The sequence below is a fragment of the Chryseobacterium polytrichastri genome, assembly GCF_900142445.1.
GTDB lineage: Bacteria > Bacteroidota > Bacteroidia > Flavobacteriales > Weeksellaceae > Chryseobacterium > Chryseobacterium polytrichastri.
Genome location: NZ_FRAV01000021.1, coordinates 1 through 92,855, shown reverse-complemented (window position 1 = coordinate 92,855; position 92,855 = coordinate 1). Strand labels below are relative to the sequence as shown.

Genomic DNA, 92,855 nt, shown 5'->3' with positions numbered 1-92,855 from the left:
CCACATTTTTCGAATCATTATCTTACGCCAAACCAAATGCACAACCAGTCTGAATTGAAAATGAAAACATACAAAACAAAAAACCAAAGCAAAAATGTTTTTGCTTTGGTTTAATTATCTATTTTTGACCTATAATCTGTATCGCATTTTTAGGACCAGACAAATATTTATTTACTTTTTAATTGCTTTAATTGTTTGCTTAGAACCATCTTTCATTTGTAAAGTTACCATGTACAATCCTGATTTTAATTCTCCCAACTGAAGCGTTGAAGTAGGTTGATCAATCGTTTTAATTAATCTTCCTGAAATATCAGATATAGAAATTGATTTTACATGAGTTACATCTGAAAACGTTAGCACCTCTGTAAATGGATTAGGATACGCTTTAATCCCATCTTTATTACCTTTAACTTCGGAAGTTCCCAACGCTCCATTAGTAATATTAATAGTAAACGTTCCTTCAGGTTCATCTATACCATCATCATAATATCCTACGTTTACAAAATAAGTAGTTCCGGAAACTGTAGGTATTGAAATGGTTTCAGTTCCGCCCTCTCCTTCGTCGTCTACACGATCTACACAAACTAAACTTCCACAAGTTCCTGTATACACCCCAATTTCTGCATCAAAATTACTTCCGGAAGGCATTGTTACCGTAATATTATGAGTATTTCCGTTGCCTGTAAATGTAAACCAAGTTCCATCATTCATACCATTGGTACAAGCTGTAATAAACCCTCCATTATTGGTGGCACCTCCTCCATCAGATTGCACATAATTATATGGGAAAGCTGTTGCCTGTAAAGCTCCTGAGCAAGCGTCATTCGCTGGTGGCGGCGGGAATGTCCCGATACATATATCAAAACTTTGATTGCTTCCTGCGCCGTAATAGCTATACACTCTCACATAATAAGTATTCCCGACTGTTAAGCCTGAAATTGTAGACGAGGTAGGATCAGAACATAAAATACTTGACAATGAGCCGCACGCTCCATCAAATACCTGAAAATAAGTATCATCATCATCATCCGACCCCATAGAAAGAATATTAGTAAGCGAAATTTTATGAGTAGTCGCCGTGGCAACAAATTTAAACCAAACGTCATCATCAGGATCTCCATAACAAGGATCAGGTACTAAACTAGAATCTGTAGCTCCCAATGTATATCCTGCAGTTACCGTTCCGCAATTTAGATCTGGGTTTACTGTTAATGTAATAGCAGAAGAGCATTCATCATTAGTTGGAGGCGGTGGAATTGTCTTAAACATTGTTTCAGAACAAGCAGAAGAATCTCCTCCTGTTCCTACAGCAACTACTCTCACATAAAAGTTTGTATCCGGAGCAAGGGCTGTTGAAGGCGTAAAACTATTCGTAGTTACCAATTGCTGATTAACGATATTTGTACCTCCCGGAGTTGTACCTATAGAGACTTTATATCCTGTAGCTCCAGAAGAAGTTGTCCATGTAATAGTAGGTGAAAATGGAATAAGCGTTGAATTGTTCATAGGATACGTCACTAAAGGACAGATTGGAATTGCCCCAGGAGTTAACCCTACAAAAGTAACCACCGATTTATAGGCTTCTAAATTTCCATCGGATGGCGCCGAAGGATCTGGGTTTACATTATCATTTCTAAAATACAAGGTAGAATTAGGAGATGAAGAATAAACATACATTGCTTCATCACTATCATTAGCATCATATCCTGCAGAGTTTTCCTCAGCAGCTACCACTAAATTACTCATATTGTCATACGGAAAAGGTGTCGCAAAAGTAATTTCTATTACTCCATTGTTATTGGTTACGTTTCCTGTATATACCTGCGTTAATTGAGAAACAGGGATCCAATCTATCACAGACATAAAGGAGGTTTTAGAGGTTAACCCCAAATAAACCACCCAATCTGAAGAATTAGCAATTGATAGTGAAGGGTCAAGATAAAATTTAAGTCCTGTAATATTTCCTGCTGCGTTCGCATTAATTTCCTGTTTTGTGAAAATTTGCTGAACATAAGAATATCCATAATAAGTGCTTATTGGAGCAACTCCAACATTCGTACTTCCCGTACCCAAACTAATCTGGGCACTCAATGTCATGCTTATCATTAATAAACATGAAAGTAAAAATTTTGTCATAAATTAATATTTTTATTGATTTGTACACTAAATTAGTAACAATTCATCCACTTAATACTTTAAAATATAATATTTAACTAAAAAAAATAACGACTAAAAAAATTTAGCCGTTATTCAATTAATTATATTTATTACAATTTATCTTTTGATCACTTTAATCGATTGTCTAGTACCATCTTTCATTTCCAGCGTCAATAAATACATTCCTGATTTCAAATCTCCTAAATGAAGAGAAGAACCCGGATTATCAATAGTTTTTACCAATCTTCCTGAAATATCATTTACCAAAACAGATTTCACTTTAGTGATGTCTGAGATATTTAAATCATCTACAAAAGGATTTGGATATACTTTAATAATATTTTTAGCTCCTGAAGTCTCAGAAGTTGCCAAATTAATTGATGCATCGTAAGCTGAGATCTGGAATTGACCATCTACCCCTGCTCCTGAAGAATATCTCCAAACACTAAAGTAAATTACAGCTCCTGGTGTTTGACCTACTAATGCAATTTTTGAAAAATTATTTCCTGTAGCAATATCATCATTACAAGCTGCATTTATCAATGCTCCACAAACTCCTGTATGAGCAGATAGCACAGAATCTATAAATCCTGATCCGGTAACTGCCGCAGTTTCTACTGTTACAGAACCTGATGCCGGAACAACCACAGAATACCAAACGTTGTTTGCTCTATTTGGCTGACAAGTTGTAGTACCATCTGTAGTAGCAGATACAGTTGTTCCAATAACAGCATTAGCACTGAAATTCCCCCCAACCGTTAAAGCTACTGCACCTGTACATTCGTCATTTGCCGGTGGTGGTGGTGGCGTACCAATACAAAGATCAAATGTATTCGCATAAATAGTTGTAGCAGAATTTGTATTTGAATTATATACTCTTACATAATACGTTTGACCAGGAGTTAATCCTGTTAATGATGTATAAGCAGTATTTGAAGTTATACATGTCATGCTTGTTAAAGTTCCACAAACTCCACTAAATACTTGTGCATATAAAGAAGTAGATGAAGAATTTCCTACAGAAACTATATTCTTCAACCAAAGTGTATGTGAAGCTCCTACCGCTGTAAATTTAAACCAAACATCATCATCAGCCACTCCTGTACATGGCGTTACTGCTAATACTGAATTGGTTGCAGATAAAGTAGTTCCTGATGTTATAGATCCACAGTTAATATCCGGATTCACCGTTACCGTTACTGCATTTACACAATCATCATTTGCAGGAGGAGGAGGTAAAGTACCAATACAAAGATCAAATGTATTCGCATAAGTACTTGTAGTTGTATTTGCACTAGAGTTATATACTCTTACATAATACGTTTGACCAGGCGTTAATGCTGTTAAGGTAGTGTAAGCAGTGTTTGAAGTTGTACACTTAATACTCGTTAAGGTTCCACAAGCTCCACTAAATACTTGTGCATATAAAGAAGTAGATGAAGAGTTTCCTACAGAAACTACATTTTTCAACCAAATTGTATGCGAAGCTCCTACTGCTGTAAATTTATACCAAACATCATCATCAGCCACTCCCGTACACGGCGTTACTGCTAATCCTGAATTGGTTGCAGATAAAGTTGTTCCTGATGTTGTAGACCCACAGTTAAGATCCGGATTCACCGTTACTGTTACTGCATTCACACAATCATCATTTGCAGGAGGAGGAGGCAGAGTACCAATACAAAGATCAAACGTATTTGCATAGGTAGTTAAAGTGCTGTTTGTATTAGAATTATACACTCTTACATAATATGTTCCGCCAGGATTCAATCCCGTTAGAGAGGTGTACGCTGTGTTTGAAGTTATACATTTAATACTTGCTAATGTTCCGCAAGTTCCACTAAATACTTGTGCATATAATGATGTATCTGAACTTAAACCTACTGAAACAATATTTTTCAACCAAATTGTATGAGCAGTACCCACTGCTGTGAATTTGTACCACACATCATCATCAGCAACTCCTGTACAAGGAGATACCGCAACACTAGAATTGGTAGCAGAAAGCGTTGTTCCAGAAATCACTGAACTACAGTTCATATCAGAATTTACAGCTACCGTTACTGCATTACTACATTCATCATTAGCTGGAGCTGCAGGAGGAGTACCAACACAGATGTTGAAACTTGCATTATTCCCCTGTCCACCGTAAGTATAAACTCTTACATAATAGATTGTTCCCGGAGTTAATCCATTTACAATTGTGATAGCGTCAGAATCAGAACAGATCACACTTGTAAGAGCGCCGCAAGCCCCACCTAAGACCTGTACATACATATCCGTTGTACTAATTACACCTGTTGAAACAATATCTGAAAATTTCAAATGATGAGTACTGCTTGTTGCCGTAAACTTAAACCAAACATCATCATCTGGATTTCCAAAGCATGGTGTTGCCGCTAAAGAATTTGTAGCTCCTAATGTATTTCCAGCCGTTGTAGCCGTGCACGCTAAATCTGGATTTACAGTAAGCGTTACTGCATTAATACATTCGTCGTTTGCAGGAATTGCTGCATTAGCCGTTTTAAAGTTTCTTTCTGTACATCCTGTAGATGAATAATTACCACTATAAGCAGTAACTGTATAAAAATATTGCGTGTTGGCTGTAAGCTGTTGAGCTGTGGTTAATGTATACGTTAATACATTCCCAAGATCAAAATTATTGAGTATATTATTAGCACCCGCAGAAGTTCCAATACTTAATCTATATCCTGTTACGCCTGATATCGTAGGCCAAGTAAATGTAGGTCTTACAGATAATCCTGTTTGAGCAGCAGTTGGCGCAGAAACGGAAGGACACGCTACGGAAACAGTAGTAAAGGTTCTTTCTGCACACCCCGTAGAATTCCCTATAACATTCGTTGCAGAAACCGTGTAATAATATGTTGTACTATAATTAAGAGCCGTTGTAAATGTATAGCTTGTTACATTTCCCACATCTGTCATATTCACAATATCTGTACCTCCCGGAGTAGTTCCTACACTTATTTTATAAGATGCTGCTGTGGATGCTGCAGCCCAAGTGATTGTTGGCAAAAGAGCAACGCCTGTTGCGGCAGCTGTTGGAGCAGAAACTACCGGACAAGCTGGTGCTGATGCAGGCATAAGCCCTAGCAAATTAGTAAGTGACTTTACATTCGACCTCTCTCCTGCTGCAGGAGCAAAAGGATCTGGGTTTACCGTATCACTTCTAAAATACAAACCTGAATTTGCAGCTCCGACATAAGTATAAAACCTATTTGTTGTAGCAGTAAAATCTGGTGTATTTTCATCTATTGCCAGTACTAGATTATCAACATTATTGTAAGCAAATGGCGTAGCAAAAGTTACTGTAACCTCGCCCGCCACAACACTTACAACTCCTGAAAATACCTGAGTAAGGCTAGACACAGGAACCCAGTCTGATGTGCTTGTAAAGTTCGTTTTGGTAGTATGCCCAACATACACTACCCAATCTACCGATTTTGAAATATCAGATGTATTTGACAAATAGAATTTCACCCCAGTAATATTACCTGCAGTTGAATTGATTTCGCTTTTAGTAAAAATCTGCTCAGTAAAATTATATCCGTAGTTAACATCAATAGGAGCATATCCTCCTTTGGTTGTTCCACTTCCCAATACTATTTGGGCATTAAGAAAGGTGGCTATTAGAAAAAATAGGCACGTGAGTAATAGTTTCTTCATGGTTAGTTAAAATAAAAATTAGGCGTTAAAAGTAAAAAAATATTTCAATTAAAATCAAAAAATATCATAATTTTTTACCATTAAAATTTTAATTTAACTTATTTTATTATCAATTTGAGATAAAACAAATGAAAATAGCGGCTAAAAACTAGCCGCTATCAATCATTAAAATTCAGTTTAAATATTATTTTTTTATTGCTTTGAGTGTTTGTTTAGAACCATCTTTCATTTCTAAAGTAATTAAGTATAATCCGGAATTCAAATCTCCCAACTGAAGAGAAGAAGAAGGATTAGCTATAGTTTTCACTAATCTTCCAGCAATATCTGTTACCAAAACAGATTTCACATTATTGATATCAGAAATATTCAACACATCAGAAAAAGGATTTGGATATACTTTAACTGTATTCTTAGCAGCAGCAACTTCACTTGTTGCTAATACCGATGATACAATACTGATATCATCAAGGTATAAATTATACTGATCTGCAGCTGAATAAGCATTAAATCCAAAATAATATATTCCAGAAACTGTAAGTGTAAAGGTAACACTTCCAGTATGTGCCATTTTATCATTAATATTTGGATGATCCGCTAACGGAATAGTCATTCCAGAAGAAGACTGAGAGGTCCCGTATGCTATTTTTAATTTTTCAACATATGTGGTTGAATTATTACCATAAGTATAGCTTATTGTATATTGTGTTCCGGCTGTCAAGTTAATCCCTTGAGTATAAAACCAAGTATTTGCAGCACTAGAAGAATTATATAGATATGTTAATACCTGCGTAGTAAATCCAGGACTATCCGTTGGTGCTGCAGCCGTAGTCCAAAGATTACCACTACCAAGATTTTCAACTGATGCACAATTTGGTAACGCAGGGGTTGCTACATTATCAAAATTTAATGTATATGGTACCGAAGTCGCACTACAAAGCGTATTAAATGATGCTACAAGAGACCAAATACTTTGAGACGTAGAGCTACATCTTGATCTTACCCATACATAATATGTAGAAGAAGAAGAAAGACCATTTAAAACCTGAGTAGTAGCCGCCACTCCTGTAAAGTTTGGAGTTGTTGTATTTGTAGGGGAAGTATTAGATGTACTATAATAGATATCATATCCATTAGCAGGAACTGTAGCAGGAGCCGTCCAAGAAACAGTTGCATTAGCTGTCGTTACATTAGATGCTGTAACTCCTGAAGGCTCTGTACAAGCAGGCGTTACCATTACATTAAAGTCATCAAATCCCAGATAATACGGAGCCGATGTTGTTGCCAATGTTTTCACACCAAAAGTATAATTACCTGTTGCAGTAGGTACATATGTTACTTTAACTTTTGTATAGTTTGTACTATTAGAACCACCTGCCGCAGTTTGCGCAGACGTAATAAACGTAGTAAGATTACTCGCACCCGTAGCATCTTGATTACCATTAACAAGCACATCACCCTGCCATCCTGCATAACCGTCCCCTACCCAATAGAAAGAGAAATCATAAGACTGTCCTGCTGTTAAATAAAACTTAGGAGTCCAAAGCACTGCAGCATTAGTTGTAGGGTAATAGATCGTTACATAATTTGGTGCAGATTTAGGATCATTATAGGTATTACCTGCGCTCGTAGCTGTAGTATAATGAGTTGTAGAAGAGCTTCCTCCACCTGCAGACAACCAACATGAAGGTAATATATTAGCACCTACTGCAGCCATTGTATCAAAGTTTTCATTCCAAGGGAAAGAAGAAATACCATTACTTGGTGCCACTAAACTAACTGGGGTAGAGTTAGCAGTAGCCCCACTTCCAGAGCAGGTAACCGCACAGTAATAAGTACTTGCAGCCGAAATGGTAGCACTCAATGTAGGGCTTGTTGCCCCAGAAACTGCAGTCCCATTGTAATACCACTGATAGGCAACACCGCTTCCTAGCGTATTATTCTGTAAACTTAGCGTTGTAGCATAAGCTCCAGCACACGCTGCACTTCCTGAAGAAATTGTATTACCTGGAGTAGGAGTTCCTGAACACGGTACTGAAGTATACGTTAACTGAGTTTGATAACGTCTAGAAAATGTTGAAAAAGAATTAGTAGTCCCAGGAATAGCTGTAGTATTACTGGTTCCAATAGACTGTGTTAAATTTGAGGTATCATACTTCCACTGAAACGCTCCTCCTGTATAAGGACTTGTAAGAGTACCAGAAGGAACCCAATCAATATACACTTCAATAGCCCCGCCCGTATAGCTAAATGCATTTCCGGTGTTATTGGCAAAGGTCACCCATCCAGCCGCCGCAGGTAAATTATTGGTACTGTTGATTGTAGCAGTGTAAAATAAAGTACTTCCATTTGTCATTGTATCCCAAGCCGTGCCACTTGCCAATGCCGTAGCAGCACTGTTTTTAAGATACACATTCAGTGTCCAGGCATTAGATCCAGATACATTAAAAGCCGTAGTCTTATAATATGCTATAGAATTAATAGCTGCCCCCGAAAAAATGGAAGCTCCTGTAAGATCTGCCGTTGTAAGAAGTTCTGCAGATTTAGAGTATTGATAGCTACTGGTACTACTTGACCGATAAATGGGAGCTCCATTATCTGTAGTCCCACCTGTGCTACCCCCTGCACCTATAGTGACAGTTGTTTGTGCAGTGATTCCTATCCCAATAGCAATCATACATGCGAGTAAAAGTTTTTTCATAAGTAAGTAAAAATAAAAATTGTAGAAACAAATGTATAATTAATTAAAACACAAATCATAAAATATCATAAATACTTAATATAATCGAAACATAAAAACAAAACAATTCAATAAAAACAAACAATCATTTAATTTAATTACGAAAAATATAAAAATAAAAACAATATTAAATGTTTGATTATTAATCACTTAAATATTAGTCACAAATACTTGAAATACAACACACTTACGATTTAACATAATAAAATAACTCTAAAATTAACACTCAATTTATAAGATTATGAATAAAATATTTCTTCAAACCGTATATAAACAAAAAAAAGTGACTGAAAAGCCACTTTAGTATGTATAAAATATTGATCTTAGTTCAAATAAAACTCATATTTATTGAGCAACTGAATTTCTTTAATTAAATCTCCGTTAAGATCTACGGAATGTTTCATCGACTGCAATTCTATTTGAGAATCATCTTCGATATTTTTAATGTAAAATTTGAGTTTCTGTTCTCCTTTATTTCGATCGAGCACTGTTTTGAAAAAATCAAGATCTTCAGCTCTGAAATCCATCACATCCATCACCAAAGAAATACTTTTTGCAAACCTCTCAAAAGCTTCCTGCAATTCAATAACATCACTCACATTAACGAAAACACGTCCGTCTTTTACCTGAGCAAATTTTATTTTAAAAATAACAAACCGCTGCACCTCCAACTTTTCTTTCAAACGCATATAGTCCCTATCTCCCAATCTGAAAGAATAAGATCCTGAATAATCTTCCAACGTAACGAAAGCTACTTTCTCTCCGCTTTTAAAACCATCCTGAACTCTATATTCCGTAATCAAACCAGCAACTGTATATTCTTTTCCAGCACCACCGTTTTCTCTTTCTTTTTGGAGTGTTTTCCAGTCTTTTTTCTTTTCTTCAAATAACTCTTCTCCTTTATTTGCAAAAGCCTGCTCTTTGTAAGCATCTACCTCATCAAGATTCAAGAATAAAAAATTACCTCTTGGCTCAGCTTTTTTAGCTACTTCTTCTATTACCTCTTCCTCTCCAATTGATAATTCATCGGAAACAATTTCTATAAGATCTGCAGTATCCGGAGTATCATGCTCCAGAAGCGGTACCTCATCAGTAACTACCTTCTCCTCTTCCTCTTTCTCCAATACCGATTTTTTAGTAAGTCGCCCCTGCATAAACTGAAACTGATATTTATAATCATCTAATGGATGTGCAGAAAGATAGAAACCAATGATTTCTTTTTCTTTATTCAACTTATGCATATTCGGCCATTCCGGGCACGGCAATAATTTTGGTTGCTCAATCTGAACTTCATCAGCAAAATCAGCAAAAAGAGAATGTTCCATCTCGTTTTTACCTTCCTGAAAACTCTGCCCATATCTTATCAGTCTTTCAAGATTAGTTTTCCCTGCCATATCGATATCGAAATACTGACCACGGTGGAAAGAGTCTAATTCATCAAAAGCACCTGCAAGCACTAAACTTTCAGAAACTCTTTTATTCATTTGAGAAGGCAAGATTCTTTCAAAGAAATCGTAAATATTTTTAAACCTTCCGTTTCCTTTTTCTCTTGTAATGGCCTCACTTGGCCCTTCTCCAATCCCTTTAATTGCCCCTAATCCAAAACGGATCTGGCCTTTTTCGTTTACTGAGAATTTATACTGAGATTCATTTACATCAGGACCTAAAACATCCACCCCAATACTTTTACAATCTTCCATGAACATGGTAATTGATTCCGTATTGTTAATGTTATTACTCATTACACTCGCCATGTATTCGGCTGGATAATTTGCTTTTAAATACGCTGTATGATACGCAATCAAAGCATAACAAGTGGAGTGAGATTTGTTGAAGGCGTATTCTGCAAAGGCCTTCCAGTCATTCCATATTTTTTCTAACCGTTCTTCATTAAGATTGTTCTTTCTTCCTCCTTCAATGAATTTAGGATACATTTTATTAAGAACTTCAATCTGTTTTTTACCCATCGCTTTTCTCAATGTATCTGCCTCACCTTTCGTAAAATTGGCTAGTTTTTGAGATAAAAGCATTACCTGTTCCTGATAAACCGTAATTCCGTAGGTCTCTTTTAAATATTCTTCGGTTTCAGGTAAATCGTAAATAATTTCTTCAATTCCGTGCTTTCTGTTAATGAAAAGTGGGATGTATTTAATAGGACCAGGACGGTACAGTGCGTTCATGGCAATAAGATCGGCAAAAACCGTAGGCTTAAGCTCTCTCATGTATTTTTGCATCCCTGGACTTTCATATTGGAAAATCCCAACCGTTCTTCCTTCTTTAAATAATTGATAGGTTTTTGTATCATCAAGCGGAATGGTATCCGGATCAATATCTACATTATGACGTTGCTTAATTAATTTTAAAGCATCTTTTATAATCGTTAAAGTACGAAGACCCAAAAAGTCCATTTTCAGAAGCCCTGCGCTTTCTGCCACCGAGTTATCAAACTGAGACACCAAAATATCGGCATCCTTTGCAGCAATTGTAACGGGAACCAAATTACTCACATCCTCTGGTGTAATAATAACTCCACAAGCATGAATTCCGGTATTTCTGATACAGCCCTCCATCTTTTTAGCACTGGCAAGCACTCCAAATCGTGGATCTTCAGAATTATTTAGAATAAACCTCATCTCATCGACCAACATTTGATCTTCAGGTTTCAGTTTATCATATTTGGCTAATGCTTTCGCAATATTCATCCCCGGACTTGGAGGAATTAATTTAGCAATATTATTGGTTTCAGGAATGGAAACATCTAATACTCTTCCCGCATCTTTAATGGCAGATTTTCCACCAAGAACAGAATACGTAATAATCTGCGCTACCTGATTTTTACCGTACTTTTCAACAACCCACTTAATGATTTTATCACGACCTTCATCATCAAAATCGATATCAATATCGGGCATTGAAATCCTTTCCGGATTCAAGAATCTCTCAAAAAGTAAATCATATTTAATAGGGTCTACATTGGTAATTCCTGTACAATATGCTACCGCAGAACCAGCTGCAGAACCACGACCTGGACCTACCCAAACCCCCATATTTCTTGCCTCATTACAGAAATCCTGTACGATCAAGAAATAACCCGGATAACCTGTATTGGCAATAACTTCTAATTCGAAATCAAGACGTTCTTTTATTTCATCTGTAATACCATCAATATATCTTTTTCTTGCTCCTTCATAGGTTAGGTGAGTTAAATAAGCCATCTCTCCTCTTTTCCCTCCATCAACCTCATCTTCAGCATGAATAAATTCCTGAGGAATATCAAATTTAGGAAGTAAAACATCCCTTTTTAAAGTATAAGGTTTGAATTTTGCGGTAAACTCCTCGTACGCATCAAAAGCATCAGGATACGCTAAAAACGCTTCTTTTATTTCATCAGAATTTTTAATAAAATATTCTCCTGCAGCAAGTCCTCTTCTTTTCCCAAAACCTTTACCTACAGGCGTTGTTTGCTTTTCACCATCTTTGATACAACTTACAATATCCTGAATATTAGAATCGTCTTTATTGGTATAAAAAGTTTCATTTTGAGCTAAAATTTTAACATCATATTTATCTGCAAAATGTAGTAAAACGTCATTTAAATGCTCTTCTTCCGGAAGCTTATGATTTTGAATCTGAACATAAAAATCATCCTCAAAAGTATCTTTCCACCATTTGAAAAGCTCCTCCCCTTTTTGTTCACCGGTATTTAAAATAGCATCCGGAATATTTCCATTAATCCCGGAAGTCAAGGCAATTAAACCTTCTTTATATTCAGCAATCAGTTCTCGACTAATCCTTGGAACTCCAAAATAAAACCCTTTTAAAAATCCTATACTTGAAAGTTTTGCCAGATTTTTATATCCATTAAAATCTTTTGCTAAAAGAACAACCTGTGTTCTTCTATCAGGATCATCTTTCGTAAACTGCTTCTGCTCGTATCGATCTGAAATATAAAATTCACAACCCACAACAGGAATTAAAGGTTCAGAGTCTGGTTCAACTTCATCGAAATCAGTTCCGTTCTCTTCTGCTTCTTGCTTTTTAGCGATGTATTCTTTATGTTTTTTCGCTCTGTCTCCATTTGCGCCTTCAACTGCAGAAACAAATTTGAAAGCCCCCATCATGTTTCCCGTATCTACGATTCCGACAGCAGGAAAATGATCATCCGAAGCTTTCTTAATTAAATCTGAAATACTTGAAGTAGCCATTAACGTTGAGAAAACACTGTGATTATTGAAATTGAAATATTTCCCAAGATCTATATCATCTACATTTCCGGCGTCACTTTGCTTTTTCTTATTATTGAACTCTGCAACCTGCCTTCTGATAACAATACCAAAAGGTTTTATTGGGTCTGGATATAGTGTTTTAAAATATTGTAATTGATCTTCAGAAATCTTTAAAACTTCAGCAGGAACAATCCCGATTCTCATCATTTCAAAGAAAACCTGAGCTGTAGCATTTACATCGGCCGCTGCATTATGGGCCTCATCAAATTTATTTCCGTATAATTTTTCGTATAGTTCTTCTAGTTTCGGAGATTTATACTTTCCTCCTCTTCCTCCTCCAAGCTGACAATAGTTTGTCCCCAAAATCATGGTATCAGCTTTTGGCTTTTCCTGAAGATTGTTTTCTATATTCTTTCTGAAAAATTCAGCTCCAACAATATTGTAATCAAATTCAACATTGTGTCCGGAAACAACCCTTACTCGATCTAAAACTTTAGAGAACTTTTCTAAAATCTCTTGAAGATCTACCCCTTCTTCATTGGCAATCTTAGTAGTAATCCCGTGAATCCTTGCTGCGTTGAAAGGAATATCATATCCTTCCGGTTTTATTATATAATCTTGGTTTTCAATTAAAACACCATCGTCATCGTGCAATTGCCACGCAATCTGAACCATTCTTGGCCAGTTGTCTGAATCTGAGAGTGGTGCGTTAAAATTCTTTGGTAAACCTGTGGTTTCTGTGTCAAAAACTAAATACATGTAATTTTTCTAGCTTTTATTAAAAAAAAGAGAATGTAAAGTTACTTCATTTTTTTGGAAATTTAAATCATTTAGATAATGACATTTTAATCGTCAAATTAACGCTGAATTAATGAATTTTGAATATTTACCAATCAAACCAAAATAACAAAAACAAACCAACAACAAGTGATTTAATTTATATTTTTTAACAAAACAAATAATCTGTAAAATATTTCACATAAAATTAAAACAAATAAATAATTTTATATAAATTTGTTTCCTATACCGTTTTAAAAATTTACTAAAAAGTTATGAAGAAACATTTACTTTTGGTCGGCACTTTGGCTATTACATTACTAAGTGCGCAAAACAATGAAGGATTAAAAAGAGAGTTTGAAAGACAAAACAGAGAGAACACTGCAAAGTTTGACTCTTATGTTTCAAAGCATTATGGAGCAGACAAATCTCCAGAAGCTTTAAAGGAGATTGAAGAGCAGAGGAGTAATTTGGCAGGTTTCGCACCAAATGGTTTACCCTACTTCTATAAAGGCGAAGATTTGGATCAAGTGAAAAATTCTAACGCTGACTTTTTACAGAATGGTACCGTTTCTGGCCTTACAGGATCTTTTAATGGTGAAAATATTAAGTATACTATTTTTGATGGTGGCAGGGCATTCGCTGGTCATATTCTTTTCAATAATTTACCGAATAGAGTTACCAATTACGAAAGTTCATCAATGAATTATAGTGCGCATGCTACAGGAGTAACTGGATTTATCGGTTCAAAGAACTACCCTTACACGTTTCAACTCCAAGGAGGCGGAACACTTCCTGTAAATTTTAAAGGTGTTGCTTCAAACTCAACATTCGACAACTATGCATTCGCAACAACAACACTGCCTGGAAACACAACAACAAGTACAGTTTTTGATAAAATACTATTAGCACAACCTAAAATATCCAATCATTCTTATGGAAGTAATGCTGGATGGTCAGATGCTTCAATAAGTGGTGCATGGTTATGGACCGGAAATTACAGTACCGGAATTTCACTCGACCTTCAGGGAACTTATTTCACAAATGATCAAAATTATGATCAAATTGTATATAATAATCCATCTTATGTTATTGTGAAATCTGCCGGGAATTATTTTGGAATGGGACCAACGGGAAACACAACTCCTGCATATTATCGTAATTCAGCTGGTACTCCAGTTTTATTTGCAGCAACAGATATAGTTCCGCCAAATAATTGTTCTTTAGGGTATGATTGTATAGGACCTGGTTCATTGGCAAAAAACATTATTGTAGTAGGTGCTACAGACATTATTACAACAAACGATAAAAGATACACAGCATCTACTGATGTTGTAAGATCAGATTACAGTAGCGCAGGACCAAGAGACGATGGTGGTATAAAACCAGACATTTCCACAACCGGAACCAATGTAGCCAATGCATCTACTCCTGAAGATACAATAGGCGGTAGCCAAGTATCAATAGGGAGTGGAACTTCTTTTTCAGCACCTATTGTAACAGGTATAATCGGACTTTGGATGCAGGTTTACAAGCAATTATTCCCAACTTTAGAACTTAATGCTGCTGCTGCTAAAACATTAATGATTCACTCAGCTTCAGAAGCAGGAAATGTTGGTCCAGACGCATGGTTTGGATGGGGATATATCAATGCTCAAAAAGGAGCGGAACTATTAGTTGGAAAATCTAACAACACTGTTATCTTTAATAATGAAACTTTAACAAGTGGTACACCCAATATAAAGAGAGTTAAAGCATCAGCTAGTGAGCCTTTGAAAGTTACTATCTCATGGATAGATCCTGAATATGTAGTTCCAGCCAATTTAACTTACCAAGACGCTTACAATAACAGAATATCAAGATTAGTAAACGATTTAGATTTAAGAATCATAGATACTGTAACAGGTACTATCTATCAACCTTGGAAACTAAACGCATTAAGTCCAATGACCCCAGCTACAAAAGGAGACAATACAGTTGACAACGTAGAGCAGGTGATTGTTGATACTCCTACTTCTGGAAGAGAATATAGAATTGAGATTGGCAATAAAGGAACATTAAAAAATAATGCAGGAGTAAATGCTCCTCAAAATTATTCTATTATTGTTACTGGGTATTCACAAGAGGTCTTAGCAACTGGTGAAACTACTAAAAACAATGGTATTGCCATTGCACCAACTATTACTAAGGATATTGTAAATGTATTGAAAGCCCCTGTAAAATCTACTTTCACTATTTATGATTTATCTGGTAAGAGATTAAATAATGGGGTAATTAATAGCGATAAAGAAGCTATCGATATCTCTTCTTACACTAAGGGAATTTACATCATTGAAGTAAAGACTGATAAAGAGGTAATTTCTAAAAAAGTTATCAAAGAATAATCAATACTACAAATAGATTACAGCAAAACACTAACACTTGTTAGTGTTTTGTTTTTTTATGTATATTTGCTTTCTATGGAAAATACACTTCACGAAAAAGTTTCTCAGGATATTTTGCTTAAGGCTTATAATCATATGATGCTCGCAAAAGCAATGGCCGACATATATGAAGAAAACAGAAACATCTGTAAATACGTTCATAGTACGTCTAGAGGTCATGAAGCTATTCAGTTGGCAACAGCATATCAGTTAAAAAAAGAAGACTGGGTTTCTCCTTATTACAGAGACGAAAGTATTCTTCTTGGGATTGGTTTCGAGCCTTATCAATTGATGTTACAGCTATTAGCAAAAGCTGACGATCCTTTTTCAGGAGGTAGATCATATTATTCTCATCCATCGAGCAGAGATGAAAAGATGCCCAAAATCATCCATCAAAGTTCGGCAACAGGAATGCAGACCATTCCTACAACAGGAGTAGCTCAAGGAATTAAATACATTCAGGATTTTGAATTACAAACTTTCGAAAACAATCCGGTTGTTGTATGTAGCCTTGGAGATAATTCGGTAACAGAAGGTGAAGTAAGCGAAGCGTTACAGTTCGCAGCTTTACATCAGCTTCCTATCATTTTCTTAGTTCAGGATAATGAATGGGGAATTTCTGTAACTAAAGAAGAAGCAAGAACATGTGATGCTTACGATTTCGTATCAGGATTTGCAGGTTTAAGCAGAATGAGAGTTGACGGAACAGATTTCACTGAAAGTTTTGAAGTGATGGAAAAAGCTTTTGACTTTGTAAGAACAGAAAGAAAACCTCTAGTTGTTTGCGCAAAGACCGTTTTAATTGGCCACCATACTTCAGGAGTAAGAAGAGAATTCTATAGAGATGAAGAAGATTTAACAAAACATAGAGCAAAAGATCCGGGGGAAATCCTTAGAAAGCAATTGCTGGAATCTGGTGCTGATGAAGAGTTATTAAAACAAATTACAAAAAAGGCAAGATTAGAAGCAGAAGAAGCTTTCCAAAAAGCTCAGCAAGCTGAAGATCCGAAGCCTGAAACAGTAATGCAACATATCTTTGCTCCAACTCCAATCACAGAGGAAGTTGGAACTCGTGAACCTGCAGGTGGTGAAAAAATCGTAATGGTAGATGCAGCTATTCACGCTATTCAGGAAATTATGTGGAAGCATCCTGAAGCTTTATTATACGGACAAGATGTTGGTGAAAGAATAGGTGGTGTTTTCCGTGAAACAGTGACTTTAGGAAAGAAATTTGGAAGCAAAAGAGTTTTCAATACCGCGATTCAGGAAGCTTATATTATAGGTTCTACAACCGGAATGAGCGCCGTTGGACTAAAACCAATTGTTGAGGTTCAGTTCGCGGATTACATTTATCCCGGAATCAATCAGTTAATTACTGAAATATCAAAATCAAACTATTTAAGTAATGGAAAATTTCCGGTAAGCAATATCATCAGGGTTCCAATTGGTGCTTATGGAGGTGGTGGACCTTACCACAGTGGAAGCGTTGAAAGCATTCTCGCTAACATTAAAGGGATCAAAATTGCTTATCCAAGTAACGCAGCAGATTTCAAAGGTTTATTAAAAGCAGCTTACTATGATCCTAATCCGGTTGTAATGCTTGAACATAAAGGATTATATTGGAGTAAAGTTCCAGGAACTGAAGACGCCAAAACAATAGAACCTGCAGAAGATTATATTTTACCTTTTGGAAAAGGAAAAATCATTATCGAAGCCGATAAAAATGAAATTGAAAAGGGCCGAACTTTATTGGTCGTAACTTACGGAATGGGAGTTTACTGGGCTAAAGAAGCTGCTAAGAAATTTAATGGAAAAGTTGAAGTTATCGATTTAAGAACAATAATTCCGTTGGATGAAGAACTCGTTTTTGAAAGAGCTAAAGCGCATGGAAAATGTATCGTTTTAACGGAAGAACAACTTAACAATTCATTCGCAGAAGCATTTGCTCACCGTATTTCTAAAAACTGTTTTAAATATCTGGATGCTCCTGTAGAAACAATGGGATCTTTAGATACCCCAGCAGTTCCGATTAACTTAATATTGGAAAAAGAAATGCTTCCTAATGCGGAGAAACTGGCCGCGAAAATTGAAGAAATGTTACAATACTAAACATACCAATAGAACCTCTAAATTTTTTAGAGGTTTTTTTATACATTTTTTCTATTTATCAAAAAACTTATCATACATTTAAATATCTTATTTAAGAAAGCATTTATAACAAAACACATTTCAGCAATGACAACTATTTATCCAGTAAATCGGTATCTGCAAACGTAGCATCCAATTATAATTGGTATTTATTTTGTTAACACTATTCCCTCACTTTTAAACTTCACACAGATGATTACTACCAAATACGTCAATTATAAACAGGTTCTCAATTTATCCGGTCATCATTTGATCTGGATTTCGATCTGGTGCACATTGATTGCTGGACTATTTTATTTTTTTAACTGGCATTGGATGATTATTCCATGGGTTCCTGTTGCCTTAATTGGTACTGCAGAAGCCTTTTTGGTTGGTTTTAAAAACAATCAGGCTTATGACAGACTTTGGGAAGCCCGAAAGATATGGGGTGGAATAGTAAATTCTAGTCGCTCATTTGCCTCCATGGTGTATGCTTTTGATCTTAAAAATGAAAAAATAGGAGCTTTTGATCTTGAAGATCGAAGAAAAAGAATTACCTATCGTCATATTGCATGGCTATATGCTTTTCGTGAGCAGCTTTTAGTTCCTACAGAATGGGAGCACATCAGCAATGAAGATGAAAACTTTAAAAATATTGACTTCAAACGTCATAGACTCATTAAAGCAGGTTTCCCCGATTACGGAAGAACTCCTATTTTCTTACATAAATATCTTTCAGAAGAAGAGTTTGAATTACAATCTGATTATAAAAACTTTGCCACTTACTTGATCTCGAAACAAGCAAAAGAAATCAATGATTTAAAGAATGACAATGTAATTTCAGAGTTTAATCAAAAACAATTGCAAGATTGTTTAAATGAGTTTTACAATTATCAGGGACAAGCTGAAAGAATTAAAAAATTCCCGTCACCAAGACAGTTTGCAAGTACCGCATTTGTCTTTAATATCCTTTTTATTCTATTACTTCCATTGGGATTGGTAAATGAATTCGCCAAATTGGGCGATTGGGGAATCTGGACCTCAATTCCTTTCTGTATCATTATCGGATGGGTCTATATCATTATGGAGTTGGTAGGTGATTATTCCGAAAATCCTTTTGGTGGATTGATGTTTGACGTTCCTATACTTTCCATTTGCAGAACAATTGAAATTGATCTTTTGCAAATGGCAGGAGAAACAGAAATTCCGGAACCTATTTCTTCTAAAAATGGAGTTTTAGTCTAATTATTATAGAGCAATTGCCGTCGTATTTTTTACCTCAGAGATCATAAATGAACTGTGGGTGCTTGCAATATGTTGTAAGGCCGTTAGTTTAGACAACATAAAATTTCGATAATCTTCCATGTCTTTTACTCCTATTTTAAGAATATAATCATAATCACCACTTACATGAAAACATTCTGTTACTTCTTCTAAATTCATTATTTCTCTTTCAAACTGCATCACGTATTCTTTTTTATGCTGAGTCAGCTTCACATGACATAAAACAATAAAATCTTTATCTATTTTATGCCTGTCTAGAATCGCAACATATTTTGAAATTACACCTGCATTTTCAAGCTTTTTAATTCGCTCATAAACAGCAGTTACCGACAATTCAAGCTTATAAGACAGCTCTTTGGTAGTTTGTTTAGAATCTTGCTGCAAAAAAAGAAGCAATTTCTTATCAATTTCATCAAATGCCATAGATAATTTTTTGGTTAAAATTTACATTACTCAAAGATAATAAACTTTTTTTCGGCATAAATAAGATTAAGCAGTTTTATATTCTAACATTTCAAATATTGGTTGTAATAATTATTAAATTAATTGAAATTTAACCAAACTAAAAAGCAAAATTATCATGAAAGACTTTAATGCAGCCAATGAAATTCAGGATTTACAATACTTCGGCGAGTTTGGCGGAGTAAATCCATCAATTTCAGACAGTTCTACTTACACTTTTCTTTCAGCGAAAACAATGTTTGATACATTTGAAGGAAATACAGACGGATGTTATTTATATTCTAGGCATTCATCGCCCATGAATATTTATCTTGCTCAGGCATTAGCAAAATTAGAGAATACCGAAGCAGCCAATGTTACAGCTTCAGGAATGGGAGCTATTACTTCTGCTTTGATGCAGGTTTGTAAAGGCGGAGATCATATTATTTCGAGCAGAACAATTTACGGTGGAACGTATGCTTTCCTTAAAAACTTTCTCCCTCCTTTTCATATTGAAACTACATTTTTAAATATTAATAATTTTGAAGCCATTGAAGCTTCTATACAACCCAATACAAAAGTTATTTATTGTGAAAGCGTTAGCAATCCGCTTCTTGAAGTTGCTGATATTAGAAGACTCTCCGAGATCTGTAAAAAATACAATTTAAAACTAATTGTAGATAATACCTTCTCTCCTCTTTCCATAGCACCCGCTTTACTAGGAGCCGATATTGTGATTCACAGTTTAACTAAATTCATCAACGGAAGCAGCGACACCGTTGGCGGAGTATATTGCAGTACGCAAGAATTTATTGATGATACTAAAAACGTAAATTCAGGTGCTTGCATGTTACTTGGGCCTACAATGGACAGCTTCAGATCTGCAAGTATTCTTAAGAATTTAAGAACATTACATATCAGGATCCAACAGCACAGCCATAATGCAATGTATTTGGCTGAAAGATTTGAAAAAGACGGATTAAAAGTTGCTTATCCCGGGCTGAAATCTCATAGAAATCATGAATTAATGAAAAGCATGATGCATGAAGAATACGGATTCGGTGGATTACTCACGTTAGATGCAGGAACTACAGAAAAAGCCAACGAACTGATGGAACTGATGCAGCAGGAAAACTTAGGCTACTTGGCTGTAAGTTTAGGCTTCTATAAAACTTTATTCTCATGCTCAGGAAGCTCAACTTCTTCTGAAATTCCGGAAGAGGAACGCGCTGAAATGGGAATATCCGATGGACTGATCAGATTCTCAATAGGATTAGATCATGATATCCACAGAACATACGAAAAGATGAAGGAATGCATACATAAAGTAGGTATTCTGAACCATGAGACCATCTCTATATTCTAATTATTGTTGTAAAAGCTGTTGAATTTCAACAGCTTTTATTATTTTGATTCTCTACACCAGACCCTAAAGATTACTTCTTATGAAAATGTTTCGGGAAAGCATCTTCAGGCTTCATCCTGAGAACATTTAACAGAATCCATGATTTTAAAAATCCATATCCGTAAGAAAACATTTGTATATACGTTGAAATAACAGCCATTCCGGCAATGCTTATATTTTTAGTAACAATTAAAGCATGAAAGAGTACCATAAAAGTGTATAACCCATAAAAACCAAGAATAATTCCTCTTCCAAGCAAAAAATATTCAATGAACCCAACAATATAGCCTAACATAAATAAACTCGGAAATGCAAAAGATATCTTTACATAATTCGGGTGCCTCTGATTAAGAATAGGTCTTGCACAACCGAACTGATACACTTGTTTTGAAAACTTCCCAAGATCTACTCTACGCTTATGGTATACGGCAATCGTATCAAAAAAAGCAGTCGTAAAGCCATTTTCCCAAAGCGTCATAGATAAATCAGGATCTTCACCAATTCTCATTTCAGAAAATCCACCTACTTTTTCAAAAACCTCTTTCTTCACGCCCATATTGAAGCTTCTCGGTTGAAATTTTGAAACCGCTTTTTTATTTCCTCTAATTCCGCCCGTCGTAAAAACAGAGGTCATAGAATACGAAATTGCTTTTTGCATTAAATTAAATCCTTTATGTGCTTTATCTGCTCCACCAAAAGCATCACATGGAATTTCTATAATTTCCTTTTTAATATTTTCAATATAATCTTTCTCTACAATCACATCACTGTCTACAAAAACAAGCCATTCATTATCTGCTCTTTTTGCCCCATAATTCCGCGATAAACCAGGTCCTGAATTATCTTTTCGGAAATACTTAATATTTAGTATCTCTTCAAAATTTTTAATAGTCAGCTTAAGATCCATAAAAGAACCATCATCCACGATAATAATCTCAAAATCTTTATCTGTTTGTTGAGTAAGAGAATTTAATAACTCAAAAAGTTCATCTTTTCGGTTAAAAATAGCAACGACGATGGAAATTGTAGGTTTCAAATTGAAAATTTTTCAAAATTAATTATTCATGAAGGAACTCGCAAACTCTTTGTAATAAATTATAGAACGGAAAACAATTGAATATATTAAATAGAAAACCAGAATATTACTATTCTGGTTGTATTAAACAAAAGGTATGTTTTACTGCTTAGTTAATGTAAACTCACCCCTTGGCATTTCATTGTAAGGAGCGCATCCTGAATCATCTGTTATCAAAGGTTGTTGTATAAGATATTTTAAATGTATTTAAAAACTAATCCTTTCTTTTAATGTAGTATTCTTTTTATTTAAAAATAACTTTCTTATACTTTTCCCATTTATTCCTTTAAAGCCTTTATTAGTAGCTTTTAAAGCGTCGAATTGATATTTCATATGAGTGAATTTTCCAGCAGTATCCTTTGACAAGTAAAGCAGGACATATTCATAATTTTTAAAATCAGGACTTCCATAATGATCATAGGCTTCAAACTCAATGGCATCTTTGCTTATTTTATTAAATACATTTTGTAGAATCTGATATTTACATATAAACACTTCATCCATATTTATTATAATAATTGAATCATTAGAGTTTGGGTCTTTAATTTTTTGTTTATTGTTTAAAATTTCTTCTACGGAAATTTTCTTTCCGACAAAGGCATAAAGATTTAGATTTTTATCTTCTTGATAAAAATTTGATTCCGCAATTTGTTTTTGAGAATTACAGCCCCAAAAAAACATTAATGCTAAAAGTAGAATCCGTACTTTCATTTAAAAATTATGGCTAAAATGTTTTTACTGCTTAGTCAATGTAAACTCCCCTCTTGGCATTTCATTGTAAGGAGCGCAACCGATGTCATCTACTATCATTTCCTGTTCAGTGTAATAAATATAATGCATTTGGGTTTTCTGAGGATTATCAAAGTTAAGAACTATTTGCCCGCCTATACATAGATCAGAAAAATAGAATCTCAATTTAGCTTTCGTACTGTTTACAAATCCTAAACTACTTACTTTTGCTTTTTCTTCAGGCAAATTATAAGTTGAGTATAATTGATTTCCACTTGTATCTAGCATTTTATATCTACCCTTAATTCTATCTTTATAATATTTCCCAAGAGTGTCATAATCTTTTATTTTAGTAAACGTAATCATAAAAGTTTTCCCTTCAAAAGTTCCTTTCCAAGTTCCAACATAAGGATCAAGATCGTTATTTAAATCTTTTCGATAACTTCCTTCTGCTGGCCAACCTTTTGTTTCTAATGGAATAATTTGTTGTTGTGCTTTACAGCCGATGAATATTAAACTAAATATAATTAATAAGTTTTTCATAATAATAAATTTAAGATTAAAAAATTTAAGAACAATTATTTTCTGAAGGACTTCCGTATCCATTGTAATCAACTTTTTTAACTGTATTAGAATTTCCTTCTATTTTAAATAAAACAATATCGCTCAAATTCATTTTTTTTAATGTCTCATTGAAAAGTTTCTGCATATCTGTATGTGATAACTCTCCTGTTTCAGTCTGAATCTCTTGAGCATTTTTAGCATACCAATTTCTTAATACATCCAATTGCTCTTTTGTAAATTCAGATGGTAAATTTGTACCATTTCCGGTATATTGAATTTGATATGTGTTATATACAGTATCCGGATCAGACGCTACCATACCCCCAAACACCGTGTCGAGAGGAGTATTATTAGCAATAGCATTATGCAGAATAATTAAGAATGTATTGATGTCAGCTGGTGAAAATATCTTCACAGACACATTACCATTGCTTTTATTAATATGGGTGTGGCTATAACCAAAGGTTGTTGGGTAAATTCCGACCTTCATTTTATCAGGATTTGTAGCATCGGGATTCAGTGGGTTTGTCTGGGTCGTAGGCAGACCCTTTGGTCCGGTAATAGTAGTAAACCCGTATCCTGTTTCTTTTAGATCTCCTACTTTTGTTTTTAGAACATCATATCTAGATTTTACAGCAGTACTATTATAGGTGCTTTTCGCTTTTTTACAAGGGTCTTTTTCTGGATCTTGAGGATCATCACCTCCGGGATAAGGATAGCCACCACTGCCACCACCGCCTTCGCATACTCCATTTGCATTGACAACACCAACACATTGATCCATATGCTGCACACATTTTATAATAGTACTTGTTTGCCAATGTCCCCCGGCCTCAGGATTACTTTCATCATTCGGCAACCATACGGATATTGATTGCCTAGTACAAAGAGTAAGTTTAGATGTAGGTGAGCTTGTCTCAGAAGGCAATGCTTTCTTATATTCTGAAAAAACAAGCTTCTGGAAAAAATCAATTTGATTTCTGAAATTCGTATAATAAAAATGAATTGTGATTCCATCTCTCGGAACCTGTAATATAGAAACTACTTTTCCTTGATCCACAATGGGAACCATCAGAAAACTTTCATCATAAGTTTCCATAGTAGAGGCATAATCCCAATACGGTGTTCCGCTTATTTTTTTGATATCTACTTCATGCTCATAATACACCTTCATTACATTTTTAATGTATTTTTCATCTTCTTTCCAAAGGCTTTTGTTGGTGTATTCTTTAGAAGCTGGATCTGTAGATGATGCAATCTCATCATGGACACAGGAGTACAAAAATACAGATACGGCTACTAACAGGAGTAGCCTAATAATAAAGTTTTTTTTCATAGATTTGAGTTTTAAGTTGTTAAATATACTATTTTTAATCACATTAAAGTGACCTGTAACAAATCTAAAATAATAAAATGAAAAATATAAGGTCATTTTATTCGAATAATTTTGTTTTTTTTTTGTCTAAAAATATTACTATGGTAAAGACCAAATTAATACGAGCAAGAAAAGATAAAAAATTCTCTCAGCAAGATATAGCTGAACATTTGAATATAAGCCAGACACATTATTTACGTAAAGAAAAAGGAGAAGTAGAAATACGTGATGAAGAATGGGAACGTATTGCTAAATTACTAGATGTTGAAGTAGATGAAATTAAAGAGAAAGATAAGGAAAATTCAATAAGCCAAAATTTTGAAAATATTACAGGAAGCTACGTAGGCAGTAATAATGTCTATTGTAATGTCCCAGAATTTCTACTTGAAAATCAACAGGAATATATTGATCTACTAAAACAAGAAATTCAGCAGCTAAAAGATAAAATTGTACAGTTGGAACGAAAATAAAACCTTCCAATTATGGAAGGTTTCATTTAAATAGTAATTATTTATTCTCGAGTTTATGAACTTTTTTCGTTCCCTCGTACATTTCGTATTGTAAAAATCTGGTTTCCAGTTTTCCGTTGAAAAGTTTGATCTTTCTTGAAGGACGAAGACCAATTTTCTTCACCGCTTCTAAATCCGAAGAAATCAACCAAGCCAATGTATTAGGATAATGCGTTTTGAAGGTATCTCCTATTTTCTTATAGAAATCATCATCATTAATAGAAATTCTCTCATCATAAGGTGGATTAAATACCATCAATAATGGGAAAAGTTCTTTTTTAGATTCAAAGAAATCCCGTCTTTTCACTTCAATGATATCTTCCATTTCTGCAGCTTCAATATTGGTTATTGCAGCATTCAGCATTCTTCCATCAATATCGTAACCTACAATTTTACCTGTAAATTCTTTAATTCTGCCAATTCTTACTTCTTTAATTCTGGTAAATAATTCAGAATCATAATTTTGCCAGTTCTGGAAAGCAAACCTTTTTCTAAAGATCTGCGCAGGAAGATCTAGTGCAATCATTGCTGCTTCTATTAAAAGCGTTCCTGAACCACACATTGGGTCTAGGAAGTTTCCTTTTCCGTCCCAACCAGCTAACTGCAACATTCCGCTCGCCAATACTTCATTGATCGGAGCTTCACCTTGCTCTTTTCTGTATCCTCTTTTAAATAAAGCATCTCCCGAAGAATCCAATGAAATGGTCACCAACTCTCTATCGATATGAAGGTGAAATTTAATTTCCGGACTTTTTGCTTCTACATTCGGACGCTTTTTTACTTTCTCCTGAAAATAATCAACGATAGCGTCTTTCATTTTCAAGGTTACAAACTGTGAATGTTTAAAGGTATCAGAATTCACCGTTGAATCAATCGCAAAAGACTGATCTACATCCATGAACTGCTCCCAATCCACTTTAAACAATTTATCGTAAAACTGATGCTGATTAAAAGCTTTGAATTCCAAAATAGGAACTAAAATTTTTAAAGCTGTTCTCGAAGAATAATTAATTTTATAAAGGAAACCTAAATCTCCTTCACAATTTACTGCACGATTTTTAATTTCGACATTACGCCCACCTAATTTTTTGATCTCTTCCGCCAAGATCGGCTCCAGACCGAAGAATGTCTTGATCTGAATCTTTAGATTTTCTATATCCATAATTTTATCATTAAAAGATTTAATGATTTAAAAACGAAAAGATTAAACCTTCAATTTTACTGTTTATTGAAATTTTCAATCCTTCAGTTTTTAAATACATTTCTTTTAAGACCACAAATTTAGTTATTTTTGCATTATGGAATGGTTTGAATCTTGGTTTGATACACCTTATTATCATTTGCTTTACAGTAATAGAGATTATACTGAGGCAGAAAACTTTATAACAAAGCTTACTGCGGAGCTTCAGTTACCCCCTTCTTCAAAGATCATAGATCTCGCTTGTGGAAAGGGAAGACACTCGGTTTTCCTTAATAAATTAGGCTATGATGTGTTGGGTCTTGACCTTTCCAGACAGAGTATAGAATTTGATAAACAATTTGAAAATCAGACCTTACTTTTTGATGTCCACGATATGAGAAATCCTATCGATGCAGATCCTATGGACGCAGTTTTCAATTTATTTACGAGTTTTGGATATTTTGATAATGAAAAAGATGACAAAAATGTATTCCAATCTGTTTATAATGTTTTAAAACCTGGAGGATATTTTGTGCTGGATTATCTGAATGAAGAATATGTAAGAAAAAACATCGTTCCGGAATCTATCATTACCCGTGGTGAGATTGATTTTAAGATTTGCAAAAAAATTGAAGGAAGACATATCGTTAAAGATATTCAGTTTGAGGCAGACGGAAAATCTTTTCATTTCTTCGAAAAAGTAAAACTCCACACCCTTGACGCTATTAATTCTTACGCAACAGAATGCGGTTTTGAAAGAGTTAAAATCTGGGGAGATTATCAATTGAACGATTTTAACAAAGAAGTATCTACTCGTTGCATCAATTTATTTAAGAAAAAAGCATGATAACCGTTATTTTACTGATTTTAAGTGTAATTGCAGGGGTTTTTCTTGGAAAGCATTTTGGCAAAAAAGAAAAATTAGCAAAAAATTTATTGGTTTTAAGCGCAGGTTTCCTGATCACGATTTGTTTAAATGAAGTGTTTCCTCAAGTGTACGCTGTTGAAGGAAGTAGCAATTTAGGAATATTCGTTATTGCCGGAGTCCTTTTACAAATGATACTGGAAGCTTTAACGAAAGGTTTTGAACACGGGCACGTTCACCACCACAGTGAGCATAATATTCTTCCTGTAGCTTTAATGGTTGGGCTTTTTGTTCATGCGTTTATTGAAGGAATTCCTTTAGCCAATGAAGAAAATTCACTTTCTCCTTATCTGTTGGGAATTTTATTTCATAACCTTCCGATCTCATTTATTTTGGGAGCATTTTTATTTAACAGAAAAGAAGGATCTAAAAGTTCATCTTATCCCTCAATACTCATTGTAGCATTATTTGCGCTAGCCTCCCCTTTCGGAATGTTATTGGGTAATTATTTTAATCCGGATTTACAACCTTATTTCTTAGCAATTGTAGGAGGCATCTTCTTACACATTTCTTCCGTTATTATTTTTGAAAGTAATAAGAACCACAATATTGACTGGGTAAAAATTGGACTTGTGATTTTAGGGGTTTCTTTAGCCTTAATTATGCATCTTTTCCATAATCATGACCATGTGGGGCATCATCATTAAAACGATTCTTTTTAATCAATTTTAATTAATAAGCCTGTTTAAACTAATAAAAAATTAAACCGCAAAAGGTACAAAAGCTATTATTGAATTATTTAAAGTTTAGCTCTTTTGAAAACAAAGCTTTCAAAAGAATAAAAATCAAAGATTTTTTTAAACTTATGAGTTCTTGTTTGCATTTCATGATGAACTTCAATAAATAATATATCAATCTTTTGTCTCTTTTGTGGTTAAAATAGAAAGTTTAAACAAGTTTAATATATAACCCTCATTATTAAATGATATTCTAATATTAATTTTAGGATATAAATTTTCACCTTAAAAATAAAAAATGCTCCGAATCAAATGATTCGGAGCATTTTTTTATCACTCATTACATGCTTTGGGAGAAATTAAAATTTCCATCCAAATGTAAGGAAGAAGTTATTTCTAATATTCTTCACATCTGAAACAATGAAAGAATCACTTGTTATGGTTCTATTCGCAGAATAATATGCAGAATTAGTAGAATTATCCAATACACCAAACATAAAAGGATTGCTGTATTTAGATGTTATATTTTGATAAGCAGCATCGATATAGAATGATTTGAAATCATACCCGATACCGAATGATAATGCATTTCTGTTATTAAGAATAAGGTTATCATATGATTTTTCTTCCTGTGTACCTGCATTAGTAAATCTACCAATTGTTAAGGCATCAAACGGACTTGAAGCATAAGAATATCCACCTCTTAATCTCACTTGTTTTACTCTATACTCAGCACCTACTCTTAGCTCTGATAAATTCTTAGAATTATCCTTAAAGAAATTATTGATGTCTACTTCAGTTTGAGTATAGACTTTATATTTAGGCTTTGTTAAACCCAATGTATAATCTACATCTATTGAGAAATTCTTAGTTGCTACAAACGCAGCACTCACCGTTGCCTTAAGAGGTGATGTAAATTTATTACTTTCAAATCCTACATCATCTCCGTATTTAGGATCATTATAGAAATTGTAACTCTTATCTATATTCCAGAAAGTTGGTGTTTCAACAGATGCCCCTAATCTGAAATTAGGACCCAATTTTCCAATTACCCCAAGGGAAGCTGAAAACCCATTAGATCTTTCATAATAAGGTGTTCCGTTCTTACTAAAAAGTTCCGTAGAATTACTATTAAGAGACCTAAAAGAAGCTGTATCCGACTGATCAAGTGATGCATTCAAAAAATTCAAACCTGCACCAATATAAAGGCTGTGATTATAATTGGCACCTACCCCGATACTCGTTTTAGACAAGTTTCCGTATCTGTTATAAGCATGTCTGTCATACGATGATGAGTTCGTACTATTAGGGAAATCATAGATGATATTGCTATTCCCCGGACTCTCAACATAGTTATCAAGCGACTGATTTGAAAAATTAACACCCACATTAATAAACTTCCATGCACTTCTTGTCATTAATTGGAAAGTCATTACTCCACCAACGTTTCCAAGATCTCCTTTTGTATTGCTATAACTAGAAGAAGCACCTGCCAATGATGAAGTATTTTTATTCCCCATGATTGACAACGTCCCAGAAACTCCACCAGAAATAGCAACTCCCAACCCCGCAGGGTTTGTTAATAAAGAATTGGCATCTCCACCTAAAGCTCCATTGGCGCCTCCCATCGCATTAAACTTGGAAGATCCAACCATTGGAGAATTAGAATATACATCAATAGAATTTCTTATGATCGAAATATCCTGAGCCTGCGCAAAAAATGCTGCAGAAATACTCATTATTACTAAAGATTTTTTTAACATTATTTTTTTGAATAGTTATTACGTTTTATATATTATCTGCCGCCTCTGAAGCCGCCACCTCCGCCGCCGCCAGATCTAAAACCGCCACCGCCGCCAGAACCTCCTGATCTGAAGCCTCCGCCTCCACCAGAATTGAAACCTCCGCTAGATCTAAATCCACCGTTATCGTTGGATCTAAAACCACCATCATTTCTGTATCTAGGTTGTGATTGTTGCTGATTGTAATTATAGTTTTGTCTTGGTTGAGAATTTCCGTTACGGAACCCACCTGATTGACTATTATCTCTAAATCCTCCAGATTGTCCATTTCTGAAACCACCATTACTTCCTTGCTGTCTGAAACCACCATTATTACCGTTTCCATTTCTGAAACCTCCGTTGTTACCATTTCCGTTTCTGAAGCCTCCTGTATTGTTTCTTATAGCAGATCCGTTGTTATCTCTGAAACCTCCTCTACCCGTATCTCTACTAGGACTGAAACCATTACTCATTCTATTAAAGCTATTTCCATTGATTCCGCTTCTTCTGTATAAAGGTCTGTTGTAATAACCATTACCCCAGTATCCACCTCCATACCATCCACCGTATCCGTAGTATCCACCGCCCCAGAAAGGATCGTAGAAACCTCCATATCCAAAGCCCCATGGGTTATATCCCCAAGAACCTCCCCAGCCCCATCCAAATGAGCTACCCCATCCGAATGACATACCAAGTCCCCAGCCTCTGTTCCAACCCCAATATGGGTTATAACCACCATACATACCCCAAGAGTTGTCATAGTAATTGGTTTGAGATCCTGCAAAATTTCCCCAGTCAGAATCTGTAGCGTTTGAACTCCAGTTGTTATCACTCCAAGAGTCATACTTATTATTTTGCTCCTGAGAATTTAGCTGTGCATTTTGAACAATATTTGAATCTTGGTAGTAATCATAATATTCTCCTACTCTGTTTCCATTATCATTATTAATAATAACGCCTTCAGGTAGTGTGTCTTTATTTGGGTCATAATAAACCCCATCTGTCTCCGTGTATCCACCCATCTGAGCCCCACAAGACATAAGCAATAATCCACCTGATATCGCCAAAACCCCTTTAGATTTCAACATATCAAACAAATTTTTATGTATATTTCTTTTCATGATAACGTAAAGATTTTTAATTTAAATTATATTTGCAATCTGTACCAAAAATGTACCAAAACATCGATAAAAAAATCTATCAAAAATAGATTTTATTTTTTAGATAACAATAATAGGGAAAAGTTAAAAAAAATTTTAAGAATAATGGCAAAATTAACCTCAAGAAGCGAAGATTACAGCAAATGGTATAACGAGTTAGTTGTTAAAGCAGACCTAGCTGAAAACTCAGGGGTGCGAGGATGCATGGTTATAAAACCATACGGATATGCAATCTGGGAAAAAATGCGTGATGAAATGGATAAAAAATTCAAAGAAACAGGTCACGTTAATGCTTATTTCCCGCTTTTTGTGCCCAAGAGCTTGTTTGAGGCTGAGGAAAAAAATGCTGCAGGTTTTGCAAAAGAATGTGCCGTGGTTACCCATTACAGATTAAAAACAGATCCAAACAACCCTGCAAAACTGATTGTAGATCCAGATGCTAAATTGGAAGAAGAACTAATTGTTCGTCCAACATCAGAAGCAATTATCTGGAGTACCTATAAAAACTGGATTCAATCTTACAGAGATTTACCTATATTAATTAACCAATGGGCCAACGTTGTACGTTGGGAAATGAGAACCCGTTTATTTTTAAGAACAGCAGAATTCTTATGGCAGGAAGGTCACACCGCTCACGCTACAAAAGACGAAGCAGTGGAAGAAGCTGAAAAAATGAACAAAGTATATGCAGATTTTGCAGAAAACTTTATGGCAATGCCTGTTATCCAAGGGATAAAAACACCTTCTGAAAGATTTGCAGGAGCAGACGAAACCTATTGTATTGAAGCATTAATGCAAGATGGAAAAGCATTACAAGCAGGAACGTCTCACTTTTTAGGTCAGAATTTCGCAAAAGCTTTTGATGTAAAATTCACCAACAAGGAAGGTAAAATAGAACATGCTTGGGCAACGTCTTGGGGAACTTCAACCCGTTTGATGGGAGCTCTAATTATGACACACTCTGATGATTTCGGATTGGTATTGCCTCCAACGTTAGCACCTATTCAGGTTGTGATTGTTCCTATCTTTAAAGGAGAAGAGCAGTTAGAGCAAATTAGTGAAGTAGCTTTAGAAATTCAGGCTAAACTGAAAGCTAAAGGTATTTCTGTGAAATTTGATAATGATACTCACAACAAACCAGGTTGGAAATTTGCAGAATATGAATTAAAAGGTGTTCCTGTAAGAATTGCAATGGGACCAAGAGATTTAGAAAATAAATCTGTTGAGATCGCAAGAAGAGATAATCTTACCAAAGAAACTCACAGTATTGAAGGTTTGGATTCTTACATTGAAGAATTATTAAAAACGATTCAAAAAGATATTTATACTAAAGCATTAAACTACAGAGAAGATCATATCACTAAAGTGGATAGCTATGAAGAGTTTAAAAAAGTTTTAGAAGAAAAAGGAGGTTTCATCTACGCACATTGGGATGGTACAGCAGAGGAAGAAGAGCAAATAAAAGACGAAACGAAGGCTACTATCAGATGTATTCCTTCAAATGATGACACTGAAGAAGGTATTTCTCTTATTTCAGGAAAACCATCTAAAAGACGCGTTTTATTCGCAAAAGCTTATTAAAATTCAACATCATAAAATTAACAAATCTTTAAAAATTCATGCAATTTTTAAAGATTTTTTTTTGAAACGAAGCATTTGCACGAATTTTTGATTAAATTTATCTCACATTAATCCCAAAATAATTTATTATGTCTTTAAATGTTATTGATTTAATTAAAGGACAATTAGGTCCTGCTTTAGTAACTCAGGCTGCCTCTCAGCTTGGAGAAAGTGAATCTGGAATTTCTAAAGCAATTGGAGGTTTATTGCCTGCAATCGTGGGAGGATTAGCAAACAATTCTAGCAGTCCCGGTGTTTTAGATGCAATTTCAAGTGCTTCATCGAGTGGAATTTTAGGAAATCTACTAGGAAATTCTTCTAACAACTCTATCATTTCCACGCTTTTGTCCTCTATTTTTGGTGACAAATTGAGTGGGTTGGTAAATTCTATCTCAACATTTGCAGGAATTAGTAATAATTCTTCAAGTTCATTGCTAAACCTAGTTACCGGTGCTACATTAGGTTCTGTTGGAAAATACGCTGCTGATAATAATTTAGACAAATCTGGAATCTCAAATTTATTGAGTGATCAAAAAGGAATTGTTTCTTCATTACTACCTGCAGGCCTTTCTTTAGCTTCATTAAACATTGGTGATTGGGCAAAAGGATACAAGTTTGATAACGATAACGCAAAACCAACACCAAGTGCAGAGCCTAAAATAGAAGTAACAAGAAGCACAACCCCTGTAGGAACTGATCCTGACAGAAATACTCCGGAAGGAGGAGGATCTATCTGGAAATGGTTACTTCCATTGTTATTACTGATTGCAGCGGGTTATTTCTTATGGAAACAATGTGAGAAAAAAGAAACTACGACTACAATGGTAGCTACAGATTCAACGGCGATGCCTACAGATACAGCAACAGCAGTTTCTTCAACAGGTGCTGCAAGCGGAGCTGCAACCACTAAAGTTGATGAGAATATCGACCTTAATGGTACTGCTCTTAAAGGATATAAAGATGGAATGGAAGATAAAATGATTGCTTTCTTAAAATCTGGTGGCTATAAAAATGCAAAAGATGATGCAGCTTTAAAAACAACTTGGTATAATTTTGACCACGTAAACTTTAAAATCGGAAGCGCTAATCAGCTTGAAGCAGGTTCTGAAGGTCAGTTACAGAATTTAGTGACTATTTTAAAAGCTTATCCAGACGCAAAAGTAAAAATTGGAGGATACACTGATAAAACAGGAAACGAAGCTAAGAACATAAAATTATCTGCAGACAGAGCGACTTTCATCAAAGATTGGTTGAATAAGCAAGGAGTAGGTTCTCAAGTTGCAGGAGCTGATGGATACGGAAGCCAATTTGCTACTGTAGACGCTAAAGCTTCTGATGCAGAAAGAGCATCTGACAGAAAAATGGCAGTAAGATTTGCAAAATAATCTTCATCAAAATAAGCAAGTAAAAAATCCCGAAAATTATTTTTCGGGATTTTTTTGTTAGACACCTTGTATTTTCATTTATTTAATTAAATTTGTTAGTCATTTCTAACATTTATGAATTCGAATTTAAAAAACGCATGGCGTAAAGATAAAACATCCCATTCTTTGTCAGAGGTTTACTCATCGATAAAAGTACCAAAAAACGGAAGTTTTTGGAGAAAATATCTTGCTTTTGCAGGCCCTGGTTTAATGATTGCCGTTGGATATATGGACCCAGGAAACTGGGCTACAGATATTGCCGGTGGTGCCCAGTTTGGGTATACTCTACTTTCAGTAATTCTTATTTCTAATATTTTTGCAATGGTCTTGCAGCATTTATCTGTAAAATTAGGCGTTGTTGCAGAAAGAGACCTAGCTCAGGCCTGTAGAGACCATTTCAGTCCTACAACTAATTTTATTCTCTGGGTATTTTGTGAAATAGCCATTGCCGCCTGTGATCTCGCCGAGGTCATTGGTTCAGCCATTGCATTGAACCTACTATTCCATATTCCTTTAACTTGGGGAATTGTAATTACAACTGTAGATGTTTTAATCATTCTTCTACTTCAGGCCAAAGGTTTCAGATGGATTGAAAGTATCGTTGGCGGACTTATCTTTATCATCTTAGCTTGTTTTATTTATGAAATTGTGATTTCTCAACCGGCTTTTAATGAAATTTTAGGAGGTTTGGTTCCTCAAAAAGAGATCATACAAAATCCGGCCATGCTCTACATTGCCATCGGAATTCTGGGAGCCACCGTGATGCCTCACAACCTTTATTTGCACAGCAGTATTGTGCAAACAAGAGATTATACCCGTGATACAGAAGGCAAAAAAGAAGCAATAAAATTTGCCACTTTAGACAGTACGGTTTCTTTGATGCTTGCATTTTTTATTAATGCAGCCATCCTTATTTTAGCAGCCGCAACATTTCATACCACAGGAAATCATGACGTTGCCGATATCCATGATGCCTATAAAATGCTAACACCAATCTTAGGAGCTTCTATGGCGAGTATTGCTTTTGCCATTGCTTTACTGGCTTCCGGGCAAAACTCGACATTAACAGGAACTCTTGCCGGACAGATTGTAATGGAAGGCTTTTTAAACATTAAATTAAAACCTTGGCTAAGAAGATTGATCACCAGATTAATTGCCGTAATTCCTGCCTTAATTGTAGCGATATTGTATGGTGAAAAAGGAACTACAGACTTATTGGTTTTGAGTCAGGTCATTTTATCAATGCAATTGAGTTTTGCTGTAGTTCCGCTTGTGATGTTTACTAATGATAAAGCAAAAATGGGTGAATTTGTAAATAAACCTTTAATGAAAGTCTGCATCTGGATCATTTCATTTGTTATTATTATTTTAAATCTTTATTTACTGTATCAAACATTTTTTGACTAACAATCTCACTATGAATTAAAATTTAAAATCGAACAATAAAAAGGAATAAATTAAATCAAAATATAATCAGTATAATAAAAAATAAATTCAAAATCATATAACAGAAAAAATATCATTTTTAAAATATTTAGCAGAAAAAAAACTGGCATATAACTTGATACAAAAATTTAAATACCTCAAAAAAAATTGAATTTCAGACTCAAAATCAATTACATATCAATTTAAATTTTTAAACAAAATGAAAAAAACACTTCAAATGATGACTATCGCAATTGTTACTTCAATTGCATTAACTTCTTGTTATTCTTATACAAGCGTAATAGGTAAAAGAGCTACAGGTACAAGCAAAGTTACAAAATGGAATCACTATCTGATCGAGGGTTTAGTTCCTGTTTCTGTATCAGATTCACACAAACTATCAGATGGCGCAGAAAATTATACCATCCAAACCAAACAAACATTTTTAAACGGACTTATTTCAGCTGTAACTCTTGGAATCTATACCCCTACAACAACAATTATAACAAAATAACTTAATTAGCGGTGATTAAAATCACCGCCATTTTTCATTATGAAAAAAACTATATTTTTTACGTCAATTGTAATTGCTTTATATCTACTTTATATCATTGCTGATATTGTAATTTTCCAATGGAATAGTCTAAATAGTTATGGTAATGGATTTTTAGTTGGAAAAGTAATATTACTAATCGTACTCGGATTTGTAACTTATAAAAATTTTCCGTACAAAAACAAAGCAGTGTAGCCATTAATTCACTTTTTCCATATCTCATCTATTTCATTAATACAATCAACCTGCCTAAATGTCATATTTTTCTATTTGGCAGCATCTTTGCCAAATAACTCATTAAAATAGTTATTGAAAATGGAAAATCAGGATATCAACGAAGAAAACATCAATACACAACAAGATACAAATACTCAGAATGAAACAGTTTCTGAAGAAAATGTGACAAATACTCCTAGTCCGGAAGAACTTTTGGCAGAAGAAAAAGACCGTTACATCCGTCTTTACGCTGAATTTGAAAATTACAAAAAAAGAACTTCTAAAGAAAAGATGGAGTTTTTCCAATATGCAAATCAGGAGATGATGATCTCTATGCTTGGGGTATTGGATGATTTTGAAAGAGCTTTAAAAGAAATCGCTAAAAATGGAAATGAGGCAGACCTTCAAGGAGTTGAGCTTATTTACCAAAAACTTAAAAATAAACTTACTGAAAAAGGCTTAAAGGTTATGGAAGTAAGAGCAGGAGATACTTTCAATGTAGATCTTCACGAGGCTATTACTCAAATCCCTGCTCCTTCGGATGACTTGAAGGGCAAAATTGTAGACGTTATCGAAACAGGATATACGTTAGGCGAAAGAGTAATTCGTTTTGCAAAAGTAGTAACAGGAAATTAAAAATATAAGCAATGAGTAATTGGTAATAAGCAATTTTGAATATTACCAATTACTCATTACAAATCACTCATATAAAGACATGTCAAAAAGAGATTATTACGAGGTTCTTGAACTTAGCAAATCTGCATCAGCCGAAGAAATAAAGAAAGCATACCGTAAAATGGCGATCAAATTTCACCCAGATAAAAATCCGGGAGATAAGGGAGCCGAAGAGAAATTCAAAGAAGCTGCAGAAGCGTATGAAATATTAAGCGACGACAATAAACGCGCGAGATATGACCAATATGGTCATGCAGGAGTAGGCGGAAATGGTGGCTTTGGCGGCGGAGGCGGCTTCGGCGGCGGAATGAACATGGAAGATATTTTCAGCCAGTTTGGAGATATTTTTGGAGGACATTTCGGCGGCGGCGGCGGAGGACAACAGCAAGTGAAAGGTTCTAATTTAAGAATTAGAATCAAGCTGAACCTTGAAGAGATGGTGAATGGAACCCAAAAAACTCTTAAAGTAAAAAAAATGAAGACAGCACCTGGTGCTACTTCAAAAACGTGTCCTACATGTAACGGTTCTGGTGTTCAGTTGAAAGTAATGAACACGATGTTCGGACAAATGCAGACACAGACTACGTGTGGAACTTGTCAGGGAATCGGTAAAGTTGCCGATAAAATTCCAGCAGGTGCCAATGCACAAGGTTTAATAAAAGATGAAGAGGAAATCACGATCAACATTCCAGCAGGAGCAAGAGACGGAATTCAGCTTAATGTAAGAGGAAAAGGTAATGACGCTCCTTTCGGAGGCATTCCTGGAGATCTATTGGTGATCGTAGAAGAAGAAGTAGATCAAGTAATTAAAAGAGAAGGAGACAATCTTCACCAAGAATTATATATTTCATTTGCTGAAGCTTCATTGGGAACAAAGAGAGAAATCCCTACCGTTGGTGGAAAAGTTAAGATTACGATCGAACCTGGTACACAATCCGGAAAGATCCTAAGACTGGCAGGAAAAGGCCTACCAAGCATCGACAGCTACGGAAAAGGAGATATGTTCATCCACATTAATGTATGGACACCTCAAAAACTTACGAAAGAACAGAAAGACTTCTTCGAAAAGCAGATGTCTAGCGGCGAAATGGTTGCAGAACCTTCCGGAAAAGAAAAAACTTTCTTTGATAAAGTGAAAGATTTATTCAACTAAAAATATTTAAAAGAGACTTATTGCAAGTCTCTTTTTTTATGCTCTTTATTTTCTGTTATATTTGTTTTTATTTGAATTAATCAAAACCATCTTAAGAAATCAATGGACACAAGAAATGTATTTTTAAATGCCTGTAATGAGATTGCCACTCAACTGGATGGATTTAAAATTCTAGAAAAAGGACAAAGACTTAAGAAGACTTCTCTTGATAAAGACCTCTATTTTGAGATTTATTTTCAGTCGAGTTTTAGAAATGATTCTTCATCTATTCAGATACTTCCTCATATTAATATCTATTCTAAGACTTTAAAGAAATGGCAGATAGAACATACAAAAAATGAATATTCACAAGGTTTAATTTTTGGAAATCAGATTGGTTATTTAACTCCATTTAATAATTGGAAAGAATGGAATTTAGCAGGCTTATCTTATGAAAAGTCGATTATCGAAATCACAGAAAGCATACAAAAATATATACTCCCAATTTTTGAAATTTTCCATTCTAAAGAAACAGCTATTGATTTTATAAAGAAGAATGGAACTAAATTTAATCAATGGTCAGAAGATTCTATCTCTCCTTTAGACTTCCTCCTCTGCTTTTCTGAAAAAGAGACTGCCGAAATCTTTTTAAATAATTTTGTAAATGGTTGCCCATATAAAGGGAATATTCTTAAACTTTACGAGAAACTAAAAACCGAGAATGAAATTGATCTCAATTATTCTGAATTCCACGGAGCAGATAAAATTAAATTGGCTTTTGTAAAAGGCTTGAAAATAAAGTAAACCTACAGCAGATATTTTATCCTTCTATTGATCAACACCAATATCAAACTTACAATTAACAATACAGCTATAAAGATCACAAACTCAAATGAGGGAAGGTGTAGATTAAAAATCCATTCCATAATCAGAGGATGCACCAAATAAATGGCGGTGGAGATACTTGCTAAAATTTTAGAATCCGTTTTTACGGGAATACTTTTACAGTATAAAAACAAAATCGGACAGGCAATCAATAAAGAAATTAATAGATCTATACTTTCCTTTTTATCCAATCCTATTACTTTATAATTGAAAAAAGCTTCCAACACAACAAGAGCTACCGAGCCTGTAACCAGTAGCAACGAGGGCTTTTGCTTTACATCAATATTGAGCTTTTTAATAAGAAAACCTATTCCCAGAAAAGGAAAACAGACAAACAGGAAATTTCTATAGCTAGGAAATAAATTTAAGGCAACATCCAGCTCTCCGTTAAAATAATGAAGATTTCCCAACATTTGTATCATGTATCCACAACCAAATAGAAACAAGATCGTTAGTATAAGAAATTGAGGAGATTTATTTTTTAACAAAAACAAAATAATACCTGCGAAGAACGTCCCTATGAGATACCACAAATGGTGATAACCAAACAGTATATTAATAAAGACCTTACCTTCCTTCCAGAAAGGAATATAGATGATAGACCATATTGAATACAGCAAGAATATTCTTATCAGCCATTTTTTTAATTTATTAATGTCATCTACATGATAAAAATAATATCCCGTTATTATTAAAAAAACAGGAACTCCTATTCTGAAAAGCCCGTTCACCAAAACATAACTTAATGACGGATAAAAATCTCTCAGCAAGTGCATATGCAAAAAAACCACAAAAAATGCGAGTATAATTTTTAATACGTCAACTGCTAAATTTCTCATATTTATTAATAAAGCTTATGAATACAAGGTTTAGATGCATTCATAAGCTAATATATGTTTTATTTTTTTCAGAAAAATTATTTTCGGGTAGCTAAAGAATAAATTTTCTTTACTAATGTAAATAAGGCAACCGCTCCTAGTCCTCCAACAATTCCGAAAGTAAGCTCTTTTAAAACATCCGGCCACGTTGGAAATAACTCATGGAAATATTCTATTCTATGGGCAAAAATACTACCCGCTACCATTATTAAAGCAACTGTACCAACTACACCTAAAACTTTAATAATAACAGGTAAAGCCTTCACCAATAAATGTCCGAGCTTTCCGAAAAAACCTTTGTCGTTACTTTTTTTGATTAATTTAAATCCGGCATCATCCATTCTTACAATAAGCGCAACAATTCCATAAACTCCCACAGTAGCAATAAACGCAACTAAACTTGTTACTAAAATCTGTGTGATGAAAGGGTGGCTTTCTTCCAATACTGTTCCCAAAGCAATAATTACGATCTCAATTGATAAAATAAAATCTGTAGTAATTGCAGATTTCACTTTTGTTTTTTCTATTTCTTCGGCACTTTTTTCAGATACTTCAATTTCTTTTACAACTTCATGACCTTCTTTATCACGGTGAAAAAGAAATTCTATCACTTTTTCAACGCCTTCGAAAGCTAAATACAATCCTCCAAGGATTAATACATAATTAATCGCCGGAGCATACAACCAATTGAGCAAAAACACGATCGGCAAAATGATCAGTTTATTGATAAAAGAACCTTTGGTAATCGCCCACAAAACAGGTAGCTCACGCGAAGAAAGGAAGCCGGTAGCTTTTTCTGCATTTACAGCCAAATCATCTCCTAAGATCCCTGCTGTTTTTTGAGTCGCTATTTTAGTAGTAACTGCTACATCATCCATCAGCGCTGCGATATCATCTAAAATTGCAAAAAAACCAGATGCCATATTATTTTAATGTTTTTTTAATATATGTTAAGTTCAGCAAAAATAATCTTTTAATTCCATTTTTCATTTTCTTTTAAAGTCAATTTAATAAAGATTTATTACTTTATTTTATTAATAATTATCTCCAATTTTATATTAATTAAAATAGGAAAAATGAGGATTGTTTATAAATTAATATTGACAGCTAACTAAACTACTTAACGGCGGATATATTTTTTCTATATTAGTGAAAATAACCATTTAAATCATTAATGATAAAAATGAATAAATTATACATATTAATAACTATTTGCCTTTCATATTTTATCAATGCACAACTCTCAATGCAAGAACAAAATGCAAAAATAATGAAGCAAGAGAACAGTCTGTATTCCGAGCTGATGATGGAATCACAACAAATAGATTTAAAGAAAATTAATAAAATTGTTTTAAACAGTATCAATCGTGATTCTTTAACAAAACCTAATCTTGTTTTCATTATTGAACCTCTAGATCCAGCTCCACTCGATTACCTTGATGTTATGGAACAGGTTTCCAGCAGAATAAAAAATCCATATTTTAATCAGGCTATTTTTTGGAATAAAAAAAACATAAAATTTCTCACTAGAAAATTAAAGAAGAATTTAATTCCTTATAAAAGTAAAAATGGTTTTTTCACATTCGGGTATTTTACAAAAGAAAATAAAAGATTAATAAAAATTAATGATGAAGGTTATATAAAAAATCATATACTAGAGCAAAAAGAAGGAAAAATAATGACCATCAAAGACAATACAATTTTGGAAGAAAAAATTATGTATTTCCCGTACGGCTCACAATCATTATTATTAAAGCAAAATGGAGACTATACTAATTTTGATAGAATTAGAATAGGATTCGAAAATCATTTTAATAAAATTATTGTATTTGAAATCAGTTATAATTATAATCCCCGTAAAGAAAGATTTGTATACCAATATATCAATAACAAATGGAAACGGAAAACTGAATTATAAACACCAATATGAAAAAATATATTATCCTTTTCTTGTTCCCTTTTATACAACTGTATTCACAAGAAAGAATTAATAAAGAGGAATTTAAAAAATGTAAAAAAGAATTTTCAAAACAAATATGTCTTTCTGATACGGACAGAGATTCAATTTTATTTTATCTTGATAGGTGTCCTAAAGAAAAAGGAGACATCGGAAATTTTGGTTGTCCTTGGCCCGATACAGACAGAGATGGGGTAATTGATAGTGAAGATACCTGCCCCCAAATAAAAGGAGAGATTGAAAATTATGGCTGCCCTTGGCCCGATACTGATAATGATGGAATTCTAGATAAAGATGATAAATGTGCTACAGTTCCAGGAGTTCCTGAAGAAAACGGTTGCCCCAAAAGAGGTGACTGTAAAGAATATTTCGAAAATGAAAAAATAGAATTAGCCAATTTTAAAAAAAAGAATAGTAAAGAAAAAGCAAAATTTATTACTCTAAGAAAAATTATTTTCAATAATATTCCAAAAGATTTATTAATTGATGACAATATTTTTGTTAGTATTTATGCAAATACATTTATTAATGATAACATTTCTTTCAGATGTTCTTCTCGATCAACTTTAAGTCATGATACAAGCCTATTCCTTGACCAGTTATTTTGGACGAAAGAGACATTTGAATATGTGAGTAAAAAATTAAATAAAAATCTTATTCCGACAGTAGGTTCTCGTTCAACACATATGGTTGATCGAAATTTTATTCAAGGATTAAAATACGGAGATAGCTATTATACTTTCATACAAGACTTTCCTGAATTAATAACACCAGATAATACACCAGTTTTCTATTACCCAAGAAGTAAACAAAAACCAAAGTTCAATCCTTCAATAGCAAAGTTAATAGTCAATTTTGGATGGTATAGCTCTAATGATGAAGTTAAGGTTCACTTTTATAAATCAAGCAATCACTACATATATACTTATGGATATGCTAAGAGCCAATGGAAATTAATCAATAGTGAAAAAGTAAATTATTAAAAGGTTTGTGTTAATTGTTTTTGGATTTAAAGCTTTTCTCAAGATGCTAAATATTTATCGGATTTCGAGAGCTTACAAAACAGCTGAATTGTAAATTATTTTTTACTAATAAAGAATTTGAGATGTTATTTCGTAATAGTAAACTCATTTGTTATTACTTCTTACCATTTTTTCTGTAATTTTAACTTATGAAAAAGCTCATTCTCAGATATCATTTTTTAATATTAGGATGCATCAGCTTTTTATTAAATTCTTGTAATACAAAATTCAGAGTCTGGGTGGGAACCAATAATCAACAAAAGATCTATAACTTAAAATACGGAGAGCATAAAAGACAGAAAATGGATATCTTCTTGCCAACAGAATATCCTGTAGATTCTCCCGTCGTTCTTATTGTACATGGCGGAGCGTGGACACTCGGAAAAAAAGAACACTTGATCCAGATTCAAAAAATGCTTTTTAAAAATAATATTCCAAGCATTAATATGAATTACCGATTGGTTTCAACAGCAAAAAAAATCACTTACAGACAACAGTTAGAAGATATTGGTTTAGCGATTGACAAATTCAATTCTCTAGCAGATAAAGCAGAGTTACAACCTAACAATTATATTCTTCTAGGCGAAAGTGCGGGTGGACATTTGTCATTACTATACGGTTATCAACATCCTGATCAGGTTAAAAAGATTATCTCTTTAAGTGGACCAACTGATTTTTATTCTAAAGAATATTTAAATTCATTTTACTCTAAATATACTTCACCTACTTTTCAAAAGGTAGTAGGAGTAAAATTTGACCGAAAAAATCTGTCGGAGGAATTTCAAAAAGCAAGTCCGATAGCAAATGTATCCAATGTTCCTACATTATTATTTCAGGGAAATACAGATTTTTTAGTGAATCAACATCAGGGATTGTTAATGGATTCTGTTCTTACTGAGAAAAATATTCCTCATAAATTAATCTTTATGAAAAAAACAGGTCACGTTCCACGCTTTTTCAATAAAACGAAAAGAGACAGTCTTATCTATCCCAATATTCTGGAGTGGATAAAAAAATAACCCACTTTAAAAGCAGGTTATTGATATGTTATGATATTTTAATTTATTCTGAATCTTGATCTTTATTCTCATATTTAGAATGATCTACTTTCTTACCGAATAAGAACTTAGCAATCACCGGAAGTGTTGTAATTAGAACAATAATAATGATGATGAATTCCAATTTCTGTTTTAAGTTGATTCCAAATTGTTCCATAAATAATTTATCCAGATAATGCCCTGCGAAGATCAATAAGAATGACCAAAGAACAGCACCAATAATATTATCTCTTAAAAACTCTTTTTTATCCATTTTCACAATTCCAGCAACCATTGGTGTAAAAGTTCTTACAACAGGTAAAAATCTAGCCATGATAATTGCTAATGCACCATGCTTTTCGAAGAAATCATGAGCCTGATACAGGTATTTTTTCTTAAACAACATGGTATCTTGTTTCTTGTATAAAGCAGGTCCTGCTTTTACCCCAAAGTAATATCCCACTTCGTTACCAATAATTGCAGCAAGGGCAACTGCCGAAGCTAAAATCGTTGTATCTAAGAAGTCACTACCTGTGGAGCCAAAAGTCTCTTTGATGATATCAACAGCGTAAATTCCTGAAACAAACAGTAAAGAATCCCCAGGCAGGAAAAATCCTACAAAAAGACCAGTTTCAGCGAAAACAATAAATAAAATAAGCCAAAACCCTCCCATTTTTATATAAAACTCCGGGTTTAATAAATCTTTCCAGCTAGTGAAATCTTCCATATATATTGATAAGTAACAAAAATAAGCCTAATAAATGTCAAATGGAAATTTATTATGCGATTTTAACTAAAATTTAAGCATGATATTTTATAAGTCCAGATCCTCAGAAGCTGCCGTCCCATCTGCCATCAGATAGGCTTTCAGGAAAGGAGTAAGATTTCCGTTCATCACAGAATCTACATCTGAAGTTTCATGAGCAGAGCGCACATCTTTTATCAATTTGTAAGGATGCATCACGTAGTTTCTGATCTGACTTCCCCACTCTATTTTCATTTTGTTGGCCTCAATCTCATTACGGGCTTTCAAACGTTCTTCCAATTCCATTTCGTATAGCCTTGAACGAAGCAACTGCATTGCTTTTTCTTTATTCTGAAGCTGTGAACGAGATTCCGAGTTTTCAATGATAATTCCTGTTGGCGCGTGACGAAGACGAACTGCTGTTTCCACCTTGTTTACGTTTTGTCCACCCGCTCCTGAACTTCGCATGGTTTCAAATGAAATATCTGCAGGATTAATATTAATTTCAATCGTGTCATCTACCAAAGGATAAACATACACAGAAACGAAACTGGTATGGCGTTTTGCATTACTGTCAAATGGTGAAATTCTTACCAATCTGTGAACTCCATTTTCCCCTTTCAAATATCCGAAGGCATATTCCCCTTCAATTTCTAAGGTTACTGTTTTTACTCCGGCAACATCTCCTTCCTGATAGTTGAGCTCTTTGATCTTATAGCCTTGTTTTTCTGCCCACATGGTGTACATTCTCATCAGCATAGCAGCCCAATCACAACTTTCTGTACCTCCGGCTCCTGCAGTAATTTGTAAAACAGCAGAAAGTTCATCCCCTTCATTAGAAAGCATATTTTTAAACTCAAGATCTTCAATTTTCTCTACCAATTTCGGAAATGTTTCATCCAATTCTTTTTCAGAATCAGGATCTTCTTTGGCGAATTCAATTAAAACCTGCAAATCTTCAAACTGAGAATTGATCTCATCATATCCTTCTACCCATTTTTTCTTGGAACGAAGCTGTTTTAGGAAAGTTTCAGCTGTTTTAGGATTATCCCAAAATTCAGGTGCAGCAGTTTTTTCATCATCATTGGAAATCTCTATCTTCTTTTTTTCTATTTGAAGATATTTATATAGGGCTTCAATTCTGGATTGAACTTCTTTTATCTGGTCGTTGTTGATCACGAATGTTTCTTTTTTACAAAAATACGGATATTTGTTGTATTCCCGAAGATTTCAAGAATTTGCATAGATTCTAATTTAATTTTTAAACTCAAAACCTGTTTCTCCAAATCTTGAAGATCAATGGAAATATTTATTATATACAACCTTCTATTATTTATATTCCCACATATTATCTAAATCTACCTTCTTGATTGGGATTTCTTTATCTCCTTGTTTAAAAATTAAGCTGCGGTTACTAAAATCCTCATTCATACGTAAAACTATTTCTATTGGTTGCGTAGCATCAGCTTGTTTGAATAAACTGAATATTTCTTCTTCATCTAAATATTTGAACTCAAAAACAGTTCTTTTTCCTTTAGAATCAGCAACTATAAAATCCAATAATCTTGGTACAGCTCTTTCTTTAAATTCATTTTTTTTGAGAGGTTCATCAAATAACTCTTCTTTTTCTCCATTGAACATATGGAAACTGGTATTTTCAAATACATAATTTGGAATTTCTATGCGTGTACGCCACTTATATTTTTTGCGATAGCTATCCCAAAGACCATATTCGATACCTCCTTTTTTCTTTCTTATATCTTCTAGTTCTGGGCTCAATTTTGCCATAAGATTAAAAAAATTTTTTTGAATCGCAGTAGGATTGCCAGGTACATAGTCACTCATCGCTATATGGGTTTCATGGGCTTGATAACGTCCAATTTCAACTTGACTTCCCGCGCCACGCATCCAAACTACCACTACTCCTCCTGGGGCACATCCTACCAAAATTTGTGTATAAGTTTCTTTTGTTCGGGTAGGATAATATATAACTCCTTCTTTAAACAACTTGAGCATTTTTTCTTTTGGTAAATCCCAGCTGCCTGTATAGAATTTATTTTCTGTGAACGATGCCCAGGTAACATCCAATTTTATCGGCACAGGTTTTAAATCTTCTCCTTGGGTGTGCATTGAACCATCATATCCCCAACCATTATGTGCAGAACCTGAACTAGGGATATAAACACTCCCCCCATCGGCAAAATATAAATGTCCGTTATAAATATTCATAGGATAAAGCTGTGGTGCACTTTCGGTGGGTAACCATTCAAATTTTTCTTCCATTTGTTTTTGACATGAAGTTGTTATACTTATTAATAAAATAATATGTAGAAAATAATTTTTCATTTTATGAATATTTATCAATTTTTCTAAATCTGCGAATATTTAATTTATCTTTAAACTCAAAATTGGGTTCAAAGCCTGTTTCTCCATATCTGGCAGACCAATGGAAGTATTTATGTCTTAATGCTAATAGCATGTTATGGTCGTTAGCCAAAAGATTAAATTTTTCAACCGTTATTTTCTTTTCTGCAAGCTGTATTCTGTAATATTCTATTTCCTTGTTAGTACAATACCACATTTTAGGCTTGTTCCCAGCAATATAATCATCCAGCCTTTTTTTGACAGCAGTTAAATCTAAAGGATAATTTTTATCTCCCTTTCCATTTGGAATTTTAAAATATGCGTTAAGTATATCAAGACTAATAACTTCTTTTTGAAACTTATTTACATTTTCACCCATAATATGCAAAGGTATATAGCTATATCTATTGCTAATGTGTGGGCGATTTCCATAGGTTTCGTGCCACTTATTAGGTCTTACTACTTCTTTTTCCACATACCATCCCTGACTAATTAGATTATTTAAATCGTTGTTGAGTACTTTGTCCCATTCATCATCACTATAGCCATCGCCCCAAGTATTATCAAAATCAAGCAATTGAATATTATCAGGCGCGTTATGCACATAAGAGCCTCCAACATCGCTGTGTACTCCCGGTAAAATGTATTCGTTGCCACCAGCAGCTGTTACCTTGGTTAGCATAAAATTAACCCGGTGTTCATCAGCGGCTACTAAATGAAATACTTTTCTTGCTTTACTAATCGCATTAAGATTAAGCTCAGCTACATCATTTTCAAAATTTTTAAAAGCTCCTGTTGTACTTGGGTCATAAGAAGAAACCGTATCAAACAACCCTACAAACTCAACTTTTACTTTGGTAGTTGTTACATCTATACCCGCCTGAGTGAGCTTTAACCCTAAATGACCATATTTGGGCAAGACTTTCAAGTCTGTCTTCTTATCATGAGCATCTTTTTTCTCAATTGTATCCGTTGCCCCATCTCCATCAGTATCCACCCAAACTTCTTTAGCCGGATATTTTTCTTTGGTTACTTCGTACACAAAATTTCGTGCCGCCGCAGCCCCACGACTGAAACCAAAAACATCAAGATAAATACAGTTGATTTGATCATTACCTTTTATTAATTTAATTCTTTCCACAACTTTTTCACAGCCTTTTAATACTTTAGCAATAATCCCTGTAGTACCCGCTCCAAAAGCTCCTCCTGCCCCTTTTGTAAAATAACTACTATCTCTGGCAAAGTCATCTGTTCCGATACCTTCAATATACACTTTCGAGACGAATTTACTCAGATCTTCTGTATAGGCTGTTTCTAACCGAGCAATATTAGACCAATCATTTTCATAGCTATCATTTCCTTTATAATTGTTGTAGGCTTTCTTCCCTTTCTCTCCTTCTTGTCCTAGTCTAGCATTTGTATTGGTTCTATTATTCATTGTACCATCTATGAATACACCAATTTTTATATCAATTGTACCTTTGGGAGGCGGTTCTGGTGCATAATCACCAAATGTTATATTAGCCATATTTAAAATATTTTCATCATTGTATTTTTTTATCTCTGTTCTCAAAACAGTATTTGATTAGCCCCTAAAAATCAACCTTTATCCTTCCCTTTCTCATCTTCCTCATTATGTTGAAACCCAATAATCCTTTGTGGTTCTTCAACGACTCTATATGTTTCCAGTTCCACTTTTAAAGATTGAATCCTGTATTGAAAATCATCAAAATTATTGATGACAACATCGGCTAAAAATCTTGCAATCTGCTCCAGGTATTCTTCTGTAAGCTTTCCGCCGGCATCTCTGAAAGCGCCATCCAAAAGATTTTGACCAATCTTTAAATTTTCATTTTTAGATCTTTGATACAGATTTTTGATTCGTTTTTTTAAACTCTGGGTAAAATCAATCAACATGGTATTGCTGAAAACCTTCATTTTAGATGAAATATCTTGCCAGAAAGGAATCTTATCCGCTTTGTTATTTTTAAGAATCTTATACAATAATGAATCTTGCTCAAGACCTTTAGTCATGGCATACAGAATGATTTCCGAACGTTCCGAAGCATTAGGTGGAAAAATAGGAATCATAACATCAAACCTTCCCGGAGCAAGAATTTCCTCATCAATTTCAGAAACTGTATTCGCAGAACCGATCATTAATAACTCTTCTTTTTCAAATTTTCCGATGTGATGAAGAATAAGTTCCTGCGTCTCAAGGTTGCATGAAGCGATATCATTTTCTGCTTTTCTTTGCATCATAATTTCATCAAAATCATCTAGAAACAATAATACTTTATTTTGCTTCATCACTTCAAGAAGAAAATCGTTGAAATTAGTTTCAATTCCATCCACAAAAGAAGTTCCCAAATAATGTTTTTTAACCTCTTTGAATTGATAATTGATAATTTCTGCAATCTTATTGGCCCAGAAAATTTTACCACTTCCGGGAGGTCCATATAAAATCATTCCAGCAGGTTTATTTATTCCCCAATCTTTTATCTGTTGTGGATTTAAAAACGGCTCCAAAACACTAGAGATATAAAAGAAAAGATCTCTATATCCAATGAAATCTCTATGTTGAAGACTCGTTTTATGACCAAAATAATTATAAACAAATTGATAATTTCCGCCTAATTTATTATCAATTCCATAGCTTGAAATAGAAGACTTAAAAAATCCGTTATCAAAAATATTGGGAGTACTTTCTTTTATGGTTTTCTCCACTTTATCTTTAGGCTGATGGATGGTTTCTGCAATCTGTTCTAATGTTTTATTTTGATCGAGATCTTTCTCATATTTTTTCAAAAAATCTATATTTTCACGGGCAAATTTTTCAAAATCTTCTTTTATTTCAAAATTTGGGCTGATACAAACTCCCAATTCCAGATCAAAATCCTGGATAAACTGTTTTATTGCTTCTGCAGAAACATGGAGTTCTTCTGCCAATTCAATTAACTTCATAGTGATTGATTAGTGTTCTATCAAATTTAGCATTTAAAAGTGAATGAGCAATAGGTTAAACACCTTAAACAGGCATAATTTATCATCACAAAACCATCATTTACTGCATAAAATTAAAAAGAATCTGTAACATTTTGTCAATTTCGTACACTATTACTATGTAAAACAAATTACATGGAAAAAATATTATCAGTAAAGAATCTCACCAAAAAATTCAAAAGAGTTGTGGTAAACAATATTTCTTTTGATGTTGAGAAAGGCAATGTTTATGGTCTTCTCGGTCCTAACGGAAGTGGAAAGTCCACTACTTTTGGAATGCTCCTTTCAACCATTAATCCTACAAGTGGAGATTGGTTTTGGTTTGGAAAGAAAGGAACAGATTCTGATACGCTGAAAAAAATAGGAGCTATTATTGAACAGCCAAACTTTTATCCTTATTTAAGTGCAGAAACCAACCTGAAAATTGTTGCGGAAATCAAAGGAACGCCTTATGAAAGAATAGATGAAGTCTTGAAAACCGTGAACCTTTATGAAAGAAAAAAAGATACTTTTAAAACGTTCTCTTTAGGGATGAAACAACGTCTGGCCATAGCGTCAGCCATTTTAAACAATCCTGAAGTTCTTATTCTGGATGAGCCCACTAACGGACTGGATCCCGAAGGAATTATTCAAATCAGAGATATCATCAACAGTATTGCAAAACAGGGAATCACTATCATCATTGCAAGTCACCTTTTGGATGAGATTGAAAAAATATGCAGCCATGTTATTGTTTTAAAAGAAGGAAATGCCATCTATTCCGGAAGAGTGGATGAAATGACCAGCAATAAAGGATATTTTGAATTAAGAGCAGATAACAACACCCTACTTTTAAGTACATTAGAAGAACTTCAATGGTTTACCTCGGTGAGAATAGATGGCGAAATTATTAAAGCTCAAATTCGTGATGATGCTTCAATTTCTGCTTCCGCCTTAAATCAAAAACTGGCAGAAAAAGGGATTTTCTTATCGCATCTGAATAAGAAAAAACTGTCTCTTGAAACTCAATTCCTTGAACTTGTAAAAAACACGAATCATGCTTAAACTATTAAAACTCGAATATTACAAAAACTTGAATTATAGACCATTCAAGGTTTTCACCATCCTTTATTTTACTATTTTAGTAGCGCTTCTTTTTATCGGACTCGTAGATTTGGATGTTTTTGGAGCTACCATTAATTTAAAACAACAAGGAATTTATAATTTTCCGGAAATCTGGAACTTTACCACATGGATTGTTGCATTATTAAAAATATTTCTTGGATTGATCATTGTATTTTCAATCTCGCAGGAATTCAGCAACAGAATGTTTAAACAAAATACAATTGACGGACTGAGCAGAAAAGAATTTATTGCCTCAAAACTATTAACAATTTCAGTTTTCACCATTGTTTCTACCCTTCTTGTATTTATTATTACCTTATTTTTAGGTAACACTTATTCAAAGAACACAGATTCTGAAATGGTTTTCAAGGAGATATTCTTTATTGGAAACTACTTTGTAAAGCTGTTTACATTTTTCTGTTTCTTAATGTTCCTTTCTATATTGCTGAGAAAATCGATGTTTGTCTTCCTTGGATTTTTTGTTTATTGGATTTTTGAAGGCATATTAACAGCTGTAGAAGTATTTCAAAAAGTGCGTGGAACTCAGGAATTAGAAAGAATGAAGATCATGAAAGATGATTTTTTCTTTACTCACCTTCTCCCTTTAGAAAGCATGTCTAGCCTTATCCCTAATCCAATAATGAGATTGGATATGGCTAAAATGATCGGATTTAAATATGAATTCACCTACCCTACAGAAAGCTTAATTGCGTGTGTCATTTGGTGCGTAATTTTTATCTTTGGATCTTATTGGATCTTGAAAAAAAGAGATTGGTAAGCCTTATATATTAAAAGATTAAAGCTTTTAATAAGTCTGTTTAAACTAATTAAAAATTTAACCACAAATCGAAGATTCGACAGAGTCAAAAGGTACAAAAGCTATTATTGAATCATTTAAAGTTCGGATATTTTTAAAACAAAGCTTGCAAAAGATTAAAAATCAAAGATTTTTAAAAACTGATGTGTTCTTATTTCCAGTTTAATGATCAACTTAAAATATGAATGTATTAATCTTTTGACTCTTTTGTGGTTAAAATAAAAAGTTTAAACAAGTTTACTTATAAAAAATTAAAGTGGTTCATGTTTTGAATCACTTTTTTGTTTAATTTTAATTTTGTTTGAACCTCATGATGAAAAACTTATCCTTATTTTTTATAGCCACATTTTCAGTATTATCATTAATTATCTTTACTTCATGTAATCAAAAAGTGGAAAATATTGTTGAAAAATCAGTTTCAATGATAAAACCCAATCCGGTTACAAAACCAACACTTGACCTCAATAAAACCGATAAAAAAGGAGAAGAAGCGCTTAGTTTTTGTAAGAAAAATAAGTTCAATACCGATTTTTGTATCTTAATAGACATGAGTTTACATTCCGGAATCAACAGATTTTTCGTTTATGATCTTCAACAAAAGAAAATTACACAGAAGTATTTGGTGGGTCATGGATGCGGAAATAACATCTGGAGCTGGGATCAATCAAAAGAGAAGCCAGATTTCAGCAATGAAGACGGAAGCCACCTTTCAGCTTTAGGAAAATATAAAATCGGAGAAAGAGGAAGAAGCGAATGGGGAATTAATGTAAAGTATTTAATGCACGGCCTAGAAGCCACAAATACAAATGCATTAAAAAGAACCATCGTTTTTCACTCTTGGGATAAAATGAGCAATGATGAAGTTTTTCCAAAAGGTTCACCCGAAGGTTGGGGTTGCCCGACGGTTTCTAATGATGCATTGAAAAAGATCGATCCTATATTGCAGAATTCTGCCAAACCCGTTTTGATGTGGATTTATAATTAAAGATAGATTTCAAATCAATAGAAAAACATTCATATGAAAAAGATATATTATTTTCCGGGATTGATAAGTGCCATCATTATTCCTATTTTGTTTTGGTATTATGGAAATCAAAGAATTGAAGAAGCACGAACTTCTGTTATGGATATTTGGCTTCCCCCCAAATTATCAAAAGATAAAAGTAATCTTACTTCCACTTTTGAACCTTTAAGAAACTGGAATTATAAAAAAATAAAAGTAGACCCTAATAAAGAAAATTCCTCTTTTTATGTTTCAGAGATTAAAGCACTTCAAAAAAGAAACAAAAAAAATACAGGAATTGAATTTATTTTAGATAAAAAAAATACTTACGGAGATTTTGCCTCTCTCTTAAATGATATGGCAATTGCTCAACAAGACACATATGCTTATGACTTAGAAAAGACAGGACATTTATTTGCAATTATTAATTACATAGATCCAAATGCTAAAGAACAAAAATATGAATGCCTCCTATGTAATGATGTTATTTATGAAAATGAAGTTTACAAACTAAGTTTCCTTGATGAAGCTAAAAAGTTTATAACAAATCTTTCTAAAGAAGGATATTACATTATACTTGGATTTCTATTCTTATTAAGTGTTTCTATCTTTAGTCTAAGAGAAAGATTTCAATTAAGTTAAAAACAAAAAAGGTTGCCTTTCGACAACCTTCCTTTCATTTACTTTTTATCTAACAGAGAAAGATAGTCTCCATAACCTTTTTTCGCCATTTCTGCTTTTGGAACAAACTTCAGAGAAGCACTGTTGATACAGTAACGAAGTCCGCCTTTGTCTGCTGGTCCGTCATTGAAGACGTGTCCCAGATGGGCATCTCCGGTTTTACTTCTTACTTCTGTTCTATCCATTCCGGCTGATGTATCTAATTTTTCGTCAATTAATTTTTTAGAAATTGGTTTTGAAAAACTTGGCCATCCACAACCTGATTCAAATTTATCTGTTGAAATAAATAATGGTTCTCCTGTTGTGATATCAACATAAATACCTTCACGGCTTTCATCCCAGTATTCATTTTTGAAAGGCATTTCTGTACCATTTTCCTGAGTCACTTTATATTGTTCAGCCGTTAACTTTTCCTTTAAAACTTTTTTATCCTCTTTTTGATATTTTGCTTTTGCATCTTTCTTAGGAAGAGGATTTGCATTTTTTGCCATTTCAAAAAGTCCAGGTTCAATGTGGCAATATCCTCCCGGATTTTTATCCAAATAATCTTGATGATAATCTTCTGCTTTAAAGAAGTTTTTAAGAGCAATTGTTTCTACAACCAAAGGCTTGCTATAATTTTTAGCCAATTTTTGAACTTCTTCTTTTACAATAGCTTCCGTCTCTTTATCGGTAGAATAAATCCCTGTTCTGTACTGATCTCCTCTGTCATTTCCTTGTTTGTTAAGACTTGTAGGGTCAATTGTTTTGAAATAAAGATCAATTAATAACTTTAAATCAACTTGTTCAGGATCATATTTTACTTTTACGGTTTCAGCAAAACCAGTTGTATGACTTACCACTTCTTCATAGGTTGGATTCTGAGTTTTTCCGTTGGCATAACCAACTTCTGTTCCCACTACTCCACGAACTTGTTGAAAAAAATGCTCTGTTCCCCAAAAACATCCTCCTGCAAAATAAACTTCTTTAAGATTTTTATTGTTCATAACGGTCTCATTATCTTTTTTAGTTTCTATAGGTTTCTTTTTTAAAGAATCTCCGCAACTTGTTGCAAATACTGCGATGCCCAGCACCATTCCGAGCAATACTAATATGTTTTTCATTTTTATTTTTTTATTATTATTCATTTTTTGTCATTTTGAAGTATCATTAATGCAAATCCTAAAAACATAAGGTCTTTTAGAATAAAAAAGTCTGTCACGGGTATCCCGTCTACTACTTTCCAAATTCCGGGAGTTGTAAATAAATAGCTCAAGGTTGTAAGGAAAGTTACAATCATTCCTATTGCTGCATACTTTCGTAAGAATGCAAATTTCACACTAAATATAAGGAGTAAGGCAATGATAATTTCTATCGCTCCGATAGCATTTGATACTGCCTGAACGCTCATGATATTATATACGTAAAAAGTAAGAAAATGGTTTTCTACAAGGCTTTTTATTCCTGCTGCTTCTGTCGGGGTAAATTTGAAAATTCCTATCCAGATTAAAATAAGGGCTGTGCCAAAAAGGGAGATATAATACCCAATGGTAGATGCTGATACTTCTTTGTTGATTTTCTGTGTTGTTCCGTTCATTTTTTAAGATTTTGAATTAATACTTTGATATTTTCAAAAGTATAGTCGGAACAATTTCAAAATCCTGACAAAAATTTATTTAAAGATCAAACTTATTCATCATCTTATCTTTAAAATTCTGAATATCAGAATTATTAATTTCAGTTTTTTTATCCTGAAAAAGTTTTCTTTTTAAAATTCCATCTAATATTTTCAGCTTTTTCTCGTATGCTTTACACCATTTACATATTTTAAGGTGCATATAAAGCCTCCAATCCTCTTTCCGAGAAATGGAATTTGCATTTCTTTTTTCCAAGAGCAGTGTCGCTTCACTGCATGGTAAAAATAACAGGTGAATAAATTTTTTAACCATTTTTTATTCTTTATGATTGTGCAAACCAGTTAAAATCCAGACATTCTCTTAGCTGCATTCTACTTCTTTGCAAAATCTTCCATAGATTAGTCGTAGAAATATCCAATTCCTGACTCACTTCAGGCGCTTTTTTTTCTTGAAGATAATACATTTTCATAGGAATCTTCCATCGGGAAGGCAACTCTTCAATACAATCTTCTAATGTTTTATTAAAATCATCATTATCCAAAAGTTCGGTTTCTTTATTAGTGGCATCCCAATCCTGGAGTACATCATCATTTTTCCATGAACCTGTTTCATCAAAAAAATGATCCAATCTTATCTTCGGTTCAGATCTATATTTTTTTCTATAAAAATCCGCTACTTTATTTTTAAGAATCGTTTGCAACCAGGTTAGCGGTTTACTTTTTTCTTCAAAAGAATCATACGACGAAAAAGCAGCAATAAAAACTTCCTGAACAACATCTTCCGCCTCTATCCTATCTGAAAGTAAATAAACCGCTCTTTTCAGCAAAGATTCGGAGTATTGTTCTATCCAGCTTTTCAGTACTTCGTTTTTCGTCATATTAAAACTTTATCTTTTCAGATAGTAACGAAGATAATAAGTTAAACGGAAAAGTGCAAAGTTTTGTTTACCATATTATAAAAACGCTATGTTTGTCATCCTGAAAGGATCTCAACAATCCTCTATTAGAAAGCGAATTTAAGTCATTGCGAGGAGCAAAGCGACGAAGCAATCTCAAAAAAACAAAATTGAATTCTTCATTTTCGACCGTTGAGATCCTTCCAGGATGACAAAGTTGATGGATAATTAGTACTTCTAATTTTGATAATAATGGCTGAAACCCTAGCCCCGATTGAAGAAAAAATCCTTTTTTGAAAAAAAAGATTGCAACGGAAAGCGGGAAATAGCTCCTAAAAATGTTTCAAACTATTGAAACAATCTTTCCAAAAGTATTAAATATTTAAAACTAAATCAGCTAAAAATAGTAAATTTGCATTTATCGAAAATTTGTAAAAAGCAAAGCAATATATATCATTATGACATCACAAGAGATACGTCAAAAATTTTTAGATTATTTTAAAAGTAAAGGCCACCTTATTGTTCCTTCGGCTCCAATTGTGCTGAAAGACGACCCTACCCTAATGTTTTCCAACTCTGGAATGACGCAGTTCAAAGATTTTTTCTTAGGCTACAAAACGCCTACCGCCCCAAGAATTGCCGATACACAGAAATGTTTGAGAGTTTCGGGGAAACATAATGATTTGGATGATGTAGGTAGAGATACTTACCACCACACCATGTTTGAGATGTTAGGAAACTGGTCTTTTGGTGATTATTTCAAAAAAGATGCTATTGCTTTTGCCTGGGAATTATTAACGGAAGTGTACGGAATTCCGAAAGAAAACCTATATGTAACCATTTTTGAAGGAGACGCTTCTGAGAATCTTGACAGGGACCAAAACGCCTATGATTTCTGGAAATCTCATATTTCTGAAGATAGAATTATCAACGGAAATAAAAAAGATAACTTCTGGGAAATGGGAGCAAGCGGGCCTTGCGGACCTTGTTCTGAAATCCATGTAGATTTAAGAACTCCAGAAGAAAAAGCTAAAGTTTCAGGGCTTGAATTGGTGAACAATGATCATCCTCAAGTGGTGGAAGTTTGGAATCTGGTTTTTATGGAATTCAACAGAAAAGCAGATGGTTCGTTAGAAAAACTTCCTGCTCAACACGTAGATACAGGAATGGGCTTCGAGCGTCTTTGTATGGCGCTTCAAGGAAAATCTTCAAACTATGACACAGACGTTTTTACGCCTTTAATTGCTAAAGTTGAAGAAATTTCAGATAAAAAATATACAGGAATTCTAGAAGACGAAAAAGATATTGCCATCCGTGTTGTGGTAGACCATATCAGAGCGGTTTCTTTTGCAATTGCAGACGGACAATTGCCTTCAAACGGAGGTGCCGGTTACGTGATCAGAAGAATCTTAAGAAGAGGAATTTCTTATTCTTACAGATTTCTGGATATAAAAGAACCTTTCCTTTACAAATTGGTTGCTGTTCTTCAGGAACAGATGGGATCAGTATTTCCTGAATTAGAAAAACAAGGAAAATTAGTTACCGAAGTCATCAAAAGTGAAGAAGAATCTTTCTTAAGAACGATTGAGAGAGGTCTAATTCGATTAGATAGTATTATTAAAGAAACTCAAGAAAAAGGAGAAAAAACTCTTGCCGGAGATAAAATTTTCGAACTATATGACACGTATGGTTTCCCAGCTGACCTTTCAAGAATTATTGCTGAAGAAAAGCAATTAACAATTGATGAAGAAGGCTTTGAAAAGCAAATGGAAATAAGAGTAGAAGACAGTAGAAAAGATTCTGCTCAAAAAGTTTACGATTGGGTAAATTTAGAAGAAAGAGAAGAAAACTTCGTGGGTTACGACCAAATTGAGGCAGAAACTTATATTACAAGATACAGAAAAGTAGAAAACAAAGACGGTGAATTTTATCAGGTTGTGTTGAGCAACTCTCCTTTCTACCCAGAAGGTGGTGGACAGGTTGGTGATAAAGGTATCCTTGAAAATAATACTGAAAGTTTCGAAGTATTGGAAACTAAAAAGGAAAACGGATTGATTATTTCTTTAATCAATAAACTTCCTGAAAATGTTAGTGCTTCTTTTACTGCTAAAGTAGATGTAACCGACAGAAAAAACTCTCAGGCTAATCACTCAGTAACTCACCTTTTGCATGAAGCGTTGAGAGATGTTTTAGGAACTCACGTTGAGCAAAAAGGTTCTTATGTTGGTCCTGAATATCTTCGTTTTGACTTCTCGCACTTTAATAAAATGACGGAGGAGGAATTGGCTTTGGTTGAAGAAAAAGTGAATGCAAAAATCAAAGAAAGTATTGCGTTACAAGAATTCAGAAATATACCAATCCAAGAAGCAATTGACAAAGGTGCCATGGCTTTGTTTGGTGAAAAATATGGTGATAGCGTAAGAATGATCCAATTTGGAAGTTCAAAAGAACTTTGCGGTGGAACTCACGTTAAGAACACAAGTGAAATCGGTCATTTCAAATTAACTTCCGAAAGTTCTGCAGCAGCAGGAATCAGAAGAATTGAAGCGATCTCAGGTGATAAATCTGAAGAATATTTCAAAGGGTTGGAAAAACAGATTACTGAGCTTTCTCAGTTGTTGAAATCTAAAGATGTTGTACGTTCTATCGAAAAATTAATTGAAGAAAACGCTGCATTAAAAGCAGAAGTTGAAGCATTCAAAAAAGAAAAAGCAAAAGGCGAAATCGGTGACTGGAAAGGTGCTTATGAACAAAAAGGCGATAAATTAATTTTAGTGAAAAGAACTTCTTTGGATGCAGGTTCTGTAAAAGACATCGTATTCCAATTGAAGAAAGAAATCCCAACTTCTATAACGATTATCCTTTCTGACGCAGACGGAAAACCAATGATTACCGTTGGTGTTTCTGATGATTTAGCAGGAATTTATCAGGCTGGAGCACTTATTAAAGACTTGGCAAAAGAAATCCAAGGCGGTGGCGGTGGAAACCCAGGTTTCGCAACAGCTGGAGGTAAAAACCTTGATGGCTTAGAAAATGCTTATCAGAAGGCGTTGAATATTTAATTATAAAAGCCTTAAAAAATCTTAAAGAAAATTCATTTTTCATTCTAATGCAACTTGAATCGATCATAAAACCGATTGTATCTCTATGAAATACAATCGGTTTTATTTTTAACAAAAGATTATATTTTTCTTCGCACTTTTGTAACCTTCTTATCAATAGTTTTGTCTTATCTATAAAAAACTAATGACAAAACTTTTATCTCCACTCTTTTTATTCTTTACGGTGCTATTTTTCGGTCAGACGCAACTGAAGGTATTCAACAAAAACAACAAGCAGCCTATCCAAAATGTAGCCGTTTATTGTGATGACAATCTGCTGGGAAAAACCAATCATGAAGGTATATTATCTTTTAAAACAAAATGTAAAAAGGTTGAAATTTTGGCCAGTAATTTTGAAGATGCTTTGGCTGAGGTAAAAAAATCAATGGAAGTTTCAATGAAACCGCTATCCGAAAAACTGGATAATATCGACAGAGTTGTAATTACTGATAAAAGCGATGCTAGAGCATTAAAAATTTTGGATGAGGTGAATAAAAGGGCTAAAGAAAACTCTCCGAAATCTTTAGATACTTATAATTTTAAATCTTATACTAAATTTTCCATTGATGTAGATAAAGATTCGATTGACACGTTTAAAAATTTCTTGGCGATAAGAAAAGATTCACTTTCTAAAGTAGATCATAAAGCTTTTAAACAAAAAGAAAAGGATAAAAAAGATTCATTAACTACCGAAGATTTCCTCACTGCTACAGAAGAAAGCCAGATGTTTCTTTGGGAAAAAGCAACTGAATACAAATATTCAAAAAGTTTTGGCGAAAAAACCAATATTATTGACAACAAAATGTCTGGGTTTAAGAACCCTATTTATGAAGCGTTGGCCATTAATATCTCCAATTTAGACAGAACTCCAAGACAACTAAGACCTGAAAACAGAAAACTGTTTAATTTTTATCTTTCTGATACTTTACAGCTTGACGGTAGAAAAACCTATGTCATTAAATTCAAAGAAATTACAGATAAAAAGAAACAAAATCCGAGAAAATTCAACGGGAAAATCTTTATTGATTCTCAGACCTATGCCTTGAAAAAATTTGAAAGTATCAACAAAAAACAAAACGAAGGAAATATTGTTTCTGTCTGGAAACCTATTGATGGAAAATGGTTTTTAGATTATGAAGACATTAAATTAAAAATGGGAAACCAAAGTTTTAATACTTCAAAAAAAGACAGCCTAAAGCCTGGAGAAAAAACCAAATACAATAAAAAGAAGTTCGGAAATTATCTCTATGTTAAAAACCGATTTTTTGATTTTGAATTGAATCAACAGCAAAAAGCATCGGAATTCAAAGGCTATTCTCTGGAAATGAAAAATTCTGACGGAAGCCTTTTAAATCAATACAGAACCGACAGTCTGACGGCAAGAGAAAGCTTAACCTATACAAAAATTGACAGCTTTGTACAAAAGCATGATTTTGAGAAAAAATTAAATACTTTAACCCAATTGATGAGGGGAAATATCCGCTATAAAATGATTGATTTTGATATTACCAAACTCTTCAGTTACGATAAATATCAAGGTTTACGTTTAGGAGCCGGTTTGAAATTAAATGAAAAATTCAATAAAACATTTTCTCCTGATGGCTATTTCGGATACGGATTTAAAGATCATACATGGAAATACGGTTTGGGTCTGGATGTGAAATTGTCTGATAAGAGAACTTCAATTTTCAGGATTGATTATGTAGACGATGTATTTGCTGCGGGAAGATTCAGCAATAACATGTGGGATATGATAATGAAAATTACGGATATGAATCTGGATCTTCATAATGGAACTTTCTACAAAAATCAGAAATGGGGAGCTTCATTTCTTTACGATGTTTCCAATTCATTGAGCATGAAAATTGCGGTGAATAAAGAAAAACAACAGGCTCTTTTCAATTATCAGTATAAAAACTTAGGAAGTCACTTCGACAATACAAGTGCAACATTATCTTTAAAATATTCTCCGAATGATAAAAATATCATGACGCCAAGCGGGAAATTTACGTATGAAAAAAGCTACCCTCAAATATTCATGAATTATGAAAAAGGGTTTGAGACGTTAGGTGGAGAATTAGATTATCACCGATTAGATGCATTAATTATTCATCAGTTCAGATCAAAATTAGGCTATACCAACATCAAGCTTTTCGGTGGAATCTCTTCAGGAAATGCTCCGATCTGGAAAAACTTTGAAATTGCAGGACAAAATGATACCAACGTCGACAAATGGTATTCGAACATCAGTACCCCTTCCAATATGGGGTTTGCAACAATGCCTTCCGGAACTTTCTTTGTTGATAAATTTGTGGCATTTAAAGTTTCGCAATCTCTTCCTTTTAGGTTTAAAACTCTTGGGAAAAAATATTCTACGATCGAAATTGAATATCAATCTGCCATCGGAAATTTAAAAAACAGGGAAGATCATCAGTTCCAATTCCAGGTTTTGGATCATTATTATCAAGAAGTCGGGTTTATGTGGAACAGATTTTTGGGCAGAAGTTTAGATGTTGGCCTTTCTTACAGGTTAGGATACTACCAGACTTCTCAGTTTAAAGATAATGTCGGAATAAAGTTTAGATTAAATGTCTTGTAAAAAATTAAACATACATCAGAGCACTCCCGGAATATTTTTCGGGAGTTTTGCTTTAAAAGATAATTCCGATGATACAACCACATTAATATCAATTAACAAAACTTTTGAGTAACGATAAATATCACTAATTTTGGGAGTAGTTTTTTGCATGAAAAGGGTCTTATTATTTTTATTTTTTTTCACATACATTTTTGGTTTCTCACAATCAAAAGTTACGGATATTGAAGCTGTTGTCATCGAGGACAAAAGCGACCCCAGAGCATTAGAGATTCTTAAAAAAGTGAATCAGAATTTCACAAAAAACTCTCCTAAAAGTTTAGAATCTTACGCCTATAAATCTTACGAAAAAATTTCATTGGATATTGATGAAGACAGTATTTCACAGTATAACCGGTTCTTTGAAGATAACAATTTATTCAAGAAAAAAAGAGAGAAAGATTCCTTAAACAACATTTCTGCGAGACAGATATTTGCCAAAAGTAAATTATTCCTTTGGGAAAGGGCTCAGGAGTTTTTATATTCAACAAAATATGGAGAAAAGATCAATATTCTGGACAACAGAATTTCGGGTCTTAAGCAACCTATTTATGAAATGATTGCTCTGCAACAAAGCAACAGAGAGAAAATCCCGACCCAGCTAAAACAGGAAAACAGAGGCTTGTACAGATTCTTTTTAACGGATACTCTTGAGATGGATGGCCGAAAAAATTTCGTTATCCGTTTTCGTGAAGTAAATTATAAAAAGCCTGATAAAAAAAGGAAATACAATGGTGCTATTTATATTGATACAGAAACCTACGGAATCAAAAAAATAGAAAATTTCAGTAAAAATAAAAACGACGGAATTATTACCAGCACATGGATTTTCTATAATGATAAATGGTTTCTGGCTCACGAAACTGTAAAATTAAGAATGAACAGGATGGCAATGCAGGAAGATGATAAAGACCATCCTGAGGAAAAGCCTACAAAAAAAAATAAACAAAGTTTCGGGACATATGCTTTTCTATCGTCGAGATATTTCGACTTCAAAACACCCATTCCTGAAGATAAAAAAGATTTTAAAGGCTATACCTTCTCCGTAAAAAATGCTGATGGAAAAAGCCTGGACCGATACCGAACTGATCCTTTAACGGAAAGAGAAAGAAACACCTACAAAACAATCGACAGTCTGGGAAAAAAATACAATATAGATAACAAAGCCCAAGTTTTATCGGGTTTGTTGAATGGACAAATCAGAGTTAAAAGTTTGGATTTTGCAATTGATGAGGTTGTAAATTATAACTCATATGAAGGATTTAGAGTGGGATTAAAAGCTAAGCTTAATGAAAATTTCAATCCATATTTTTCACCTGACTATTACTTTGCATACGGTTTTAAAGATGATAAATGGAAATATGGAATCGGGCTTGATATGAAAACAACATTGGAAAAAAATTCTTATTTCAGAGTTGAATATTACAATGACGTTACCGCTTCCGGAGAGTTTTACAGAAAACTTTGGAGCTTTAAAATGCGAACTATGAATTATGGAAACAATATCAACAATGACAGATATTTCCACTTCAGAGGAGCATCCGTATCCTATAACAATGACATCACCAATGCACTTACTTTAGTTTTTGCAACCAGAAGAAACCTTGAAGAAGCGATGTTTGATTACTCATTCAGAGGCAGAGGATCGTCTTTTGATAACGTTAGTACTTTGGTTACTTTAAAATATTCTCCGAATTCTACCAATATTATGACCCCGCAAGGAAAATCATTACTTGACCAGAAATTTCCGGAAATCTATCTGAATTACGAGCAGAGTTACAAAACGTTAGGAGGAGATTTCAATTATTCCCGTTTTGACTTACTGTTTCTTCATAATTTTAAAACAATGTTCGGAACCACTGGTTTCAGGTTGTATGGAGGAATGGTGTTAGGTGATGCCCCGATTTGGAAAAACTTTACGATGAATGGTTTAGCATCCACTAGAAAAGATTTTAATTTTAACTTAACCTCTTTTCTAGGATTTGCAACACTGGAAGGCGGAAAATATTACAATGATAAATTTGTCGCGTATTATTTCACTCATAAAATTCCTTGGTATTTTAAAAGTTTCGGACAGAACATTTCAAGCTTCGACTTTGTATTAAGAGGAACTATCGGAGATATGAAGCATCCTGAATATCACCAGTTCAAATTTAGAAAACTAGATCACCTGTATCAGGAAGTAGGTTTGGAATGGACAAATTTTCTTTCAAGCTATTTCAATTTAGGCGTATTCTATAGAGTGGGTTACTATACAACCCCCAATTTTAAACAAAACTTTGCCATACAGTTTAAATTAAAATTACTAGAATTTTAATGGCAAATAATAGATAATGAGCAATTAGTAATAAAAAAATAAAATGAAGACAATACAAATAAAAGCAGAGCAGTTTTTTGAATTATTAAGATTAAAAGACACGCCAATGTGGGAGATTTTTGCTCAAATGATTGATGGAGAAGAAAAGGAAATCGTTTTTTTAGATAACGAAGATAAAGTACTTTTCAATTATATTTTACCTTCCAATAAAGAAAAATTAGAAGAAGACCGAAAAGAATTCTCAAAGGAGTTTTCAGAAAAACTGAGTACTTTAAACTAAATAAAATCACCATGAAAAAAGGATACCTGTTATCAATTGTAGCCGCATTTATTTTTAGTTTGGGAAACGCTCAAAACTATAAAAAACCGTTGGTTTCTGCCATCAAAGAAACAGATCTTAAAAAAGATATGTATGAATTGGCTGCCGATCAGTTTTGGGGGCGTGAAGCCGGAACATTAGATGAATTAAAAGTATCGATGTGGTTGGCCGACAAAGCTAAAGAAGCAGGAATGAAACCTGCAGGAGATAACGGAACTTTCTTTCAGTTTTTTGATATGTACAGGCATCAGGTGATTCCGCAAAGCAGCTTGAAAATTGGAGATAACACTTTAAAATTATGGAAAGACTTTTTAGTAGCAGAACCTGTTAATACCAATATTGATACTGAAATTGTTTATGCAGGAACTACCGAACCTGAAGATCTATCTAAATTAAATCTAAAAGGAAAAATTCTTGCCATCAACGCGTCTGATAAAAATATCGACAAAGAGATGACTCTTTTCGTAAGAAGATATCCCGGATTTGTAAGAACAAAATACTACAACAAAGCCTATGAATTAGGCGCAAAAGGAATCATCTTTATCACAGATGATATTTCTGAAAAAAGTTGGGTTGAAGTGTTACCGCAAATGACGAGAGGTTCTTACGGAGTTGAAGGATTAAGAGAAAAGGTAACCAATAATATTCCTGTTCTTTGGATCAAAAAAGAAAATGCCAATTGGGTAAAAAGCAATCCAAAAATTTCTTTAAACCTCATCACAGAAACCTATAAATATCCTTCGGTGAACATCATCGGAAAAATAGACGGAACTGATCCTAAATTAAAAGAGGAATATGTATTGCTAAGCGGACATCAGGATCATGACGGAATAAGACATCCTGTAAAAAACGATACGATCTACAACGGGGCGGACGATAATGCGAGTACTTGCGTTGCCATGTTAGCTATGGCAAGAGCTTATAAAAAGCAACCGGGAAAAAGAAGTATTTTATTTGTTTTTCACGGAGCCGAAGAAAGAGGATTGTTAGGTTCAAGGTGGCATGCAGCCCATCCTGTTGTTCCTAAAGAAAAAATAGTTGCCGTTCTGAATGGTGATATGATCGGGAGAAATGATAATAATGAAGCAGCTTTATTAGGTGGAAATGCTCCTCATAAAAACTCTGAAGAATTGGTAAAAATGGCTGAAGATGCCAATAATGAAAGTACAAAATTCAAGTATCTGAAAGATTGGGATTCTCCAAACCATGCCGAATATTTCTATTTTAGAAGTGATCATCTTCCGTATGCTAAAGTGGGAATTCCTGCAATATTTTTCACGAGCGTTTTGCACGATCAATACCATACGCCACAAGATGAATCTGAAAATATTAATTTTAAGAAGCTCTATAAAATGACGGAATGGATGTACAGAACTTCTTGGAAAGTTGCCAATGAGGCGGAGCGTCCCAAAGTGATTCCTAATTTTACGTTGGAGAGATAAAAAAACTGTCCTTTTCTTTGATATTGAAGATCAGACATAGTTAATCACAGTTATATAATACAGAAAGCTTCACAAATTGTGAAGCTTTCTTTTCATCATTGATTTTTAGAACGGTCTGTTTATTTAAATAAGAAGAGTCATTAAGGAAGGATCATTGTTAAGATAGTTGACGAAAAAATCATATTTTTTCATATTAAATAATAAAGGTTCAAAATCTTCATTATTCTTTAATACAATCCCAACTACCGCTATCCCTTTCTCTTTTGAATTTTTCTTGGTGTATTCAAAGGTTGTAATGTCATCGTTAGGTCCCAAAACATCCATCACAAAAGATTTTAAAGCACCCGGACGCTGAGGAAATCTCACCAAAAAGTAATGTTTTAACCCAGCATATAGCAATGCCTTTTCTTTTATCTCTTCCATTCGGGTAATGTCATTATTGCTTCCACTGATAATGCATACTACATTTTTCCCTTTTATTTCTTCTTTGTATTTCTCTAAAGCAGCCACCGATAAAGCTCCTGCAGGTTCTACCACCACCGCATCTTTGTTATATAGCGAAAGTATGGTTTCACAGATCATTCCTTCCTCAATCGTAACGACATCATGCAATGCATTCTGACAGATATTGAAATTCAGATCTCCTACTTTTTGCACTGCTGCTCCATCTACAAAACGACTTATTTTTTCTAAATGAAAAGGCTTCCCTTGTTCCATTGCTTTGGTCATGCTGGCGGCTCCGGAAGGTTCTGTTCCTATAATTTTAGTTTTCGGCGAGAGGCTTTGAAAGACACTGCAAACGCCAGCTGCTAATCCGCCACCGCCAATCGGTAGAAAAAGGTAATCGATAAGTCCATCTGCTTGTTCCAAGATTTCCAATGCTACCGTAGCTTGTCCTTCAATAATAGCAGGATCGTCAAATGGATGGATAAATACGCCTTCATTCTTTTCGCAAAACTCTAAGGCCGCATCTTTAGCTTCATCAAAAGTATCTCCATAGAGAACTACATCTACATAATTACCACCAAACATTTTTACCTGTTCTAATTTCTGACCGGGTGTTGGCAAAGGCATAAATATGGTTCCTTTTGTCTTCATCGCACTGCATGCAAAAGCAACTCCTTGCGCATGATTTCCTGCGCTGGCACACACCACTCCTTTCGAAAGAATTTCTTTAGAAAGCGTTACCATTTTATTATAAGCCCCACGTATTTTATAAGATCTTACCCGTTGTAGGTCTTCTCTTTTAAAATTAATGTTGGCCTGATAAACTGTTGATAAATTATTATTGACTGACAATGGAGTTCGGACACTGACTTCTTTGAGTCTCTCAGCCGCTTTTCGGATATTCTCCAACGTAACAGCCTGCCGATTTTTCTCTTTCATCATAATCAATTATTTTCCGGTCTCAGACTACGGACGGTTTTCCCCGCCTGCCACATTTCGCTTTCGCGAAGTTCTGCTAATTCGGCATCCAGTTTTTCTCTATAATCGGGTTTGCTGTTGCTGTCAATAGATAATTGCGCTTCATTTCCAGAAGCTACATTGTTGTATAATTCTTCAAATATGGGAGAAGTAGCATCCTTAAAACGCTTCCACCAATCTAGAGCTCCTCTTTGGGCCGTTGTGCTGCAGTTGGCATACATCCAATCCATTCCGTTTTCTGCAACCAATGGCATTAATGATTGCGTAAGCTCTTCTACAGTTTCATTAAAAGCTTCTGAAGGACTGTGCCCATTTTTTCTCAACACTTCATATTGAGCAGCAAAAATTCCCTGAACGGCCCCCATTAATGTTCCTCTTTCTCCTGTAAGATCACTATATACTTCTTTTTTGAAATCAGTTTCAAACAAATAACCGCTTCCTACGGCAATTCCTAATGCAATTACTCGATCTCGAGCTTTACCTGTTACATCCTGGTAAACGGCAAAACTACTATTCAACCCTCTATTCTGAAGGAACATTCTTCTTAGTGATGTTCCCGAACCTTTTGGAGCTACAAGAAAAACATCTACATCGGCTGGTGGTACAATTCCTGTACGTTCGTTAAACGTAATTCCAAAACCGTGCGAAAAATATAATGCTTTACCGGGCGTTAAATGTTCTTTTACTTTTGGCCAATATTCTATCTGAGCAGCGTCACTTAAAAGATAACAGATAATGGTTCCCTTTTTAAGCGCTTCTTCAATTTCAAATAACGTTTCTCCGGGAACGAATCCGTCTGCAATGGCTTTATCCCAAGATTTTGAGTTTTTTCTTTGGCCTACGATTACATTGATACCATTATCTCTTTGATTAAGTGCTTGCCCGGGACCTTGAACTCCATATCCGATAACTGCTACCACTTCATTTTTTAATACTTCCTGAGCTTTTTCTAATGGAAACTCTTGTCTTGTTACTACATTTTCTTCTACTCCTCCAAAATTTAATTTTGCCATTTTATTGATAATTTTTTAATGATTAATTTTAATAATTAGTTGATATGTACTATTGTTTCCAGACAAGGCACTTGGTGATAATGTACCTCTAAAACATCTACTTGCTTTTCTATTTGCTGAGCCAGCTTTTGTATCACCTCATCAGATTCTTTCACCACCACTACCAGTTTCTTACAATCTGTTTTTTCTGATGGACCCACATGAAGGCTGACGATATTAATCCTCCTTCTGGAAAAAATATTATTGATCCGGTTGATAAAGCCTGTATAACCTTCCATATGAGTGGTGATCATATATTCTTTTTTTTCTTCATTCATTTTCTTTCTTTTTAAACTTTATTATGTGTTAATACAATCTCTGCTACACTTTTACCTTGAGGAACCATTGGGAAAACATTGTATTCTTTTTCTACCATGATCTCCAAAAGATAAGCTCCTTCATTATCCAGCATTTCCCGAATTGATTCTTTTAAATGATCCCTATGCAATACTTTCTCACCAGGTATTCCGTATCCTTTAGCCACCTGTACAAAATCAGGACTTTGGATATCTACAAACGAATATCTTTCTTCATGAAATAATTCCTGCCACTGCCTTACCATACCGAGAAAGCAATTATTAAGAATCATAATTTTGATATTGGGATGATATTGCATAACCGTTCCCAATTCCTGTATATTCATTTGAGCACCTCCATCTCCCATCACCGCAATAATTTGACGATCTGTTGCGTATGACGCCCCGATTGCTGCGGGAAGGCAAAACCCCATTGTTCCAAGTCCACCGCTGGTAATATTACTTTTAGACTGATTAAATTCAGCATATCGACACGTTACCATTTGATGCTGCCCAACATCGGTTACAATTACTGCATCTCCTTGGGTTAATTCATTCAAACATTTAATAACTTCTCCCATCGTAATATCTCCTTCTGAAGGGTTCAGCTCGTTACTGATTAAATTAATATGTTCTATTTCGTGGCAGTCTTTAAATCTTGTATGCCAATCCACATATTCTTTAGGATTAATTAATGAAGTAAGCAATGGCAACGTTTCTTTACAATTACCAATTACGGGTACAGCAACTTTTACGTTTTTATTGATTTCAGCTTTATCAATATCAAGATGAATGATTTCTGCTTGCTTTGCGTATTCATCCAATTTCCCGGTTACACGGTCATCAAAGCGCATTCCTATCGCAATAAGAACATCACATTCATTGGTGAGTAAATTCGGACCGTAGTTTCCATGCATTCCTACCATTCCAACCGCTTGCGGATGATCTGTAGGTATCGCACTCATTCCCATAATCGTCCATGCCGTGGGAATTCCGGACTTTTCAATAAACTGTAAAAATTCTTCTTCAGCCTTGCCCAAAATAACACCTTGCCCTACAATGATAAAGGGATTTTTTGCATTGTTGATAAGCTCTGCCGCTTTGGCAATAAATTCAGAATTGGGTTCAGGATTGGGTTGATAACTTCTAAGAGAATCACAAACTTTATAGCCTTGATATACCGTTTTCTGCAGCTGCGCATTTTTCGTTATATCGATAAGAACAGGTCCGGGTCTGCCAGATCTGGCAATATAAAACGCTTTAGCTAACACTTCGGCAAGTTCTTCGGCATCAGTTACCTGATAGTTCCATTTGGTAACAGGCGTCGTAACATTAATAACATCTATTTCCTGAAAAGCATCTGTTCCCAAAAGATGTGCATACACCTGTCCTGTAATACATACAAGTGGAGTACTATCTAACATAGCATCAGCTAAACCTGTCACAAGATTTGTCGCTCCCGGACCACTGGTTGCCAATACCACACCCACTTCACCAGACGCTCTTGCAAAACCCTGAGCTGCATGCACCGCTCCCTGCTCATGGCGTACAAGTATGTGTTCTAAACTGTCTTTGTAATCATAAAGAGCGTCATAGATAGGAATGATAGCACCTCCCGGATAACCAAACATTGTTTTTACCCCTTCTTTCAAAAATGTTTCAAGAATAATTTGGCTTCCACTAAGTTCTATTCCTCTCAATAGGTTCTCTTTATCATATGTTAAATATGGATTTTTCATTGTATGTTATTTTATATTTCATCCGTTACGCAACCTTCTGCCGCTGAAGAAACTGTTAATGCATATTTATACAGCAGTCCTTTTGTAACTTTCAAAGCCGGCTTTATCCAACCTTGTTTTCTAATTTCAATTTCTGCATCAGAAACATTCAGCTGTATGGTATTGTTTACCGCATCTATTTCGATGAGGTCATCATCTTCTACAAAAGCAATCAAGCCTCCTTCCTGAGCTTCAGGAGTAATATGTCCCACTACAAAACCATGCGTTCCGCCACTGAACCTTCCATCGGTAATTAAGGCTACGCTATTTCCAAAACCCGCACCGATCAAAGCACTTGTAGGCTTTAACATTTCTGGCATTCCGGGAGCACCTTTTGGTCCTTCATTACGAATTACAATCACATCTCCGTGCTGCACTTTTCCGTTTCTGATGCCTTCAATTAAATTTTTCTCTCCGTCAAATACTCTTGCTTTCCCTAAAAACTTCTCGCCTTCTTTTCCTGTTATTTTAGCAACACTTCCCTTCTCTGCAAGGTTTCCATATAATATTCTTATATGTCCTGTGGCTTTTATAGGATCCGAAATTGGTCTTATTACTTTTTGTTTTGTGAAATCAAGGCTTGGTATATCTTCTAAATTTTCCGCAAGCGTCTTTCCTGTCACCGTAAGACAATCTCCATGAAGCAATCCTTCATTCAAAAGGTATTTCATCACTGCTGGTATTCCTCCATGTTCATGAAGATCCTGCATTAGATATTTTCCACTAGGTTTTAAATCGGCGAGCATTGGAGTAACGTCGCTCATTTTTTGAAAATCATCCTGCGTTACCACAACATCTACACTTTTGGCCATTGCAATAAAATGCAGAACGGCATTGGTACTTCCTCCCAAAACGATGATGATACGAAGTGCATTTTCAAATGCTTTACGAGTCATGATATCAGAAGGTTTAATATCTTTTTCTAATAACTTTTTCAAATAACCTCCCGCCTCTAAACATTCGTTTTGTTTTTCCGGACTTGTTGCAGGGTTTGATGATGAATATGGAAGACTCATTCCTAGTGCTTCAATGGCAGATGCCATGGTATTAGCGGTGTACATTCCTCCACAAGCTCCTGCTCCTGGACAAGAATTTTTAATCACTCCATTAAAATCTTCTTCAGAGATCTCTCCTGCTATCTTTTGTCCTAATGCTTCAAAAGCAGAAACAATATTCAGTTGATTTCCTTTGTAGCATCCTGGGGCAATTGTTCCGCCGTATACCATGATCGAAGGTCTGTTTAATCTTCCCATTGCCATGATGGTTCCCGGCATATTTTTATCACAACCCGGCAAAGCGATTAATCCGTCATAATACTGCGCTCCACATATTGCCTCAATACTATCTGCAATAACATCACGGCTTACTAACGAATAGCGCATACCATCTGTTCCGTTGCTCATACCGTCACTTACTCCGATAGTATTGAATACTAAACCAGCCAGCCCTTGCTCCCAAGTTCCTTTTTTAACGATTTGCGCTAAATCATTAAGGTGCATGTTACAGGTATTACCGTCGTATCCCATACTTGCAATTCCGACCTGAGCCTTTTGCATATCTTCATCTGTAAATCCTATCCCGTACAACATGGCTTTTGCTGCAGGCTGTTCAGTATTTTGTGTGAAGGTTTTTGAATATTTATTTAACATATTATCCTACATTTTTTGTTCTTATCATTTCTCAGTATGGTATCAGAAATTTCATTTTCTGTAAACCATAAATGATTTTTTTTACTTAATTTTCATCCAAAACTACAGTTTGTAATATTTTTCTTATTTTCAATTTTATAAAAAATACAATATCCAAACGTTTTAAAAACAGACACATTTATTTAATTATCAATCATTTACATTACAAAAATTTACAATGACCGAACTCTTACCACTTTCTGATAAGCGTCTTGTATCACCTTGCTTTTCGTATCATCCCAATTTTTAGTAAACGGAATATCGTCCAGAGAATCTAAGCCTACAATTTCAGCAGCTGTTCCACAAAAGAAAGCGGCATCGGCTCCTCTCATTTCTTCAGGTTTAAAGAAGGTTTCTTTAACGGGAATATTGAGTTCATTACATATTTCAAAAACAGTCTGTCGTGTGATACCTGGCAGTATACTTCCTTTGGCCGGGGTAAAAAGAACACCACCTTTTTCGTAGAAGACATTGGCTCCCGAACTTTCTGCAACATTTTCTTTTTCATCCAATACTAAAGCTTCATCATATCCTTTATCTTTCGCTTCCTGACTGGCTAAAATTGAATTCACATAATGCCCTCCTACTTTTGCCTCCATTAAAAAAGCCTGAGGATTGGGTCTCTGAAAACTTGAAGTCATAACTCTGACTCTACCCGATAAATATCCATTGTTCCACTCCCATGCTAATATGGTGAGGTAAGATTCTTTTCCTTTGGTTAAACCCATATTAGGAGAGCAAAAAACCAGCGGACGAATATATGCGTCATCCAACCGGTTACGCTCTAAAAGTTCATATGTAAGATCTGTAAGTTCCTGAGTGGTATAAGAAAATGGAATATGCATCAACTCTGCAGAACGGCGCAAACGGTCATAATGTTCTTCTGCTTTAAAGATCTTTGTTCCAAGATCCGTTTTATAAGATTTTATTCCTTCAAAAACAGAATATCCATAGTGAAGTGATTGGCCATAAAGATCAGTCTGCGCATCTTTTGCTTTTACAAATTTTCCGTTAAAATAAATGAGGGTTTCGTTGTTGTAATACATTTTTACTATTCAGTTTAAAGTTTGTTGAAATAAAAAAGCCCTCTCACAATGTGAGAGGGCTTAAAATATATAGACAATATTTTTCCTTCTCACGTTAGTAAGGGAATAATAATGACAATAATAATTGCTGTTAATTGATACATAATTTTTGGAATAAAAAAAGCCGCTTCAATATGAAGCGGCTCTATATAATTTAAAATAATTTTACTGTTATATCTACCGCTCTTTACTATTAAATGACAATAGTATTAATAATAGAAATGACAATAATATTTTTCTGATTCGTAAAATTCATGGTGTAAAGGTATTATTTTTTTAATATTCCACACTATTTTTTAGCTTTTTTTAACTTTTATTTTTTTTAGCGTTAAATTCTAATAGTGTTTTTTGAGCTTCCAAAACATCATGAACTCTCAAAATTCTAGCACCTTGATCTAATACTTTCATGTGAAGTTTTTGTGTTTCTTCATTAATATCCAACGCCGTTTTTCCGAGTGGTTTATAGATAAATGATTTTCGGGAAATCCCAATCAATAATGGCCATCTTCCAAAACCTAAATATTCTGTTTCATTAATCATTTTCACTTGGTGTTCAACCGTTTTACCAAAACCAAAACCGGGATCTAAAATAATATCTTTAACTCCTTTTTCAAGAAGCTGCCTTGTTTTTTCAGAAAAATACCGATTAATTTCCAACGTAATATCTTCAAATTGTATTTTATCATGCATGGTTTCATAAGAAGGATTCACATGCATTAAGATATAAGGAAGTTTTGTTTCTGCAGCAGTATCAAACATGGCGCCATCATATTGCCCGCCTGAAATATCATTAATAATATCCATTCCTTCATTGAAGCCAAACTTAACAGTTTCAGCATAAAAAGTATCCAACGAAATCAAAGCTTCAGGAAATTCTTTTTTGATTTGAGAAATTAACGTTCCTATTCTTCGAATCTCTTCTTCACTGCTTAAAAATTCTGCATTAGGACGTGTAGATTGCGGACCAATATCAATAATCTCAGCGCCCTCTTTCAATAGTTTCTCAGCATGGAGTAAAGCCAATTTCTCATTATTAAATTTCCCGCCATCTGAAAAAGAATCCGGAGTGAGATTTAAAATCCCCATGATTTTCGGACTGGTTAAATCAACAAGTCTTCCATTACAATTGATAGAATATGAGGACGTATGAGTTTGAGTATTTGAGTGCATGAGAGTTTGAGAGTTTGAGAGTTTGAGAGTTAAGAAAAATACAATTTATAAATACTAAGTAATTATTGTTGGTCTTTAGCAATACAAATTTAAGGACTAAGAACGATATCCTGCAACTTTAAATAGCTTTTAACGATAAGTCAATTCCAACTCTCAAACACTCCCTTTCTCCTAATCTCAAACCATAAAAAACTCCTTTTTGAATCCTGCTAGATAAAAGCTAATTCGTATATTTGAAAGTTTAAGAGAATTTATGCTAAAAACTTCAATACAGTTCGAGAAAGTTATCAATGAGTGCCGTGATTTATTTTCAAAAAAATTACAGGATTATGGTGCAGCTTGGAGGGTTTTAAGACCCAGCTCCATTACGGATCAAATTTACATTAAAGTCAACAGAATCCGTACGTTACAGATGACTGATGTAAAAATGATAGATGAAAGTGAAGAAAGTGAATTTATCGCAATTGTAAACTACTCTATCATCGGGCTAATTCAGCTTGAAAAAGGGCTATCTAATGATTTTAACGAAGACAAAGAGGAGATCCTAAATCTGTATGATAAATATTCCAAAGAAGCTCAGGCTTTAATGGAAAGAAAAAATCATGATTATGGTGAAGCGTGGAGAGATATGAGAATTTCTTCGATTACGGATCTTATTTATCAAAAGGTTTTAAGAACAAAACAAATTGAAGATAACCAAGGTGTTACCATCGTTTCTGAAGGGTTAGATGCCAACTATTTCGACATGCTGAACTATGCCGTTTTCTGTCTGATAAAATTCTCTGAAAAACAAGATAACTTCCAATCTAAAACTATTTAATCATGATCAAAGGTCTATTACGTTTCATTATTGCTATTATTTTCATCCTTTCAGGCTTTGTAAAAGCGGTGGATTTGGTAGGTTTTTCTTTTAAAATGGAAGAGTACTTTGCTCCTTCTGTTTTCAACATGCCATTTTTAGAAAAATTTGCCTTATTATTTTCGATAATTGTAGTTGTTTTAGAGCTTTTCCTTGGATTTATGCTTTTATTAAAGTTAAAACTGAAGTTCACGCTCTCAGCGCTTATCGCGCTTTGTATCTTCTTTGGATTCCTTACTTTTTACTCAGCTTATTTCAATGTGGTAACAGATTGCGGATGTTTTGGTGATGCCATCAAATTCACCCCTTGGCAGAGTTTCATTAAAGACATTGTACTTTTGGTTGGGTTAATCATTGTATTTATTCTTTACAGAAAAGAGTTTAAGAAAAAGGATGATTATACTTTCAGTTCTAAAAAAGAACCTTCAAATACATTTAAATATGTTCTTTTAGGACTGTTTTCTTTGGGAATGATTTACATTATGGCTCAAGGAATTATGCATGAACCTTTAATTGATTTCCGTGATTATAAAATAGGAACCGATATTAAAGGTGAAAAAGAAAAAATCAATAAAAACCCGTCTGAATACAAAACTTTTTACTCTCTTAAAAATCAAAAAACGGGAGAAATTTTAAAAATAAATCAGGACGATTATATTAAAGAAACAAAATATTGGGCAGAGGGTTCTCCTTGGAAAATCGAGGAAGGAAAAAACGAATCTGTTTTAGTAAAAGAAGGATATAAATCTGAAATCGCTAAGTTTAAGATTGAAGATGTTACGGGACAAGAAATTAATGACGAGATCATTAATGCACCAAAAGCAATCTTAGTTTTCTCTTATCATCCGAAAGAAGTTTCAGCAGACTTACTTCAAAAATTAGAGGCTAAAGTTAATGCTCAAAAAGGAGCGGTTATCTATGGTGTTTCAACCGATCATAATACTTTTAAAACGATTAAAAATGCAATGATGGACGGAACTGCCATTAAAACAATTGCAAGAAGTAATCCTTTTGTATTGATCTTAGAAAAAGGAAAAATTGTAGACAAACAACCTGCAAAAGACTATATTAAATAATACATGTAAATGATGAATGGCCAATTGTAATTATTATAAAAGCTATTCATTATCAATTAATTTTAAACACTAAACATACAATGCATAAATCAAATAAACCCATCGCCGGTTACCACTTATTAATGATCCTTTCTTCTGTAGACGGAGAATTTGCTCCCGAAGAAGGAATACTTGTTCACCAGTATTTAGCTGACGAATTTCCGTTCAAGATGAACTTAGATGATGAGTTGGAAACTATTGCATTATTGCAACCCGAAGAATGGAAAAATCATTTTGAGTTCCATGCCGGATGTTTCTATGATGATTCTACAGAAACAGAGCGTAAGAAATTTGCTCAGTTTGCCAAAACATTGATAAAAGCAGATAATAAAGTAACTGACGAAGAACATACATATTATAAGCACCTGAAGAATATCTGGAAATTAGAGTAATATATACTATTGACAAGCACACAACCGATAGAAAAAATATTTAATACATTTTAAATAATTAAAATATGAGAAGAAAAATAGTTGCAGGAAACTGGAAAATGAACAAAAACATAATTGAAGCTCAACAATTGATGGTTCAGTTATTAAGTTATAAAAACAACCACAAAACCAACTGTGAAGTTTGGATCGCTCCTCCATCTTTATACTTAATGATGGCAAAAGATATCTTCGAAAAAAATGAGATCGGTGTATTTTCTCAGGATATGAGCGAGCATGTAAGTGGCGCTTATACAGGAGAAATCTCTGCTGACATGTTGGAATCAATTAATGCAACAGGTTCTTTAATCGGACACTCTGAAAGAAGACAATATCACGGAGAAACAGATTCTCACTGTAACGTAAAAGTAAAATTAGCTTTAGATAAAGGTTTAATTCCTGTTTACTGTAACGGAGAAACTTTAGAGCAAAGAAAAGCTGGTCAACATTTTGAAGTGGTAAAAAACCAAACTGAAGTTGCTCTTTTCACGCTTTCTGCAGAAGAAATTAAAAAAGTAGTAATTGCTTACGAACCAGTTTGGGCAATCGGAACCGGAGAAACGGCAAGCCCTGAACAAGCTCAGGAAATCCACGCTCACATCAGAAGCATCATCGCTGCAAAATACGGACAGGAAGTTGCTGACGAAGTTTCTATCCTTTACGGTGGTTCTGTAAAACCAGACAATGCCAAAGAGATTTTCTCTCAACCTGATATTGACGGTGGTTTGATTGGTGGAGCTGCTTTGAAATTAGAAGATTTTTCTAAGATTATTGAAGGATTTAATTCATAATAATAGAAATAAAAAAATATTGAAAACCACCAAATTTGGTGGTTTTTTTTGGATATGGTTAGAATATTTTAACGTTAAAAATAAAATAATGAACTTCGTAATTAACCGCTTTTCCAGATAAAAAATAAACGCAAAGCTCTTTTTTGAAAATCCCGAAAAAAGATTTAAAAAGTGGGTAAATAATCTTTTCTTCTTCAGTATAATCCGGAATTGTAATTCCATAAAATTGTTCAATCTCAATCTCAATAAGATGTAAGAAATCATTTTTGGATGATGACATAGTCAGCCTGTTATTTAGTATTAAAAAACTATATACGAAGAATCTGTATTTTCAGATTTGAAAACTATAAATTCTATGTAAAACTTATCCTCAACTCATTTTATACACTAACAAATATAGCTATTATAAAGAACAAAAAGCTTCCAAAAACACAGAGACTTTTTCGTGTTGTTAAATTAAAACCGTTATGCCTCTATAGTACATTACGATTTTTTATGAACTAATTTTCAGATATTTACCTCCCAAAAAAAAACTTCGGATATACAAACCCTTTATTCAAAAGGATAAAAACACTTATGTAGATTATTTCATATTTTCGTTTTAAAATATTCACAACTAATTGATTTACATATTAATATTTTTTTTATTTTTAAATAACCAATAACCATAAAACAAAATACTATGAAAACATCAATTTCAAACGAAGAATTCTATGCTGGTTTGCAGCAACTCCCAAAACCTAAATATCCTTTTCCCGATTCTATGCACCCTGATTTTCAACAACAGCGGGAAGAGTATTATGACTGGATTGACAGAGAGTATATTTTCCACAGCAAAGAAGCACGTGAAAAGCACAAAAAACATAACTTGACTGATATTGCATCCCGAGGTTGCCCTTCTTTAAAAACATTTGCAGAATTGCGCCCTTTGGCCAGTTACGCAGCTAATGGAGCTATGATGGATGATTATTGGGATACTTGTACCCACAGTGAAATGATGGAAATAAGTAAACGTATTATGTTATTACTTACAGGAGAAGATACTAACGAACCTACTGACAATGGTATATTCCATCAATTCTGGGTACTAAGACAAGACTGTCTTACCTGTGAAATGCCTGAAAGACTCTACAAGAAATTTATAAAATCATTGAATGAGGTTCTGATTGGGTATGCAGATGAAAGGGTATATTATAGAACCAATACCATTCCTCCGTTAGCTGTTTATTTACTTATTCGTGAGGCTACAAGTGGGGCCCAACCATTCTGTAAATATGTCGCAATGCAAAAAGAATATCGCCAGCTTCCTGATGACGTATTAGAGCATTCTCACATACAACGTCTTCATACACTCTGTGCTATGATGATAGGAATACATAATGATATTATTTCCTTACCTAAGGAACTTCATCGGGAAGGTGACACTATGAATCTTGTAAAAGTATTACAGCAGGAACATAAAACCTCCATAAATGAAGCTTATATGATGGCACTTGAACTTCATGATAATTACTTAAAGGAGTTTCTATTATTGCAGGAAAATTTACCATCATTTGATAAATGGCAAAACATGGTGTATGATTATGTACAGGATCTTGGCATTATGGTAGCCGGCGTTTATGCTTGGCATACGAATGATACAACCCGTTATGTAAATGGAGGATATGTAGATGCTGAATTTATCACTCAGGGAGAATAGGCAAATATCTTTTACAATGACAATACCGCTTTGAAACCCATTTATTTGGTATGGAAAGAATCAATAAAATTCACACATTTAGATAAAAAAGCGCATCAGTTGATGCGCTTTTCTTTTAAAATCTAATTATTGAATATCGACTACATACATTGTTCCTTTGTCTACTTTCCCTGTTTTAGGGAGAATCTTAGCCTTGGGGTTTCCATTTCCGTCATCTGTAACACCGAAATCATCATCATTGAAAATAGCCAGTTTGTTATTTCCTAAATAAACAATTCCTTCAAATTTATCATGCTCGTAACCTATTTTGGCTACCAAGTCAACGGCCAACGTTTTGGAAACAGGTTTCAATCCTGCCGTGTTTATCTCATCCCACGTAGATTGCTCAAGCGTTTTATTATTAATTTTTAACCCATCAACTGCTGTAAGATCCGCTCCGCTTACATCTGAAGCACCCGTTAAGTTTATTCTGTATACTTTTTTAGTTCCGCCTTGCGAACCGAAGTTACCATCTCTTTCAATCACTAAAAATTCGGTGTTGCTGATTGCTGTAATATCACAAACAGAATCTGAACCACCACCATTTTGCTTATATAGATATTGTTTTGTTTGCCCTGTTGCAAGATCAAAAGTTACAATCCTTGTTAATGTTGTATTCGTTGCTAATGCTTTATTAGGAACATACATTGTAGATTGCATGGTGCCTACTAACATTTTTCCGTCTGGCGTCATACACATTCCTTCCATTCCTCTGTTCGGTCTTCTTTTGGCTAAAACTGCCGGTAATTTTCTTGGTCCGGTATTGACTCCGATTGGGCTTATTCTTTCCAACTCTACTCCATCTGCATTATAATGAACGATGTGTGGACCGTATTCATCCGAAACCCAAAATGTACCATCTGCAGCTGCCACAATACTTTCACTATCTAATCCATAATTATCCGTTGGTAATACATTTCCCGCAACATCATACGCTGTCTCTCCTGTACTTCCCATTCCAACAGGGTTTGGACGACCTGAAATAGGCTGTCCTGAAGGATTTTTAAGTTTGATGTATTTAATTACTTCAATATTACCTTGCTCATTGATCTTAAAATGCATAATAGTTGGCGTAAAATTAGGAACCAAAAATTTTACTCCACTTAAATAAGCTGTATTCGGGCCTCGGTCTGTAATCACATAAAACTCTCCTTTTCTTGTAGGATGTGCTGTTGCTCCAGATCCAAAACCTCCATTAATCACATCTATTCCATTTACCGTTGCCAGAGTAGTGAACGGAAACTCCTGTGGAAGTTTAGAATAGTTGATATCCTGATTGTTTACATTATCATCGTTATTATTGTTACAAGCCGTTAAAGCCATAAAGGCAAGAACTGGTAATAGGATTTTTTTCATAGTTACTTTTATGGCAGCGAAAGTAAGTACTGAATGTAAACTGATCTTGAATGGAATGATAAATCTGTTTTAATTTTTGTCTATTATTTTTTTTAGGAGCTATTTCCCGCTTTCCGTTGCAATCTTTTTTTTTCAAAAAAAGAATTTTCTCTGCAATCGGGGCTATGGTTATAGGAATGGTGGCTTCGCGAACCTCAGCCACCAAGAATTTTTGCCGTTCTTTCTAAGTATAATTTCACTATTAAATATGTATATTTTTTGTCATTCTGGAAGAATCTCCACAAGGATTTTTCACAATCCGATCTCTATAAAATGAGTTTAGATTCCTCCGGAATGATCTGTGTTAAAAAGCAACTTATTTAACAAAAATCTTCTCTATATATTTCTTTTTTCTTTCCAATTGCAAATGCTTGTTTTAAGAGTTTATTGGCAAGAGCTATCTTTGCCACTCTTTCAGCTTTTCCATTTGTGATAAGTCTTTCATACATTTCTTTACATTTTTTATTCCAACGTTTGGCTGACCAGCTGCATAGATACAATAGCTTTCTGATCTGAGATTTACCCATCTTACAAATACTTGATCTTCCTCGCACACTGCTTCCACTTTCATAAATCCGAGGACTGAATCCTACAAAAGCAATGAGTTGTTTGTAATGTTCGAACTTCTTAAAGTTATCCGTAATTACAACCAGCATAATGGCCGTTTTCATACCAATTCCAGGAATACTGGTAAGACATTTTATTGTTACTCCAAATTCCTCCAAAGCCAGCTTTTCTATCTCAGATTCCAGCATTTTCTTTCCTATTTGAAGCTGTTCTAGTGACTCTTGTATTTCTTTTTCTAGCTTTTCATCCAGAAAACCGCTGCTTAAAAATGCCTCTAGCTGATTATAAGTTTGACTTATCTGCTTCTGAATCATTTCGATTCTTGTATGCATTTGACGAATTCTGATACATACTTTACTTTCAGGGCTCCACAAACTCAAATCATCTAGATTCTTTTTTCCATATTCAGCGATAACCTTAGAATCTGCTTTATCCGTTTTGGCACGTTTTAGTCTTGATTGAGCATAACGTTTTATCGAGAGTGGATTTGCTACCACTACATTAATCTCTTGTGAATAGAGATACTCTGCTAGTGGAAGATAATAAGTACCGGAAGCTTCCATCACTACAAAATCTTCTTTTTCAACGAAGGATATCAATTTTTCAAAACCTGATAAATTGTTTTTTAAAACCTGATGCTTCCAAAGGTTCTCTTCCAAAAAACTTACATCAAAAACTTGTTTACTAATGTCAATTCCTATAATTTTACTCATAACTATACTTTTACAGGAAAAGAGAAATACTACACTTGTCTATCTATCCTAAATACAGGCTTTTTGCCTAATGATCTGTTCAGACTCGGTAGTAAAAAGAGTAAAGGGATTAACATTCCGGAAGGTCTTGAAGACTAATGACAATTTATAACCTTATTCTTCACTCTCTTTTCCTTTTGTTTAATAAAATTAATATTTTACAAACATAGGATGACAAATTTTATGGGTAATGAGAATATGCTATTAAAAGGATTTTGAGATTGCTTCGTCGCTTCACTTCTCGCAATGACTGAATTTTGTAATGGCGACAAATACCCTAGCCCAGATAGAAACGGCTACCCCACAGCAAGCCTTGGGAAAGAAATGGCGCGAGGAGTAATAGTGGATAGCTGGACTAGCTTCTAAAAAATATAAATGATATTTAGATTCTTCCTTCGTCAGAATAACAACTAACCGTAAAGTTGATCTTTGTAAAAAAGAAAAAACGCGCCAAAATTGACGCGTTTCTCGTAATTATCTTTCAAAGAAAATTATTTCTTTTCTTTTGTTGCTCTCTGTAAAACCTCATCTACCATTCCGAAGTCTTTTGCTTCAGTAGAAGTCATCCAGTAATCTCTGTCTGACGCTTTTTCTACCCATTCGTATGATTGACCTGAATGTTCAGAAATAATGTCATATAATTCTTTTTTCAATTTCAACATTTCTCTTAAGTTGATCTCCATATCAGAAGCCACACCCTGTGCACCTCCTGAAGGCTGGTGAATCATTACTCTTGAATGCTTAAGCGCAGAACGCTTTCCTTTTTCTCCTGCAACAAGCAATACCGCTCCCATTGAAGCTGCAATACCTGTACAGATTGTTGCTACATCAGGCTTAATGATCTGCATCGTGTCATAAATTCCTAATCCTGCATATACACTTCCTCCAGGAGAATTGATGTAAATCTGAATGTCTTTTGAAGGATCTGAACTCTCCAAGAACAAAAGCTGTGCAGTTACGATATTAGCAACCTGATCATCAATTCCTGTTCCCAGGAAGATAATCCTGTCCATCATCAAACGAGAAAAAACGTCCATTTGAGCTACGTTCATTCTTCTTTCTTCCATGATGTACGGTGTAAGATTGGTTGGACCATACATTCCCATATACTGATCGGTAGCAAGACCGCTGTTTCCTAAATGCTTTACAGAGAAATCTCTGAATTCTTTTTTAATGTCCATATTTCTATTCGTATTATTTAAAATTTATTTGAGATGTAAATTACAACTATTATTCCTAAAATTTTATAGGACTTTTTGTCACAGGCGACCAGCCTATTTTTTCAATAATCTGTTTAGAGAAGTCGTTTAGCATCATAATTTTCTTGATTGCATCAAAATACTTTTCCGAATTGGTGTCACGATATTCTTCAAGATCTGCTGTCGTTTGCTTGATCATTACGTGAATATAATAATATTTGTGAATTAAGATGTTATTTTCCACTTCTTCAGCAATGTGATCTCCCATATTGGGTGGAAATATATTTCGGGTAGCCCAGTCACTCAATTCATTAGGATGCATTAAAGCGTCTGCTACTTTTAAAGTAATATCCGCATCCATCAACGTGATAAAAAAACTTCCTGATCTTAATTCATCATGCTCAATACCTTCTTTGATATTATTGATGATTTTTTGATTGGTTTCTATCTGGAATTCATATTGTTCTTCTTCAAAATGATTAAGAATTTCCTCAATTACCGTTACTTCATATTCTTCATTCTTGTCATTTTCTCTGTGAAGAACTACGTCACCAAACATGAGCATCGTATCTATCAACTTATTTTCTTGATGAAGAATATTAAACTGTACAGAATCTATCTCATTCTCTGGCTTGGGTACAATTTCTAATTTCGCAGGCTTCTGTTCTTTCTGCTGCTGAACATGTTGCGTCTGATTTTGTGTAACCTGTCTTTGAACATCCAGCTCATTAAACAAACTCTGCTCAGACAACCCAAATTTATTGGAAACTTCTTTTAGATAAACCTCTCTTTTAAGCGCGTTCTGTACAAAAGAAACCGATTTTACGATATTCCTGATGGCGTCTGCTTTCTTTATCGGATCACTTCCCGCATCTTTTAAAAGGATCTCTGCTTTAAAATCAATAAAATCCATCGCTTCATTTTCGATGAATTTTTCAACATAATCTTGTGGATGTTTTCTCGCAAAAGAATCGGGGTCATCACCTTCCGGGAATAAAAGAACACGAATGTTCATCCCTTCTGTAAGTAACATATCAATGCTTCGGAAACTCGCTTTAATCCCAGCATTATCTCCATCAAAAAGAATCGTTACGTTTTCCGTCAATCTCTTGATAAGCTTAATTTGCTCCGTGGTTAAAGAAGTTCCTGAACTTGCCACAACATTTTCAATACCCGACATATGAAGTGAAATTACATCCATATATCCTTCTACCAAAAGACAAATATTTTTTCTTGAAATCGCCTGTTTTCCTTGGTTTAAGCCATACAAAACATTAGACTTATGATAAATCTCCGTTTCAGGCGAGTTGAGATATTTTGCTGTTTTAACGTTATTTCTAAGAATTCTGGCTCCAAAACCAAGCACCCTGCCCGAAAAACTATGAATTGGGAAAATTACCCTTTCACGAAAACGGTCGATTCCTGCAGGAGAATTTTCAGGAAAAATAGAAAGCCCGGATTTCTCTAAAATTTCTTTTGCATATCCTTTCTCTAAAGCAAAAGCGGTAAAAGCATTTTTCTTTTCAGGAGAATATCCCAATTGGAATTTTTTAATGATATCATCCTTTAGTTCACGCTCTTTAAAATAGGCTAAACCAATAGATCTTCCTTCGTCAACTTCCCAAAGAAAATTTTGATAATAATCATTGGCTATTTCATGAATTTTATAGAGTAAATCTCTTTCAGACTGAGCGTTTTTTGCTTCTTCTGAATATTCACGCTGATCTTCTTCAATTTCAATCCCGTATTTTTTTGCTGCGTGGCGCAGTGCTTCAGGATAGGTGAAGTTTTCGATTTCCATTAAAAAAGAGATCGCTGTCCCTCCTTGCCCACTGGAAAAATCTTTCCATATCTGCTTACTCGCAGAAACTACAAAACTGGGTGTTTTTTCTTCATGGAACGGACTGAGTCCTTTATAATTAGACCCTGCCCTCTTCAACTGCACATATTCGCCCACAATCTCTTCTACTCTGATCGTGGAGAATATTTTATCTATGGTCTGTTTAGAAATCATGGTGTAAAAATAAGGAATTAGTTTTTCAATGGTAAATTTAAATTCTTAAAAAGGACACAATTTCCTGCTAAAACCTTATTTTTGAAAATTATTTTGAGACTAAAATCTTATCATTTTTGATGGCAAATGATCATAAATTTTTCACTATTTATAAACCTGCAAAAGGCTTTGTTTGGACAAGAGAAAGAATACTTTATACTTTGCTCTTTGTCCCGTTTTTAGCCATTACATTTGTTCTTTATATTCTAAGAATACCGGATAAAGAAATCCCAAAGTGGTTTTCATTAATGATTAATATTCCCATTATTATTGGAGTTATAGGAGCTTTTATTAATGTTTGGTTTCATGAACAATTAAAAGGTAAATTAGATGGAAAATTAATTTTCGAAAAAGAAAAAATCACAATTGAGAATGAAGTTTTTTGGACGAAAGACTTACAATATGTTGAAATCACACAAAACAACTATAAAGGAAAATATATTCCGAGAAATGGAGCTGACGGAATGTTTTCACAGGGTTGTAACAATACACTTAAAATCAGACTTTCAAATCATCAGGAAAAGCGTATTTTATTTCAAATAAAAGAACCGAGAGAACTTCTACAAATATCGAATCAGCTTAATTGCTATATAGAGCAGGGATTAATGACAAAGGAAGCAAGAAACAGTACATTAAACTATAATTATAATGGAATTTAAAATCAATAAACTTGAAGACTGGCAGGAAATAGTAGACCACATTATTCCTGAAATAAAATATAATATTCTTTTACTAAAAGGAAATTTAGGCGCTGGAAAAACAACGTTCACACAGGTTTTGCTTAAAAACCTAGGAAGTACAGACGAGGTAAACTCTCCTACTTATTCTATTGTTAATGAATACAATACACCCAAAGGAAAAATTTTTCATTTTGATTTGTATCGCCTAAAAAGTATTGAAGAAGTGTATGATATTGGTATTGAAGAATATCTGGATAATGCTTTTTTATGCATTATAGAATGGCCTGAAGTGTATGAAGATGAGCTTTACGGACTTAAGTATCATACAATGAGTATTGTTAACACGGGAGAAGAAAGAGAAATCACATTCGACTAAATATTATGTATCTTTGTAGAATAAATTCAATCATCAAATAATTATCTGTAAGACATAATTTAGTTTACAAAAATGAGTACTACAAATATTTTTACTCCATTTACTGAAGAAGAATTAATGCCGCAAGAGGAAAAGTTGGAGGTTATCAGAAAAGGAAGACAATTCAGTATTGGTATTCCTAAAGAAACCTGTCTTCACGAAAGAAGAACATGTATCACTCCAGATGCCGTACAGGTATTGGTAGAGCACGGCCATGAGATCATTATTGAATCTGGGGCCGGACAAGGTTCATTTTTTACAGATTTACAGTATTCTGAATCCGGAGCAAAAATAACGAATGATCCCAAAGAAGCTTTCACACAAGATCTTATTCTAAAAATAAACCCTCCTACAGAAGACGAAATTGATTTTATGAAACCGAATACCTATTTGGTATCGGCGCTGCAAATTAATTTAAGAGAGAAAGGATATTTCTTAAAACTCGCAGAGAAAAAAATTAATGCTATCGCTTTTGAATTTATCGTTGATGAATACAAGCAACTGGCATTAGTACGATTGGTAGGCGAAATTGCAGGAACCGTTTCTATTCTATACGCTTCTGAATTATTAGCATTATCCAACGGATTAATGTTAGGCGGGATTACAGGAGTTCGTCCTTCTGAAGTTCTTATTCTGGGCGCAGGAATCGTAGGTGAATTTGCAACTAAAGCTGCCATCGGTCTTGGAGCAAGTGTAAGAGTTTTTGATAACTCATTATCAAAATTAAGAAGACTTCACAGTATTGTTGACAGCCGAGTTCCTACTTCGATTATTGATCCGAAGGAACTAAGCAAAGCATTACGACGTGCAGATGTTGTTATTGGTGCTCTTCCAAGATTAAATATGCAGCCTATCGTTACCGAAGATATGGTAATGAAAATGAAAAAAGGCAGTGTAATTATCGATATCACTATCGATAACGGGAAAGTAATTGAAACATCTGAGCTTACCACCATGGAAAATCCTTACATTATCAAACATGGTGTAATCCATTGCGGACTTCCGAACTTAACATCAAAAATGCCAAGAACAACCACAAAAGCGATCTCAAACTTTTTCCTTTCTTATATTTTAAATTACGACGAAGAAGGCGGTTTTGAAAACATGCTAACCCGCAAAAATGAAATGAAGCAGAGTTTATATATGTACAAAGGAAGGCATACTAAAAAAGTAATCTGCGACCGTTTCGGACTTACTTATCACGATATCAATCTTTTAATTTTCTAATGAAGAAGCTTAAGTTTTATATGATTGGTCTTATTCCAGGACTAGTTATCGTATTTTTTATATTAAACAAAAAAGGGGCAAGCTGCAGTGGCTATTTACCCAACAGCCGTGTAATTGCAGAAACTCTTTCTAAAGATTTTAAGTATTCAGATAGTTTTAAAAACGAAATGAATACCTACAAAATCAACGAAAAATTCTTAAAAGACGAAATCATCACCAATGGTACTATAGATTTTGACAGAAGTCATGCTCAACAAAAACCATGTCCTGATTATTTGTTATTTTACCCAAAAGAAAACCCAACATACGAGGTTACATTTGAAAAATGTGAGGAAATTGTAACGCTGAATTCTTTAAAAAAGTTGAAGTAGATTTTCGTAAAACAAATTATAATCGAAAAGAACTTTGTAACCTTTGCGTTAAAATTCAATGTAGGGATGCTTCGGCTCCGCTCAGCATGACATCGCTAATACTAGACGTTAAAAAAATAACCAAAATACATTACAACTAATGGACGGCAATTACTACATGATTCATGATTACCTGATATTCATTGGAGTATTTGCTATTTTTGTTTTTCTAACGATGAGTATTTATCTGTTCAGTCAGAATCAAAAATTCAAACAAAGAAATACAAAACTTCTCGAAACAAATAAACTAATTGAACAAAGATTAAACGAAGTTCAGTTAGAACATATTGGTACAAAACTGAACCCACATTTATTTAAAAACATCTTAAATTCTGTTCAGTCCCACGCCTATCAAACCTATATGTCGTTGGATAAACTGGCGAATGTTCTGGATTATATTTTATACGAAAGCAACAATAAATTTGTAAGTCCAAAAGAAGAACTAACTTTCGCTTTAAGCTTAATTGAGATTAATAAAATAAAAATCAATCCGCTTTTTGACTTTAGAATTAAATCTAAAATTAATAAATCAGATGAAATTTTTGAAGAAAAGGTTTTTGCTCCTTTAATTACTGTTGATCTTATTGAAAATGCTTTTAAACATACCGATTTCTTAGCGCAAGACTCATTTATTTCTATTCAATTAGAATTGGAAGACCGGATTTTCACAATGAAAGTAAGCAATAAAGCTTCCCTAAAGAATGTATTGGAAAAAGAGAAAAGCGGATTTGGAAGTCAGTCTTTAGATCAAAGGTTAAAAATGATCTACAACAATTATTATCAGCTTACTAAAAGTTCAAAAAATGGTATCTTCACAGCCGAATTGGTAATTAATTTAGGTGAATTCTATGATAAAATGCGTTATTCTTGATGATGAATTACTGGCAATCAGCTATTTAAAACTTCTATGCGAACAAATTGAGAATGTAGAAGTTGTAAAAGCATTCAACGATCCTAAAATTTTTCTGAACGAAATTGGTAACCTTGACTGTAATCTCTGCATCTTAGACATCGAAATGCCGGGCATGACTGGTCTTCAGGTAGCAGAGCTTATCTCAGATTCAAAAAAAATCATCTTTACAACCGCTTATAAAGAATATGCTGCCGAAGCATTTGATTTAAATGTGGTGGATTATGTGAGAAAACCAATCAAAAAAGAACGGTTGATTCAGGCATTTGAGAAAGCCAAAGAATTAGTTTCTGCACCGCAAAAGAAGGATTTTATAGAATGGAATACCAATATTGGGAAAACCATCATCTTCACAGAACAGATCGCTTATATTAAAACTTCAGAAATCGACAGCCGTGATAAAGAAATCATGCTGAATGATGGAACAACAATTGTTCTGAAAAATCTCAGTTTTAAATCTCTTCTGGAAATGCTTCCATCAAAAGATTTTGCACAGGTTAATAAAAAAGAAATCATTGCATTATCTTCCATCAAAGTATTTTCTACCAATGAAATCATCACCTCAATCTCCGTAGACGGAGAAAATTTCATTAAACTCCAAATTGGAGATACCTATAAAAATTCATTATTGGAGATGTTCGGAAAGTAGACTTTTCATACGTTTTCTATTTCATTACAGATTTAATCCGTTTCATTACATCCCTCCTATTTAAAATATTTAGTCAGCGTACTTTTGCATTGATTAAATAATTTGACAGTGAAAAAACTTTTTTATGTTTGTGGAATTCTCATATCCGGATGGTGCTTCTCTCAGGAATCAACTCCTAAAATAAAAGCTGCATTTTTTGACGGAGTTGCAGTGGCCGGATATGTAGATCATGGGGCTTTTATTAATTTTACAGGACCTAATATAAGCGTAACGCACAAAGACGTTAAATTCATCCTCGGAATGCTTCCGTCACTGAGAATTAAAGAAGACAAATCTTCCGGTACCAAAAACAGTATGATTACTCCTAATCTGGGCGTAGGCCTTACTGCGGTTTACAAAAAAATTGCTCTTCAGATTCCGGTGTACTACAACTCTAAAACCGCTGCAGAAAACGGCGCATGGAAAGTGGGTATCGGATTGGGCTATTCTTTCAAATAACTTTTCGTTACATTATTGAGGACATTTATTACATTTTAAAAAGAATATTATTTAACATAACTATATTCTTATCAACTTTGCATTTAAATATTGGAATTATGAATTTGGGGAAATATAGAAATCTAATTTTTTACGTTGTTACCATTGCCGTTTTTTCCGGTCTTATGTATTACTTCATTGTAGAAGGACAATCATTAGAAGTGGGAGAAAATATTATTGTAAAAACAAGTACAGGCTCTACTTGGGAGAACTTTGTAGAATCTTTTAAAGCCAATCTGCATCATCCGCTCGCTTTGTTATTAGCACAAATCGTTACTATTATTCTAGTTGCGAGACTGTTCGGATGGTTTTGTATGAAAATAAAACAACCCACGGTAATTGGAGAAATGATCGCAGGTATTGTTCTAGGACCATCCCTTTTAGGAATGTATTTCCCAGAATTCTCAACCTTCCTTTTCCCAAAAGAATCGTTAGGTAATCTACAGTTTCTGAGTCAGATAGGATTAATTCTTTTCATGTATATCGTAGGAATGGAACTTGATTTGAGTGTTTTGAGAAAAAAAGCTCATGATGCTGTAGTCATAAGCCATGCAAGTATAATTATACCATTTGCGTTAGGAATTGGGCTATCCTATTTCATCTATAAAGAATTTGCTCCTGACGGAATTCAATTCACCTCCTTTGCTTTATTTATAGCCATCGCTATGAGTATTACCGCTTTTCCGGTATTGGCAAGAATTGTTCAGGAGAGAAATCTCCAAAAAACAAAACTAGGGACCGTTGTTATTACCTGTGCAGCAGCCGATGATATTACCGCTTGGTGTATTTTGGCAGCCGTTATTGCTATTGTAAAAGCAGGTTCTTTTGCAAGTTCAATCTACGTGATTATCATGGCGATTGGATATGTATTTTTAATGATCAAAATTATAAGACCATTCCTTAAAAGAATTGGCGACTTGCAAGCAGGTAAAAATACCATCAACAAACCGATGGTTGCTATTTTCTTTCTTACATTAATACTTTCTTCATATGTAACAGAAGTTATCGGAATCCATGCTTTATTTGGAGCTTTTATGGCGGGAGCAATCATGCCTGAAAATGCGAAATTCCGTACTATGTTCATTGATAAAGTAGAAGATGTTGCATTGGTTCTTTTACTTCCATTATTCTTTGTATTTACAGGGCTTCGTACGCAAATAGGACTACTAAATGACGGCCATTTATGGATGATCGCCGGTTTCATTATTCTAACAGCCGTAATAGGAAAGTTTGTAGGAAGTGCATTGGCCGCAAAATTCCTCGGAATCAATTGGAAAGAAAGCTTAACCATTGGAGCCTTAATGAACACCAGAGGTTTAATGGAGTTAATTGTTCTGAACATTGGATATGATTTAGGCGTTCTAAGTCCTGAGATCTTTGCAATGATGGTTATTATGGCATTATTCACTACTTTTATGACCGGGCCTGCTCTAGATTTCATCAATTATATTTTCAAATCTAAAAAAGATGAAGATGAACCCCAAGATGACAATGATCCTAAATACCGTGTTCTCCTATCGTTTGATAACCCGGAATCCGGAAGTACTTTATTAAAATTGGCACACGATTTCACCAATAAGATGAACGGAAATAAGAGCATCACCGCAATGAATATTGCTCCTGTAGACGAAATGCACGCTTATGAGATTGATGAATATGAAAATGAACAGTTTAAAAATGTTATTGAAACCTCACATGATCTTCAATTAGAGGTAACAACCCTTTTCAAAGCTTCAACAGATATTGAAAATGAGCTGACTCATATTACCAATAAAGGAAATTATGATTTACTCCTGATCATGCTTGGAAAATCAATGTATGAAGGAAGTTTACTCGGCAGATTATTAGGTTTTACCACCAAAATCATTAACCCCGAAAAGCTTTTAAATACAGTAAAAGGAAAAGGTAATATTTTCAACAACTCCCCTTTTGACGATTTTACTTTGCAGATCTTGGATAAAACAAATATTCCGGTTGGCGTTTTGGTTGAGAAAGACTTTAAATCGGCTGAAAGAGTATTTGTACCCATCTTTAATTTAAGTGATTTTTATTTGCTAGAATATGCGAAAAGACTAATCAACAATAACAATTCTCAGGTCATTATTCTGGATGCCGGAGGACAGATTAGAAGCAATGTTGAGGTTAAAGAATTAATCAGAAGTATAGAACAAGTTGCCCCTAATCACATCACCCTATATAATGAGAAGAAAATCGAGAAAGAATTTCTAGATTCTCAAGATTTAATGCTAATCAGCAGCAAAAGCTGGAAAAGCTTAATTGACACAAAAAGTCTTTGGTTATCGGATATTCCATCAACGTTAATCATTTCAAATCCATAAATTGATTTAGATTTTCATTATAAGAAAACCAACTTTACGAGTTGGTTTTTTTGTTATACTTCTATTAATCAAACTCCAAAACCATACTTTTATCCAATCGTAGTTCTACTACAATTTCTCAAATTTAACATCAAAACTAAGGTGTAAGAAATCTTTTTTTATTAATTTTATCATATAACACACTTGATGGAA

Annotated in this window: 74 protein-coding genes; 39 read left to right on the top strand and 35 right to left on the bottom strand. The window is 34.1% G+C overall.

Translation table 11 applies throughout. From position 1 onward, the window contains the following. Positions 1 to 171 precede the first annotated feature (171 nt). From BUB80_RS13960 to dnaE, 4 genes are all read right to left on the bottom strand, one after another. Positions 172 to 2,136, bottom strand: a complete 1,965-nt coding sequence (locus tag BUB80_RS13960) for a T9SS type A sorting domain-containing protein (protein WP_083547165.1) — start codon at positions 2,134 to 2,136, stop codon at positions 172 to 174. A 138-nt stretch (positions 2,137 to 2,274) separates the two neighbouring features. Further along, positions 2,275 to 5,844, bottom strand: coding sequence for a T9SS type A sorting domain-containing protein (locus BUB80_RS13955; protein ID WP_083547164.1), 3,570 nt, complete (start codon positions 5,842 to 5,844; stop codon positions 2,275 to 2,277). Positions 5,845 to 6,028: 184 nt separating this feature from the next. Next, complete coding sequence (locus BUB80_RS13950; protein WP_083547163.1) at positions 6,029 to 8,542, bottom strand: T9SS type A sorting domain-containing protein; 2,514 nt, start codon at positions 8,540 to 8,542, stop codon at positions 6,029 to 6,031. A 362-nt stretch (positions 8,543 to 8,904) separates the two neighbouring features. Continuing rightward, the gene (gene dnaE, locus BUB80_RS13945) at positions 8,905 to 13,566 is read right to left on the bottom strand and encodes a DNA polymerase III subunit alpha (protein ID WP_073293843.1); all 4,662 of its coding nucleotides are present in this window, start codon (positions 13,564 to 13,566) and stop codon (positions 8,905 to 8,907) included. Between the two features lie 293 nt (positions 13,567 to 13,859). Here dnaE and BUB80_RS13940 point away from each other — a divergent pair, with 293 nt between their 5' ends. From BUB80_RS13940 to BUB80_RS13930, 3 genes are all read left to right on the top strand, one after another. After that, positions 13,860 to 15,968, top strand: coding sequence for a S8 family peptidase (locus tag BUB80_RS13940; RefSeq protein WP_073293841.1), 2,109 nt, complete (start codon positions 13,860 to 13,862; stop codon positions 15,966 to 15,968). Between the two features lie 75 nt (positions 15,969 to 16,043). Further along, positions 16,044 to 18,116 carry an alpha-ketoacid dehydrogenase subunit alpha/beta gene (locus tag BUB80_RS13935; RefSeq protein ID WP_073293839.1) on the top strand — a complete coding sequence of 691 codons (2,073 nt, stop codon included), beginning with the start codon at positions 16,044 to 16,046 and terminating at the stop codon, positions 18,114 to 18,116. Between the two features lie 231 nt (positions 18,117 to 18,347). Next, positions 18,348 to 19,379, top strand: coding sequence for a bestrophin family protein (locus BUB80_RS13930; protein ID WP_073293837.1), 1,032 nt, complete (start codon positions 18,348 to 18,350; stop codon positions 19,377 to 19,379). Positions 19,380 to 19,382: 3 nt separating this feature from the next. Here BUB80_RS13930 and BUB80_RS13925 read toward each other — a convergent pair whose 3' ends face one another. Next, positions 19,383 to 19,841 (bottom strand): Lrp/AsnC family transcriptional regulator, encoded by a 459-nt coding sequence (locus BUB80_RS13925; RefSeq protein ID WP_073293835.1) that lies wholly within the window; start codon positions 19,839 to 19,841, stop codon positions 19,383 to 19,385. 157 nt (positions 19,842 to 19,998) lie between these two features. Between BUB80_RS13925 and BUB80_RS13920 the strand changes: the two genes are divergently transcribed. Then, positions 19,999 to 21,225: an aminotransferase class I/II-fold pyridoxal phosphate-dependent enzyme gene (locus tag BUB80_RS13920; protein WP_073293833.1), complete on the top strand. Its 1,227-nt coding sequence runs from the start codon at positions 19,999 to 20,001 to the stop codon at positions 21,223 to 21,225. A gap of 70 nt (positions 21,226 to 21,295) precedes the next feature. On the opposite strand, the gene BUB80_RS13915 is transcribed toward BUB80_RS13920, so the two are convergent. The 4 genes from BUB80_RS13915 to BUB80_RS13900 form a co-directional block, all read right to left on the bottom strand. Then, positions 21,296 to 22,300: a glycosyltransferase family 2 protein gene (locus BUB80_RS13915; RefSeq protein WP_073293831.1), complete on the bottom strand. Its 1,005-nt coding sequence runs from the start codon at positions 22,298 to 22,300 to the stop codon at positions 21,296 to 21,298. Positions 22,301 to 22,546: 246 nt separating this feature from the next. Then, complete coding sequence (locus BUB80_RS13910) at positions 22,547 to 23,050, bottom strand: hypothetical protein (protein WP_073293829.1); 504 nt, start codon at positions 23,048 to 23,050, stop codon at positions 22,547 to 22,549. 24 nt (positions 23,051 to 23,074) lie between these two features. After that, entirely contained in the window at positions 23,075 to 23,611 is a 537-nt protein-coding gene (locus BUB80_RS13905; RefSeq protein WP_139262693.1) for a DUF6705 family protein, read from the bottom strand. Positions 23,612 to 23,636: 25 nt separating this feature from the next. Next, positions 23,637 to 24,968 (bottom strand): hypothetical protein, encoded by a 1,332-nt coding sequence (locus BUB80_RS13900; protein ID WP_139262691.1) that lies wholly within the window; start codon positions 24,966 to 24,968, stop codon positions 23,637 to 23,639. Positions 24,969 to 25,108: 140 nt separating this feature from the next. Here BUB80_RS13900 and BUB80_RS13895 point away from each other — a divergent pair, with 140 nt between their 5' ends. Then, positions 25,109 to 25,477, top strand: coding sequence for a helix-turn-helix transcriptional regulator (locus BUB80_RS13895; RefSeq protein WP_073293823.1), 369 nt, complete (start codon positions 25,109 to 25,111; stop codon positions 25,475 to 25,477). A gap of 37 nt (positions 25,478 to 25,514) precedes the next feature. On the opposite strand, the gene BUB80_RS13890 is transcribed toward BUB80_RS13895, so the two are convergent. Next, positions 25,515 to 26,678, bottom strand: coding sequence for a THUMP domain-containing class I SAM-dependent RNA methyltransferase (locus BUB80_RS13890; RefSeq protein ID WP_073293821.1), 1,164 nt, complete (start codon positions 26,676 to 26,678; stop codon positions 25,515 to 25,517). 136 nt (positions 26,679 to 26,814) lie between these two features. Between BUB80_RS13890 and BUB80_RS13885 the strand changes: the two genes are divergently transcribed. Continuing rightward, on the top strand, positions 26,815 to 27,543 hold the full coding sequence (locus BUB80_RS13885) for an SAM-dependent methyltransferase (RefSeq protein ID WP_073293819.1): 729 nt from the start codon (positions 26,815 to 26,817) through the stop codon (positions 27,541 to 27,543). Further along, on the top strand, positions 27,543 to 28,268 hold the full coding sequence (locus tag BUB80_RS13880) for a ZIP family metal transporter (protein WP_073293859.1): 726 nt from the start codon (positions 27,543 to 27,545) through the stop codon (positions 28,266 to 28,268). The genes BUB80_RS13885 and BUB80_RS13880 overlap by 1 nt, the downstream gene beginning before the upstream one ends. 389 nt (positions 28,269 to 28,657) lie before the next feature. Here BUB80_RS13880 and BUB80_RS13875 read toward each other — a convergent pair whose 3' ends face one another. Continuing rightward, complete coding sequence (locus BUB80_RS13875) at positions 28,658 to 30,037, bottom strand: OmpP1/FadL family transporter (RefSeq protein ID WP_083547162.1); 1,380 nt, start codon at positions 30,035 to 30,037, stop codon at positions 28,658 to 28,660. 56 nt (positions 30,038 to 30,093) lie between these two features. Then, entirely contained in the window at positions 30,094 to 31,200 is a 1,107-nt protein-coding gene (locus BUB80_RS23660; RefSeq protein WP_073293814.1) for a prolyl-tRNA synthetase, read from the bottom strand. A 144-nt stretch (positions 31,201 to 31,344) separates the two neighbouring features. On the opposite strand from BUB80_RS23660, the gene proS reads away from it, so the two are divergent. The 7 genes from proS (at position 31,345) to BUB80_RS13830 (ending at position 39,088) form a co-directional block, all read left to right on the top strand. Continuing rightward, positions 31,345 to 32,820: a proline--tRNA ligase gene (gene proS / locus BUB80_RS13865; protein WP_073293857.1), complete on the top strand. Its 1,476-nt coding sequence runs from the start codon at positions 31,345 to 31,347 to the stop codon at positions 32,818 to 32,820. A gap of 128 nt (positions 32,821 to 32,948) precedes the next feature. Further along, a complete protein-coding gene (locus tag BUB80_RS13860) occupies positions 32,949 to 34,244 on the top strand; it encodes an OmpA family protein (protein ID WP_073293812.1) in 1,296 nt (431 codons plus the stop codon). A gap of 114 nt (positions 34,245 to 34,358) precedes the next feature. After that, entirely contained in the window at positions 34,359 to 35,690 is a 1,332-nt protein-coding gene (locus tag BUB80_RS13855; protein WP_073293810.1) for an Nramp family divalent metal transporter, read from the top strand. A 238-nt stretch (positions 35,691 to 35,928) separates the two neighbouring features. Then, on the top strand, positions 35,929 to 36,222 hold the full coding sequence (locus BUB80_RS13850; RefSeq protein WP_073293808.1) for a Bor/Iss family lipoprotein: 294 nt from the start codon (positions 35,929 to 35,931) through the stop codon (positions 36,220 to 36,222). A 354-nt stretch (positions 36,223 to 36,576) separates the two neighbouring features. Further along, on the top strand, positions 36,577 to 37,113 hold the full coding sequence (locus tag BUB80_RS13840; RefSeq protein ID WP_073293804.1) for a nucleotide exchange factor GrpE: 537 nt from the start codon (positions 36,577 to 36,579) through the stop codon (positions 37,111 to 37,113). 79 nt (positions 37,114 to 37,192) lie between these two features. Next, positions 37,193 to 38,305, top strand: coding sequence for a molecular chaperone DnaJ (gene dnaJ, locus BUB80_RS13835; RefSeq protein WP_073293802.1), 1,113 nt, complete (start codon positions 37,193 to 37,195; stop codon positions 38,303 to 38,305). Between the two features lie 102 nt (positions 38,306 to 38,407). Further along, a complete protein-coding gene (locus tag BUB80_RS13830) occupies positions 38,408 to 39,088 on the top strand; it encodes a DUF4304 domain-containing protein (RefSeq protein WP_073293800.1) in 681 nt (226 codons plus the stop codon). Between the two features lie 2 nt (positions 39,089 to 39,090). Here the strand turns inward: BUB80_RS13830 and BUB80_RS13825 are convergent, their stop codons facing one another. Next, on the bottom strand, positions 39,091 to 40,008 hold the full coding sequence (locus BUB80_RS13825; protein WP_073293798.1) for an acyltransferase family protein: 918 nt from the start codon (positions 40,006 to 40,008) through the stop codon (positions 39,091 to 39,093). Positions 40,009 to 40,085: 77 nt separating this feature from the next. Next, a complete protein-coding gene (locus BUB80_RS13820) occupies positions 40,086 to 40,970 on the bottom strand; it encodes a DUF808 domain-containing protein (protein ID WP_073293796.1) in 885 nt (294 codons plus the stop codon). 260 nt (positions 40,971 to 41,230) lie between these two features. On the opposite strand from BUB80_RS13820, the gene BUB80_RS13815 reads away from it, so the two are divergent. From BUB80_RS13815 to BUB80_RS13805, 3 genes are all read left to right on the top strand, one after another. Continuing rightward, complete coding sequence (locus tag BUB80_RS13815) at positions 41,231 to 41,965, top strand: hypothetical protein (RefSeq protein ID WP_139262689.1); 735 nt, start codon at positions 41,231 to 41,233, stop codon at positions 41,963 to 41,965. 8 nt (positions 41,966 to 41,973) lie between these two features. Beyond that, positions 41,974 to 42,987: a thrombospondin type 3 repeat-containing protein gene (locus BUB80_RS24075; RefSeq protein WP_139262687.1), complete on the top strand. Its 1,014-nt coding sequence runs from the start codon at positions 41,974 to 41,976 to the stop codon at positions 42,985 to 42,987. Between the two features lie 188 nt (positions 42,988 to 43,175). Then, positions 43,176 to 44,045 carry an alpha/beta hydrolase gene (locus tag BUB80_RS13805; protein WP_073293792.1) on the top strand — a complete coding sequence of 290 codons (870 nt, stop codon included), beginning with the start codon at positions 43,176 to 43,178 and terminating at the stop codon, positions 44,043 to 44,045. A 43-nt stretch (positions 44,046 to 44,088) separates the two neighbouring features. Here BUB80_RS13805 and BUB80_RS13800 read toward each other — a convergent pair whose 3' ends face one another. From BUB80_RS13800 to BUB80_RS13780, 5 genes are all read right to left on the bottom strand, one after another. Continuing rightward, positions 44,089 to 44,790, bottom strand: a complete 702-nt coding sequence (locus BUB80_RS13800; RefSeq protein ID WP_073293790.1) for a DedA family protein — start codon at positions 44,788 to 44,790, stop codon at positions 44,089 to 44,091. Between the two features lie 87 nt (positions 44,791 to 44,877). Then, positions 44,878 to 45,987, bottom strand: coding sequence for a peptide chain release factor 2 (gene prfB / locus BUB80_RS13795; protein WP_073293788.1), 1,110 nt, complete (start codon positions 45,985 to 45,987; stop codon positions 44,878 to 44,880). A 150-nt stretch (positions 45,988 to 46,137) separates the two neighbouring features. Further along, the gene (locus tag BUB80_RS13790; protein ID WP_073293786.1) at positions 46,138 to 47,154 is read right to left on the bottom strand and encodes a DUF2931 family protein; all 1,017 of its coding nucleotides are present in this window, start codon (positions 47,152 to 47,154) and stop codon (positions 46,138 to 46,140) included. A 1-nt stretch (position 47,155) separates the two neighbouring features. Next, positions 47,156 to 48,700: a T6SS phospholipase effector Tle1-like catalytic domain-containing protein gene (locus tag BUB80_RS13785; protein ID WP_139262685.1), complete on the bottom strand. Its 1,545-nt coding sequence runs from the start codon at positions 48,698 to 48,700 to the stop codon at positions 47,156 to 47,158. Between the two features lie 71 nt (positions 48,701 to 48,771). Beyond that, entirely contained in the window at positions 48,772 to 50,136 is a 1,365-nt protein-coding gene (locus tag BUB80_RS13780; RefSeq protein WP_073293782.1) for an ATP-binding protein, read from the bottom strand. A 174-nt stretch (positions 50,137 to 50,310) separates the two neighbouring features. Between BUB80_RS13780 and BUB80_RS13775 the strand changes: the two genes are divergently transcribed. The 4 genes from BUB80_RS13775 (at position 50,311) to BUB80_RS13760 (ending at position 53,741) form a co-directional block, all read left to right on the top strand. Then, entirely contained in the window at positions 50,311 to 51,219 is a 909-nt protein-coding gene (locus BUB80_RS13775; RefSeq protein ID WP_073293780.1) for an ABC transporter ATP-binding protein, read from the top strand. After that, positions 51,212 to 52,057 carry an ABC transporter permease gene (locus BUB80_RS13770; protein ID WP_073293778.1) on the top strand — a complete coding sequence of 282 codons (846 nt, stop codon included), beginning with the start codon at positions 51,212 to 51,214 and terminating at the stop codon, positions 52,055 to 52,057. Before BUB80_RS13775 ends, BUB80_RS13770 begins: the two co-directional genes overlap by 8 nt. Positions 52,058 to 52,517: 460 nt before the next feature. After that, positions 52,518 to 53,081, top strand: a complete 564-nt coding sequence (locus BUB80_RS13765) for a murein L,D-transpeptidase catalytic domain-containing protein (RefSeq protein ID WP_228433814.1) — start codon at positions 52,518 to 52,520, stop codon at positions 53,079 to 53,081. Positions 53,082 to 53,114: 33 nt separating this feature from the next. Further along, positions 53,115 to 53,741 carry a hypothetical protein gene (locus BUB80_RS13760; protein WP_073293776.1) on the top strand — a complete coding sequence of 209 codons (627 nt, stop codon included), beginning with the start codon at positions 53,115 to 53,117 and terminating at the stop codon, positions 53,739 to 53,741. 38 nt (positions 53,742 to 53,779) lie between these two features. Here the strand turns inward: BUB80_RS13760 and msrB are convergent, their stop codons facing one another. The 4 genes from msrB to BUB80_RS13740 form a co-directional block, all read right to left on the bottom strand. Beyond that, entirely contained in the window at positions 53,780 to 54,883 is a 1,104-nt protein-coding gene (gene msrB / locus BUB80_RS13755; RefSeq protein ID WP_073293853.1) for a peptide-methionine (R)-S-oxide reductase MsrB, read from the bottom strand. 20 nt (positions 54,884 to 54,903) lie between these two features. Then, entirely contained in the window at positions 54,904 to 55,356 is a 453-nt protein-coding gene (locus BUB80_RS13750) for a DUF417 family protein (protein WP_073293774.1), read from the bottom strand. Between the two features lie 79 nt (positions 55,357 to 55,435). Beyond that, on the bottom strand, positions 55,436 to 55,708 hold the full coding sequence (locus tag BUB80_RS13745) for a hypothetical protein (protein ID WP_073293772.1): 273 nt from the start codon (positions 55,706 to 55,708) through the stop codon (positions 55,436 to 55,438). Between the two features lie 10 nt (positions 55,709 to 55,718). Beyond that, positions 55,719 to 56,273 (bottom strand): sigma-70 family RNA polymerase sigma factor, encoded by a 555-nt coding sequence (locus tag BUB80_RS13740; RefSeq protein WP_073293770.1) that lies wholly within the window; start codon positions 56,271 to 56,273, stop codon positions 55,719 to 55,721. 476 nt (positions 56,274 to 56,749) lie between these two features. Here BUB80_RS13740 and alaS point away from each other — a divergent pair, with 476 nt between their 5' ends. The 5 genes from alaS to BUB80_RS13715 all read left to right on the top strand — a co-directional run bounded on the left by alaS (position 56,750) and on the right by BUB80_RS13715 (position 66,105). Further along, complete coding sequence (gene alaS, locus BUB80_RS13735) at positions 56,750 to 59,353, top strand: alanine--tRNA ligase (protein WP_073293768.1); 2,604 nt, start codon at positions 56,750 to 56,752, stop codon at positions 59,351 to 59,353. Positions 59,354 to 59,537: 184 nt separating this feature from the next. Beyond that, the gene (locus BUB80_RS13730) at positions 59,538 to 61,991 is read left to right on the top strand and encodes a DUF5686 family protein (protein WP_073293766.1); all 2,454 of its coding nucleotides are present in this window, start codon (positions 59,538 to 59,540) and stop codon (positions 61,989 to 61,991) included. Between the two features lie 148 nt (positions 61,992 to 62,139). Next, complete coding sequence (locus tag BUB80_RS13725; protein ID WP_073293764.1) at positions 62,140 to 64,344, top strand: hypothetical protein; 2,205 nt, start codon at positions 62,140 to 62,142, stop codon at positions 64,342 to 64,344. 43 nt (positions 64,345 to 64,387) lie between these two features. Continuing rightward, positions 64,388 to 64,624, top strand: a complete 237-nt coding sequence (locus tag BUB80_RS13720; RefSeq protein ID WP_073293762.1) for a hypothetical protein — start codon at positions 64,388 to 64,390, stop codon at positions 64,622 to 64,624. Positions 64,625 to 64,635: 11 nt separating this feature from the next. Beyond that, complete coding sequence (locus tag BUB80_RS13715) at positions 64,636 to 66,105, top strand: M20/M25/M40 family metallo-hydrolase (protein WP_073293760.1); 1,470 nt, start codon at positions 64,636 to 64,638, stop codon at positions 66,103 to 66,105. Between the two features lie 123 nt (positions 66,106 to 66,228). Here the strand turns inward: BUB80_RS13715 and ilvA are convergent, their stop codons facing one another. From ilvA to folP, 7 genes are all read right to left on the bottom strand, one after another. After that, complete coding sequence (gene ilvA / locus BUB80_RS13710) at positions 66,229 to 67,494, bottom strand: threonine ammonia-lyase IlvA (protein ID WP_083547161.1); 1,266 nt, start codon at positions 67,492 to 67,494, stop codon at positions 66,229 to 66,231. 2 nt (positions 67,495 to 67,496) lie between these two features. Further along, a complete protein-coding gene (ilvC, locus tag BUB80_RS13705) occupies positions 67,497 to 68,543 on the bottom strand; it encodes a ketol-acid reductoisomerase (protein ID WP_073293758.1) in 1,047 nt (348 codons plus the stop codon). A 35-nt stretch (positions 68,544 to 68,578) separates the two neighbouring features. Next, complete coding sequence (locus BUB80_RS13700) at positions 68,579 to 68,836, bottom strand: ACT domain-containing protein (RefSeq protein ID WP_175549614.1); 258 nt, start codon at positions 68,834 to 68,836, stop codon at positions 68,579 to 68,581. A gap of 35 nt (positions 68,837 to 68,871) precedes the next feature. Further along, positions 68,872 to 70,617, bottom strand: coding sequence for a biosynthetic-type acetolactate synthase large subunit (ilvB, locus tag BUB80_RS13695; protein ID WP_073293754.1), 1,746 nt, complete (start codon positions 70,615 to 70,617; stop codon positions 68,872 to 68,874). A gap of 11 nt (positions 70,618 to 70,628) precedes the next feature. Beyond that, positions 70,629 to 72,305, bottom strand: coding sequence for a dihydroxy-acid dehydratase (gene ilvD, locus BUB80_RS13690; RefSeq protein ID WP_073293752.1), 1,677 nt, complete (start codon positions 72,303 to 72,305; stop codon positions 70,629 to 70,631). Positions 72,306 to 72,517: 212 nt separating this feature from the next. After that, positions 72,518 to 73,390, bottom strand: a complete 873-nt coding sequence (locus BUB80_RS13685) for a branched-chain amino acid transaminase (RefSeq protein WP_073293750.1) — start codon at positions 73,388 to 73,390, stop codon at positions 72,518 to 72,520. Between the two features lie 345 nt (positions 73,391 to 73,735). Then, positions 73,736 to 74,599 carry a dihydropteroate synthase gene (gene folP / locus BUB80_RS13680; RefSeq protein WP_073293748.1) on the bottom strand — a complete coding sequence of 288 codons (864 nt, stop codon included), beginning with the start codon at positions 74,597 to 74,599 and terminating at the stop codon, positions 73,736 to 73,738. 253 nt (positions 74,600 to 74,852) lie between these two features. Here folP and BUB80_RS13675 point away from each other — a divergent pair, with 253 nt between their 5' ends. The 4 genes from BUB80_RS13675 to tpiA all read left to right on the top strand — a co-directional run bounded on the left by BUB80_RS13675 (position 74,853) and on the right by tpiA (position 77,792). Then, the gene (locus tag BUB80_RS13675; RefSeq protein WP_054510147.1) at positions 74,853 to 75,419 is read left to right on the top strand and encodes a DUF1599 domain-containing protein; all 567 of its coding nucleotides are present in this window, start codon (positions 74,853 to 74,855) and stop codon (positions 75,417 to 75,419) included. 2 nt (positions 75,420 to 75,421) lie between these two features. Continuing rightward, positions 75,422 to 76,534, top strand: a complete 1,113-nt coding sequence (locus BUB80_RS13670; protein ID WP_073293746.1) for a BT_3928 family protein — start codon at positions 75,422 to 75,424, stop codon at positions 76,532 to 76,534. A gap of 80 nt (positions 76,535 to 76,614) precedes the next feature. Continuing rightward, positions 76,615 to 76,965 (top strand): hypothetical protein, encoded by a 351-nt coding sequence (locus BUB80_RS13665; RefSeq protein WP_073293744.1) that lies wholly within the window; start codon positions 76,615 to 76,617, stop codon positions 76,963 to 76,965. Positions 76,966 to 77,030: 65 nt separating this feature from the next. Then, positions 77,031 to 77,792: a triose-phosphate isomerase gene (gene tpiA, locus BUB80_RS13660; protein ID WP_073293742.1), complete on the top strand. Its 762-nt coding sequence runs from the start codon at positions 77,031 to 77,033 to the stop codon at positions 77,790 to 77,792. A gap of 58 nt (positions 77,793 to 77,850) precedes the next feature. Here the strand turns inward: tpiA and BUB80_RS13655 are convergent, their stop codons facing one another. After that, positions 77,851 to 78,072, bottom strand: coding sequence for a hypothetical protein (locus BUB80_RS13655; protein WP_073293740.1), 222 nt, complete (start codon positions 78,070 to 78,072; stop codon positions 77,851 to 77,853). Positions 78,073 to 78,720: 648 nt separating this feature from the next. On the opposite strand from BUB80_RS13655, the gene BUB80_RS13650 reads away from it, so the two are divergent. Continuing rightward, positions 78,721 to 79,491: a terpene synthase family protein gene (locus tag BUB80_RS13650; RefSeq protein WP_228433812.1), complete on the top strand. Its 771-nt coding sequence runs from the start codon at positions 78,721 to 78,723 to the stop codon at positions 79,489 to 79,491. 126 nt (positions 79,492 to 79,617) lie between these two features. On the opposite strand, the gene BUB80_RS13645 is transcribed toward BUB80_RS13650, so the two are convergent. From BUB80_RS13645 to dnaG, 4 genes are all read right to left on the bottom strand, one after another. Then, positions 79,618 to 80,886, bottom strand: a complete 1,269-nt coding sequence (locus tag BUB80_RS13645; protein WP_073293736.1) for an esterase-like activity of phytase family protein — start codon at positions 80,884 to 80,886, stop codon at positions 79,618 to 79,620. 359 nt (positions 80,887 to 81,245) lie between these two features. Then, positions 81,246 to 82,205, bottom strand: a complete 960-nt coding sequence (locus tag BUB80_RS13640; RefSeq protein ID WP_073293734.1) for an IS110 family RNA-guided transposase — start codon at positions 82,203 to 82,205, stop codon at positions 81,246 to 81,248. 530 nt (positions 82,206 to 82,735) lie between these two features. Next, positions 82,736 to 83,425, bottom strand: coding sequence for an ATP-dependent Clp endopeptidase proteolytic subunit ClpP (gene clpP, locus BUB80_RS13635; RefSeq protein ID WP_073293732.1), 690 nt, complete (start codon positions 83,423 to 83,425; stop codon positions 82,736 to 82,738). 55 nt (positions 83,426 to 83,480) lie between these two features. Continuing rightward, positions 83,481 to 85,457, bottom strand: a complete 1,977-nt coding sequence (gene dnaG, locus BUB80_RS13630) for a DNA primase (protein ID WP_073293730.1) — start codon at positions 85,455 to 85,457, stop codon at positions 83,481 to 83,483. A gap of 119 nt (positions 85,458 to 85,576) precedes the next feature. Here dnaG and BUB80_RS13625 point away from each other — a divergent pair, with 119 nt between their 5' ends. From BUB80_RS13625 to BUB80_RS13590, 8 genes are all read left to right on the top strand, one after another. Beyond that, positions 85,577 to 86,155, top strand: a complete 579-nt coding sequence (locus BUB80_RS13625; protein ID WP_073293728.1) for a hypothetical protein — start codon at positions 85,577 to 85,579, stop codon at positions 86,153 to 86,155. After that, entirely contained in the window at positions 86,145 to 86,552 is a 408-nt protein-coding gene (tsaE, locus tag BUB80_RS13620) for a tRNA (adenosine(37)-N6)-threonylcarbamoyltransferase complex ATPase subunit type 1 TsaE (RefSeq protein ID WP_073293726.1), read from the top strand. Before BUB80_RS13625 ends, tsaE begins: the two co-directional genes overlap by 11 nt. A gap of 72 nt (positions 86,553 to 86,624) precedes the next feature. Next, positions 86,625 to 87,818, top strand: coding sequence for an alanine dehydrogenase (locus BUB80_RS13615; protein ID WP_073293724.1), 1,194 nt, complete (start codon positions 86,625 to 86,627; stop codon positions 87,816 to 87,818). Further along, positions 87,818 to 88,189, top strand: a complete 372-nt coding sequence (locus BUB80_RS13610) for a hypothetical protein (protein ID WP_073293722.1) — start codon at positions 87,818 to 87,820, stop codon at positions 88,187 to 88,189. Before BUB80_RS13615 ends, BUB80_RS13610 begins: the two co-directional genes overlap by 1 nt. Positions 88,190 to 88,328: 139 nt before the next feature. Further along, positions 88,329 to 89,099 carry a histidine kinase gene (locus BUB80_RS13605; protein WP_083547160.1) on the top strand — a complete coding sequence of 257 codons (771 nt, stop codon included), beginning with the start codon at positions 88,329 to 88,331 and terminating at the stop codon, positions 89,097 to 89,099. After that, the gene (locus tag BUB80_RS13600) at positions 89,077 to 89,787 is read left to right on the top strand and encodes a LytR/AlgR family response regulator transcription factor (protein ID WP_175549613.1); all 711 of its coding nucleotides are present in this window, start codon (positions 89,077 to 89,079) and stop codon (positions 89,785 to 89,787) included. Before BUB80_RS13605 ends, BUB80_RS13600 begins: the two co-directional genes overlap by 23 nt. Positions 89,788 to 89,895: 108 nt before the next feature. Next, positions 89,896 to 90,285, top strand: a complete 390-nt coding sequence (locus BUB80_RS13595; protein WP_073293716.1) for a hypothetical protein — start codon at positions 89,896 to 89,898, stop codon at positions 90,283 to 90,285. Positions 90,286 to 90,389: 104 nt separating this feature from the next. Then, a complete protein-coding gene (locus tag BUB80_RS13590; protein WP_083547166.1) occupies positions 90,390 to 92,663 on the top strand; it encodes a cation:proton antiporter in 2,274 nt (757 codons plus the stop codon). Positions 92,664 to 92,855 lie beyond the last annotated feature (192 nt).

Bases quoted from the DNA above. Each gene is read 5' to 3' on its own strand.
- BUB80_RS13765 (WP_228433814.1), top strand. From the start codon at position 52,518: ATGATAAAACCCAATCCGGTTACAAAACCAACACTTGACCTCAATAAA.
- BUB80_RS13600 (WP_175549613.1), top strand. From the start codon at position 89,077: ATGATAAAATGCGTTATTCTTGATGATGAATTACTGGCAATCAGCTAT.
- BUB80_RS13675 (WP_054510147.1), top strand. From the start codon at position 74,853: ATGCTAAAAACTTCAATACAGTTCGAGAAAGTTATCAATGAGTGCCGT.
- BUB80_RS13605 (WP_083547160.1), top strand. From the start codon at position 88,329: ATGGACGGCAATTACTACATGATTCATGATTACCTGATATTCATTGGA.
- BUB80_RS13800 (WP_073293790.1), bottom strand. From the start codon at position 44,790: ATGGAAGATTTCACTAGCTGGAAAGATTTATTAAACCCGGAGTTTTAT.
- BUB80_RS13805 (WP_073293792.1), top strand. From the start codon at position 43,176: ATGAAAAAGCTCATTCTCAGATATCATTTTTTAATATTAGGATGCATC.
- clpP (WP_073293732.1), bottom strand. From the start codon at position 83,425: ATGGACATTAAAAAAGAATTCAGAGATTTCTCTGTAAAGCATTTAGGA.
- BUB80_RS13830 (WP_073293800.1), top strand. From the start codon at position 38,408: ATGGACACAAGAAATGTATTTTTAAATGCCTGTAATGAGATTGCCACT.
- BUB80_RS13875 (WP_083547162.1), bottom strand. From the start codon at position 30,037: ATGAGTATTTCTGCAGCATTTTTTGCGCAGGCTCAGGATATTTCGATC.
- proS (WP_073293857.1), top strand. From the start codon at position 31,345: ATGGCAAAATTAACCTCAAGAAGCGAAGATTACAGCAAATGGTATAAC.
- BUB80_RS23660 (WP_073293814.1), bottom strand. From the start codon at position 31,200: ATGAAAAGAAATATACATAAAAATTTGTTTGATATGTTGAAATCTAAA.
- BUB80_RS13905 (WP_139262693.1), bottom strand. From the start codon at position 23,611: ATGAAAAACTTATTAATTATATTTAGTTTAATATTCATCGGCTGTAAA.
- msrB (WP_073293853.1), bottom strand. From the start codon at position 54,883: ATGAAAAACATATTAGTATTGCTCGGAATGGTGCTGGGCATCGCAGTA.
- BUB80_RS13890 (WP_073293821.1), bottom strand. From the start codon at position 26,678: ATGGATATAGAAAATCTAAAGATTCAGATCAAGACATTCTTCGGTCTG.
- BUB80_RS13750 (WP_073293774.1), bottom strand. From the start codon at position 55,356: ATGAACGGAACAACACAGAAAATCAACAAAGAAGTATCAGCATCTACC.
- BUB80_RS13725 (WP_073293764.1), top strand. From the start codon at position 62,140: ATGAAAAGGGTCTTATTATTTTTATTTTTTTTCACATACATTTTTGGT.
- BUB80_RS13925 (WP_073293835.1), bottom strand. From the start codon at position 19,841: ATGGCATTTGATGAAATTGATAAGAAATTGCTTCTTTTTTTGCAGCAA.
- alaS (WP_073293768.1), top strand. From the start codon at position 56,750: ATGACATCACAAGAGATACGTCAAAAATTTTTAGATTATTTTAAAAGT.
- BUB80_RS13640 (WP_073293734.1), bottom strand. From the start codon at position 82,205: ATGAGTAAAATTATAGGAATTGACATTAGTAAACAAGTTTTTGATGTA.
- dnaE (WP_073293843.1), bottom strand. From the start codon at position 13,566: ATGTATTTAGTTTTTGACACAGAAACCACAGGTTTACCAAAGAATTTT.
- ilvD (WP_073293752.1), bottom strand. From the start codon at position 72,305: ATGTTAAATAAATATTCAAAAACCTTCACACAAAATACTGAACAGCCT.
- BUB80_RS13780 (WP_073293782.1), bottom strand. From the start codon at position 50,136: ATGAAGTTAATTGAATTGGCAGAAGAACTCCATGTTTCTGCAGAAGCA.
- BUB80_RS13840 (WP_073293804.1), top strand. From the start codon at position 36,577: ATGGAAAATCAGGATATCAACGAAGAAAACATCAATACACAACAAGAT.
- BUB80_RS13910 (WP_073293829.1), bottom strand. From the start codon at position 23,050: ATGAAAGTACGGATTCTACTTTTAGCATTAATGTTTTTTTGGGGCTGT.
- dnaG (WP_073293730.1), bottom strand. From the start codon at position 85,457: ATGATTTCTAAACAGACCATAGATAAAATATTCTCCACGATCAGAGTA.
- BUB80_RS13625 (WP_073293728.1), top strand. From the start codon at position 85,577: ATGGCAAATGATCATAAATTTTTCACTATTTATAAACCTGCAAAAGGC.
- ilvC (WP_073293758.1), bottom strand. From the start codon at position 68,543: ATGGCAAAATTAAATTTTGGAGGAGTAGAAGAAAATGTAGTAACAAGA.
- BUB80_RS13665 (WP_073293744.1), top strand. From the start codon at position 76,615: ATGCATAAATCAAATAAACCCATCGCCGGTTACCACTTATTAATGATC.
- BUB80_RS13850 (WP_073293808.1), top strand. From the start codon at position 35,929: ATGAAAAAAACACTTCAAATGATGACTATCGCAATTGTTACTTCAATT.
- BUB80_RS13745 (WP_073293772.1), bottom strand. From the start codon at position 55,708: ATGGTTAAAAAATTTATTCACCTGTTATTTTTACCATGCAGTGAAGCG.
- BUB80_RS13885 (WP_073293819.1), top strand. From the start codon at position 26,815: ATGGAATGGTTTGAATCTTGGTTTGATACACCTTATTATCATTTGCTT.
- tpiA (WP_073293742.1), top strand. From the start codon at position 77,031: ATGAGAAGAAAAATAGTTGCAGGAAACTGGAAAATGAACAAAAACATA.
- BUB80_RS13720 (WP_073293762.1), top strand. From the start codon at position 64,388: ATGAAGACAATACAAATAAAAGCAGAGCAGTTTTTTGAATTATTAAGA.
- BUB80_RS13950 (WP_083547163.1), bottom strand. From the start codon at position 8,542: ATGAAAAAACTTTTACTCGCATGTATGATTGCTATTGGGATAGGAATC.
- BUB80_RS13955 (WP_083547164.1), bottom strand. From the start codon at position 5,844: ATGAAGAAACTATTACTCACGTGCCTATTTTTTCTAATAGCCACCTTT.
- BUB80_RS13785 (WP_139262685.1), bottom strand. From the start codon at position 48,700: ATGGCTAATATAACATTTGGTGATTATGCACCAGAACCGCCTCCCAAA.
- BUB80_RS13790 (WP_073293786.1), bottom strand. From the start codon at position 47,154: ATGAAAAATTATTTTCTACATATTATTTTATTAATAAGTATAACAACT.
- dnaJ (WP_073293802.1), top strand. From the start codon at position 37,193: ATGTCAAAAAGAGATTATTACGAGGTTCTTGAACTTAGCAAATCTGCA.
- BUB80_RS13610 (WP_073293722.1), top strand. From the start codon at position 87,818: ATGAAGAAGCTTAAGTTTTATATGATTGGTCTTATTCCAGGACTAGTT.
- BUB80_RS13895 (WP_073293823.1), top strand. From the start codon at position 25,109: ATGGTAAAGACCAAATTAATACGAGCAAGAAAAGATAAAAAATTCTCT.
- BUB80_RS13670 (WP_073293746.1), top strand. From the start codon at position 75,422: ATGATCAAAGGTCTATTACGTTTCATTATTGCTATTATTTTCATCCTT.
- BUB80_RS13715 (WP_073293760.1), top strand. From the start codon at position 64,636: ATGAAAAAAGGATACCTGTTATCAATTGTAGCCGCATTTATTTTTAGT.
- folP (WP_073293748.1), bottom strand. From the start codon at position 74,599: ATGCACTCAAATACTCAAACTCATACGTCCTCATATTCTATCAATTGT.
- BUB80_RS13930 (WP_073293837.1), top strand. From the start codon at position 18,348: ATGATTACTACCAAATACGTCAATTATAAACAGGTTCTCAATTTATCC.
- BUB80_RS13860 (WP_073293812.1), top strand. From the start codon at position 32,949: ATGTCTTTAAATGTTATTGATTTAATTAAAGGACAATTAGGTCCTGCT.
- BUB80_RS13770 (WP_073293778.1), top strand. From the start codon at position 51,212: ATGCTTAAACTATTAAAACTCGAATATTACAAAAACTTGAATTATAGA.
- BUB80_RS13855 (WP_073293810.1), top strand. From the start codon at position 34,359: ATGAATTCGAATTTAAAAAACGCATGGCGTAAAGATAAAACATCCCAT.
- ilvB (WP_073293754.1), bottom strand. From the start codon at position 70,617: ATGAAAAATCCATATTTAACATATGATAAAGAGAACCTATTGAGAGGA.
- ilvA (WP_083547161.1), bottom strand. From the start codon at position 67,494: ATGATGAAAGAGAAAAATCGGCAGGCTGTTACGTTGGAGAATATCCGA.
- BUB80_RS13920 (WP_073293833.1), top strand. From the start codon at position 19,999: ATGAAAGACTTTAATGCAGCCAATGAAATTCAGGATTTACAATACTTC.
- BUB80_RS13820 (WP_073293796.1), bottom strand. From the start codon at position 40,970: ATGGCATCTGGTTTTTTTGCAATTTTAGATGATATCGCAGCGCTGATG.
- BUB80_RS13615 (WP_073293724.1), top strand. From the start codon at position 86,625: ATGAGTACTACAAATATTTTTACTCCATTTACTGAAGAAGAATTAATG.
- BUB80_RS13900 (WP_139262691.1), bottom strand. From the start codon at position 24,968: ATGAAAAAAAACTTTATTATTAGGCTACTCCTGTTAGTAGCCGTATCT.
- BUB80_RS13760 (WP_073293776.1), top strand. From the start codon at position 53,115: ATGAAAAAGATATATTATTTTCCGGGATTGATAAGTGCCATCATTATT.
- BUB80_RS13700 (WP_175549614.1), bottom strand. From the start codon at position 68,836: ATGATCACCACTCATATGGAAGGTTATACAGGCTTTATCAACCGGATC.
- BUB80_RS13685 (WP_073293750.1), bottom strand. From the start codon at position 73,390: ATGTATTACAACAACGAAACCCTCATTTATTTTAACGGAAAATTTGTA.
- tsaE (WP_073293726.1), top strand. From the start codon at position 86,145: ATGGAATTTAAAATCAATAAACTTGAAGACTGGCAGGAAATAGTAGAC.
- BUB80_RS13825 (WP_073293798.1), bottom strand. From the start codon at position 40,008: ATGAGAAATTTAGCAGTTGACGTATTAAAAATTATACTCGCATTTTTT.
- BUB80_RS13940 (WP_073293841.1), top strand. From the start codon at position 13,860: ATGAAGAAACATTTACTTTTGGTCGGCACTTTGGCTATTACATTACTA.
- BUB80_RS13655 (WP_073293740.1), bottom strand. From the start codon at position 78,072: ATGTCATCATCCAAAAATGATTTCTTACATCTTATTGAGATTGAGATT.
- BUB80_RS13935 (WP_073293839.1), top strand. From the start codon at position 16,044: ATGGAAAATACACTTCACGAAAAAGTTTCTCAGGATATTTTGCTTAAG.
- BUB80_RS24075 (WP_139262687.1), top strand. From the start codon at position 41,974: ATGAAAAAATATATTATCCTTTTCTTGTTCCCTTTTATACAACTGTAT.
- BUB80_RS13960 (WP_083547165.1), bottom strand. From the start codon at position 2,136: ATGACAAAATTTTTACTTTCATGTTTATTAATGATAAGCATGACATTG.
- BUB80_RS13815 (WP_139262689.1), top strand. From the start codon at position 41,231: ATGAATAAATTATACATATTAATAACTATTTGCCTTTCATATTTTATC.
- BUB80_RS13740 (WP_073293770.1), bottom strand. From the start codon at position 56,273: ATGACGAAAAACGAAGTACTGAAAAGCTGGATAGAACAATACTCCGAA.
- BUB80_RS13645 (WP_073293736.1), bottom strand. From the start codon at position 80,886: ATGAAAAAAATCCTATTACCAGTTCTTGCCTTTATGGCTTTAACGGCT.
- BUB80_RS13775 (WP_073293780.1), top strand. From the start codon at position 50,311: ATGGAAAAAATATTATCAGTAAAGAATCTCACCAAAAAATTCAAAAGA.
- BUB80_RS13730 (WP_073293766.1), top strand. From the start codon at position 59,538: ATGACAAAACTTTTATCTCCACTCTTTTTATTCTTTACGGTGCTATTT.